This is a genomic window from Aquisalibacillus elongatus (assembly GCF_003843875.1).
In the GTDB taxonomy this organism is placed as follows: Bacteria; Bacillota; Bacilli; order Bacillales; family Alkalibacillaceae; genus Aquisalibacillus; species Aquisalibacillus elongatus.
The window spans coordinates 171,946-285,328 of the sequence record NZ_RKRF01000009.1; the positions used below are offsets into that span (position 1 = coordinate 171,946).

Sequence of the window (113,383 nt, forward strand, 5' to 3'; positions counted from 1 at the left end):
TCGAGGTAAATGGCCCTACCAATCAAAATGGAATTGGGGTGCTGCATCTGGTTTTGTAGATGGCTACCGAATCGGTCTGAACTTTGGCGGACAATGGACGGAAGGCACCGGTCAAACCGAAAATGGCCTCATCATTGATTCCAAGTTAAACAAACTTCATGATGAACTTGATTGGATCTATGATAAGCAAGATTACATGAAACCCTGGGTCATTAACTCACCAAATGATCATCGAGTAAAACTAATGTTCGAGCCACTATTCGAACGCGTATCAAAAACGAACTTGGGATTCATTAAATCAAACGTCCATCAGATGATTGGTTACTATAGTGGAACCATTGAAGCTGATGACGGCCGAATCATTCAAATACAACGTCTGCTAGGGTGGGCTGAGGATCACGAAGCACGATGGTAGTATTACTTCTTTTTAATCTCATAACGAATTTGTAAGAAAGGCATCCCCAAAATCCACATGCGGTGCTCAGCCTGCAGTTCACCCGGTGTAGTTTCCCATACGGTAAATCGTTCGTCTAATGGAAGCTTCATGACATAATCACGAAAAACAAGATAAATGCCCACTTGTTCACTAGATAAAATCAGATGACCTTGATCCTCTTTTAAATTTAAAATACCCGTCATCGTAGAGCCAGGAAGTGGCAAGGCAATATTCATAAACGCTCCCTCCTCGGTTTCGTGTTCAGAGTATAGCGCAATGAACGTTGGTTCTTGTTTGATTTTTCTAAACCAAGCGCGAACACGTTCTCGCGAATCTAGGTTCGGTTTTAATTCGACGATTTCACCAGTCATTTCTACTTTTTGACTAGATAGAGGTAAATTAATCTGCTGAATTTGCCGACTCATCAACTTATATAGCGCAGCTAAAGGCTTAAACCAAGCCGACCAATGAACGTTCGCCCACAGTCGATAATGCGAGGTATTTTCATAAAAATCACGAATGGTAGGTGCTAAATTTAGGTGATAGATACTCATATCATCAACAAGTCCATTAACTCTTGAATCTACCGCTGTTTTATCTGATAGAAAATTCTCTCCAACCCTCAGGCCGCCACGCAATTCACTAATGGGGAATTTAGGCTTTCGATATTGCGTATCAGGGATAAACATTGATGCTAAAACAGTCCCTGCCCCAGCAAAAAGAACCGCATTCGTCACTCCGTGAAACTTAATCATGAAATCGATCGTGATGGTATAGTTCCCGGACCAGTTACCATAAGCGTAGAGTAGTGAAAATAAAATTGAAACACCAAGTGATAAATACACCATTCTGAACATCCATTTTTGAACAGAACTTTGAAAGTTCGTTTTGAAGCTTACCAACAGCAAACCGTAAATCGCAAAAATATAAACTAACACAGATACAAATTCCAGTGTCGTTGAAAACGTAATGCCTAAGGCTACTAAAACAGGAGCTACAATCACAGCAGGTGCCGTCCACATATAGAGTGAGGATTTCCCTAAACGACCTAGGAACCCAGTTAATATAGGCAACAAAAAGCCTGCATAGTGAAAATGAACGGCAGTTAAAAATGTGATGATGGGGCTAAAACCCGTTTGGATGCCCGCTTCATAAGCGAAAAACCACACCCCACCAACTGATAAAAAAATCATTCCCAAATCGATTAGGAATTCTTCCAAATGCGTAAACCCACGATTCAGGAACCGCTTGAATCCAGCTAACGCAATAGCAAGCGTATAAAGTAAATAAATTGCGGCTAATATTCCGTGCCACATCATATCTGGCGTCAAATGAATGAAAACAACTGCTAAATAAGCAGTGAACGCAAACCATATGATTCGTTTCGTTTGGATTATTGAACTCAATACAATCGGTACAAAAATAAGCTGAGCCGCTGCGAGAATCAAGAAATACCATGGATGCGGTGTTAACACCGCTATAATGGCCAGAACAACAACATTTATTAAACCAATATTATGTAAGATCCTCACACGTAAATTCCCCTTCATAATAAAAAAGATTTCCTAACAATGGGTTGTGTACACATACAGATATCTCAAATTTATTTTTCTCATCATTAAAGCTTTCAAATTGGTCTCGTCAAACTAATCTCCCCCTAAAACCTATCCAGCTTGTGAAGCTTGCTTTTCATACTTCCATCTTAAACGTTTATACCTTTTTTCGTTCTCGTATTTCATAGCGAACGCAATCCCAATTGAAAAGATTAAACTGGTAAATAAAAATAATACAAGTCGAGATAAGTCAAATATGCTTTCAAGATAGTCAAGTGGATGCACGCCTTCAAAAATTACTCGTTCCCCGACTAAAAACACTAGGGCCAATGTGGAGAGTAACCCCCACTCTCGAATGATGAGATAGAATACTGATTTCTGTCTTAATATAGACCACTTTTTATAAAAACGTTCATCCAAATAATCCTCATGTAAAACGCGAGTAATCCAGATGATATTATAAATAGCTACAACAATGATATAGACAAAAGGATTTGCTAACTCAACAAACAATGGCACAAATAAAAAACCGAGCCCCAAAACTAGGGCTATTAGTTTTCTCTTCATATCTAACAACCACACTTTCTTTTCATAATTTTAACATAAAAATAACCTTCCACATTGGGAAGGTTATTTGTTCTTAGCTGTCGCTAACTGCCACTCAATACCGAATTTATCTTTGACTTTGCCATAGGCTGGACTAAAAAAAGTCTCATGTAAAGGCATCACTTCTTCACCATCGTTTTCTCTGATTTTCCGATACATATCACTTGTCTGATCGGCATCATCTGTCACGACGGCAACAGAAACATTCGTCCCGACTTCAATAGGGTTTTCCTGATCTGTATCAGAAAGCATAATATCATTTCCGGCAATCGTTAAGTTGGCATGTAAAAGTAATGATTCATCTCCTTCTTTTGCATCTGGTAGCTCAGCATAAGTCTTGAATTCCACCACTTCCGCATCGAACACATCCTTATAAAACTCCACTGCTTCAATTCCATTTCCATTAAACATAAAATATGGATTCATTCCTATAATCATCTAATCACCTCACCCTTTAGTATGACCGTTTGTTTAAATAGTAATATTTCATAAGTTTGAAAACGTATAATATATAAACCTGTCTAAGGGAGATGATGACATCTTGGGCTTTTCACATCATTTAGTCGTATTCTTCGTTATCGCTGTGATTTCAGTTGTGTTGAGATTTGTTCAGATCCGTGCGGCAATTCGTGTTGACCTTTACATATTTGTATTCGGTCCTCTTATAGCATTTGGCTTTTTATTTTTATTGCTTGGATTATTGGACGTAAACCGAGGCTTATTCTTAGACATTGGAAAGTTTATGTTTCTATATGGTGCTGTTGGGGCAGGGTGTGGCTTCGGTGCTACACGTGTCTTAAGTGGAAGGTTCTAAAAAAAGGGCTGAAAACAATACAAACACAAACTTTTCGACAAAATTTATGGTTCATTTATGTAAATAAAGGGGCTAAACGTGTGCAATTTTGGTCTAAAACAAACCCCGAACCACCTAAAAAGATAGTCCAGGGCTTTAAATCATTATACACATTGATATTCATAATAATTTTGTGTTTGAAACGTTTCAAACCCGATTGCTTCATACAGGTGAAGACCACGTTCGTCTTCGGTTCCAACTTCAACAAAAATGACATGCCCGGATTCAGCTTCTTGTTTAACCACTTCAATTAAAGCTGACTTTCCGATTCCCTGACGTCGATACTCAGGAGCAACTGTAAATCCGAATATATATGTCTCAATTCCCTCCGCTTTCAAGCGAATTTTTCCAACCGTCTTACCACTCTTCTCAATCATAAAGGTTCTGTGACCGGCATCTTTAAGCAAAACATTTACAAGCATTTCCGCTTCTTCATGCGTTAAATTAAATCCTTTTTCATCCAACTCGATAATTTTCTCGTAATCATCCTTAGTTGATAAACGCAATTTAATATCCGTTTCTTCCTCAGGAAGCTCTTGTTTTTTCCAACGCATTTGATAATCAGAATATGCGTAAGTTGCGCCTAGTTTTTTAAGTGTCTTTTTCGCATGGTCAGACTCTGGCGGCGCATTTATATATAACTTTTTACTTTGTCGCGTTTTTAATTCATCCAAGATCTCTTGAAAAAGTTTTGTGAAAATACCTTTACGGCGGTGATCAGGGTGTACCATGGCACACATTTCATAAGCTCCACCGACATAATAAAGTGCTGCGTAACCTAGTAATTGGTCACCTTCATAATAGAAGAAATCGTTGTTGTCCGTCATTCGCGAACGGAGGAAATACCAATTCAATTTCAACTCAATTCGATCGGCTTGCTCGACAATCATTTGAAGCCTCTCGATATCTTTTAATTGTCCCTCAGTTAACAAACGCGTCCCCCCTAACTGCAGATATTTTTCTTACCCGTGTAGAATATCGATAACACGTTTTTAAGTCAATACATTTGAATTAAAAATAATGAATTGATATTCAGTGCCTTCTCCATAAAGTAAATTCAAGTACAGACACACACGAGACTAACCAGGCAAATCCCAGTAGATGACCTGCCATAACATCAGTCGCATAATGGACACCTAAGTATATTCTACTAATGCCAATAGCTAATATTAACAAACTAAGTAAAATACCGAACAACCACTTTATTGAATGTCTCGCTCGACTTCGAATAATCAAGTAAATCATAAACCCATAAAACACCATAGGACCTGTTGAATGACCACTTGGAAAACTAAATCCAGTTCCATCATGCTCTTCTAATATATTAGGTCTTCTCCGTTCAAATACCTCTTTTAACAAAGTCGTAAGAATACTGATTCCGATCATCGCAATAGCGAAGTATAGAACCCGCCACTTCCACCTCTCATACAAAAAGTATAACGAAATGGCGAGCATAAATGACCCGATTGTTATAAAAGTGACGGAACCAAGCTCTGTTACCCAAGCAAAGATCTCATCTAACAGCTGCACACCATTTGATTCTAGCCACCCTCTAACATATTGATCTATAAGAAATTTTTCATTTTCTAGTACACCTTCTGCCAGTTCAATAAAAAGCCAGCTGGCACCAATTAGTAGCACAAACATTGAAATTAAACCGACGTAAGTTCGTTTGGGAACTCGTTTAAGTTCATCTACCCAGTCCATACGACTTTTCACCTCTAATCATACGATATCACTTATGATCAGAATGAAAACATAATGAAAACGCTCGACCTCAAGCCGAGCGTTAACGTTTTTCAACAGACCATTTCACCAACTCGTAATAAAGAGCCGTTAACGTTATAACGACTAAAAATACAATAATGGAATTCTCCCAACTATAATTATTCTGATAGTTCGTGACCTTCATATTTGTTGCGATAAACTCCATAATAATACCGACGACCGTCCAACCTGCCAAATAAGGAATAAACCGTTTGCGGTCGATCTTAAACCGTTTATAGAAGTAAACAAAGAAGTAACTGACTTGTGCGAATACAAAGTAAGATAAGAGATCTGTTAACTCATATTGATTAGAGTCATTGACTCGATAATAACTTAACATTCCTCCACCGATTGTAAAGTCGAATAAAGTAGAAATAGCAAAGCCCCAAACTAAAAAGAGAATTGTAATTTCTGTAGAGAGGACTTTTTTGAACGTAAAGAATGCTCCGTATAAGACCACTAGTAAAACGATTGTGTAGATTTCGTTTTGGTCAAAATTTTCCCAAAGAATCATTGTAAATTCACCGCACTCTTCGTAATTTTATGGAACACGTTATATGTCATGATCGTGATGAACGTCAGAGCAAGGAAAAAGAGCATATCATAACCGAAATTCCAATCTAAGTAAGTCGCAGCTTCGAGTTGGACTAATAGGTAACGACAAAACGTTAAAAACAGAATCGCACCAATACCTGTCATGATTTTTGCTAGTACTTTTTCAAACCTTAAAATTAAATCTAAGAAAATAATCATCACAAACGGCGTGATCACACTACGTTTAAATATGTAAGCCATATAAGAATTGGCTTTTTCTTTAATCGAAACGAGTTCCATTTCTTCAACGATGATCCATGAAAAGTTAATCGAGATGACAAGTACAACTAAGTAAATCATCGTACTTTCAATCAACGATAATTTTTTATTCATAACACAATAAGTTGTGACAGCTAACCACGATATAGCGAAGTATATAACAAACGTCATAAGTTCCTCCAACTGTTTTTGTTTTTATTATGCGAGATTTAACCCTATCTCATACAAAAATCCCGACTAAAAAGCCGGGATTAAACTTACAAAATTTTATCGTATAATGTTGTAAGTAAATATGTGAGCCATTCGTAACCTGCAAATGGAAGGCTAATGAATAAAACAGCTAACGACCAGTAAAGACTAAACTCTGAATCTTTTTTCCAATAATTTAACGCAAATGCTGCATAAGCTAAACCAATTAGGAAGAAGATGCCCCAACCTAGTGATTCACCTTTTGGCACAAATATTAAATATACAATCGTAATCATAATGATTATAATAGCGGGCGAATTTTTTAACCAATAACTACTAGGCGCTGATTTTAACGTTTCTATTTTATCCAATGTATAATCTCTCGTCTGTTCGACATATCCTTTCATTTTGACGCTAAAATCACTCATGTTGTAACCTCCTTTAAATAACCTTAAAACGACTTATTCTATTAATACCCTATTTTATGTAAAATTAGCCCCGTCATGATAGATTTGTTAAAATTTTATTAGAATGATAAGGAGGTCTATTCCATGAAAATTGTATCAATCGAACCAACACCGAGCCCTTATTCGATGAAAATTAATTTAGATGAAAATTTACCAGATGGGCAGACTGAGGAGTATAAATTAGATCAAGATTTAAGCGAAGCGCCACAATATGTACGTGACCTTTTTGCCATTGAAGGGGTTAAAGAGTTATATCGTGTGATTGATTTTATAGCGCTCGAAAGACATCCAAAGGTCCCTTGGGAAGATATTTTACCGAAAGTTAAAGATGTATTAGGTTCTGCTGAGGACGAGACAGACGTAGGTGGAGCTGAGGATTCGTCGGAAGAGCAATTTGGCGAAATCAAAGTTTTTATCCAAAAATTCCGTGGCATTCCGATGCAAGTTAAAGTAGAAGAGCAAGATGAAGAAACGCGTTTTGGCTTGAGTAGCCGTTTTATGGATGCGGCGATGGAAGCGTCTAAGGATGCCGATATGCTAGCTGAACGTGAATGGGTTGAACAATACCCGCGGTACGGAGACGCAGACGAAGTCGGACAAGATGTAATTGATGAAGTAGAAGCCACGTATGATCAAGAACGGCTCAATGCATTAATTCAATTGGCTGTATCAGGTGGTTCTGAAGAGCAGGCATTTAAAGAGGAAAAATTAACGTTTGAAAAATTAGAAGCTGACAGCTGGAAGGATCGTTATGCAGCTTTGGACCGAATGCCTGATCCGACGGTCGACGATTTACCCCTATTAGAAAAAGCACTTGAAGATCCGAAAATGTCTGTGCGACGTTTAGCTGCTGCTTATCTTGGTGAAATCGAAGACAAAGCTGTTTTACCTTATATTTATAAAGCTTTAAAAGATAAAACCGTAACAGTCCGTCGTACAGCAGGCGATTGCTTGTCAGACTTAGGGTTTACACAAGCAATTCCTAAGATGATTGAGGCTTTAAAAGATTCTAGTCGTATTGTCAGATGGCGTGCCGCTATGTATTTATACGAATATGGTGATGAAACCGCGCTTCCAGCTTTAGAAGACGCGTTGGAAGACCCTGAGTTTGAAGTTCGGATGCAAGCTAAAATGGCATTATCCCGTATTCAAGAAGGCGAAGAAGCGAAAGGCTCGATTTGGAAGCAAATGACGGAAATGACGAAGCAGAAGAAAGGTTAATACATTATAATTGTATAAACTCCGTACTTTGATTAAGTATTTTGATGCAAAGTACGGAGTTTCTTATACGCTCCGTCAAAATGCTCCGCTTTCCTCGGGCACGGCTTCAACTTCCCAAAACTCACTACCGTTCGTTTTGCGTGATTTTCAGCTCGTGCTGTTCCCGATGGAGTCTTCGCATTTTGACTACGCTAATTATATTTCAATCTAAAGTTCGTCTTTCACTTTCGCTATCCACCTTTTCACTCACTCTCAACTAATTGATCGAGTAATTCCATTGCCTTTTCTGTTGATTGAATTAGTTTTTCATCTTTTTTCCCTTTTCTAATGGCGTGGGCGTTTTCGAAGGCTTCTTTCGCTTCATTGTACATGCCCATTTCCATTAAACATTTACCTTTGTGCTGATAGGCAAAATCTAAATACTGTGGCTCGTATTCAAGTCCTATTAATTCCGCTAATTCAAACTGATCCAGAGCTTTTTGATAATCTTGATGGTACTTATAAGTCTCACCGAGCCGAATTCGCATCACAATCTCCCGTGCAGAATCAGAGGCAGCTATTTTTAACGCTTCTTTTAAGCAATCAATCGATTTTTCTAGATTACCCTGAAGTCGATATAAGTTTCCTAAAGTACCATATAGAAAGCAACGTTCATCCTGAGCTTCAGATACCATCAATTCACGACGCACTTGTGTAATGAGTTCATCTACTAGTTTAGGGTCACCGACTTTTTCTCGCAAAAAGTCGGTCTCATCAAAATAGAGTTGGTCATTTAACTTTTCTAGCTGCTCACGAATGCGCCCCATCGGTATGTCTCCTTTTTATGATTCTAATAAATCTAACGCCTTTTTTAAATCTACATCTCGTTCTAAATGTTCTGGCGTCCAAGGAATATAAATATCAGGTAAAATACCTACGCCAGTCATGCCCTTACCGTCATTAACCCTTCTGAGTTTAGAGGTTGGATACAATAATTCAAATTGATCATCCCATTTCATTCGTGCTAAGTTTGAATAATCATTTACACCCGCTGTTCCACGACCTAAAACCGTCACTTTCTCAGAAAGTTTACATACTTCTACAAACACATCTCCAGCACTACCACAATAAACATCGCTTAAAACAATAACCTTTTTCGGATTTTCCTTACCGTAAATTGGCTCTATTTCAGGGTCTTCTTCTTCAAATGATATAAACCCTTTACCCCGATTCTTTTCCCAATCATCTATAAACGATTGTGCACTTTTCTTAAACTGTGGGTCATCAACCTGTTCTAAATATTCTTGTATAAATTGAATGGTTAGATCTGCATTTCGATTTGTAGTATTAAAGAATTGAACATAATCTTCTACAAACTCTAACTTCGTTTCACCCTTTGGAAATATATAGGGTAATAATTCATTAAAAGCTGAATCCGTCCCGCCTAAATTCTTTCGGACATCTACAATTAAAAAATCAGAGTCATTTAAAGACGTTTCATGTTCTTTAATAAGTTCATTAATAGCATCAGGATCTAAGAAGTCAGTTATCTTTAAATAAGCGGTATCTTCATTTAATTGTTCAAAGGAATACTCTGGTTTATAATCCACTTTTTTATATTGTCGGATGTCCATTTCAACCGTCTCACCGGTTGTTTTTTCAACTGTTGCTATTTGGTGCAAATTAAGTATTGGGCGCCAATTTTCACGCTCTGCTGGCTTTTCATATAAATACTTTTTATGAGATTCGCACAAATCTATTACGCTTTTATTATCTAACGCAATAATTCGATCACCTATTTCTAGTCGGGATTCACCCACAATCTCTGTCACATAAAGCACATCGTTAAATCGTCTTACGCGAAACCCAACATCCTGGTTCTTTTCATCTCCTATTAGTCGAAAAGACATATGCGGATCTTGAAAATCAGCTAAATAATCTTCAACGAGATTCACAAATTCATGGTTTGTCTGTATTTGTTGAATTTTTTGCTTGTATATATCAGGTTCATCCCATCCTTCTTTATCTTCACAACCTGAATAATCGTGGTGAACTATATCGACAATCTCTTCAAAAATTTGTTCGTACATTACTAACCTCCTTTCATTTACACAATATCTTACCTTATTTCATCAATTTCTATCTAAAATTGGTAGAAAATTAGATTTTCGACGGAATTTTTCGTTTTGACAGATTAGTAGAAATTGATTTTAATTTAAAAAAGGAGTCGATTTGATGATTGTAAAAAACACGAAATACCGATCACGTTGTTGAAGCTAGCCAAATTAACGAATCGGTCAGAACCTAATCATCCGATATAACAAACGATTGTGGACGACCTCAACATTTATCAATCCTGCTATCGAGGCGAGTTAGCGTTTGACTATCTAATATCATCTATTTATAAACATCAAGCGCCTTCTTCCTATAATACTCTACCTCTTTACTTTTTACATCTTTTAAAATATTAATCAGCTCTTCAATATACTCAAAATCTACCGCATTGTATCTTACCATAATCTTTAATAGATCAGCACGTTCCTTCTTAGTTGAAGTATATTGTAATAAAACATTACAAATATCTAATATACGATTCTCAATGTCAACGATGATTTGTACAAACCAGTCATCGTATATTAACCGATTGAAATTCTTAGGTAACGAGTTAAACAGTGATAATGCGTTTTTTAACCTTACGCCTATATCGTCGATTTTTTCCAGTTGACGAATTTGATTCATAAGTTCAAATAGGTCTATTTTTGGGTTAACTTTCAACTCTATGACATCACGTTTAATATCTAGGTAATTATCAAATGGTTTATTGGCAGACCTTTCAACCATTCGTTTAATATGATTCAAGGCGACACTCAATTGACTTCGGGCCTTAGTAATATCCTCATCTGGCCAAAACGTTTCGCACAGTTGTTCTCTTGTAACGCTTTTATTAAGTATAATATAAGTCATTAGCTGCATGGACTTACGTTGACTCCATTTGCCTTCAACGACTTTTCCATCAATAACAAGCTTAAAATCATTCATTAATTCCAAATAAAGAATTTCATTTCTCTGACGAATGCCTGCTTCAAACATCTCATCTAATTCTCTATTTAACTGCTCAGTGTAATTATATGTATGACCTGAGTTTACTTCATAAGACTGATCAATAAACAATCGAATATGTTCCGAAAATACCTCTGGTTGGTCGATCATAACCGCATTAGACGCTTGTGGAACGACAAAAATCCGGTTGTTAGGAAAATAATGATGATACACCATCTGCAGTCTTGGTGGATATAATGGGTCGAATTCCCCCGCTAGAAATAACGTCGGTACTCTAAGTTGGTGGAACTCTTCAAAATCATAATCAATTGCCGTATCTGCACACAAATTAAAATAATCGATATAAGTTCTCTGCTCAACTTGGTCATACATACGCTTGATCCGATTAATTTTATCATCATGAGCAGGGTGACAAAGGTTTTGTATTAAATGATAAATATTGTTTCTAAATACTTCTTCTTCAACCCAACTGTTTCGTCTCTTAATTTCTTGAATTGCAATATTCTTCGGAATATAAATGGCAGTCGAAATAAGGACCATAGATTTCAAGTAACTCTTCTGCCTTCTTGCCAATTCAATCGCAAAATTACCACCCATTGAGTAACCTACTAAATGAATGTCTTTAATAGAAAGATAAGATAACAGCTTCTCAAAATCATGAATGAGAATCTCCCAAGTTAATTGTGTAGAATCACTGTCACTTCGCCCTTGATTTCTAAAATCATACCTTAAAATATGATAATCATTTCGCAATAACTGAACGACTTCATCCCATTGAGTTAAGTCAAAACCATTTCCATGAGTTAGCACAAGAGTCGGCGCATCTTCACGGTCACTTCTAATATACTCATAACGAAGAAGAGTATCTTCTAATTCTAACCAATTATACATAAATATAACTCCCCTAATAGGTCTTAAGCCCATTATACTAAAAGTTAGCATCTTTTCGATTATTTACGACAAACTTTTGCAAGATTTTTGTAAGAACGATTCGGTATAATAATGAGAAGTTTACTCACCTATTCTTTGGACACAAACTAGTTATTTTAACCTAATCCTAAATCACTAATTGGAGGTGCAAGTAATGTCCAACAAAAAATATAAGTCTTTACAAGAACAAGCAAACCTCTATTTAACATTATCCATTATATTTTTCATACCAGTAATTATTTACATATTCTATTTTGTTCAATATGGAGGTTTTGAAGGTATATATCATTTACTTCCGGGTATACCTGCTCTAATTAGTAGCTACTTCTGGAGTAGATTTGCCACCTTACGATCCGGAATAAAAGGAGAAAAACATACAAAAAAAGTCCTCAATTCATTATCCGAATATTTCAAGACCTTTAATTCGGTTCAAATATCGATTGAAGAAGGCAGAACTGAAATCGATCAGGTTGTGGTAGGTAAAGATTGTATCTTCATTATTGAAGTTAAAAATCATAAAGGTAGAATCGAAGGGCATGAGGCTGAGCATTCATGGACACAACACAAAATCGGCCGAAAGGGAACGCCATATAAAAGTAAAATGAAAAACCCGCTAAAACAAGTTAAAAGACAAACATTTATTTTAGCTAGATATTTAAAGAAACACAATGTAAACGTATGGGTAGAAGAGATTGTTTACTTTTCCAATCCAAATGCTAAGGTGAATGCACAATCAAGTAAGTATAACGTACTATCGAAAGAAAGTGACTTAACAAATTACTTAATTAATTTTCAACCGAAGAGAAAAGCTTCAAAAGAGGATATTGAAATAGCAACTAAGTTATTAAGTGGACAAAACGAAAAATCTGAAGCCATTTAAGTTTACAAAGGGGAATACAAATAACATGAGTACTCATCATAATATGTCTTTTTTTATAAGATTTATTGGAATTATGATTATTTTAATTGGTGGCATTACTGGATTCATGGCAGCTTCCACACAATACGGTTTTATGTGGGAAGTCGCACTTATGTGGTGGTTCTATCCAGTGTTAGGGGGTATGTTACTGATCGGCATATCGGAAGTCATCGTAGTATTACATAAAACGAAAAATTCCCAAGAGGAGTTTTTGATCGCCATTAACTCAAAGTTAAAAGAAAATGAACAAACAGGTCATCAAGAGTCACATCAAACACCACAATAAATGTTTAAAAGCGCGCGACAAGTGTCGCACGCTTTTTTATTAATAGTTATACTCATAATCTGCTTCAATTATATACTCTGATAAATCTGCATTCGAATTCATCACTTGTTCCGGCATGAAATTTAGTGCCCACACTCGAGATACAGTCGGTTCAAGTGTACCAAATTCATCTTTTGGTAAAATGAATTCTCCATTAGCTAAAATTTCTTCACCGCTTTTATCCTTTACTTTAAGTGTTGCAGTAATATCCCAAATAGGGTGGTGATACCCATTTCTAATAAACGCTTCAACGGTTAATGTACCATCATCTCTGTAAAAAGCATTAAATCCATTAAATTGGATTGTATCTTCCATTGGATCTCCTAGTTCATTCACCTTAAGTTGCATTTCATTCTTTACTTCCTCTGACAATTGTGAACCATCAACATCTGGACCAAAATCAAACAATTGTTTAACAGGAACCGATGCGACACCTTTCCCCTCTTCATCATTGTTCTCTTCGACATCTTCATCATCTTTAGACCCCTGATTTTCATTAGCTGTGTCCTCTTCGTTTGATTCATTTGACTGCTCGTCCTCAGAGTTATTATCTTCCTCATTTGATTTTTCTTGCTCGTCATCTTCAACTAACTCTTGATTAGGGTCACTTTCCGGTTCCTCTTGAGATGACTTGACTTCACCATCAGTATTACAAGCTCCTAAAATAAATAGAAGTGAAAATAACATAATAATTTTTTTCATTTGATTTCCTCCTAGTAGTTAAATTAATTCCAAAGTCGCACTACTACTCTATCAAGTAAGTCTTACACAAAAATTACACTTTTCGACTTTATTCGGTAATGTGTAAGAATGCTGTAAGACTCAAACTATAATATTAATTTAAGATAAACCTATTAGATTTAGGTGTTTTGAACTAATAATTTGTAAGAGGATTGAGAGATAATGAAAATAATGATCAAAATGACCTTTGTATCCTTAGTCATTCTAGTTGCCTTTCTACTGATTAACTCAAATGTTAATAACCAACAAGTCAAAACACAAACAAACTTAAATTCCAAAAATCATTCATTATACTCTTTTAAAATTGAAAACAAAAATCCAGCTATCGTTAACAAATTAATCACTAGCAAAGAGAAAGAATTAGAACAAACAAAAAGAACTCTGAAAATAAAGAAGTAACGAAAAAGAATGAGGAAGAGAAAATTAATAAAGAGGAAACCACTCAGGTAACAGTTAAAGATCAAGAGCAACAAAAGGTACAAAACAAGAAAAAAGATACCGCTTCTCATAGAGTTGCCAAACAAGTAAAGAAGGAGGAAAAAGATCAAAATTTAGTAGTAAAAGAGTCAACTAAGAAAGAAAAAGCCGATTCCTCTACAAATGAAGAAAAGTCTAAAATTAAAAAAACAGATCATGCTACTTCCTCAGGAAAAATTTATTCATTAAAGAGTGAAGAGCAATTTTTCAATCTTATAAACAATAATCAAATCGTAGCGCTGTTTCATAGTGATACTTGTCCGTATTCTCCAGCAGTATTAGCCAAAAAGAATGAACTAGCTAATCATTTCGCACCCTTTGATTTAGTGCTTGTCGATATTGATAATTTTCCTGGAATATCTAAAGTTTACGGAAATATAACTCCTAATTTATTAGGGTTCAATCATGGTAATTATGAATTCTCAGCAAAAGGTGAAGGTATCGCTAATGAAGAGTTTTTAGAGTGGTTTACTCAAAAATTTAAATAATAGTGAGTGCACACTGATAATAAAACCATATTTTAGAGCAAATAAAGAAGCTTTTGCGCTATGCGCAAAAGCCTCCTCTCTATTGTGTACTTTTCACCGTCTCAAACGGTAGTGGTTTGGCTGCGTCCTCTGGGGATTTCGGACAGGTGGAGCAGCACTTACGATCCGAGTTGGCGCCGTAATAGAAGCAGCATGTGCGGCGAATGCGTGTTCCGTCGACTTGAATGCGGCGACCCCAATAGAAATTCGTCAGTTGGTTGCAATCATCGGTGAATGCGTTCGCTGACAGACCTCGGATTAGGTATTCGTAATCTTCTTCTACACGCTTAGCAACATGTGAAAAGCGTTCTTCTTTTAATTTTTTCTCGTATAACCAATAAACATAAATCGCGATGTTCTCCCAAAGGTTCGGTCGAGGCACTCGTGAGACTTTGTTAAAGACGTTGACGAGTTTGTCCAGTTTTTGAAAAATTTCTTCGGTTAACACCTGGCGTTCCGTCTCTCGTCTTTCTTCAGACATCTTTTCAACCGATAGTTGGTCCATATAGAGATTAGGCAACCACTTATCACCGACCGTATTCGAGACAAGGCCTGCACGGTTAAAGGTCATGTCCAACTTCATATCATGTACCGTCATCAGGTAAAGAGCCGGTAATGCGATATTGAAGCCAAGTCGCTTCATAAGCTGGGAGCCTGCGACAAAAATGCTTTCAGTATTGAATTCATGCTTAATGTCTTGCAAATAGTTCCGTAAGTATTCCTCATCCATAAGCTGATCCAATTTAACCGAAACATTTTCGGCATAATCAACCATTCTGAAGTTGTCTTTTAGATAAATTTTTTCTGATTTCAACAGTTGTGTCATGTGAAAACACCCTTTGTTGTTTATTAGTTATTTACGAGTTTTGAATAACAAGTAGATAAAATATGGTGCACCGATAAGTGATGTGAAAACACCTGCTGGCAGATCCTGTGGTGCAAAGGCTGTTCTTGCAATGAGGTCTGCGATGACGACAATAATTGCGCCAATAAGCGCGGATACTGGAATTAACGCGCCAAATACAGAACCGACTAATCGTTTGGCGATATGAGGTGCCATAAGCCCGACGAACCCAATTCCGCCTGCGAATGCGACGGAACCGCCAGCTAGTGCTGTTGCTAAAACGAGTAATATGAGTCGGTCTTTCTGCACGGTTGCACCGGCGTTAGTCGCAAGGTCATCCCCTAGCGACTGCATATTCAATTGCGATATAAAGAAAAACAGCAATATGGTTAAACCTAAAATCCAAGGTGTGACGGTCGCAATCTCGGGCCAGTTCGTGCCATTGACGCTTCCAGTTAACCAAATATTTGCACGGGCGGCAGTATGAATCGGTCCGAACGTCATTAGCATCGTTGTCACAGCCTCAACTGCAGCTGATAAACCGACTCCAATTAATACCAATTTAATGGGCTGTACGCCATTTTTTGTTGTGGCTAAAATATATACGAATATGCCCATCAAAACGGCTCCAACTAACGAAGCAAAAGGAAGCCAGTGAATACTAACAGTCAACGCTTGACTGCGATCACTAAAGGCGACTAAAAAGCCTACTGTCGACAAGGCTGCGCCTGCCGTAATCCCGATAATATCTGGGGATGCTAAAGGGTTTCGGATGATGCCTTGTAAAATCGCACCAGACATAGCTAGCCCTGCACCCGCTAAGATAGAAAGCAGAATTCGTGGCATTCGAAAATCGTTCACCGTTAAATCATGCATATATTCGCCATAGCCAAATAACGCCTTAATCACGTCTTGTGGCCAAATTTTCATCTGGCCCATGCCGAGACTAAGTATCGCTAAGCTAATTAAAACTAAGGTTAGCAACGATATGACTTTCAAATATTTTTTATTAATAACAATCTTATACTTCCATATTTTTATATTAGTGTAATTACTCATTTATGCCCCTCCTCGCAATGTAAATGAAGAAAGGAGCACCTACAAACGCTGTCATAACTCCAATTGGAACTTCTGCTGGCATAATGATATAACGTGCACCAATATCAGCCGAAATCAATAAAATAGCTCCCAGTAACCCGCTATATGGTATTACCCATCGATAATCATAACCTACTAACCAGCGGGCGATATGAGGAATAATTAGGCCGACAAAACCAATAGGTCCTGCAATCGCAACAGCCCCACCTGCAAGTAAAACAATGACCATTGCACCAATGACTTTAACTAGCCACGTCTTTTGCCCGAGGCCAACTGCAACATCCTCCCCCATTGTCAGCACATTCATTTTCTTTCCTATAAGTAAGGAAGTCACCCAGCCAATAACTAAATAAGGTAGGACATCAACTAATAATTCCAAGTCACGTCCCTGCACAGCACCTGCTAGCCAGAACAATACCTGATCTAACGATTGCTCGTTCAAGGTCAACATACCTTGCGTCATAGACGAGAACAATGCTGCAATTGCAGCGCCCGCAAGCGTCAATTTAACAGGGGTCAGGCCATCTGTTCCAACTGATCCTAGGGAATACACTACAACAGCTGCAATCGCGGCACCTAAAAATGCTAGCCACGTAAAGCCTGTAATTGAAGTTATCCCTAGAAAACTTACCCCTAGTACAACAAAAAAACTAGCGCCTGCATTAATACCAAAAATGCTCGGTGATGCTAGAGGGTTTTTCGTTAATCCTTGCATAATCGCACCTGCAATAGCCAAACTAGAACCAACAGCAACGGCAATTAACGCTCGAGGTATTCGAGTTGTTTGTATAATGTAATGCTCATTCGATTGATCAAAATTCGTAAATGAATCAATGACCATTTGGGTGGTGATTTTGGTTAAGCCAAAAATTACACTCGCCCAAATTAATATTAAAACAGCTATAAAGCCAATGATAATCCCCAATATCCGGGTTGATGTTTTCGTCAACATAGGTCAAAATACCTTTCATACCCTTTATCTTGCTGCTTTTAGTCTAATTTAATTGATAATCATTGTCAATGAACTTGAGAATCATTTTCAATTAATTGCATAAAACCTATTGACTTTATAATTGATAACCATTATCATTTGTATTGTGATTGAAAATCATTCTCAATCAACAATAATAAAATATAAAAATTACATACAGGAGGAGAACACATATGTTTAAATCAAACGCTTGGAAGTTAGGATTACTCCTTTTAGCACTTGTGTTTACATTAGCTGCTTGCGGTGGATCTGATGACAATACGGATGAAAACGCAGGCGACCAAAACAATGATCAAGAGCAATCTTCAGATGAAGAAACAGAATCTTATACGGTTGAACACGCAATGGGCGAAGAAACCATTGATGGAGATCCTGAACGTATTGTTGTTCTAACAAACCACGGTACAGAAGCTCTTCTATCTTTAGGAATTGAGCCAGTTGGTGCTGTTCAGTCATGGACTGGAGACCCTTGGTATGACCATATCAGTGATGATATGGAGGGTGTTGAAGTCGTCGGAACCGAAAGTAACATCAACTTAGAGGCGATTGCAGCACTTGAGCCTGACCTTATTTTAGCTAACAAAATGCGTCAGGAAGAACACTACGATAAATTAAGCAAAATTGCTCCAACAGTATTTGAAGAAACTCTACGTGGCGACTGGAAAATCAACTTCGAGCTTATCGCTGAAGCCGTTAATATGGAAGAAGAAGGGCAACAAGTTTTAGATGATTATCAACAACGCGTAGAAGATTTACGTACGAAACTTGAAGAAGAAAATAAATTAGACACAAAAGTTTCAATGGTACGCTTTATGCCATCAGATGTCCGCATTTACCATAAGGATTCTTTCTCAGGCATTATCTTAGATGAAATCGGATTAGCCCGTCCTGAATCACAGGATGTCGATGACTTTGCCGCTAAAGGTGTGACGAAAGAACGCATTGGTGAAATGGATGGCGACGTTATTTTCTACTTCACGTATCAACCAGAAGGTGAAGATGGAAAAGCTGTAGAAAGCGAATGGGTTAACGATCCACTATGGAACAACTTAGAAGCTGTTCAAGCTGGTAACGCTTATGAAGTTAGTGACACCATTTGGAATACAGCAGGCGGCGTCCGCGCAGCTAACTTAATGTTAGACGATTTAGAAGAGAAACTACTTTCTGAATAAACGTCACGGTTTATTACCCCCCCATTATATATAAAAGCTTGGATCAAGCCGATCCAAGCTTTTTTTCATTAATGTTTGAACACATCTTTTACATAAACTATACTAAATACAGAATTTTAAAAGGAGCGTTCACCGTTGATCGAAGTTTATGTGGATGGTGCATCACAAGGCAACCCAGGCCCTAGTGGAGTAGGTATTTATATTAAAGCAAAGGCTAACCAATATGAGTATTCGATTCCATTAGAGACACATTCAAATCATGAAGCTGAGTTTATAGCTGTTATCAAGGCTCTCGATATATGTCTTGATCAATTTCCAAATGACATTTTATCTTTTCGATCAGACTCTCAAATTGTGGTCGATGCCATCGAAGAAGAATACACTAAAAACCATGAGTTTAAACCGTTCTTAGATGAAATAATGGAAAAAGGTTCTCACTTCCCCCTCTATTTCATCAAATGGATTCCTAATAAACAAAATCACCATGCTGATCGATTAGCTAAGCAAGCGATTCATCAACATAACAAAAGCTGACTCGGTCGACCGAGTCAGCTTTTTAAATTTAACCTTCATAATCTTCTGGTTTTACTTCTTCTCCATTTTTACCGTGATAACGTAATCCCCAGCCAGTTAGAGCTGCGATTAACATAACAATCAATAAGCCCCAACCTTGGAAGACAAACGGGAATACTTCTGTAGGATTCACCCCTGGGATACCATACTCATCAATGACGCCATTTACAGTCGTGTATGCGAGTAGCACACCACCACTCCAAGGGAAGATATACCCTAAAGCCGAGCTAACGGTATCTAAGAAATTCGCACGACGATAAGGGTGTAAGTTTGAGTTTTTACCAATTTTACTTACAAATGGTGCCGCTGCAATCTCGGCAGCTGTGTTAATCGTGATAAATGAGTTAAGGAATGCCACAATAGCAAAAATGGATAACTCAGCACGTCTAACAACACCATTAATCATGTTAATAAAGAAGCTCATAATTTTCTCCATAGTACCCGCAATTTCGAGTAAGTAGGAGGCTGATAAAATAAACAAAATCAAGATGGCCATTTCGAAGTATCCACTTAGACCACCCATTAAGGCACCTTCAATAACGGCGCCGTCCTCCCCTTCATAGATATGAATGATTTCTGTAAAGTTAATTCCAACGACGAAGAATAAAACAATTGCCGAAATGATTCCCCACGTTAAGGAAGTTAAAAGATGATGTCCTCCTAGCGCGAGCACCAGAACGAGCACAAACGGTATCAGAAATATTAAACCATTCGCTGATACTTCGTTTTCTAATTGGCTTAAAGCAACATCTCCGCCAGCTGAAGATGAAGCACCACCGAATATTACAAATAATATTAATGCTGGAATTGCCGCAGCAATTGAATATTTAAAACGGGAACGTACAACTCCTGGAACATCTGCTTCCTGAGTCGTAGCTGAAACGATTGTCGTATCTGATACTGGCGCTAAGTTATCTCCAAATACCGCACCAGATAAAATCGCGGCAAGTAGTATCGTTGGATCTGCCCCTAATATAACACCTGCAGGATACATTAAAATACCAAATGCAGAGACTGTACCATAACCTGTACCAACTGCACTTGAGAACATGGATGCTAGGATGAACGTCATTCCAACAAATAGTCCACCTTCAAACCCGGTTAGAAAACCTAACCAAATCAGACCATCAACTAAACCACCCGCTTGTAAAAGGGTTGCAAACATTCCTGCCCAGAACCAAGCGATGATCGCCACAACCCCAATTGGTTGCGCCATACCATCAAATAAAGCTTGTGCATAATCTTTCCACTTCGACTTCGTTAATAATAGACCTAAAACTAGTCCGATTACCATTCCTAAAATCAAAGCAGATTCACTAACTAGCTGATTGACACTTAGGACAACCGCCCAAACTATAAAAAATACTAATGGCACAATCGCCATAACTGGACCACCGCGAAACTCAAGCTTTTCGACTTTTTTCGACGCTGTGGCTTCATCTAGTTCTTCGTTATTATTCCCCATAACATGTCCTCCTCTCGAATTTAATAAATATTATACAAGAAGTTCACAAAATATACAAAATTATTAGATAAAATTATATTTCAACAAAACTTCTTAATAAGCGACATGCTCTGACTTCAATTTATGATCGACAAACAACCAAATTTCAACTAATAAACTGATTAAAACAACATACGCCCAAAATGATAACATCCAATGTTCAAACTGGGTAAGCCAAGTTGGCAAGTTATAATTAGAATTAACAGTGAGAGCTAGCGAGAACGCAAAGAACATGCCAAATGTAAAGTTTCTAGACCATTGAGACGTATGATAAACCCAGATCCCTCTTTTGAATCCATGAGTCTTCACTCGTTTATATGCTCGAAGAACCTCAAGTCCTCCTACAGCCACTAATAACCCCAATACGAAAAACCAAAAATAGTGCATTACATTAGTTGCAAACAAATTAGAGGTTAAGGCTGCTAATCCATTTATAGATAGCGCACCATGAATAATACAGTTCGTATTCTTCCAATCATCAATTAACGTCAACTCTGTTGAAACAAATCGTTTTATTAGTAGATACACACCTAATATATAGAATACTAAGCCTAATATCCCTAATGCTTCAGTTATCTCAATCGGTATAAGACTATATAAATTGTTTAGTAGAATGACAATCGATTGAGTACCTACGGTTGATAATAGTATAATTCAATGAATTTGTTTAGAAGGCCATTTGACTAATTTACTGAAACTCTTAATCATCGTTATGAGAAAAATTCCCCAAAGGATTATATTAATCGTCGACATGACTTGTAAAAAAGGCAGCGTTTCTGGAAAACTTAAGCAAAACATTACAGAGAACTGAATCCCCCGCAATCCAAGTTCCAATGGCAAAAGAATGAATCGGGTCATTCAAAAAAGGTTTCAAAAAATCCTTTTGGAAAAATTGAAATGTTAATCGACTATAAATTAAAATCCATGCTATAAATAATCAAAAGGCCAAGAATTCTCCTAAGTATCTATCAATAAGCGGAAAGGCTTGCACTCCTCCATATAAGAAAATACCAGTTGCCATAATAATAGAAGCAGCAGCTGGATCAATTCTTTTGCTCATCATGATGTTTCACCTCTTCTTCCGCCTATTATTTTAGCAAGTATTTTTTTAGGTTACCAATTCAGAAAAAAACCTGGCATTTACCAGGTCATTGTCCCATCGATTCAACCTCTAATTCAGCCGGGACTTCAATTAGGATATGTTGTTTGTAGATCTCTCTTATTTCATCATCATCAATAACATCAAATAATGATTTATCTTTAATTTGTCTAACAGGGAACTCTTCGGTAGCAGCCCTTAAGGTAATCTCCGTTTGTACATCCTCAACTACGAATTCATTATTAATAATGTTTAGCTTAAACGGTTTAATTTGTTCCTGTATTTGATTATCTACGTTTCTCATGTATTGAGTCACCCGAATATTTTCCAATCCCTCAACCTGATTTACATTAACTTCATACATGAAAGGGTTATAATTAACACTTAACGGGCCGCTTGGTTTATTCATTTCCCACTCTTTAACAATATGAATTGATTCATCCTCTAAGTTTTGACCCTGTTTGGCTTCTTGGAAATGTTCATTCAACTCTCTATATTCACTTGATTCAGCATTAATCAAAGGAGTTTGTTGATTGACAATTACGAAATATAATACCGACATAACGGTCAAGGCACCCACATAGACAAAGAGAATCTGATTACGACGAGATATAAAGAAGCTCCCTTTAGAACTTGATCCTTTTATTGGCTTCGTCTTTTTTGAAGATAATTTTACAAAAAGCAATATAGTAAAAACAGCTAAAATCAAAACTATAAATTGTGATAAAATATCGCCAATCATGACCTCACCTCCGATTGACGTGCAATGGCGTAAGCTAATCCAAATGCTAAAAAGCTAGAAACTAATACTTTACCAATGAACCAGACGATGCTAGATTCAGACCCATAAAATGAGATAATTTGACCTACACGCTCGTCACCTAAGAAAACCAATGCTACACCTGTTGTAATCACAACAACCTTTACAACTTTGGATAGTCTGACGATACTGCCAATGGCATACCCTATTGAACTGAGCAACGTTAAATATAGAAAAACCATGCCTAAGACTAAAAGTAATTCACTTGTAGAATAACTACTTAATAATAAAAATTGATCCGGTCCTTTATACCAAAAGATAATTAGTTTTATAGCAAAACCTGCCATCACTAGAGTAACCATTCCTACTAGATTAATCAGGATTAAAAACACAATATTAGCCAAATGCCTCGACACCTGGTTCGTTACAAATATCTGATCAGCTAAGCGATTCTCTTTTCGATCAATTGATAGTCCAGTAAAGAAAGCCCATATAAAGGTGAAGAATAGGATGACATCACCTGTTGAATATGTGATGTGAAGTTGTAAAAGTCCAAAACTAGACGTACCACTCGCAGCTCCTAGCAATGTAAAGAGAATAGAGATAATCTGCACAACAATCAACGACTGAAAAGCACTTTTATAACTCATCCATTTATATTTAGACTGTTTAATCACAGTCGATTTTAAGCTAGGACTGTTTAAAGACATCATCTATGCCTCCCTTTGTTTCATTCGTTAAATACATCGACAGCTCTGCTGGTTCGACTGATGTTTGGGTTACACCCAATTGTTTAAGACAATCCTGTTCAGAACCTGATAATTCCTTCACAACAACGTAAGCGTGATTGGAGCTAATGAAACGACGGTGAATGATACGACTTTCGTTAACAACCTTCTCAATCTTTTCATAATCTCCTGATAGAGCTATTGCGTAAGTTTTAAAATCTTCCATAGGTTCGTGAACGATACAAGTTCCATCTTTAATGATCATGATGTCTTCTAGAATACTTTCAAGTTCGTTTAGTAGATGACTAGATATAATAATTGTACGGGGATGATTCATGTAATCTTTTAATAACGCCCGGTAAAAATCTTGTCGCACAGAATAATCCATGCCCGTTGTTGGTTCATCGAAAATAGTCAAAGGTGTACGTGCCGCTAACCCTAAAATGGCATTAAATGTACTTGCTTTCCCTTTTGATAAATTGTCGTGAAACACACCGGTTTGAAACCCAAAATATCGTATTAAGCGATTGGCAAACTCTGAATCCCAATTGTCATAAAACATTTCAGCAGAAGATAAAATTTCATACAATTTCATTTCAGGTGAGAATACTAAATCATCATCCACAAAAATCGTATTCGCAGAAACCTTTAAATTATCGATTGGATTCTCTTCAAACACTCGAATATTACCGCTAGTTGGCGCCAACATTCCAGCTAGCATTTGAAGGAGTGTCGTCTTCCCAGCACCATTTCGGCCGATTAAACCTGTAATTGAATTTTCTTGAATGGTGACGTTTAAATCTTTCAACACGCTGTTGCTACCAAACTGTTTAGAAACATTCTGACACGTTACAACACTCATGATTGCCCCCGCCTTTCTTGTCTTATTTGCTTAAGCATTTCCATAAGCTCTTCATCTTCTACACTTAAGTAATCTGCTTCTTGAACTAATTCACGGACCATTTGTTTAAGGTTTTCATTTTTGCGTCTTATTAATATGTTTTCTTTCGCTTCGTCTTTGACAAACATACCTAGACCTCGTTTTTTGTATAAAACATCATAATCAACAAGTATATTAAGCCCTTTCGCAGCAGTCGCCGGGTTTATATTAAACATATCGGCTAACTGGTATTGCGAATACATTTTCTCCCCAGTTGATATATGATCGTTTAAAATCTCTGTCTCTAGCCACTCTGCTATTTGTACATAGATTGGCTTGATACTGTCGTGGTTTAAAACCAAATAATCCCCACCTTTGTATGTGGATTAGTGCATTAGTGATGTAATGTACTAATTTAATTATATGTCTTTCTTTTTAAAAGTCAACGCCTTCACACAATTTGTTCAAATATTTTTCAGAAGGCATTCACATTTTGGTACAGGATTTATAAAAATGTGTGTTAAGGTGAAAAATGTAGAAAACTTATTAGGAGATAAGAAGATGAAAAAAGTATTTTTTCTTTTAGTTTTAGGTTTAGGTATAATTCTTACGGCATGTAACGATGATGGCCAATCGCATGAAGATAATAGTGATGATGAACAGGCTGATTCGTTAATACCTGTAGAAGTAAACGTATTAGTTGAGGACGAGGTTCCGTTAGGTGAAGTAACATTAAAAGCTGAAGTTACGCATGACGGAGAACCCGTTACTGATGCAGAAGAAGTGTCAATTGAAGTCTGGGAAAAGGGTCATGAAGGTGAAAGTGAAAAAATTGATGCCACTCATGTAGAGGACGGCATTTATGAAATCTCTTATCAATTTGATCAACCAGGCACTTATGAAATGTACGCTCATGTAACAGCGAAGTCACAACATGTTATGCCTAAACATGAGTTTCAAATCATTGAAGAATAATAACTGAAATATAGAATTTTGAATTACCTCCCCCTTAAAAAGTAGAAAGGCTATCCCGCAATCGGGATAGCCTTTTATGCTTCAACAGCTTCTTTTACTTGTTCAAGTTGCTCGACGTTTAATACTTTTTGCAAGTTAACCAAAATTAACAACCGATCTTGTTGTTTTGAAACACCTTGTATGTATTCCTCTTTTACGCCACCAACCATTTGAGGTGGTTGTTCAATTGTCTCTTCATCAAGGTCCACCACTTCTTTTGCTTCATCAACCATTAACCCGATTCTTAAACCTTCTACGTGGACAATTAAAATACGCGCTTCAGACTCTGTATCTGTTTGTCCAATATTAAGTAACGAACGCAAATCAATAACAGTTGTGACCTCGCCTCTTAGTTCCGTAATACCTTTTACGTATTCAGGCGCCTGAGGTACCTTCGTAAAATCAGTCACCTTTTCAATTGCTTGTACTTGATGAATCGGTACACCGAAATACTCATCTCTCATTCGAAATACAACGTATTTTTCCATAGCAGCACCGCCTTTTGTATAGTTCAAAAGATTTATTTCCACTTGTCTTATTAAAAATCGTACCTTAACGTATGGGGCACGTCAATACACGTTAGACATGCTACAATAAAGTTAACTAAATTTTGGAGGGTCAATCTTGAAGATATACGTTGACGCAGATGCGTGTCCAGTCAAGGACATTATTATAGAAGAATCCGAAAAAAGAGGCCTACCAGTTGTTCTGATAAAAAGTTATGCTCATTTTTCCAATCAACCAGAACCAAGCCATGTTGAAACAATCTATGTTGATTCTGAAAATGAAGCAGCAGACTATAAAATGATGCAACTCGTTCAATCCAACGATGTTGTCATAACCCAAGATTACGGCCTAGCTTCTTTACTTCTCGCTAAACAATGCACCATTTTACACCATAAAGGATTTCGTTATACACCTCAAAAAATGGACACACTGCTACACACCCGCTATGCTAGTGCCATGGAACGAAAAAGTGGAAAGCGCACAAAAGGACCGAAGGCTTTAACAGATCACGACCGAGAAAAATTCAGGAAACAGTTTTTAAAAACGATTGCTAATAAAGACTAATAGCCGTATAAATATACCATGTAAACAAACCTAATATGACTATACTCGTTAAGGCCGTGTACATCCGGGTTTGAAAGTTTTTAATATACTTATGTCCAAACTGCCAAGCAATTAAATAAATTGGTACAGTAATCAAAATCGCTAATAGCGTGAGTCCAACTCCTAAGATTGTAACTTGAAACCAACCATCGATATTGTGTCCACTACGATTCACAAACCCTACGACTGCAATCGATATGTATATGGGGTACAAGTTAACCAACGTTACAACAAGAAAATATAAGAGCGTACTAATTCTATTTTTCATTCTTTATCCCCACCTCACCCACATTTTTTTCAACAAAAGCGTTTCCATACTACCACTTTAGTGCAATAAAATACAATTAATTCCAAACCAACAAAACTAATGACATAGATGTTTTGTATGATGCCACTCAAAAATAACATTCCCTTATAACTATCTTACTATTTACTTCCAATTTTGAAAAATGTTAATATTTCAAACAATTCACAAAAAAGCACCTATTGATTATTAACCTCAAGACCTACCAATAAAACCTAGTTTAGTAAGTAGCGCTACTTTACTATATAAAAAATTAATTGGAGGCTAAATATGAAAAAAATTCTACTAGCATTAACCGTATTATTTCTACTATTAATTCCAATGAATCCAAGTTTTGCTGATCAAACCGAAGCACAAGAAAAAGATGAGTATTTAGTTCAATTTGATGGACCTGCAGAAAAAGGTCTTTTAAAAGCCTTTGGTGTTGAAGAACAAGATGTCGTTCATGAATTTAATTCCTTACCAGTTGTTACACTAGAATTGACGAAAAAGCAGGCTAAAGGGTTACAAAATCACCCTCAAATTAAATACGTAGAAGAAAACGCTGAAGCTCAGGCCTTCTCTCAAGACACACCGTGGGGTATCCCTCACGTGCAAGGAACTGAAGCACAAGATAATGGACATACAGGTGAAGGTGTTAAAGTAGCCGTTTTAGACTCAGGTATTGATGCCTCACATGAAGATTTAAACGTCGCAGATGGCTATTCTTCTGTGGATGACTCTCCTTTTACAGATGAAAACGGTCATGGAACTCACGTAGCTGGCACTGTTGCAGCACAAGACAATGACGTTGGTGTTGTTGGCGTAGCTCCAGATGCTTCATTATATGCAGTCAAAGTATTAGACGAAGATGGTAGCGGCTCTTACTCAGGCATTGCTGAAGGCATTGAATGGGCAGTTGAAAACGATGCGGATGTTATTAACATGAGTCTAGGTGGCTCTACAGATTCATCCGTGTTAGAAGAATTTGTTGATCTTGCTTATGAAGAAGGCGTATTAGTGGTAGCTGCTGCGGGTAATGATGGTAATCGTGGAGGTAATAATGATACTGTAGGTTACCCAGCTAAATATGACTCCGCAGTTGCAGTTGCTGCAGTTGACCAAAATAATAACCGCGCCACCTTCTCTAGCACAGGATCTGCAGTTGAATTATCTGCTCCTGGCGTCAGTGTATTAAGCACGGTTCCTGGAAATGATTATGACTCATATGATGGTACATCCATGGCATCACCACATGTTGCGGGTGTTGCAGCACAAGTGTGGGCAGAAAAACCAGATTTATCGAACGTCGAATTGCGTAACCTTCTACAAGATACAGCACAGAATCTTGGAGATGCTAATAAGTATGGCCACGGTTTAGTGCAATCTTATGAAGCTATCAATCAATAAAACATAAATTAAGCTGTCCTCTGTCTAAAGGGCAGCTTTTTTTGTTTTTAGACTAGTACTCAAAAGTAAAAAGACTGAACTCTATCAACTTGAGTTCAGTCTTTTTTATTTATGACATATTTTGCGGTCCCTGATTTTGTTGTTGCTGCTGTTGAGCTTGTTGTTGTCCCATTTGCGCCTGCTGTGCCTGATTTTGTTGCATCGTCTGTTGTTGACCTGCTTGCTGGCCTTGTTGTTGAGCTTGTTGGTTATGGGCTGGGAATGATATGTTTGATAAGGCTTGACCCGCTTCGTTTTGGAATATGTTTTGGGTGGCTAGATCACCTAATGATAGCATGCCCGCTAATTGGCCATTTTCAGTAACTGGCAGGCGACGGATTTGTTTTTCAGCCATTAATTGAGCAGCTTGATGAACATCCATACTCGCATCAGCTGTCGTCAACTCACCGCTCATACATTCACCAACAGTGCAATTTCCGTCTTTACCCATTGCTGTTGCACGAGTGGTGATGTCACGGTCTGTTATGATACCTCGAATTTGACCATTTTCTACGACTGGAACTGCTCCAATATCATTTTGGACCATCATCTCAGCAGCTTCCTTTAATGATTGTTGCGGGTTTACCGAGACAACATTTGTACTCATTAAGTTTTTAATTGCATTTTCCATGAAAAACATCTCTCCTTTTACGATTTAGATTTTGGCAAAAGGAGTGATTTTATACATACTCAATTTAAAGTATAATGAACATCAACAGGAGTTGATCAAGAATGACTATTAAAGGGAAAATCATAGATGAAGAAACGAGATGCGAGCATTACCATAGTGCTCAAGATGTGATCGCCATTAAATTTAGATGCTGTGGTGAATATTATCCTTGCTATCAATGTCATCAAGAAACAGCCGATCACACAGCAGAAACTTGGCAACCTGAATTATTTCATGAAAAAGCTATACTATGCGGTGTTTGTAAACATGAGTTAACCATTCATGAATACTTAAACTCATCAAACGAGTGCCCTGTATGCCAAGCATCATTTAATCCAGGTTGCAAGTTACATCACCATTTATACTTTAGCGTTTAACCTTTTATATCCCTTCTTCGGTAAAAAACTAAACCTATCATCATAAGAACTACCGCAATAATTGTTAGTGAAAATAAAATCCAAAACTGAAAATCATCAACCGGAATAGCAGGAATATGTTCAAATGGTGATAAATTTTTTACAGTATCAGAAAATTGTAAAACACCACCAAAATAAATCACGACAAACACAAAACCTAAATAGGCGTACGTCACGCCATTCAGACGCCCGAGTCCAATAAATACAGCCGCAACCCCTACCATTAACCAAACAGCAGGTAAGTAAACCATAACCGCATTCATTAATTCCATAAAGCTAGCTGTCTCTTCATCCATTGTCTGAGCCCCAGCTAAAGCCAATCCAACCGCACTTGACCCTAACATAATTAAACTAACTAATAGGGACGTAATCAAATAACTACCTAAAAACTTAATGCGTGACATAGCAGTTGCTAGGACTTGCTCTGTCCGATTCCGCTTTTCTTCTTTTTTCAATTTATTGAGTGACATAATGACCGGAATTGTACTTAAAACAGCCATAATCGAGCTCACCATCGTCACGAATTGAAGTGACATTGGAATCCCATCTTGAATAGCCATGACTTCTTTCATCATTTCAATTTCAGCAAAATACGTATCAGTATCACCTAGCACTGAACCGTAAGTTGCTCCAAAAACAAACAGTACGACTGCCCATGAGATAATAGATGTTTTCTGCAAACGGATCGTCAAGCCTAGTTGATTTTTCGTAAAAGCTGATGCATGTCGCTTCCCGCCTCTAGTCGGTAAAAAACCAGCTCCTAGATCACGAATGGAATTTAAATAAAACGCGAAAAACAAAATGACAAGGGACACTACAAGCGTTAACCCAATCGTCCACCAATAGTTGTTAACGTAAACTTCGCTCGCCAATACCCATCCAAAAGGGGATAACCAAGATAAGGTCTCATTTGATACATCCCCAACGGCTCGAATTAAGTATGATACGCCAACGATTAAAAAGGAAAGCCCAATCGCTCCCCGCGATGTCTCGGACAGTTGAGCACAGAGAGCAGTTGTTGCAGCGAAAAATATTCCTGTAACTCCCATCGCAATGCCATAAAGCAATGAACCATTTAAATCCATGCTATCGATACCTAATGCAAATAACGAAAAACCAATCAAGATGGCTAATACAAAATAAGTGATAACCATGACGACTATCGTTGCTGCAAGATTGGCTAAACGCCCTGTCGGTAAGGCACGTATTAACTCAACACGTCCTTCCTCCTCTTCACTCCTTGTGTGACGGATAACTAACAGAACACTCATGACTGCGACAAATAACAAAGTAAAAGCCAGCATTTGATGCGCCATCATAGCACCTTCAGTATAATTGTCTAATCCATAGCCCTTTCCAATCAACGCTGTAATAGCAGGATTTTCCATAGTTACAGCAATTTCTTGCCGATCACTATCAGTTGGATATAGGTCCTCAAATGCAACAGCAGTTAATATTGTAACGACCCAAAAACCTAACACCCAGAGGGAAATTCTTAGTCGATCGCGGCGCAAAATCAGTTTTAGGATACTCCCGACTTGATTAAATTGGCCTTTCACGATTGGACACCCCCGACTTCACCCTCATAGTGACGCATAAACAAATCTTCTAATGTTGGTGGGGCACTTTCAATTTTTATTACACCAGATTGACTAATGTGCTTCATCACATCATCTAATCTTTCCGTATCAACCTGAAACTCGTAAGATAACCCGTTAACAACAGCATTATGAATACCTTCCAAATCATCTAAAGCTATCTTCTGCTTTGTCTCAACGTATAGAATAGTACGTGTTAAGTGACGTAACTCTTTTAACGAACCAGACTCGATCATTTCTCCATCTCGAATAATGCCAACTGTGTCACATAATTTCTCTACCTCAGATAAAATATGACTCGAAAGTAAAACACTCTTTCCCTCTTCTTTTAATTCTGTAATCGTCTCCTGGAAAATTCGCTCCATTAATGGATCTAAGCCTGATGTTGGTTCATCTAAAATATATAAGTCTGCATCAGCTGCAAATGCTGACACTAACGCTACCTTCTGCCGGTTACCTTTTGAATAGGTACCGCATTTTTTAGTAGGATCTAACTGGAACCGTTCAATCAGTGCTTCTTTTCGTTTAAGGTCAACCTCAGCTCCGCGCATTTTCGTAAAATAATCGATGATTTCTCCGCCCGTTAAATTCGACCACAAATTCACATCTCCGGGTACGTAAGCAATACGCTTATGAATATCGACCGCATCTTCCCAAACATCTTTTCCGAATATTTGCGCCTCACCTGATGTTGCTTTCAAAATACCTAATAAAATTCTAATTGTCGTTGATTTACCAGCACCATTCGGTCCAATAAATCCATAAACTTCACCTTCGTTAACCTCAAGATCAACACCATTTAATGCCTTCACTTTACCAAAATGCTTCGTTAGCCCTCTCGCCTTTAACACACTCATCACAACATCCCCCTTTAATGATAAAAACTAGTTTTTAAAACATTTAAATACTCCATAAATTCCTTTTGATAAACTTCAAACTCAAAATTCGAAAAATCAGTGCCTTTTAAACGCTCAATTAACTGCTGCTGATAACCATCCAAAGCCCACTGAATGAGTTGCAAAGCTTTTTCAACATCTATATCATCTCTAAACTTTGTGAGATCAATATTTTTATATAAACTCCCAAATCCTTCTGTCTTTAGCTGTTCAATACTATCTGATAGATCGTTGGGCAAATGATCATTTTCCATAACAAATACATAACTCATAAAATTAAAAAAATCTGCGTTCTCCATATAAACCTTCATTTCTATATCCACTGTTTGACGGTAACGTTCAAAAAAGTCTGTCTCGTCTAAGTTAATTTGCTTATTAACATGCTCCTCTATTACACCTAAACTTTGTGTAATTAAATACACATACAACTCATACTTATTTTTAAAGTAATAATAAAGCATACCTTTTCCAACACCAGCACGTTTCACAATGCTATTCGTCGATGCTCGATTATATCCGTTTTCAGCAAACTCTCTAAGTGCTGCTGTAACAATTTTTTGCTTGGATTCTTCTTTTATATTTTCGAAGATCATTTAAGATCACCTTTCTTGACTAGTTCGGTCAACTTTATTTTATACTCATTGACTGAAATGGTCAATAACTTTTTTCAAAAATTTTCTATATATCTATCAAAAGGTGTGCTATCATATATGTGAATAATAAAAGGGGGAGTAGGAGTTTTATGTTTAAAAAAGTCATCTTAAGCGTATTATTACTCGGGTCATTGTTTTTAGTAGCGTGTTCTGAATCTAAAAGTGATAAGGAAGTCACGGTTGATACTTTTAATTCAATGATGGAAGCATCCAGCTATGATGCTACGACAACAATTGATTTCAATTTTGATTTTGAAACTCAGGATCCAATGGAAGAGCAAGTGTTACAAGCAATTAATGACGCAGAATTAAGCGTAGATCAACGTGTTGATCAAGAACAGCAAAAACAAGAAATGGTGATCAATGTCAAAGCAGCTTTTAGCCCATTTACATTTGATCTACAAATTCCAGTGTTACAAGATATGAAAAATTATAAAATGTATCTAGAAACTAATAGTCTAGCAGAAAATTTAGGCATGTTCCTAAACATCCCAGAAGAATACAAAGACAATGTAGTTGAGATTGACCTTTCTGAAGATATGGCTGAACTTGAAGCTAACGAACTAGACTATGAGGCTATTCAAGAAGAAGCTATGACAATATTTAAAGATCATCTAGATGAAAAAAGTGAAGAAGATTTTAGTAGTGATGAAAATCAATACACGGTTACCTTCACCAGTGAAGAGTTTTCTGAGTTAACAGCTGACTTAGTATCAAGTTTAGATGAAACAATGAGTGATGAAGAAATTGACCAAGGTATTGAAGAAATTAATACAGGACTCGAAGAAATTAACTTAGAAACATTTGACGTTAATTTCACAGTTGAAGATGATCAGATTCAATCTATGAGCTTCTCAACTGATATCGAGGTAGAAGAAGCAGGTCAAACATTCAAGATGTCATTCAGTGCAGAGACAGTCTATAACAGCATCAACGAAGGGGTTGAATTCACGATTGACCCTGAAAACAGTGAATCTATTACCATCGAAGAATTAGAAGAAATCATGTTAATGCAAGGTTACTAAGGCTTATTAAGATCCCTATCAAAATGATGGGGGTCTTTTTTTTGGATCAAATATTGAAAAGCAAATCTAGTTCGATTATAATCTAATTAGATTATTATCTAATAAGGGGTTGGACATTATGCAATTAGATCGTTTAGTCAATTTTCATAAAACAGTAGGAGACAAAACACGTCTTCGAATTATTGGTTTACTTAAGGAAGGACCGTTACACGGGCAAGCGATTGCGGGCAAATTAGGACTAACACCCCCGACCATTTCACATCACATTACGAAGCTTAAAGAAATTGATGTGATCGTTCAGCGCCGTGATAAAAATACGATTTACTATCATTTAAATGAACGTAAATTATCACTATTGGCATCCGCCATCACAAAATTAGGAGATGAAGAGATGAACACCGAATTCCAAGTTTCAGACGAAGAAAAACTTAAAGTATTATCGAATTTCTTTGATGACAATGGTCAGTTAAAATCGATCCCTGCCCAACTTAAGAAAAGACTCATTGTATTAGAACATATTATAAAAGGGCTTGAGCCAGGTAAATCATACCCAGAGCCCAAAATTAATGAACATATTAAAAAGTATCACGAAGACTTTGCAACAATTCGTAGGGAATTTATCATGCATCACTTTATGACACGAGATAAAGGCTATTACGAACTGAACCCGCGAGAATTATGGCTGATTTAATCAGCTGTTTTTTTTACAAATCTAATTAGACAATCATCTAATTAATCTTTAGGGAGCATGTTATGAATATTGAATTAACTAAATTTAAAGTAAAGCAAGGGAAATCTGAGCTTGTAGATGAGTGGTTAAATTTTTTGAACAATTATATGGATGAGGTTTTACTAACGCTTGAAGATGAAAAAATGTATGTCGAAAACATTTTTCGAGAATTTGAACACGGACATGAATATTTGTATTGGTACTCCATCCAGGGAGAAGATGGCCAACCAGTTGAAGAATCAGATCACTGGATAGACCACAAACACTTGGAGTACTGGCAGAAGTGTATTGACACTAATTATAGTCCTGTCGATTTGAAATTGGAAGTTACGATGATTCCTGACCGAATCAAAACCCATATGAACGATTAAGGTTTGGAAGTCCCCTTGAAGAACTCAAGGGGACTTTTAAAAGGGTTTAACTTTCCTGTGGATTCACTTTCATTCATTAATTATTCTCTACCTTACAAATAATCCTTGTCCAACATATAGTGTATTTAAATTTTCATCTTGCGGGTTCAGCTCTCGTAATTCCCATAATTTCATACCATGTTTACGAGCAATTCCCCAAGCTGAATCACCTGGTTTAACTTCATATTGATTTCCGCTAACTCTAATTTGTTGACCAACTTTTAACTGTCCTAAGTCTTGAATCTTAGGGTTCAAGATTTTGAGCTGTCTAAGGCTAACCCAGTTATTAATTGCAATCTCCCAAGCCGTATCACCCTTTTTAACCGTATAATACTGCCACGAAGGTCGTTTCGGACTTGGGTCATAACTGTCCTCTTTAGGTGCTGGTTGTGCTTCATCTGTTTGCAATTTACTCGTTGAATAAACAAACATTTGCACCCAGTAACCTTGATAATAACCAACACCAATTCGGTTAAAATCCGGACTCAGAATGTTTCGCCTATGCCCTGAACTGTTCATCCAGTCCTGCACAACTGCGGAGGCTGATGGTTGACCCTTTGCAATGTTTTCTCCAGCAGTACGGTAACTAATTCCGAACTGTTTCATCATATCAAAGGGGGATCCATAAGTAGGTGATGTGTGGGAAAAATAATTATTGTTGTACATGTCTTTTGCCTTTGCTTCTGCAACTTTAGATAATTCTGCACTGTAAGTTAAAGGCTTTCTCCCACGCTCTTGCCTTTCAGCATTTGTTAACTCAGCGACCTTTTGCTCAGGAGATTGTGCCGAAACTTCTGATTGAAAAAACATTGGCACAACTAAAACTAAAATCATCAAACTAGATAATAAACGCATACCTTTCTCTCCTTTCTTTTTTATTGTTAATCAAGTTTTAAAACATAAGCTAGTAATTATAGGAAAAAAATTAATTATTAGGTACAATGTAAATATCTATAATGTTATTGAGCGTTAAAAGAATAAAAAATAGGAGGAGATTCATTATGATGATTTTGACTACAGAACAAGCACCAGGTTATGAGGTTGAGGAGCTTTATGGGTACGTGAAAGGAAGTACCATACAAGCTAAACATGTCGGCCGTGATTTTACTGCTGCTTTTAAGGGATTAGTCGGCGGAGAAATTGGTAGCTATGCGGAAATGATGAATGAAGCAAGAGATTTAGCGATTAACCGCATGGTCCAAGATGCTGAAGCAAAAGGTGCAAACGCTATTACTACCATGCGTTTACACACATCCAGTGTCATGGGTGGAGCAGCAGAAGTTGTAGCCTACGGAACAGCAGTTAAACTAAAGCAGATAAATTCGAATTAAGTTGAAATGGCACATTGGATTTTTGCCCAATGTGCCATTAAATTATTGCATAGAACTTCTAATTTCTTTCATTTTTTGTACCACTAATGGATAAAATTGATTTTTTGCGTTAGAAGTTGAGTTGCCGCCAAAAAACCCTGTCCCAGGACAAGTTTTAATGGCATGCCCTTTACTTTGATCTAACACCTTCTCCCCTGTATTCACATCCCACCAGTGATGATAAGTAATACTATCAATCGAAGGTACTAAACCAAACCTCAACATTAATAATGCCGTTACTGTAATAATCGTCTCCCTTTGCTCAGGCGTCATTTGATTATTTCCCTTATCAAAGTTTCCCACATTCTCAATAGCTAATGCATTTGCTTCGATTTGATGCATGACTGATTCGTTTTGCAAACCAAATGAACCTTCAGGAGGCGTATTAAATGGTCTACCAACAGCTACTGTACCGTCAGGAAAAGTCGTCAATTGTTGACTAATATTGCTCCACCCCATTTCATTGACGTGATAATCTTCCATCCCCCGTAAAAGCGCAAAATGATTCGATCCATTAAATTGTCTGTAAGAGGGTTGGTATGTGTGATGCTGTTGTATAGTTTTAATTTCTCTAGTGAATTTGTGGTTAAACAGCCAATCCCTAAATTCGTCTCTAGACATTAACACATACTGTCCATTCATAGTTAATTTTTGAGGTGGAATTCTGATTTTTTGTCCGACATAAATGGTATTTGAAGTAAGATCATTTACTGATTTTATTGATTGAACGGTTGAATTAAAAGACTGTGAAAGCTCCCACAAGGTATCACCCTTAACCACTTCATACATGATGGGCACTCTTAATTTCTGACCGACTAATAATAAATTAGACTGTAAACCGTTAATTCGTTTAAGGTTTTGGACGGTCGTTTGATAGGTATTTGAAACTTCCCATAGGCTATCACCTGATTTTACTTCATATATATTTCTCGGATTATTTATAGCCTGAGCAGGAGCAATGTTTACAAAAAGAAACAATATCAAGCTAAATATAATGACAGATTGTTTTTTCATTATTAAAGTCCTTTCTTCTTTTTTAAAAAGGTTTCTTTTATGATTAGAAAACAGTTTAGACTTTATTCAAATTAGTTATTAATAGAGCTATGAATAATTCATAATATTAACGATGACAATACTTCTAAATAATAAAAAGCAATAGGAGTTAACATAATGAACCTAAAACCTATGTTTCTAATGCTTCTTAGTTTAATTGTAATGATTAGTTGGACGACTTACGCATATACGATTCAAGCAAGTGTACAAACAAGGGATTTGCATTTGCCGTTATCTTCAGATTACTCAAAAGAACGAAAAGACCAAGCCACTCATGCTATGATTCATTTTATTTCAAATGCAGGCAATAACCCTCAAGACCCATACAATATAAACTCTATTTATAACATTTTCCTTGATTACGGTTTTTCCACTCATTACATGATCGGAAGAAGTGGCGAAGTATATCAATTAGTCGACGAAGACCGAGTTGCTTTTCATGCAGGTGAAGGGGAACTATCAAGGTTTTCGGGGTACAAAAACAACTTGAATGAACACTCTATCGGAATCGAATTACTCGCCATTGGAACTGAAAACGAAATGCAGTCGATGTTATCCAATCAAGCATACAATTTGATTACTCCATCTAATATTGGATTTACAGATGCTCAATATCGTTCTCTTAACAGCCTTCTAGACGTTGTTTTAAATCGGCACCCAGCCATTAAGAGAAATAGAAATCACATTATAGGACATGAAGAATATGCGCCACGTAGAAAAACTGATCCCGGTAAATTATTTTCTTGGGCAAGAGTTGATTTCACTCAAAAACATAATGCCAGAAGAGGAGAATCGCTATGGGCAATCGCCCAGAAGTATGGGGTATCTGTTAATAGCCTTGTGACATTAAATCATATCGATCCAAATAAATACCTACAAATTGGGCAAAAGCTAACGATCCCTGCTATGTATCAAGTACTTCCAGGTGATTCACTGTGGAGAATTGCAAGCAAATATGGCGTAAGCCTTAAAACTCTAATTAACTTAAACAACCTAAATCCAAACGCTTATCTTCAGGTTGGTCAGAATTTAATAATACCTTCCACAACAATATCTTATAATGTAAAGTCTGGAGATACACTATGGGAAATTTCTCAAAAGTACCAAGTCAGTATTGATACAATCATTAAAGTGAACAACTTGGATTCGAGTGCTTATCTTCAAATTGGTCAAAAGCTTTTTATTCCTCATTAAGATATAAGGTTATTCATTTTATATCTCTTGACTAATTAAGGGAGCTTTGAGAGAGCTCCCTTTCGTTTTTAATCAGGCTACTCTCTTTCACCATTTAATCTAAATTTTCTTTCAATACATAATCTAATTATCCACTGAGAAACTATGCAAATAGAGGTTCATTGTGAAGGAAGTGGGTATTGTGGGAAAAGAAGGCACTCAGATTCCAATCAGTAAACATTTTAGTAAAAACATTGAATACTTACAAAAAGAACTTCGGATTGAGCAAAACTTTGATCTCATTCATCATAAAATTGAGCATGGCAAGCTAAAAATCGGCATGTTTTTCGTAGATGGATTCGCCGGTGGCTTGGCGATGATTGAAACATTAAAACGACTTAGTGAAGTTGATGAGCTAAGCTTTAAAAAAAATCCTGTGACAGTCTTAACTCAGTCGATTATCCCCCATCAAGAAGTAGATACGACTAAAGATTTAGAAGAAGTCATCGTTCAAGTGCTGTCTGGACAAGCTGCTTTTATAATTGAAGGATGTCAAGAGGCTGTCTTAGTCGATACCAGAGAATATCCAGTCCGTTCTCCAAAAGAACCTGACCTTGAACGAGTAGTTCGCGGACCACGAGATGGTTTTGTAGAAACCATTGTTTTCAATACGGCTTTAATCAGGCGACACGTTCGAGATCGTTCACTCATCTTTGAATACTTACAAGTTGGACAACGATCCAAAACGGACGTTTGTTTATCCTACATTGATAGTGTTGTAGACCCAAGATTAGTTAAACGTTTAAAAGATAAAATTGAAGAAATCAACATTGATGACTTATCCATGGGTGAGAAAACGTTAGAAGAGTTTATTTTCGGTAAAACCATGAACCCTTACCCACAAGTACGTTATACGGAGCGAGGCGATACAGCAAGCGTTCATTTAATGGAAGGGCACATCCTCATTCTCGTAGATGGGTCCCCAAGCGTGATGGTCTGCCCTGCGACATTTTGGCACCATTTACAACATGCAGAGGAATATAGACAAAAACCTGTTGTCGGAGCATTTTTACGATGGGTTCGTTTTGTTGCTTTATTTGCAGGGTTATTTTTACTTCCATTATGGTATTTGTTTGCAACGCATCCGGAATTGCTTCCAAAGGACTTTAGTTTTATTGGGGTTAACGAGGAAGGCGAAATCCCGCTATTTTTACAGTTTCTAATAGCGGAGATTGGCGTGGAAATCTTGAGAATGGCAGCAATCCACACCCCTAGTGCTTTGGCAACGGCTTTAGGTTTAATCGCGGCTTTAATGATTGGTGAAATTGCTATAGAAGTAGGGTTGTTTACATCCGAGGTTATACTTTACTTAGCTATTGCCGTTTTAGGCAACTATGCTATGCCTAGCTATGAAATTTCACTATCTAATCGTATTACTCGACTAGTTTTTCTAGCAGCAACCGCCGCTTTTGGAGTTATAGGTTTTGTAGTATCTATTTTCTTATGGTTATTATTACTCATCTCAACCAAAGTGTTAAACGCGCCTTATATGTGGCCCTTCATTCCGTTTAACGCAAAAGCTTTATACGTTACCTTATTCCGCTCGCCGATGCCACTTAATAAAAGTCGTCCGAGTGTTTTAAATACGCAAGATAGCTCTAGACAAACAGGAGAATCCTAGGCTGACTTAGGATTCTCCTTTGGCTTCTAATCGATCAATTAATTGATACTGCGGACGCGACTGGTACACTTGATACGGAACTGTATGATCATCCATCGCATCTAACGTCCGTTGTCGCAATTGTTCAGATGTAATAAGCTCGTCCAACTTTTGAGGATCAAGTTTTTTAAAATACACTTCCTTCGTTTCACCTTGAGCTACTCTAAGGTCACCTGACACATACTTACCTTTAAACGTCACACTCACATTACCACTACTTAAGTTTTGATTAACGGTGACGACACCTGTAATATCAACGTTTGCCCCTGTTTCTTCTAGTACTTCCCTTTTTACAGCTTCTATTAATGTTTCATTTTCTTCCATAACACCACCTGGAATCTCTGCCGTATAAGGCCTATGTTCATTACGAACGAGTAAAACTTCTCCTTCGTCATTTGTAATATAACCAGCTACCGACACAATGTGTTTTGCGATATGGTACTCACCAGTCGAGTACATAAAATCTTCTTGGCTTTCATATGTAAAACCTTTTCGTTTCTCTTGTGCCATTTGGTGTAATTCAGTTTGTTTAATTTTTTGTTCAATCTTTTCATAATGCTCTTTGCTTTCATACTCCCACATTGCCATAATCTCACTTTTCTCTTCATTCACCCAACGGCCAACTAATTTCGCACCGTGAGCGAGTTGATTGGGTAAGAGATAATGGTGAAAAAAGTTATTAAATGTCTCAATTTGATCTGAGGAAATTTGATACGTTTTTCTTCTAAAAAACATAAGAACTCTCCCGTCTATACTTTTAGCTCATTATGGCACATTTTCAGAAAACTAGCTATCTTTCACGAAAAAAGTCTGATGGCTCTCCATCAGACTTCTTCTACTTCCCACTTTTCATTTACATATAAACCAATAATGTCTAACTCAAATCCCCATGTTTTAGCTTTTTGAATGGATTGTTTAATTTGAGCTACTTTTTCCTCTTTATCAATCGGGTTCCCAGCACAATCATGGTGACCAACGATTGCTAACACTTTCGACCCATGCTTGCTGTAAGAAATATCTACTTTTGTTTTTAATGATTCCACTTGATCCTCTGACCCATCAAGTAGATACTTATTTGGGCCCGCTTCAGTAATCATATCAACGTAATCAACTTGATACTTAGATTTCATCCACTGAATGACCGGCTCTTGAACACGACCATCCATGCAATTAATTGCTGTTACAAATGTACCCTCTGCCATTATCTTTACTCCCTTCTTTATTCCTCAACTTAATATTAACATAATTTATTTCTTCTCTTGAACAGAGTCGTTTGGTAATTTTTTTGGGTTCATTGTTATATAAATTCCCTGAATAATATCATCAATAATAAAGAAGCTAACAACACTGTGCAATCGTTGATCCATATAGCTTATAATCCCGGGTTGGCCATTCACACTTTTAATTTCGTAATAAAAGTCATCAGTAGCATTTTTCAAAATTCCTTTCAAAAAGGCAGCAACATTCTGATTAAATATTATCGGACGTAAAGCTGCACGTACCTCACCTCCACCATCAGAATACAGGGTAACATCTTCTGATAATAAATGAAGCAATTGGTTGATATTTTGATGTTGTATAGCTCCAATAAACTGATCCACAATCTGTTGATTCTGTCTGTAATCTAGACTTTCATTCTCAACTTCTTTTATTTTGTACTTAGCACGACTATAAATTTTTCGACAGTTGTTCTCTTTCAGATCAACTATATCGGCAATTTCAGAATAAGAAAATCCTACCACATCTCTTAATACCAAAACCACTCTTTCATTTGGTGTTAGATTTTCCATCATTCGTAGATAAGCAATAGATAAGCCCTCTTTTTCCAATACGATATCTGCTGGTAACTTTTCTATCAGAATCGGTTCGGGGTTCCAAGGCCCCATGTATTGTTCTTTCGTATGTTGTGCCGATTTTAAATAATCTAAACAACGATTCGTCATCATCTTACAGAGATACGCTTTTTTATTATGAACCAGTTGATCCTCTACATCATACATCTTTAAAAAAGTCTCATGCACAAAATCCTCTATATAAGTAACAGAACCGAGGATTCGATAACCAATGGAAAATAAAAGTGGTCTCCACTCTATAAACTCATCTTGACTGATGTTCATAAACTCACCTGCCATTTATTCATCATTGCTTGAGCGGCATTCTTTCCAGTACTAATCGATGCTTCGGATAATATACTTTCATTCGATGCCCAATCACCCGCTATAAATAAATTTGGAACTGTTGTCTCTGGATCGTTAATGGATTGATTCTGACAAACTTCTGGTAACCTCTGATTAACGGTTAAGTTTGGAAAGAATCGACTCGTTTCTAAAAATTGACGCCACCCTGGTTGAACAATGTCTAAAAACGATTCCAATTCTACTTTTAATTGTTTGGTTGTATTATTTTCCTCAGGATGGAGATACTTCATAACATGTAAAACATAACCCTTCGATTGTTCAGACAGCTGTGCATATTTCGAGTGTAAAGCGTAATAATAACTTTCCTCAAGACTCATAGCAAAGGTTAATTTGGGTTTAGGAAGGTGATTTAACGCTACGTCCAATACTGCAGCTTTTACAGGTGTTATATCATCGTTAATACAATCTATTAAATTGTTTAATTTGCTAGGCTCACCTGTATATAAGACTTGTTCTGCGAATATCTGCTGATTTCCTACTTCCAATAAAAATTCATGGTCATCTTTAGGTATGATTTGTTTAACAAAGGAACCCTTTTGTATGACAACACCCTTCGATTTAGCTTTTTCATACAATTGATCAACCATTTTCTGCCATCCACTGTCTAAATATGTGACACCTTTAAATGCAGATTGCAATTGATTAACGATTACCCGTGCATCCGTTAGTTCTGGAGCATTACAGTAAGTCGACAACCTTCCAATCGTATATAATATAGATTGTATTTTAGGGTTGTCAGTCGTATTCCTAACCCAGTCTTGATAAGTGACAGGCCCTATATCTGATATTTTTTGTTTCCCTAATTGCAAGATGACTTTAAGCCATTCCATTCGTTCCCTCCAGTTTAATAGTTTCGTAGTTAAAATACCTTTTGGAGAAAATGGAGCTTGAAGACGCCTTCTGCCATCGTATAATATTCCCCCAGTATCAGGTGATTGGCCCTCAATCCTTACCCCAAGTTCATCTAATATCTGTTTAGCCTTACCTTTTTTATATAATGCATGAGGACCTAAATTAAAATAGTACTGATCTACTTTGTCTGTTTTGGCACGCCCACCTAGACGTTTTTCTCTTTCCAATAATAAAATTCGACGATGACAACCCCCTAAAAAATTTGCAGCAACTAATCCTGCCAGACCACCGCCAATAATGACTACATCATATCTCATAAAAAAGCCTCCTAATCGAATGTTATAAACATGACGATTAAGAGGTGGAATGTGTGACATTATTTGATAAAACAAAATTTTATAAAGCCCATTCCATACGGCTATTCAATATATTGCGCGTCAGTTCACCAGTTAAATTAAAAACTTGTAAATTAAACTTTGGATTCTTATTATTTGAATAACTCTTCCAATTTTCAGCTACATACTTTAGGTCTGTAGCCTTAATTATTGCCACATCACTATCTTCTTCGGAGAATGCTTTTAATTTCTGGGCTTGAGAAATTGCATCTCTGGTATATTCTGAAACTATTATAAGAAACAATGTCACCCTAGACTTTTCTGTTCTGATATAGCCTAGGAATTGATCAAAATGCTCTGAAGGAAATTCATATGGTTTTTCAGTACTCTTATTATCCCAAAGAACTACTTCTTTAGGGTTGTATTTTATTTTCCCGTCTGCATGTTTGGATCCTTTCATATCAATTGGCTCTATGCCAAGCTTCTTTTGAATTAAATAATGAGTTGCTTCTTCAAAATACCTCTCTACGTTTATATCTTTTTCAATCACCTTATTAACCCTCAATGATTTATAGTCCCTTGATGCCAATTGTTCATAAAAATCGTACATTCTCGATCTCTCGTCAGTTGGGTCAGAAAATTCAGGTGTTGAAAGGTTCTCATAATAATCAATAATATTCTGGACCTTATCTTCTTTTGTCCCACTTATTTTTGCTCCATCTAAATTTTTAAGAATTTGTGTCAGTTCCTTAGTGTTAAACGTTTTCAATGCTGTAGAAGGAAGAATGTTATGTTTAAGAATTCTTTGAATTAAATCTTTTTTATTCCCTCCGACATTTATTGATAGGAAATTTAGAATGACTTTAAGTTGAGTTACATTCAAGTCGTTTAGTAACGTTTCGTATACTTCATTTCTCAATTCTCCTCCCATTTCGTATCTAACTGTTCTAGCTATTTCATTCGGTATAATATAGTACGATTTCCCATCTCTATATCTAAGAATAATACCTCTCGATTGTAAATCTCTTAAAGTTCTTTCTATTTGTTTATGAGTATGTAACTTGTTATTCTTCTGAGGAAACCTTCCAATTATGCTTTCAATTAAATAATGATCTCTTTTAGAAAGTTCAAGTTCCTTTCGTAAAACATTTAAGATATTAATCTCATGTTCATTTAATGAATCGTCTTTCTTCCACGATTCAATTAATACAGCTTTATATATTCTCATTCTTTCCTCTGGTATAGCAGTTTTAATATATTCTTCATCTTTACTTTGTTCAACAATTTCTTTTTCTAAATTCTCTACTGTTGAAAAAACTTCACTTTCAGAAAGTATATAACCTTGCTGATCCATTAGTGACATGAGAACCATTTCATTTAACAAGGCAATGTCTCTTTCAGAGGAGTTAAAGTTTAAATTCCTTTTCACTCTTTCCTTATTTTGAAATTCATCAACATTCTTAATAATGACTTCTCTCATTTCTTCCTCTGTGTCCATTCTTACATCTTTTAAGAAGCTATCTACTGTTCTGTTTAAGTATAACTTAGACATCTTTGGCAAAATATCTTGCAAATACATATTTATCCCCCATTAAAAGTAGTATTATCACTATATTACCATAAAATTCTAAATATTTTGAGTTTTGGGATGTTCAGCTTTTGGTAAATTACTATACTTGTTTGAAAGATTACTTATACTCACTCTTTAAGGCTCACGCCTATTTTGTGTTCAAAAAGGGGCGTTTGACTAATTGTTCGCATATTGTATATGCAGACACCCAATTACTTAAGGAGTGAAAATATGTTTTATCATGTCAAGAGATTGCAGTATGAAGCTAAACCTGACCGACCAGATCCGTTATTCGCTAAGCAGCTACAAGAAATTTTAGGTGGGCAATATGGCGAGATTTCTGTTGCGATGCAGTATTTATTTCAAGGTTTCAACTTACGAATGGAAGGAAAATATAAGGATTTATTGGCGGATGTTGGAACTGAAGAGTTAGCTCACGTGGAAATGTTGGCAACCATGATTGCGCGACTGTTAGATGATGCACCGGTTGGTGATTTAGAAGAAGCCATGGATGACCCTGTGTTAGGTGCAGTTATTGGTGGTATGAATCCACAACACGCAATTGTTTCAGGTTTTGGTGCGATGCCTGTAGATAGTGTAGGAAACCGTTGGACGGCTGAATATATTGGAGCGAGCGGAAATCTTTTAGCTGATTTTCGTGCAAATGTGATGGCAGAATCGCAAGGCCGTTTACAAGCTAGTCGATTATATGCAGCGACGTCAGACCGAGGCGTTCGGGATATGTTGGCCTTTTTAATTGCTCGTGACAGGTACCATCAGAATATGTGGCTAGCAACGATTCAAGAACTTGAAGAAAAAGAAGGCGTCATTGTCCCATCTACCTTCCCTCCAGAACTTGAAAACCAAGATGTGGCCTATGAATTTTATAATTTATCTGAAGGAGATGCGAGCAGTAAAGGTCGTTGGGCAAGTGGACCAAGTATTGATGGATGCAGTACCTTTAAATACGTTGCCAACCCTAAACCTATGGGTGGTGTACCAAAACTTGAACCAGCTCCAGCCTACTCATTCAATACAAATTTCAATATACCACCACAATTATGCTAAGTTACAAGCTACTCCACAAAGGGGTAGCTTTTTATATGCACAACTTTTGCGACATAATTTCTACAGATGTTATAAATAATATTACAGAAGGAGGTATACATCATGAGTAAAAAAGTACTAATGGTTGTTACGAACCATACAGAAATTACAGATGACCATAAGACAGGCTTATGGCTTGAAGAATTTGCTGTTCCTTATAATGTATTTAAGGAAAAAGGTTATGATTTAAAAATAACGAGCATTGAGGGTGGCGAGGTTGCTTTAGACCCTAATAGTATTGAAGACCGCCCTGAGTGGAAAGAAGCAGAAGAGAAATTGAAAGATACACAAAAATTAACGAAAGAAGATACTGAAGGGTTCGACGCCATCTTCTTACCTGGCGGACACGGCACGATGTTCGACTTTCCAGAGAGCGAAACACTCCAATATGTCCTTCAGCAGTTTGCAGAGGCTGACAAAGTGATCGGATCCGTATGCCACGGACCATCAGGCTTGGTTAATGTGACGTATAATGATGGAACGCCTTTAGTAAAAGGCAAGGAAGTATCTGCATTCACGGATTCCGAAGAAAAAGAAATGCAACTGGATACGCACATGCCATTCATGTTAGAAACCAAGCTCCGTGAAAAAGGCGCTAACTTTAAGCACGGCGAAAACTGGGAAGACTACGCAGTTCGTGATGGGAAGCTAGTAACTGGGCAAAACCCACAATCCAGCCGATCATCCGCTGAAAAAGTCGTAGAAGCATTAGAAAACTAAAATATAAGGAGCTTGCTGACGGCAAGCTCCTCTTTTTTCTAGTATTGATGAAAATTTCCTAGTAATATATAAATTTTTCTAATAAAAAATCTGCTCCAATCACATTGGAGCAGATTTTAACTAGTTTATTCTAAAATGGTTACATCAACTGTTTTGATGCCCCACTGTCTAGCTTCGGATTTTGTTGGTAAGTGGACATCGATGCGGTTACCTTGAATTGCTCCGCCAGTATCGCCAGCGATTGCTTCGCCATAGCCTTCAACATGTACTTTTGTACCTAACGGAATGACATCTGGGTCAACCGCTACGACTTTTTTGTCGCGGTCTTGGTTTAAGTTAATGCCTGTTGCTGTAATACCGGAACAACCCGCGCATTCAGCTGTGTAAGCAGTTGATTCCATAGTTAGAGTTTCTTTAGCTTCTTCTTCGTTGTTAGACTCACTTGTTTCTTTTGGTTCAGGTGAAGTCGTCGTCTGACTTCCATCTCGGTTAACCATAAACTCATCAAACTGCTTCAACGCGTTTAATGAAAGATTTAATTCTAGTTCTTGTCCAATTAAAATTAAATCTGAATCAAGGCTGTTCCATTCTTTAAGATCTTTCATCTCAACGTTTAAGTCCCGAGCGAGCTCACTTAACGTATCACCTTGTTGAACTTCGATTGTTTTTTGATTATCTATTTCTAATGTATCGCCTGCATAAATTAAACTAGATGATAGATTGTTAAGCTTCATCACTTCATCTGTCGTCGAACTGTACTCTTCAGCAATTTCGCTGACCGTATCACCCGGTTGAATTTCGTATTCTGCCTCAGCTGATGCAGAAGTAAATCCGAAACCAGTTAATATAATTCCTCCTACTAACGAAAGAATTGTCTTCTTCATTGCTTGTCCCTCCTTAGATGACTTGCACGTGCATCATAACATGCTCGAACTGGACTTGTGGTTACACCCCTTTTAAGAGTCTTTTACAGATATGACAGCTCACCTATTTCCGTGTAATATAGAGAAAAGGAGTGTCACAAATGAATGTTAGAGAAGCCGTTTTATCAGATGCTAAAGGTATTGCAAAAGTCCATATCGATAGTTGGAGAACGACTTATAAAGGACTAGTACCAGATCAATTTTTAGATTCACTAGACTATGATGCCCGAGAGGAACGTTGGCAAAACATTATTCCTAATGGTAAAGTATGGGTAGCAGAAAACAACCAAGGTGAAGTCGTTGGTTTTGCGAGTGGTGGGCCAGAGCGTTCAGGGGATTACCCTTCCTATGAAGGTGAAATCTATGCCATTTATATTCTAAAAGACTATCAAGGCCAAGGTTTGGGCAAAATGCTAGTAAAACCGATTGTTGAACACTTAAAACAACAAGGCATAGGGACAATGCTTGTGCTAGTATTGGAAGGAAACCCTGCGACCCACTTTTATGAAAGTGTCGGTGGTAAGGCAATCGGCACGGAAAATTTAACGATTGCAGGAAAATCTTTAAATGAGATTGTCTACGCGTGGGATCAATTACCGGAACTATAGCTCGAAGGAGTAAGAAATATGCCGTTTACATTTAATTGGAGATTATGGGAGTACATAAGCACAGAAGATTGGATTCTAATTGGCTATTCCCTTGCCATTTTATTAGGATTCCATTTATTAAGGAAAATCTTTACTAAATACATTTTTTACTTCTTATTAAAGTTAGTTAATAATAAGAAAACTGACGTGTTGAAACAAATTCTAGAGGCTTATGAAAAACCTCTCAGATGGTTATTCGTCATCATCGGCTTGTATTTTGCTGTCAAAGTCTTCCCGTTTTTGAAGGCGGAAGATATTGATTTTATATACAAGCCAGGCTTAATCATCCTAATTTCTTGGGGGCTTTATAATTTGTCCTCCACTTCATCACTATTTTTCATGAAACTCAATGATGGTGTAGGTTTTGAAGTCGATCAAATTTTGATTCCATTCTTATCAAAAGCGTTAAGAGTCGTTATCATCGCTATTACAATTAGTATTATTTTTGAATCATTGGGCTATAACGTAGCCGGATTTGTAGCCGGACTTGGGTTAGGTGGTCTTGCCTTTGCACTGGCGGCTCAAGAAGTAATTAAGAATTTATTTGGTGGCGTTGTGATCGTCACGGAAAAACCATTTACCTTAGGGGATTGGATCGCCACTGGTAGTGTGGAAGGTGTTGTAGAAGACATATCTTTCCGTAGCACCGTTGTTCGGACGTTTGCTCAAGCTTTGGTGACCGTTCCAAACGCGACCCTATCCAACGAAGCCATTACTAACTGGAGTAAAATGGGCAAACGTCAAATTACCTTTAATTTAGGTGTTGAGTATAGCACACCGAAAGAAAAACTCGAGACAGTTGTAGAACGCATTCGCGGATTATTACAAAACCATGATGAGATCCATCAGGAAACGATTTTTGTCACATTCGATCAGTACAATGATAGCAGCTTAAATATTTTCTTATACTTCTTTACGAAAACGACTGACTGGGGCGAATATTTAAAAGCTAAACAAGATATTAATTTTAAGATTATGGATATTTTAGAAGAGGAAGGCGTATCTGTCGCATTTCCATCGCGTACCGTTTATATGGATAATGGAAACGCGACCATTACCAATAAAGAAGAAGATTAAGAGCACTTCAGCTAACGAAGTGCTCTTTTTTTACACGTCATGCTGATAGTCTTTTATGGTTACTTTGCCGTTACGGACATCTACTTTAATCTGATCCATTACAAATGGTGGTTCTTGACTCGGAATTTTAGTTTTTACTTGAATGACTGCCTCAAAGCACCCTTCACAATCTTCTACAGGATTCAGTTGAATCACCTGCTCCTCATCAATTTTCAGGTTTCGTCCGTAATACTCACCCACCGCTTCGTCAAGATAAGGGTTTAAAAGCTCTATAATTAGTTCCTCTTCTAAGTTCGTTTCAGCCAAAATCATACTTGCTGGAACTAACCAAATTACAAACATCAATGCAATCAAAATTTTCTTCAACACGATCACCTCTTATCCACTATTATGAGAAGGTTTGGGATGAATTATGTTAATTCCGTGATGTATGTTTTTATTTTCCATCGGTAACAATAACCATTGAATATTGAAAGGAGGAAGCGACTTTGAGAGAACATCCAAAAGATAAAGAACCTAGACAAGAAATGACCAACCAGCAAGGGCATCCTGTCACGGATAATCAGAATACAAGATCGGTCGGAAATCGAGGGCCTTTAGTATTTGAGAATTACGATTTTCTTGAGAAAATCAGTCACTTTGATCGTGAGAAAATTCCTGAGCGAATCGTACACGCACGTGGCGCTGGTGCTCATGGTTATTTTGAATCGTACGGTGAGGCGAATGGTGAGCCAATTTCAAAATATACACGTGCAAAAGTATTTGAAAAAGGTAAGAAAACGCCTGTATTTGTGCGTTTTTCAACAGTTAACCATGGGAAACACTCACCCGAGACATTACGCGACCCGCGTGGTTTTGCGGTGAAGTTTTACACAGAAGATGGCAACTGGGATTTAGTCGGGAATAACTTAAAGATTTTCTTCATTCGTGATCCGTTGAAATTCCCAGACTTTGTCCATTCGTTTTTCCCTGATCCAGTGACGAACATACAAGACCCTGAGCGGCAACTTGACTTCATAAGTGCTTCACCCGAAGCCACACATATGATTACATTCTTATTTTCACCGTGGGGAATTCCAGCTAATTACCGTCAGATGCAAGGTTCTGGGGTTCATGCTTACCGTTGGGTGAATAAAGAAGGCAAAACGGTATTGGTGAAATATCACTGGGAGCCTGTACAAGGTATCAAAAACTTAACACAGGATGAAGCAGATAAAATCCAGGGCATGAATTTTAACCATGCAACGCAAGATTTATACGATGCGATCGAAGACGGTAACTACCCTGAATGGGAGTTATACGTTCAAATCATGGAGGATCACGAGCATCCGGAACTTGATTTTGATCCGCTTGATCCGACGAAGCTTTGGTATAAAGATCAATTTCCATGGTATAAAGTTGGTAAGATGACGTTAAACAAAAATCCAGATAACTACCAATCTGAAGTAGAACAAGTTGCCTTTGGAACAGGGGTATTAGTAGATGGTTTAGACTTCTCAGACGATAAACTATTACAAGGTCGAACCTATTCATACTCGGACACTCAACGTTACCGTGTCGGTCCAAACTACTTACAACTACCGATCAACAGTCCAATAAAACGAGTGGTGACGAATCAAAACGGTGGGCAAATGGATTATCGGATGGATTATGCTGAGGAAAAAAATCCGCATATTAACTATGAACCATCTACTTTAAATGGCTTAAAAGAAGCCCAAAACCCTGGCGTTGAGAACACGCCTCATGTCGAAGGTAATATCGTTCGCGAACCCATTGAACGGCAAAATAACTTCGCCCAAGCCGGCGAAACTTACCGCCGCTTTAGTGATTGGGAACGCGACGATTTAATTACCAACTTATCGGGCGCCTTATCGAAGTGCCGAAAACCTATTCAAGATAAAATGATTGAACACTGCACAAAGGCTGACGAAGAATACGGACGTCGTTTAAAAGAAGCTCTTGAAAAAATGAAAACCGAAGACAAAATGGATGAAGCAGTCCATGATGCTGAAGAATTAGGGCATCCTTCAGATCCATACTAAAAATCAAACGCCAACTGGTTGTTCCCAGCTGGCGTTTTCCTTCTTTAAAAAAATCTTTTAATATCCTCTAAATCCTGAAGCACCTTCTCCACATCCTCTTCATTTAACTTCACTAAAATCTGATCATTCAACGTTAAGACTTGTCCCCCATCACCTGTATGAGCTAACAAGTAATCATGCAACAAACCAAGCTCATCTTCCGTAATGGTCGACTCAGTTGTTAGGTGCTTCACGCTCGTAATCGAGAACTCATGATTTTGCTGATCATAATCACCCGAAATAATTTGCCCGTCGATATGCATATCCCTCACCTCTAAGGGATAGTTTGCACAAAACATGTTGATAAAATGAGAAAACATGCGGGTAAATCTTTAAAACCTGCAGGTATTTTTAAAAAACCTGCTGATAAAATAAATGCACACCCCGTTTTCAACAGGGTGTGCATCATTTTTATCTAAAGAATGGAACCTCTTTAACACCAATCATTCGGGCATAGACGAACAGTTGTCCTTTATGATGGATTTCGTGTTCAAACATACCTTGTAAATAGGTGAACTTAGTCCCTTTCATTTGAGGAAGTTCCGCTTCGTTTTGCTTATCTAATTCTTCATCCGTCATATTTTCAATTTTCTTTTTCGTACTTTCGGTAAATTCTTTTACCTTCTGCCTAACTTCTTCCATAGAATCAAACTTCGGCATATCAGGTGCTTCCATTTTTTCTGTTTTGACCATAGCTGCAAACATGTCGCCAGCTGTCGCAACATGAAGTGCCATCGCTCCAAGCGACATCGCACCGTCCCACGGTTTATAATGCACATGTTCATCATCAATTTGTTCTAATAATTGTTCTAACTTCTCACGGTGATTTAACCAGTCATTTAAAAATTGCTGTACTTTAGACATGAGATGACCTCCTATAACGTCTTCAGTGCTTCTTCAATAGATTGTTCCCCGGATACTAAATCAAATCCGCGGTTGAATGCTTTTTCCTGATTTAGTGATGCCACGAGGACTCGTGCAACATCCTCTCTTGGAATAGTTGCGCGTTCTGGTAGGTCCGTTGCCACACGAACCTGTCCTGTGCCTGCTTCATTCAACAAGCCGCCTGGACGAACAATCGTGTGGTTAAGTGAACTTTCTTCTAAAGCTTTATCAGCATAGTGTTTCGCAACATAATAGTGACGAATTTTTTCATTCCAATTGTCACGATTGTGCGCTTGAAGCGCGCTCACCATTAAGAAACGCTCGACACCGGCTTTTTCTGCCGCTTCAACCATCTTAATCGCGCCATCTAAATCAATTAGTAATGTTTTATCTGCACCTGTTTGACCACCTGACCCAGCAGCAAAGATTACAGCGTCGCACCCCTCTGCTGCCTGTGCCAACTGTTCAACAGGCCCCTCTAAGTCTGCCAAAACAGCTTCGATGCCTTTTTCTTTAAATTCATTAAGCTGATCTTCCTTGCGTACCATCGCTCGAACATGATGGTCGTTTTGTTCTTGCAACATCTCAGTTGTTTGTTTACCAATCTGTCCATTTGCTCCGACAACTAACACTTTCATTTAATCAGCTCCTTTTTAGAATAGAACCTACTTAAAAGTATTTCATAAAAGCATTTTCTTATCAAAAGAGATGATTATGAGTTAATTAAATGACATATCTTCATATGAACTTTACAATATTAATGTACATAAAAAAGGAGTTACATTATGAGTCAGACACAGATCGGAATTAAACAAAACATTTTACAATTTACATTACTTGTCTTTATTAATTTATTCGTTGGTTTTATGGTCGGACTTGAGCGGACGGTTCTTCCGATTGTTGGTGAAGAGCATTTCGGATTAGCTTCAGCGAGTGCGACTTTATCATTTATTGTTAGCTTTGGTTTTTCAAAAGCAGCAATGAACTTTTTTGCTGGTGGTCTTGCGGATCGTTTTGGACGTCGTGAAGTACTGTTAGTTGGTTGGGCGATCGGTTTACTCGTTCCAATCCTCGTCATCTTCGCTCACGCTTGGTGGGTGATCGTGTTTGCGAATATTTTATTAGGGATTAACCAAGGTCTTACGTGGTCAATGACGTTGAATATGAAAATTGACTTAGCCAAAAGCAACCAGCGTGGTGTCGCGGTTGGATTCAATGAATTCGCAGGCTATATCGGCGTTGGGCTAATGGCGTCAATTTCTGGATTTGTAGCGTCACAGACCTCAATTCGACCGGAGCCGTTTTTATTAGGAATTGGGATTGTCGTTATCGGTTTTATTTTATCTTTATTTGCTAAAGACACCGAAAAACATGTTCAATCACAGTCCGAACAGCATAATGGTGAAGAAAATGAAAAGATCGATGCGAAAGAAGTGTTTAAGAAAACGACTTGGAAAGATTTTAACTTATCTACACTTACATTCGCTGGCTTGAGTACTAATTTAAAAGACGGTATGGCCTGGGGGTTATTCCCTGTCTTTCTAGCAGCCGGCGGGTTGTCAGTTGGCCAAATCGGAATTGTTGTTGCAGCCTATCCACTTGCTTGGGGTTTCTTTCAGTTGTTCACCGGTATCTATAGTGATCGGATTGGACGTAAAGGCTTAATCGTTAGCGGGATGATTGTGCAAGCCCTAGCATTATGGATGTTTCTGTTGGTGGATACGTATGCATTATGGCTCGCAGCGGCTATCATTCTTGGTATTGGAACCGCAATGGTTTACCCAACCATTATTGCAGGGGTCGGCGATGCCTCACACCCTAAGTGGCGTGCGACTTCACTTGGCTACTACCGCTTCTGGCGTGATAGTGGTTATGCCTTCGGTGCTCTTTTTGCCGGACTTTTCACCGATCTTCTGAATGTTGATTGGGCGATTGGTCTAGTCGCGATCTTACCGCTATTAGCAGGTTTAAGAGCGATTCGAATGAAAGAGACGATGAAATAATATTTAAAGCTCATGTATAGAATTATGTCTACATGAGCTTTTTCTATGCCAATTTTTGTTATAATAGATTTAACATTCTAGAAAAAAGGAAGATTTATAGTGAGACAACCACCAAAGCAACGAATTGCAGAAGACGCAATCAAAGCTTGGCGTCTTTCGGCTTTATTGTATCTATTAATTCCAGTTGCCCTAACCATCGGGGCTTTTATCTTAACCTATGTCATTGAATTTTTGCCGCCATGGGTCTGGATTTTATTACTTGCGCTTACGATTATTGATTTAGTCGTTTCACCTTTCATTTTGCCAAAATTGCGTTGGCGCAGGTGGCGTTATGAAGTTTTGGATGATGAAATCTACATCCAGCATGGTATTCTGATTGTCACTCAAACGCTGATTCCGATGATTAGAGTCCAACATGTCGATACGAAGCAAGGGCCAATATTGGCGAACTATAAATTAGCAACTCTAACGATTTCGACGGCAGCAACTATTCATGAGATTCCGGCTCTAACTGAACAAGAAGCCTCTAATATGCGAGACTTAATTTCTGAATTGGCAAGGGTGGAACAAGAAGATGTCTAAACTACACCCGTTAGCCATTTTGTTTAATATTTTTAAATCAGTCCGAAGTATTATGTACGGCTTGCTGCCTATTATTGTCTTGGCCATTGGTGACGGCTTTTTTAAGTACTTATTTCTCGCGATCGGAGCGATATTAGTCATCACGATTGTTATTGGCGTTCTAACTTGGCTGCGGTTTACTTATGAAGTGACGGATGATGAGTTACATATTAAGCAAGGAATTTTAGTTAGAAAGGACCGGTACATCTCCAAAAACCGCATTCAATCGATTGATTTAACACAAGGAATCTTTCACCGTCCTTTTGGCCTGACTCGCGTGGATATAGAAACCGCTGGCAGTGATAAAGATGTAGATGCGAGTCTAAGTGCGGTACATTTGTCGGAAGGCCGGCGAGTTAAAAACGAACTAAAAGGTCTTGTTGAAACTGGAGAAACGAAGACCGAAGCTGAGAAACAGTACCCAAAGAGAACGATCACAAATCGCAGCCTATTTATTGCCGGTGCGACATCAGGAAGTATTGGGATTATTATCGGTCTATTTGGTTTATTGTTTTCTCAACTTGAAAATATGATCCCAGATTACGTTTACGAAGTTGGGGCTGAATGGCTTTTAGCTCAGGCCATTATAACCTTGGTCGTTTTGGCCATATTCATTGTCGTCTTCCTTTGGTTACTAGGCATTTTAGGAACGTTTATCAAATATGGCAGTTTCCAAATCACAAGGTTTGATGATGAACTATTAATTACTCGAGGGTTACTTGAGAAAAAGCAGATGACGATTCCGCTTAAGCGAATTCAAGCTGTAGGAATCGAAGAAGGGTTAACAAGGCAACCATTTGGTCTAGCCACTGTTTACGTCGTCATAGCTGGTGGCGAAATTGGTAAAACAGCCGACCAACACACGTTGCTTTTTCCTATTCTGAAAAAACGTGACATTTCGGCTTTTTTAGGTGAAATATTACCAGAATATAATCACATCCCGGATGAGTTTCATCGCCCACCGAAACGAGCCATTCCTTATTATATTGTAAGGTCCATTACATTGCCCGTATTGGCAGTGATCGGCTCTTACCTGTTCATCCCTTTACTTTGGGTGTACATTGCAATTTTCGCAGGTGCGATGTTCATCTTAGGGTATTTCTGTTACCGAGATGCAGGCTATACGATTAAAGGTCGTCAGCTTATGGTTCAAATGAGACGTTTTTCAAAGGAAACCTTAATTATACCGCACAATCGAGTTCAGAGCGTTGATTTTAAGAAACACTTCTTACATCGTAAACAAGGGTTGGCCCAGGCAAAAGTCTCGATCCTAAGTAAACTCGCCGGGCGACACCTTTGGGTAAAAGAGCTCGAACAACATCATGTAAAACGTATATCCGATTGGATATAACAAAATCCACATGCTTCGTCGCATGTGGATTTTTTATATTTAAGCACCTTGAGTTTGTGCTTCGTATTCTTCAATTTTACGCAAACGCTCTTGGATTTCTTCTTCAGAAAGTTCGTATTCTTCGATATATAGGTTGCGATCGGTCGTACGACATTCATGCGTGCACCCGCGCATATAGAAATGTTCGTTCTCTTCTGAGCAAAGGATTTGCTTATTACAATCAGGGTTAGCACAGTTTACATAACGCTCACAAGGTTCGCCAGTGAAGTAATCACGGCCAACGACTACGTGTTCTTTTTGGTTAACAGGTACGCTGATGCGCTCATCAAACACGTACATTTGACCGTCCCAAAGCTCACCTTGAACTTCTGGATCTTTACCGTAAGTCGCAATACCGCCGTGAAGTTGGTTTACATCTTCAAATCCTTGCTTTTTCAACCAACCTGAAAACTTCTCACAACGAATACCGCCTGTGCAATAAGTTAAAATGCGTTTACCTTCAAGCATGTCTTTATTTTCTTCAACCCAATCCGGTAGTTCACGGAATGTCTTAATATCCGGGCGAATCGCACCACGGAAATGACCAAGATCATACTCATAATCATTACGAGCATCTAACACGATCGTGTTTTCATCTTGTAATAATTTTTTGAATTCCTTAGGCTCTAAATAGTTTCCCGTCAATTCATTCGGATCAATGTCATCTTCTAAACTAAGGCTTACAATCTCCGGACGATGGCGCACGTGCATTTTCTTAAACGCATGCCCACCTGCTTCATCAATTTTGAACTCCATATCCGCAAAACGAGGATCATGACGAAGCTCTTCCATATATTTGTCTGTTTGCTCGATTGTACCAGACACCGTACCATTAATACCTTCTTCCGCGATTAAAATACGTCCTTTAAGACCTAAATCCTTACAGAATTTCAGATGATCTTTCGTCAATTCTTCCGGATTGTCGATATGAACGTACTTATAATACAGCAATACGCGATAAGTTTTATCTCCCATAAATAAAACCACCTCATAATTGAATTTTCTTACGTATAAGTACGTAGAATGATTTTTTCCAAGCATTAATTTTACAATATTATGAGGCGGTTTTCAATAAAAGTTTAACGTAGATTGAGGGTATGCTCGCCTGTATCCATTAAATCTCGATCATGCGTGACTAAAATGACACTAGTCCCGTCGGCCTTAAGCTCTTTTAGAATATCCATAATTTGGTCCCGATTGGACTGATCTAAGTTCCCGGTCGGCTCATCACAAATCAACAAACTTGGTTCGTTGATTAACGCTCTTGCAATAGCCAATCGTTGCTTCTCACCACCCGAGAGTTGAGCTGGATAGTGGTGACGCCGATCTCCTAAATGAACTTTTTCCAATAATTCTTGTGCTCTTGACTTCAAGGCGTCTTGATTTTGATATGGGACTAACGGAAGCATAACATTCAGTTCCGCATGAAATTGGTCAAACAGTTTGTAGTCCTGATATATAAACCCTAATTGATGACGTCTAAACGCCTGCAATTCTTGGTCTTTGGCATCACTGATCTGAAACTCGTCATACTGAATGACACTGCCTTCATCCGCTGGCAGCAACCCAGCGATACATTGAAGCAACGTCGTTTTCCCAGAACCAGAAGGACCCAGAATCGTTAACCATTCGCCCTCGTTTAACGTAAAATTGATGTTCTTTAAAATTTGTAAATCGTCGGTAGCCGTTTGATACGTTTTATTTAAGTTCGATACGTTTAACTTCATTATGCCACCTTCTTCTTATACCAATATTTTGTAAACCGTCGTAGAATAGACGTTAAGACTACGGAAGACACGACCATAATGCCTAAGAATAGGAACAAGCTTATAAGCACCACCGGCCATAGTTGGTCACCTACTTGACCAATCAATTGCTGATAAGCAATGACACTAATCATAACGCCGATCAAAATGGAAAACCCATTCCAAAGCGCCACTTCTCGTAAATAGAACGTATATAACTGTTTTTGATTCCAGCCTATGTGGTGAAATAACGTCATCTCATGTGAGCGCTGTCGCCACAATGTGACTAAGGTTTCAACTAACGTAAACACCGTTAAGGTATAGAGAATCACCAACAGAACGACATAAAACCATTCCATTTCGCCATGGACATAAACGCCTAAAGTGGTTTCCGTTGTACGACTGTGCTCTTGTTCAAGCATCAACGTGAGGAACAGTGAGACGACCGTCATAATCCACACCTGCAGCATTGAAAAGATAACCATTCGGCGGTAATACCAGGCATTTTGCCACGTGATGCCACCTTTTCTGACCCCTTGGCGTTGTGGCTTGTCTTGACTCTTGGTTACGAAAACGGTCACAATGGCCATTAAGACTATGATTGTAAGGCATAGGATACCTAAACTGATCACGAGACTTGGCACCTCTAAAACGATACTCATCGTAACAAGTACAAGGAACGCTACGACGAACGGAAGGCCAACCATCTCTGACCATTCTTTTAGGCGAAGTTTGCGAATATCTTGTTTTAACCATCCGAAGCTTTGAAGTAGCGCTTCTTCTGATTGTCTCGATTTAATCAAATGTGCAAAGCTAAAAATTAGGTAAATCATACTGACAAGCGTAAACAGCAACGTCAGGGTAAGACTGACGACATCCCAGCTTTGTAAAATCGTATCAGCGGCCCCTAATGTGGTCCAAGGTTGTACCACGTCTCCTATGCCTTCTACATCGATCGTTAGCCATTGGTGGGAAGCCCCTGCAACGATATCAACCGTAAAGCCTTGTTCCTCAAATTCTTGTGCCATATCTTTAATTTTGTCAGCAGCCGCTTGATCATAACCATCAATCCCCGCCACACGAACTCGAATAGCATCAATTGGCTCTTCACCTTTTAGTTGTTCGACCCATTCCATTGACACTAACCCTCTTGCGGGTGTTGTAATAAAACTCCCTGGCACCGCTGTGGGTTGAATTTGTGTGTCTCGCTCGTCAGCTAAATACGTTTCGTGAATACCATAAATACCTAATGGTGACGCAGCCAGGGCTTCATTATTGGTGTCTACATCAAAGTTACCAGCATGATAAAACTGAATGCCTTCTCCTTCGACTATTTCCCAATCTTCCCTAACATAATTTGATTTTTCTTCAATATTTCTATAGATAGGAATTCCAGACGACTCATCGACGCCTTGTTGGTCGATGGCCAAGCCTTCGTCTGTTATTTGGTAGTCCACAGGGTGAACATCGTAAAAGGTTTCCTGACTATAATGGCTGATTGCCATAAATCTACCATTCCCACTCCCTATTTCATCTAGCTTAAATTGATAATTTTCATCTGCATACAGTAAATTAGCATAAAATGGCGAAACAATTTCTGAGAAATCTAACTCGTATTCATTAGACGTTAGGGATTCTTTGTCACGCATGTCTTGCATCAATTGCTGGTATAGCTGTTCATCATTATACATGACCGAAATAAAATTCCCGCCATATTCTTCTTTCATCGCCTGTAGTTCAGATTGGGTAATCTCAAGGGTGTCTAGTTGAATATGCGCTTTAAGAGGAAGTTTGGCATCTTCCAGGCTTAATATTGACACCTCTTGAAACCCTTCTGCCGTAATCCCTGATCCCCCAGAATTTAACAGGGCAAAATCTTCTCCGGTTAGTTTCTCTTCCTCATCAACGTCAATTGCAACCACTTGATGATAGGTCGGAGGGAAGTCAAACGATGGGTAACTGCCATTAAAAAAACCTGCAAGCGACCGTTCCACGATTTCGGTGTAGCCATGCGACTCTTCCTCATCTGGTATTGTGTAAGCTGTTAGAGTGTCGCCGATCTCATAAGTATGTAAGCCATCCGTGGTCGTGTACTCAACTTGGTATCGAATAGTGGCGTCTTCTCTTTCGGGTAGAGAGTAAGTAATACCATTGGCTGTATACAACCCTAAGGCCGCCACAGGCGCAGCGACTTCAACGTCGTCACGCTCAAGGACGTTTTGCCACTCTTCAACTGTAATACCACCGTCTCCAATCCCTAAGTAATTCTCCTCAACCAGGCCTAAGTCTTCTTCAACATCTGTTCGACTATCAGGAGGTCGCAGTAATAGATCATAACTCCCCCGAGCGAAATCATAAATCTCCTGTTCAACCGTTTTGGATGCATCACTTAATGAATGAATGGAAAAAGGAATAAGTAAAAAAATGATCAATAAAACGAGCATCATCTGAATCCTTTTTCCTTTTTGAGTTAAACGAATTCTCACCAGATCACCCGCCAGTAAAATAGATAAATTTTCCAACCATTCTTAGGTAAATGATACATTTTTTTAAAAATTTTGTCAATTCAAAAAATAACTTGCTAATTTATCGGCAGGTTTTTGTGATTTACCTGCAGGTCTATGAACTTTACCCGCAAGTTTTTTCGATTTACTCGCATGTTTTCAAAAAATATCCGCATGTTTTATAAATTTACGCGCAGGTTGAACAATTAAATCATGATAGTCATCTTCGAAATTGAACTCTAGCTTATATGAGGTTTTTTTGTAATTGCCTATTTTCGGTAAGTTAGCTCTTTTCAACATTTCATACGCAGTTCTTTCTGAGCTTACCCTGGTAAACCACCTAAACTGCCTGTTCGTAATATGATCTTCATAAAGTAAATAGAATTCTTTGAGCGCACCCATAAATGCATCGGAGGAACGTAATCCGCAATAAGGGCACTCGAAACGGAGACGCTTCCAAACCATTGGTAGTCTTCTACATGATGGGCAACGAACTCCGCGCTTAATCTCGTTCGGATTTAGACCTAGTCTCTTAAAAACATCTGGCTTCCAGGGTGTGTGCCTACTAGCAACAAATTTCGCTAGATTACGAGTTTGGCTTAATGAAAGGTACTCTTTTTTGTAATGCTGATCGATTTCTCTAAGTTTAGATGAGAGTTTACTGAGCGGGATGACTTTTTGTTGGTAAATGGAGTTTTCCGGAGCTTCTTAGTAGGCTCGGGGATTGGTCATCACAACGAGGGTCTCAATCGGGGGAAAGAATTGTCCCTCGGCTTCTAACCATAATTCTAGTTGTAATTTTTGTTCCTCGACTTGCAAGACGGGGTCGTCATACACATTGATCTCTTCCTTACCAGCGACGAGTTTTCGTTGGATAATTTGATTGAATCCTTCATTGAAAGTTAAGTGGCCGGTATAGTCTTTGGCTTCGATGATGAGGTCGTACCTTGGCGTCCACAAGACTGAATCCATTTGAAAACCTATTTGATCGTTTTCAAGCCTGACATGGTGGGTCGTGAAATGAGGGAATTGTACTTTCTTTAGAGGATAATCGAGGGCGCGTTCCCCAAAGTAGCCGGACCTTTCTTGATAGAGAGGTTTCTCAATTTTCTGTTGCGAGGCTCTCCCTACAAGAGATTCGAGCTGTAAGTGATATGGAGAATGTGAATGATTTTTTATAATCAAAAGCATCAGTCCTTTCTAATCTTATATTTTATGAATTTTTTCAAAAAAATCAAGTTGAAAAAAAGGCGTCCGCGGACGCCTTTTCTGCAGTTTTTTGTAATTTATAAGCAGGTTTTTGAATTTTATCTGCATGTTTTTTAAATTTATCCGCAGGTTTTTCCGAAATACACGCAGGTTTTTAAAAAATATCAACAGGTTTTCGAGCTGATTTAAATAAATCCACAAAATCCTCAACCATAACACTCGCTGTTGGAAGCTTACCTGCACCGGGACCTTGAAAGACGAGCTCACCGACTAAGTCGCCAGTCACGACAATGGCATTATCGACGCCCTCGATTGGATAAAGCTTATGGCTTTCAGTTAACGATATCGGACGGACGTCGGCGTGAATACCGTCGCCGTCAATAACTAACCTTCCGATATGCTTGATACGTCCATTTGCCTGGGCCAAATCGTAAGCCGTAATATGGCTTATGCCTTTTCGGTACACTTCATCCCAATCAACTTTTTGCCCAGACAATAGTTCAGCTAAAATAACCACTTTAAAAAGGGCATCGAAGCCTTCGATGTCATTCGTGGGATCTGCTTCAGCGTATCCGAGTCGCTGAGCTTCAGACAGAGCCTGGTCAAACGAAACTTGTTCCTCTCTCATTTTCGTCAAAATATAATTCGACGTTCCGTTCAAAATGGCCTCGATTTTCACAATTTGATTCATTCGAAGCAAGTTGCAGAGAGCACCGATAATCGGGACACCTCCTGCGACGGTTGCTTCAAAACGTACATTAACACCGCGTTCTTCGGCTCGCTGTTTAAGCTCCAAGCCTCTGTATGCGAACAATTCTTTATTAGCCGTCACTACATGTAAACCAGCATCAATAGCTTTCGATAAATAAGTATAACCTGGCTCCACACCAACAATGGCCTCAAACACCGCATCTAAATCTGACAGCCTTAAAATATCATCAAAGTCATCTGTCACCAGTACGTCGCTCGGAATGGTGCGCTCCTTGCTGCAGTCTTTCACTAAAACAGCTGCAACTTCAACAGGGCGACCCAGTACCTTTTCTAACCGTTCCTGTTGCTCGGAAATGATCTCATATATGCCACTTCCGACGGTTCCAAAACCTAAGATAGCGACCTTAACAGAATCCATTAGGCCTTCACGTATTCCTGCTTCGAAGTTTCGCCTGTTGCGGTCTCGATAGCTTGCTCTAAGTCTTCTAGTAAATCGTCAATATGCTCAATTCCAACCGATAAGCGGATTAAGTCTTCGGTTACGCCTGTCGTTTTAATTTCCTCTTCACTCAACTGCTGATGCGTCGTGCTTGCCGGGTGAATAATTAAGCTTTTCGCATCGCCGACGTTGGCTAGGTGTGACCATAATTCAACGTTGTTTATGACATCAGAACCTGCTTCTCGCCCGCCTTTGATTCCAAAAACGACGACGGACCCTGCTCCTTTTGGTAAATATTTTCCAATTAAACCCTTCGATTCGTGCTCTTCTTGCTCGGGATAAAGCACCCATTCTACGCCCGGATGTGACTCTAAATACTCTACGACTTGCCTGGCGTTTGCCACATGTTCTTTCATTCGAACGTGCAATGTTTCGATTCCTAAGGCAATTTGGAAGGCATTGTAAGGACTTAGTGCCGCGCCAGTATCACGCAACAGCTGTACACGAGCTTTCGTAATAAAAGCCGCTTCTGGTAAAGCTTCCGCATACACGATGCCATGGTAGCTTGGGTCAGGTTGTGTGAATCCAGGGAATTTTTCAGAGTTCCAGTCAAAATGGCCACCGTCTACAATGATGCCGCCGAGCGTCGTTCCATTACCGCCTAGCCATTTCGTTGCGGAATGTACAACGATATCTGCGCCAAAGTCGATAGGTCTGCATAAGTAAGGAGTCGCAAAAGTATTATCGACAATTAGCGGTACCCCTGCATCATGCGCAATGTCCGCGACTTTTTCAATATCTAACACCGTTAACCCGGGGTTACCAATCGTTTCAGCAAAAATGGCCTTCGTCTTCGATGTGATCGCCTTGCGGAAATTTTCAGGGTCCTTAGGGTCAACAAAATGTGTTTGGATTCCATGCTTCGGAAGGGTTGTTGAAAATAAGTTGTAAGTGCCGCCGTAAAGAGATGAAGCTGACACAATCTCATCTCCAGCTTCAGCTACATTAAAGATCGCTGTCGAAATGGCCGCCATTCCACTTGCCAGTGCTAACGCTCCTACTCCACCTTCAAGCTGAGCTACGCGCTCTTCTAACGCACCTACTGTCGGATTTCCGATTCGAGTATAGATAAATCCTTGCTCTTTTAGCGCGAACAAATCAGCCGCATGATCAGTATTGTTGAACTTATAGGAGTTTGTTTGATAAATCGGCAATGCACGCGCGCCCGTTGCCGGATCTGCCTCCAAACCACCATGAATGCCTACTGTCTCTAATCGATAATTTTTCTCTGTCATTAAAAATCGCTCCCTTTTTGTTTATTTAAACGGCTTTTGCCGTCAATGATGATAATTTGTCTTGAATAAACGGCCCCCATTTTTCGAATTCAACTAAAAACCCGTCGTGGCCAAAAATGGTCTCAACCTCTAAAAACTCGGCGTAACCACCCGTTTCCTGAACGTCAATCACAAATCGTTTCATTTCACTAGACGGATAAAGCAAATCTTTTTTAAATCCTAAAGCAAAAATCGGCACCTTATATTGTTGAATCGCTTGTTGATAGCCGCCTCTGCCTCTACCGATGTCGTGACCATTCATCACATCTAACAACGTGGTATAACTATATGGATTAAAGCGTTTGGCGAGTTTTTCCCCTTGGTGATCCAAGTAGGACGCCACATCATACTCACCATCCACTTCACCGCGCGCAAATCGTTTACTAAATAAATCATCTGACCGATACGTAATCATGCCGATCATCCTTGCGAGACTAAGACCTTGTGTTGCTTCACCACTTTGCTTTAAATCCTGCTCTATTGCCTGTTTGGCGATATGGTTAAACGCAATTGCGTAATCGCTAAACTGAGGCGTTACCGCTATTGGAAAAATGGCGTCCATAAAGTCGGGATAGATCAAGCCCCACTCTAGAACTTGCATGCCTCCAAGCGATCCACCGATTACTGCTTTCACATGATGGATTCCTAAAATGTTTAAAGCGACAAATTGAACTTCGACCAAATCACGGACGGTTAACTTCTCAAAATTTAATGATTCAGGCTCCGATGATCCATCACAGCCTCCTAACACATTAAACGTCAACACCTGATAATACCGAGTATCAATGTATTTTCCCTCACCGATTAACCCATGCCACCAGCCAGGCTCATCATCTTGCCCAACCGTATATTGATTACCTGTTAACGCATGGCAAACCAAGATGACAGGTGCCGTTTTCGGGCCAACTCTTTCATATGCTAATTGAATTTCATCAACCGATTCACCGGTTTCTAGATTAAAATTGGGAATCGTAACGCTTTTCGTTTCGTACGAGATGGTCCCCATAGCCATCCCTCCTTTCAACCTTTGTTGAACATAAAAAATGCCCCTCTGCTTTGAGCAGAGAGGCATTTATACTTATATTATCGTAATATCCTCTCTCATCTCTCAAAGCAATCTTTTGCTTTGCAGGAATTAGCACCTTTCAAACCGATGTTTGAAGGTTGCCGGGCGTCAACGGGCCAGTCCCTCAGCCACTCTAGATAAGAGTTTTAAATGCTATTAAATTTTAGATTAATTGATATACTAGCACGGTCTAATGAACGTGTCAACTAAGTATATAATATAAATTTTATGATGAGCGATGGAGAATATGCATTAAATATATCTTCCGTAATCCGGTTTGGCTAACTCATCGAAGTTTTGTGCCAGCCTTCTTAAATGGTTGGTCAGCTCATCACCATGCATCGGGAGCCCATGCCCAGTTATGGCCACGGAAGGCTCTAGTGAAGCCAACTTTTGAACCGACTGTTTTGCCGCTTCCCAATCCGTCGTTAAGTAACGTGGTGGGCCGCTGATCTCTTGGTTTTGGTTCATCACATCCCACAAATTTTCCTGTTTAACGGTGACAAACGCATCTCCAACAATCAAAGCCCCATCTTCGTCTCTAAAAAATGACACGTGTCCTGGCGTATGACCTGGGGTGTGAACCCAGTGAAAACCATCCATATAAGGCACTTTTCCGTTAGAAGGTAACGCCTCCACGTGGTCGCCTAAATCAACTGGTTCATTGGGGAAAAATGGTGACATTTTGGCCACTAAACCACCCTCAACAGATGCATCAGGCTTGGGGTACTGTGCCTTCCCTGTCAGATAAGGTAACTCTAAAGAATGTGCATAAACCGGAATGTTCCAATGTTCAACGAGTTCAATAATCGCTCCAACGTGATCGAAATGCCCATGAGTTAAAACAATCGCTTTCGGTCTGCTTCCCTCACCGAACCGCTCCTCGATGAGTTTTATAATATCATCTGACGAATTCGGCATCCCCGCATCTACTAACACAAAGTCACCTGTATCCTGATTTCCGACTAATAGAATATTGACGATTTGAATCGTATGACAATACACATCAGGCAAAACTTCAAACCCTACTCCACTATTGACGGATGTGGCAGGAATAAATTTATAATCCTCGCCATAATTCATCTCTTGATCCATACGCGCACCTCCTTTTTCCCCTAGTATGACAAAAAAAGCTGCCACCATACATGGTGAACAGCTAATTCCAAAACTGAAAAAGGAGCCTGGTAATTTTTCTAATACCTAACAGAATGACATCAATAAACGAAAAGATAACGTCTACAATCCAGTAATCACGCGCTTCTTTCCGTTCTTTTTTCTTACGCTTTTTCAATTTCTACACCCCAACGTCTTTTCTTATTTCCATTTTACACCAAGGGGCGTTTTAGTCAATTGTATGTAAACAGGGTGCTGGAGGCTAACACCCTGCCCACAGTTATACTAGCCGTAGGTTTGAAAGAATCGTTCCATAGCTTCCAACATTCTGCAAACGAAAAGAGAGAGATTGGTCACCTATACACCTAACTACAGGTAATATATAACTGCTTGTTTTATTATATTTAATTTAACAGAGTCAAACCGTGTCACTGTCTCTTGATTAATAAAATTGTACGAATTACCATGAGCCAATCCATTGACGGAATAACTCTATAATCATTATTGTTATATATAGAAGTTATAAAAGGAGGATATGAAATGGCTTTCGTCATAACTAGCCCTTGCGAAACAGAAAAAGCAGGTGAATGCGTTGAAGTTTGTCCAGTTGACTGTATTGAAGAAGGCGAAAATAAATTCCACATAGATCCAGATATATGTATTAATTGCGGTGCATGTGTATCCGTTTGCCCGGTTGCGGCCATCGTGGAAGATTTTGAACTCATGCCAGAAGAAGAAAAATACTTAAAACAAGCAGAAGAATTTTTCGGAAATAAGTAAAGAGGAACGGCACAGGTTAGACCTGTGCCGTTTTTTGTCATTGAGGTTTACTCTCGATTATAGTCATTTTACTCTCAATTTCATACCTTTTATTCTCGAACTCATGCTCTTTACTCTCGATTACAACCACGTTACTCTCGAACAAAAGCCCTTTACTCTCGATTGCAACCACGTTACTCTCGAACCCCTACTAAAATATCCAAATCCACCGTAATCTCATTCAGTTCTACATCTAGATCCTCTTCCACATTCCAAGTTAGAGGTGTCATTTTGACTAGTGATGTGACTAAGTCTTGATTTAAAGGCATTTGGTATGTCACACGCTTCCGGTCAACTAACTTCATATTTGATTCAAACAACTCAACTGTATCCTGATTATCATAAGGCTCATCGCCATAAACAGCTTCCCTCAATTCCTTCAAATAACCCGAATTTGGAATCACCTTAATTAAACGACCTTCAGGTGATAAAATCCGTTTGAACTCATCATATCTTGCTGGAGATAGAAAGTTCAGCGCCGTATCGAACGCAGAACCTTTAAATGGTGTCTGCGCTAAATCCCCAACACACCAAACCGTATCTAAATGGTTCTTAGCCGCTGTCATGACACCCTCTTTCGAAATATCTAACCCAACCCCTGTTAATGGATTCGGTACACGCTGTCTGATATGAGCAAGGTGTGACCCTTCCCCACAACCAAGGTCCACTAAGTGATGAGACCCCTCAACTAATTCAGCTATTTCTTTATGTACGGGTGAATACATTCCACTTTCAATAATGTGATGACGAGCTTCAAATAGCGTTTTATCATACTTCGTTTTGACAGGTTGCATCATAAAATTAACGTAACCTTTTTTAGCGATATCAAATGAATGGTTGTTTCCACACACATATCGGTTCTCCTCAACGCTCATGGCTTCCTGACAGATCGGACACTGAAATAACCATTCATGTTTTTTCATATATGCTTTGAATTGATCAATCTTCTTCATTTAACTTCAACCTTTCAAAAAGTCCACATAAAAAGGGTAAAAATACCACATAAAAAACCAAAACTGTAACGTTCGACATTATTCGATACACATAAACTTCAAAAAAGCTCACAAATTCTAAAAAAGCTTCAACGTTATGATAGCAAAAATTTTTCAATTTCAATACTCATAGGTTGTTTTATTAATTTTGCCAACCCTTTACCATTCGCCTTTTCCAATAAATAGATTTTGAATAGTTTATAAGTACCATTGAACGAATAGGAGGTCATTTATGAGTAAAGATTGGAAAGACCTTTTTAATAAAGCTATACGACTACACGATCAAGCGATTGAAGGAGATGATCAGTCAGTTACGAAAGCCCATCAATTATTAAAAGACATTCGCGTTCAACAGCCCAACAACTCACTAATCGAAGCCTATTATGGCAGTACTATTGCTCTACTAGGACGTAATGAAGATCTCGATCCTATTCAACGAATTGAATACGCAGAAGAAGGTTTAGATATTTTAGATAAGATCGTAGCCCAAAGTCCTGACAATGAAGATATTCGCACCATTAGGGGCTATGTCTGCTTTAAGATCCCTGAAGATATTTTTGGTCGTACCGAAACGGCCATAAACGATTTTCAATATCTTATTAACGAATATGAAAAAAATAACATCCAACTGAAAAGAGGATTTTATGAAAAATTATTGCTAGACCTAGGATTTGCTTATCAAAACATTGGTAAAAACAAAAAAGCCTTGAAATCTTGGAAAAAGCTATTAGAAAGCTCTATTGAATCTGAGAAATACCAACAACTACTTCAGGATGAGGGAGTTGATTTGAGTCAATTATAAAGGAGGTCAAACGTATGGGACAAAACTATCAAGATATCTGGAAACAATACGTTCCAAGTGAAGTCAATGAATCTATTCAGAAGAACTCTGAAATGTGGAAACAAGAAGGCGACACTTGGGAAGCCACGTTTGATGAAGCCAAAAAGCTACATGAAAAAGCAGTTGCTGGTGATGAAAAAGCTGTAAAAGAAGTTTTTAAACTTCTAAAAGACATCAAACAAAAAGCACCTTCAGACCACTTAATTGAAGCTTATTATGGCAGTGTCGTCGCGCTACTCGGGCGTGACGCAGCTGATACAAAGGATCGTTTTCGACTAGTTAGAAAAGGAATGAAAATCCTCGATGATGTTGTCAAAAAGGAACCTGAGCACTCTGAAATTAGAATGCTAAGAGGTTATGTAAGCTACAACATTCCTGAAATGTACTTTCAACGAACATCAACAGCCGTGGAAGACTTCGAGTATTTAATTAATCAATACGAATCCAACCCTGAGGTATTCTCTCAGGATATGTATTGGCAACTACTCTATGATCTCGGAATAGCGTACAAACGAACTGAGAAACAAGATCAGGCACAACAAGTCTTTACAAAACTAAGCAATCTTAACCCAAATGAGGAGATTCGTACGTTGTTGAGTCACGAAGGAATAGACGATTCCCCAGCCAAAGAAGTGGACTCCACACCAACCTTTGAGAGCAATGAAGAACCAGAAGAACTAATAGAATTCCCTCAAACAAAACGGGAAAAAAGCAGAAGACGGTCGAGGCGTTCACGATGACGTATACCTTGAATGAACATGAGTTAGATCTATATTTGCAAGCATTATCCGGTGATCAGCAGGTAGCTAACCAAGCATACGAATACTTTCAAAAAGCTTACTCAGAAAATCCGGCTAATTTGGATTACAAAATTCATTACGCTGATTGTCTCTCTTTACAATCTAAATTCTCTGATGACGCTTCAGATATGATTGGAAAAGCGATCGAAGCAATGAAATTATTCGATAGTGTTGTGAATTCTAAGCCTTATCATATTAAATATCGATACTTGAGAGGTTACCACGCACTTCGCTTACCAGAGCATTTTTTCCACCGAACAACGACGGCTATTGTTGATCTTGAATATTTAATTGAACGTTACGAACAAGATTCTAGTATTTTTTCAAATGAAATCTATTATCAGCTTTTATACGACTTAGGGTTGGCTAATTTAGTTATGGAAGATTCAGAAGAAGCTCAAGAAGTATGGGATAAGCTAATCACTTTAGACCCGCCACAACGATTTATAACATTAATGGAAAGCCACGAACCGAAACAGACTTACAATTATCAACTGATGGATTACACAGCTCCAATGAAAGATGAAGCTAAACGGTTGCACTACCTTGGAGCTAAAGGAAATGCACAAGCCGTCCAGTTAGCCTATGACTTATGGAAGCGTGAGTTTCAAAGCAACCCTAATGACCCGGTAACTCAAGCATATTTCGGAAGCTGCAAAGCCTTATTAGCCAGAGATAAAAGCAAGCCGAAAGAGCAATTTGGTGAAGCCATGGAAGGATACATGGAAATTAAAAAAGCTCTAGAAAAGGACCCTAACAATGTTGAAGCTCTCATGTTAAGGGCTTTTCTAATTAATGGTTTCCCAAAAGCCTTTTTAGACTTTAAAGATCAGGCCATTCAGGATTTTGAAAAAGTTAAGTCAGCCTACCAAAAAGATTCTTCTATTTTTTCAAAAGAAACTTACCACGAGATTTTATACCAATTGGGCTTAGCTTATGAAAAACATGAGAAAGGCTGGATGGCTAAATTGATTTGGGGAGACCTGTTAAGAGATAACCCTGATTTAGATTACGAGATTTTATTACTAGAGAGGGTGTATTAATTGAATTCACTATTTGAAAAACGACTTAAGCGGATCTCTAAACCAGAACCGCTTATTAAATACTTTTCAAGTGATACTGAATTCCCTGATGGAATGCCACTTGAGAAGCTCGAGGCTTTTCAAGAAGAGTCTCTAATAGAAATCACAAAACGCGCCTATGACCATTGTGAATTTTATCGAAACAAAATGGATCAGCTTCAAGTTAGCCCTGAAGATATTCAGGAGCTTAAAGATCTGAACAAGCTGCCATTAATGACGAAAGACGAACTAAGAGGCAACCCTTGGGCGCTATTAGCTTGTGACAAAGCAGATATCTCGCTCGTTCAAGTATCAACCGGAACGACCGGCGGCGAAGAGATTTATATGATGTATACCTGGGAGGATTACTATTTGCATGAATTGTCTCCAGGGTATCCAAAGCTCTTCCCAATTAAAAAAGGAGATATTTGTATTAATTCGTTACCTTATGAAATGAGTTCAGCTGGCCTCGCCTTTCACAAAACATTTTTAGAAGGCTGTGAAGCGACGGTTGTCCCAACTGGAAAAGGGGGCGCATACTCGACATCAGATAAAACCGTGAGAATGATTAGAGACTTACAACCAACCATCGTCATCACAACGCCATCTTGGGCCATTCAGTTGGCAGAGTCAGCTGATCAAATGCAGTTTGACCTTAAGTCATTACCGCTTAAAGCTGTATGGCTAACTGGAGAAGGTTGTTCACCAGCCTTTCGAGAACGCATTGAAGAACTTTGGGGAACACAAGCCCATTTCTACTATGGTTCACTAGAGTGTGGCGGATTAGGTGTTGAATGCGAAGAGCATAATGGCTACCACCTTCCAATGGGCCATGCCATTATTGAAATTGTTGAACCGGATACAGGTGACGTATTGGAGCCCGGTGAGGTCGGCGAAATCGTCGTAACATCTACGGTTCGTTATGACTCACCTATGATTCGATACCGCACAAAGGACTTAGGCTATATTGACCCCGATGTATGTGATTGTGGATGCGAGCTTCCAAGATTACATCTTCGAGGCCGCCTAGTGGATCAAATCGACTTTCAAGGCGAATCGTACTCCCCTATTTATTTAGAAGAAATGCTGATGCGTTTACCTGAAGTTGGGAATTGGTTTGAATTTGTCGTTCGACCTCAGGCTGATGTCATTAAGATCCGCTGTGAGCTAAACGATGGCGTTGAAGCGTCTGAGTCACTAAAAGAAGCTTTGGCTTCAAAGTTGGAATTCGACTTAGGAATTCCTTTTCAATTTGAATTTGTCGATCAAATGCCGAGGTCAACTGGAAAAACCGTACGCGTCGTACACGAGGAGGATTAACATGATCATTGATGCACATGCCCATTTATCGCCGACTGACTACGGAAGTATTGATTTATACGTTAAGCACTTAGAAGTTGCCGGGATTGGCCATGGTGTCGTTGTACCAGGGGGTATGCTAGATGTCCGAAAACTGACCGATTATATTATCGGAAAAGAAAAACCATCTAAAGAACCGCCTAACAATCAATATTTAAAAGAAGCCATCACTCAGCACCCAGATAAGTTAACGCCTTTTTATTGTGTCAATCCGCGCGAAGCTCAGTCAGTTGAAGAATTTGAAAAAGCCATAAATGACGGGTTTAAAGGCTTAAAACTCTCACCAATGTCGCACCAGTTCTCATTTGCCAGCCAAACAGTTAAAGAACTTGCAGAATTATGCGGGCAGTACAATGTGCCACTTTATACACACACTGTCTTCAACCCAGGCGCTTCAACGAAACGCTTAATCTCACTGGCTGAAGAATTTAAAAACACGAATTTTATTTTAGGGCACATGGGATTTGGTCCTGCTGATACTGAAGGTGTCGAAGCAGCTTTAAAAATGGATCACTTCTTCTTAGAAACTTCACAAGGAAGCCACTTACACATTCAAGAAACACTTAAAAAAATCGGCGCAAGCAAGATCATTTTCGGTTCAGAATTCCCACTGTCTCATCCAAAGCTCGAGTTACAAAATATATTATTGCTCGACGCCACTGATGACGAACTTGATCTGATGTTGGGCCAAAACATCCAAAACCTTTTAGGCCTCCAATTTTAGTAGGTGATGGCATATGAATTCTTCTAACCTAAAAAAATTAAATTGTGTAATCCAGCATGCCAGAAAGTCGCCTTTTTATAAACAGCGGCTTCCTACTCAACCATTAACGACGATTCAAGAACTAAAAGACATACCCTTAACAACGAAAGAAGACTTAAGGCAACATTCGCCTAATGGTTTGCGTTGCGTCCCAAACGAGGACCTTTACCAATATCACGAGTCATCAGGTACAACAGGTAACCCTGTATCGTCCTGGTTTACAAAAGAGGACGTCTACCATAACGCCAAACAAATCGCTTCATGCGGTATTCAGTTTCATGATAAAGATATCGTACTCATCCGCTTCCCCTACGCCCTATCCGCCGCAGCTCATATGATTCATGAAGCCGTTCAATTAAAAGGGGCTTGCGTCATTCCCGCAAGTGGCAGAACAACATCAACACCATTTACTAAAATTGTAGATTTAATGAAAAAGCTCGATGTGACCGTGCTATCTTGTTTATCTTTACAAACCATCATGATTGCTGAAACGGCCGAAATTCTTGGCCTTAATCCTAAAGATGACTTTCCCCATCTACGAGCAATTTGTACAGCAGGTGAGACACTCTCTCCTGCTAGAAGGCAACTCATTCAAGAGATTTGGGGCATTCCTGTCTATGAATTTTACGGGATGACGGAGATCGGAACATCGATGATTGATTGTAAATACCAAAACGCCCATGTGCTCGACGATGATTTCATAGTGGAAATTTTAGATGATTCGCTTACCGAAGACGTACAGCCAAACGAATTTGGTCACCTCGTCATTACGACGCTGAAAAAAGATGCAACACCTATGATCCGTTATCATACAGGCGATCGGGCCAGGTTACGGGATGACACCTGTCTTTGCGGCAGAAAACAAATGATTGAAATTAGAGGAAGAAGTGACGATACGCTACTCATCGATCATAAAAAAATAGACATCTGGGACATCGAAGAAATCATATCCTACCTCCCATGCAGACGTTTTTGGCGTGCTGGAGTTGACCAACAAAAATTGAAGATCATTATCGAAAAAGAACAAGAAACAGACCATGTATCCCCCACATTCCAGTGTCTACTCGAGGCTAAGTTCGACATCCCAATGCAGATCGAACTCGTTCCTACTGGCACCATCTATAACCGAGAAAAATTAATTTCGAATGGACTCAATACCAAACCGAAGTACTTTTACTCGGGTGATGAGTTGAATGTTAGATAGTATTGGCCTGTTTATAATATGGTCATGAAGAACGGTACAGACAAGTAAACGGGCCATCTTAATTGACCATAAACTATTAAATAGAAGTTTTACTGAAAGGAGTGTTTTCAGTGTCAGAATTACAGCGAGAAGTGTTCTTCGACGGAAGAGTTGTTCCTGCTTCTAGACAAGACATTTGGGGGTTAGTTCACAACTCCAAAATCACAAAAATTATTGTTAGCCCTGAACAGCGACAAGAAGATCACTTCCCTCAAAAGACTGAATTGGTAACTGAAGTTAAACACAAAGATGATTTAAACCAAGTTCCTTCTGGTGAGTACGTATTTTCATCAGATCAATCCTTGCTGGAAGAAGCTAAAGAACAAGGGTATCAAACATGCGTTTACATGGAAGTGAACGATAAGGAAGCCCTCGAACAATCTTGGAAAGATGCGATTAAATTTGATTATGCTGCTGTTGACTTTGATCTTCCAACCAATATTCCATTAGAACTAATTATCGCTAAACTTCAAGAACGAAACACCGTTTTATTAAGAAAATCATTATCATTTAACGATGTTGAGCTTGCGCTAGGTTGCTTAGAAACAGGTAGTGATGGGGTCATGTTTTCATCCGATAACTTACAAGAGGTCATGAAGCTTGTCGACTTTTTGTCGCAAGAGATGGTGGATCAACTTGAGCTTCATCCACTCAAAGTGACTGAAGTTACACACGTTGGCATGGGTGTTCGAGGCTGTATTGATACGACTGACATTATGACCCAAGATGAAGGAATGCTTGTGGGATCAACTTCAAGTGGTGGCATATTTGTTTGCTCAGAAACTCATTACTTGCCATATATGAATTTAAGACCATTTCGCGTAAACGCCGGCGCCATCCATTCCTACGTCTGGATGCCTAATGATACGTCCGAATATATTTCAGACTTAGCCGTGGGAAGTAAAGTCCTATGCGTCAACACGAAAGGCGAAACGCGAGAACTGACAGTTGGTCGAATCAAAAAAGAAGTGCGCCCACTCCTGCTAATTAAAGGTGAAGTAGAAGGAACAGAATTAAATGTGATTGTTCAAGATGATTGGCACATCCGGGTGATGGGCGCAGATGGCAAACCGCGAAACGCCAATAAAGTTAAACCCGGTGATGAGTTACTTGCATATGTATGCGAACCAGGCCGACATGTTGGAATTAAAGTCAATGAAACCATTACCGAAGTTTAAAAATGATTGGAGGGTTAATCATTGAAAGGAAAAGATATACGACTTAATCGCTTGTATAAACATTCGGATAAATTACTGATCGTCGCTATGGACCATGGGATTACAATGGGACCTATTGAAGGCATCGTCGATGTAAAACAGGCCGCGAGCCATGTGTTTGACGGCTACGCAGATGCAGTAGTTGTTCACAAAGGATTAGTAAGGAACATTACTGAGTTGAATTCCAAAACCCCTGGTGAATTGATCGTTCACCTGTCTGCATCGACAAACTTAAATCAACAATCAAATCGCAAAGAATTAGTATCATCAGTTGAACACGCTATTAAATTAGGTTCTTCTGCTATCTCCGTGCACGTCAATTTAGGAAATGAGCATGAAGGTCATATGCTTCAGCACTTAGGATTAGTCGCTGAGCAGTGTGAACAATGGGGAATGCCTCTGATGGCTATGATGTACGTTAGAGATGGCGATCCAAATCATGAATTTGATTCAGAAAAAGTGAAACACGCCGCACGCATTGCTGAGGAGCTAGGAGCTGACATTGTAAAAGTTAACTATACTGGAGACTTAGAAAGTTTCAAAGACGTAACAAACGCTGTTCAAATCCCTGTTGTCATCGCAGGAGGTGAGAAAGTTGATTCAGTGAAGGAACTCCTCACCATGGTCGCAGATGCCATGCAAGCAGGTGCAGGCGGCGTGTCCATCGGCCGTAACATTTACCAAGATAAAAACCCTACGTTAATCGCTAAACAAATCCGCTACGTCATGGACCACAACTTAACAAGCGATGAAATTCAAAGCTTTTTAGACAAAGGGAACTTAGCCCTTTAAAGCATACGAAAGTTGGTGATGATGGTTGTCCGTTTTGCAATCAGACTTTATTCAAGCTAAACGATTGCACGATCAAGGGGTAGACGGTAACAAACAAGCAGTTGAAGATGCCTACCAAATGTTAAAGAGACTACAACAATCTAACCCTCACGATCCACTCATCAAAGCTTATTATGGAAGTATTATAACGCTAGTTGGCAGAGACGCCAGTAACAACAAAGAACGAATCCGAGTAGCCAACGAAGGCTTAAAAGTATTAGACCAAGTTGTCCAACAATATCCTAACCATACTGACGTAAGGTTCTTAAGTGCTTACGTCAACAGTCGTATACCTGAAAAATATTTTAAACGTACTGAAAAAGCAATCGAAGACCTTGAACATTTATTGCACCTTTACGAAAAGGATCGCAGTATCTTTTCAGAAGATCAATATGAAGACATTTTATACGAATTAAGTTCCGCTTATAAACGGAACAAACAATCCAAACAGGCCAAATCGATAAAAGAACAGCTGTTAAACCGAAACCCTGATTACGAGAAGCTTAGAAAAAAACGAAAAAAGGAGGGATAACATGTATCATCAATACTCCGGACATGGACAGTCGAGTGGCGCTAATTCTTATATGAATTATATCCCACCTCAATATGCCCAATATATGAATGGTCACGCTAGTCCAAGTTACAATAATACCAACGCATATACGAATTATAACCCTTATTTATATATGCAACCAACTGCAGGTTACAACCCGTATATGCACATGGACCCTACGTTAATGAATACCAATAAGAAGAATAAAAGCAAAACGAAACAGGAAAAAGAAATTGTAGAAGAAATTTTATCCACTGATCATGATTCACAACCCTAAGAACCAGAATCCACAACCTTCAAACCGATAAAACAACTTGGCTAATATAATATATTAGACTGTTTAACAACATGTGACGCTACCGAACAGAATTCGGTAGCGTCTTTTTTCTTAAATCATTTGATTCATGTAAGTTCTTGAGATTACCCTATAGATGAGGTGATATCCATGCTAAAGAAATTAAGTTTACGTACAACGTCCCATGACGACATGATCGACCTTACACATGAGGTTCAACAATTTATCCAAGAGCAAAAAGTTCAAAGCGGCATTGCACTCGTCTACAGCCCACATACGACCGCAGGCATCACCATTAACGAAAATGCAGACCCTGATGTCAAAACTGATATGATCAGACGTTTTGATGAGGTTTATCCTTGGGACCATCAGCTCGACCGACATATGGAAGGCAATACAGCCGCTCACTTAAAAACGAGCACGGTTAACCCGTCCCAACAAATCATCATCGATCAAGGCAAACTCGTCCTCGGCACATGGCAAGGCATTTACTTTTGCGAGTTTGACGGACCTCGGAATCGCAATTATTACATTAAACTGATGGAAGGTTAAGAAAAGCTGCCCAGATAACACACTGGGCAGCTTTATTATTCTAATTCTGAAATTTTCTCTAATGCTTCTCCTTCTCCATCAGCAGGTGCGACAATTATCCCGCCTTGCTCTAAATAAAGGACAAATTCTTGGAAATTATTTTCTAAATGAATGTAGCCCGGCATTGTAGAATCACCTATGGAGCCATCTTCAGAATAACGAAGAATTCCACCATTACTAGACCCGCGATAGTCTACCCAAGCATCGAGTTCTGCCTCGGGTATATCAATACTTTCACCTTGTACTTGGAAAGTACCAACATAACTGCCGCCACCAGCTAGGCTACGATCCAATTCGCCATTGATTTCAACTGTTACCGTTTCTTGCGCCTCTGACTCTTCTATAAGCAAACCTTCATACGTATAATTAATACTTTTCGGTGTTGAATACCAAATTGTAAAAGCAAAAAAGCCTAACAAGAGCAATGCACCAGTAATAGAGACAATTTTTATGAATAACCGATCTTCGCGCCAATTAACCGCAACATTTTTCTCTTTCATTCGCCCTTCTATAGCTTTATTTAGTAAATAATTAAGGACAACTGCAGTTAGTGTTAAAACCAAGAACTTTTTCGATAATAAATCAAATGTCAAAGGATCAAAATAGCTCAAAATTAAAAACACAACATTCGTTGCTACAAGAAAGACCAACACTAATAAGTCAAAGTCTTGCATTCGGCCTTTATATTTTATTAAATTAGATAACCCAATAACTGCCACAGCTATTAAAAACCAAGCAGAAATCTCTGAAATCGTTAAATCCAATGTATCACCACTTCACTATATAATCTCACTATATTTTAGCATGATATACTGTATTTACAAAAAGGAGGCTTCATATGTATTTAAAACTTGACCCCGAGCAAAAGAAAATAGTGTTAGATCGTATTAAAAGCCACTTTGAAATGGAACGTGGTGAGGAAATCGGTGAGATAGCTGCGGAGAACTTTTTTGAGTTTATAAAAGAAGACATTGGCTCTCTCTTTTATAATGAAGGATTAAAAGCTGCTCGAGAAGTCGTTGATGAAAGAGTGATGAACTTGGACGAAGACATTAGATCCTTAGAACGCCCGATTAAATAACGAAAAGCCAACGTTGTTGTTGGCTTTTTTCGTTAGTCATTAATATTATCGTCATCGTCTTTGTCGTCGCTGTCATCATGTTTATCGCCGTCATTATCGTCACCCCAAGTGTTTTTGTGATGCTTCTTATCCCACTTAGGAACGAAACCATTTTCCTCAAGCTTAGCATAACGCTCTTCTAGGTGGTTCTTGATTTTTTCAGCTTTTTCTTGTGAGAACACTCCGTACTCCACATACTTATCAATGATACTTTTCTCATACTCAAGCGATTCTTGTTGAAGCTGTTGCATTTCTTGCTTTTGTTCATCCGTCAACTCAACATCTTTGTTCATCGATTCAGCCGAAATACCATTCATACCTACGAACATCAACATTGTCAACATTAAACCAATAACCCATTTTTTCATATGCTATCCCTCCTCCTATGACAAGTTTCCCCATTTAAAGTGTTCAGTTTTTACTTTTTTATCCATAAAAAAACAGAAGCAGGTTTCCCCGCTTCTGTTAGTTATTAATGAACACTTGGTCGTTGTTGCTGTTGTTGATTTTGCTGTGCTTGTTGAGCAATCGGCCCCATTGGGTTAGGTTGGTTTTGCTGTTGATTAGTTTGAGTAGCTTGATTAGTCGTTTGTGATTTATTTTGCTGTTGATTCATCATATTCGTAATCATGGGTAAAAAACTTTGAAGCTGACCACCACGACCTGTCATCATGCTGTAAGCCGCAGCACCAATCCCTATTGAGGCAATCATCGGTAACCACTGAATATTTCTCATATTCATTCGCATCACTACACCCCATTTCTTCATGATGATCTCTATTAGTTTGGATTGGGGTGAGATTGATTATGTCTTACAAATTATAACAACTCTTTTAAGTTATGATAAAACTTTTCCAATTCAGGTAAATATGTATGATCTATATCACCGACAAGCTCATTGGCCAGCTCATCATTATGAATATAAAACGCAAGGTTTTTACGATTTTGGGCCTTAAACCAAATGCGTTCATCATGAATGATATCCAGTTGTGCCATCTCTTTAATAGTCTGCCGTGGCGTCTCGGCTGCAATCTCCTTCGCTTCTAAATAAGCATAATTCACTTTACCCGCATGCTCTAAGGCCATTTCAAAATAATGAATGTACCCTGCTATCTCAAGCTCATTTTCCAACAGATCATCACTGTATTCCTCTAATAATAAATAAATTTTCTCAAAGTTTTCAAAGAACTGTCTCCAACGAATCTCCTGACTGTTATCCATTAAAAAAACTCCTTTAATTTTTGCGTTTATGCGCTATGTTTTGTCTTTTATGCGCTGGTTTTTCCAATTTATGCGCTTCGAATTTTGTCGAACGTAACAAAATCCAAAATTTATGCGACCTTTTTAAGTGGTTTATGCGGCCTTTTTGCCCAAAAGATAATCTCTACTGTACGATCATTTATAAAATTACAGAATCATCAATTTATGCGCCGCATTTCACGGTTTATGCGCTACTTTTTCGAATTTATGCGCTTCGAATCTTGTCGAATGTAACAAAATCCAAAATTTATGCGACCTTTTCAGGCTGTTTATGCGGTGTTTATACATAAAAATAACATAGATTGACGTTCTATGTGAAAAAATGTTGCGTGTTCCAGATTCAAATTAATAAAAGGATTTGTCATATTTTAGTGGAATTATAATAGTAAGAGGTGAAAAAGATGAAAAAACGACATGAAATATTATTTAATCAACTTAATACATACCGTGAGGAACTTTTACTTAGTGTTAGTGATGTGACTGAGGAAGAAGCTGATATCATTCCTAAGCAGTTCAACAACAACATTCGCTGGAATTTGGGACACGTTTACATGGATCAATATATGTGGATTAAAGTTTTGACAAAAGATGAACTTTACCCCGAAGAGTTCAACCAATGGTTTGGTTTTGGGACAAGCGCTTCAAATTTTGATGAGCAGACACCGTCTTTTGAAGAGTTAAAGCAACTTCTAAACGGACAAATTCAGAAAATCAAGGATTTGTATGGAAATCGATTGGAAGAAGAATTCCCTCCAACTGAAATGGGGATGTTCACGATTGAACAAGTACTCATCAGAACGATCTTTCACGAAGGTATGCATACCCAAGCGATAAATGATTTAAAAAAGTGTATTCGTAAATAAATAGGGTGTGCAAAAAATGGCCTCATTATTAAAAAATCGTTCCTTTACCTCTGTTTGGATGGGGAGCGGTGTCTCGGAACTGGGTGGACAGTTCGGAACGTTTTGTATGTCAATATTAGTATACCAGCTTACAGGATCCACATTAGCTTTAGGGAGCATGTGGATTTTATATTATTTAACATCATTAATTCTTCAGCTCATCATTGGACCATTTATTGATCGGTGGAGTAGAAAATGGGTGATGGTATTAACTCAGTGGTCAAGAGGGCTTATTTTCATCTTGCCGGCATTGGCTTTAGCCATGGGCCAACTTGAAGTTTGGCATTTGTAAGTTGTTCAGTTTTTTATCGGCATTATCACCCCTCTTTATGTACCAGCAAACCAGGCAATTACACCAACCATTGTTCCAAAAGAACAATTACAAACTGCTAACGGTTATTTAGAGAGTACGATAAGAGTTATGACAGTAGTCGCGCCCATTGCAGCTGGGATCGTTGTCCAATATCTAAGTACAGAAATAACGTTAGCCTTAGTTAGTATTCTGCTTATTTTAAGTGGGTTACTTATTTTACGGGTTGAAGAAAATCGGGGACCTAGAGACATTCGCAAACCTTGGATTCAGGAGTTTATAGAAGGTACTTCATACTTCTTCGGACAAAAAATCATATTATGGTTAAGCATTTTTATAGCCTTTGTACAATTTGGAGTAGGAGTCACAATTGTCATCACGATTCCTTATATTACAGAAGTCCTTTCAGGTAGTGAACTTCACTACGGGCTATTTTTAGCAGGTTTTCCATTAGGTTATGTAATCGGATCGGTTTTAATAAATTATATAAAATTAAATAGTCGACGACTGATGATGCTAGGGGCGCTTTTTATCGGGGGATTAACCTTCATTGCTCTAGGCTTTAACCAAAATGTTTGGTTTGCCATCTTTACTGAAAGCATAGGTGGTGTCATGATTGCGATTTTCAGCATCCATAACATAACACTCATACAGCAGGTCGTTCCGAATCAACTAATGGGTAAAATAACCTCGGTAAGAATGTTAATCGTTCGAACAGCCGTCTTAGTCGGACTTTTATTAGGTGGGTTATTAAGCGAATTGTACGGCATTCGCCCGATGTACTTCATGATTGGAACGATTATATGTTTAACTTCATTCATTGGTATATTATTGCCCTATTTTAGCTTTATTGATGAAGAAATTGACGGTGAGCGGCTGGCATCTTAATATTAATACCCACCGAAAAAGTTCGATGGGTATTTTTTAGCACTAAAATAGGGCATTGCCTACTAGTCTTCCTTCCCCTCTTTCCGATCAATCGTACCTTCATGATAACCGTCTGAGACCTGTTCATGCGTTTCCGCAAGACCTTGTTCGATTTGCGAATTCCCTTCATAATCTGAAGGCTCATAATTTTTCTCAGCAACCTTATTTTCTTCTTGCTTCTTTTTCTTCATACTTAACCTCCATTCATACTTTTCCCTTAGTATGAACAGAAATTAAAGGCCTACACTTATGCTTTTTGATCGTCATTCTCCCAATAATAAATTTGAGGCAATCTATAATAAATCCAATATTCCTTTAACATTGAACCACCAACGAATGAGACCATCTGCCAGTCGATTTCCCTAAGCATAGCCATCCTCTCCTTTATAAAAATTTATGTAGGAGGGAGTTTGTACTATTCTTGTTGTGAAATCAACCTATTCGGTAAATTGGTGAACGCATGGCAAAGACCAGAATCATAACATAAATGATGGCTGATGCTAAAAAGATATAATGCACTTCTATGAATTCTCCAAAAACACCAGCAATTAAAAAACCTAGTGGAGCAGCAGATTTCATAATCATTGAAGACGTTCCTGCCACTCTACCCAATAGATGGTTTGGCGTAGATTCTTGTCTAAACGTCAAATAATGAATATTAAAAAATGTCGTTTGAAATCCCAACAAAAACATGCCAAAAGCTAACCAATACCAATTCATTGATAAAAACATAATCAATTGTCCGAAAAAGGCAAAATAAAAAGTCCAAACAAACAACTTACCTCTCGGTGCCCAATCTCGACTTTTTTTCGCAATAAAAGAAGCTATAATGCCTCCAACTGCACTAGCTGAAAAAATAAAACCAAGCTCACCTGAATTAATTTTAAATGAATCTAAAGCGTAAAAGATCAACACAGCTCCGGCAAGTGAGGAGGCGAAGTTCGAAACTAATACCATCAAAGTTGCAATCCACAACTCAGCGGTTCCAACCAATTGATACCAGCCCTCCTTAATATCTAACCAGATGCCTTCTTTATTAAAATGACGTGTTTCCCGTTCTTCATGAGGAATTTTCACTAAACTTGTTAATAATAAAAGCACTAACATTCCTGCCAAAGTAATGTTTAAACCAAATGAATGGTTCATATAAAGAAGAATAAATCCTGCAAAAGCTGGCCCTATAATACTTATAAACGTACTCATAAACGTTAAGGCCGAATTTGCTGTTGTCAGCTGACCTTTAGGCATGATCAAAGGCAAAATAGTATGGTATGCGTTACCAAACGCGTAACTACTTGAATAAAGTACAAACCCTAACATATACAAATGCCAAACCACTAGTTGATCACTCATTAGTAAAACCACTATAGAAGCAATCATCAAAATTTGAACAGATAATGCTCCCATCATTAGTCGCTTTCGGTTCAGTCGATCCACAATTACTCCAATGATAATACCAAGCAGTATATTCGGAATAAACTGAATAGCTCGCATAGCGCTCATAGCAAAAGTCGACTGTGTGAGTTCATATATAATAATCGGAATGGCCAACACAAACACTTGGAAGGTTAAGTTATTAATCGAACTGCCAGTCCATAAAAACAAAAAGCTTTTGTTTTTCCATATTGATGGTTGGGGTTCTGCTTCTGTGCTCACTTTAACTACTTCGCTCATCGTATCTCCCTCTTCTCTTTTCCAAAAAATTGTAGAATTTTTCTAAATTCTATGGTACAAAGAAAAAACAGGAATAAAAAGAACGTATTACCGAAAATTTTCACTTCACCTTTTTACTTATGGGGGAATAAAAGATGATGAAATTAAAACAACATTACTTCACCTTTTTTCAAAATTACGGAGCTGAACCAACGGAAGTTTACTTAGACCAATTAGCTAAGGCTCTTCAGTGTTCAACTCGACATACTAAATCAATTATTAAGCAGATGCAGGCGGAAAACTGGATTCAATGGGATCCCAACCCTGGCCGAGGTAACGCATCAACTTTGACACTTTTAAAAAAGCCCACAGAAATTGAAGAGCAACAAGTTCAAGAGTGGATTAAGCATGGCCAAATATCTAAAGCTCTTAAGTGGATGGAAAAACAAGAGACGTTAGAAGAATCATTCGTTAATTGGTTGGAGAATCACTTTCAATGGACACCATCTACGAAACATAACGAAGGGTTGGACGTATTAAGCTACCCTTACTACTATCCACTTCATTCTCTCGTACCTTGGGAAAGCACAACACGTCACGAAGGTCATATTATTGAGCATATATTTAATTGTTTAGTCAAGTTTGATCAAGAAACACAGACACTTGCTCCAGAATTGGCTCACCACTGGGAGTCTAAAGACAATAGCCGCGTTTGGAGAATTTATTTACGAAAAAGGCTCTTTTTTCATAACGGAAAAGCCATTACATCATCTGAGATTCGTGATAATGTGCGAATTTGGAAAGAAAAACAACTAGCTGCTTGGAAACGCCAGATGATCGAACAAATTCAAGAGATCAATACGCCAACTTCAACATTAATTGAATTTAAACTAGAACAACCCAATCCATTATTTATGCAGTTGTTTACCGGACACAAAGCCAGTATTATTCCTGTTTCGGACTACTTAGAAGAACCAAATAAATTTCGCTATCATCCAATCGGAAGTGGTCCATATTTGATTAAAAGTCACAACCAAGGCCACTTAATCTTAGAAGCCTTTCAAAACTACTTTGGTTATAGACCGCTTTTAGATAAAGTTGAATTGTACAGCATTCCGAAAAAACCAATCTCACCTCAACGTCAAATTCATTATCGAATTGTGAATGAAGATACGTTAAATGTTAATAAGAAGGATTGGTTTCGACCACAACTTGGTGGAACCTTCATAGCTGTTAATCACCAAAAATCAGGGATTCACCAACACCCTGAGTTCAGAAAACATCTATCATATTTATTGGATCGACCAAAACTCTTCAAACATCATCCACACCATGATGTTTGGTTTCCTGATAGTATGTTTGACCCACAAGCTAGGCCCTTAAGACAGCATTCAAACTACGAAGCTGCCAAGAAGTGGTTTAAAGATCAAGGTTTTATAGGTAAAACTCTGACTTTAACATCGACTTGTCTTAAGCATGATGCATATTTTAAGTACGAACTCGAAGTTTTAAAAGAAGTTTTTGAAGAGGTTGGCATTAACCTTGAAACTAGAGTCGTCGATATTTTTGAACTTTCGAAAGAAGAAAATCTGAATCAAACGGACTTAGTCATAGCAGGATTCAGTTTAGGTGATAACCCATTAGTATCATTAATGAATGCATACACTTCTAACACCAGCTTCATTTGTAATACGATCCCTGATGAAGCAAGAACACATCTTAATTCATTATTGGATACTGTATGGAAAAGTTCAGATACTCAATCTGCTTACCAAAACTTAAGAGAGATAGAGGAATTTTTACTTGATGAATACTTCACCATTTTCCTTTATCAAAGGAAAATTCATATTAGTGTAGAAGCAGATGAACGATTACAAGGCATAGAAATTAACTTAAACAACAGATTGAGTTATCATAAGTTATGGTACAAATTTTAAATTAGAGAATAAATGCACTGAAATAGATAATAAAAGTCGGTAATTAGATAATAAAATCTAAATATGGATAATATATCGACAAAATAGATAATAAATCGTTAGGAAGGGATATTACATATGGAACAACACCGCATTGACCCTAATAATGGTCTTGAATTTGGACTATACACGCTAGGCGATCACTTGCCTGAACCGCACACGGGAGAGCGAATTTCTGCTGAACAGCGGATTCATGAAATCATCGAGCTCGCTCAGCTTGCTGAGCAGGCTGGGATTGACTTTTTTAGCGTCGGGGAAAGTCATCAGGATTTTTTCACGACGCAAGCTCACTCAGTGGTGTTGGCAGCGATTGCTCAAGCAACAGAGAAAATTAAAATTTCAAGCTCGTCTACCATCATCAGCACCCTGGATCCTGTGCGTGCATACGAAGATTTTGCAACGCTTGACCTGATTTCCAAAGGCCGTGCTGAGATGGTAGCAGGACGTGCATCGCGTATCGGTAATTTTGAATTGCTTGGCTATAGCCTTAGGGATTACGAGGAATTATTTGAGGAAAAATTTGATCTGTTACTTCAAATCAATGAGAATGAAGTCGTTAATTGGGAAGGGCAATTCCGTGCTCCTCTTCGTAATGCGAGGGTGCTTCCAAGGCCTAAAAACGGATCGATCCCGATCTGGCGGGCGGTAGGTGGAAATCCATCTAGTGCCCGAAAAGCGGGTGCTGCTGGCGTGCCGATGTATTTAGCACACTTAGGAGGCCCAGCCACGGTCTTTAAACGCTCGATTGATACCTATCGTGATGCGCTTGAAAAAAGCGGCTACGATCCTAATGAATTCCCAGTATCAACTGCTGGATTTTTCTATACAGCTGAAACGACACAACAGGCGCAGCGCGAGATTTATCCTCACGTCAATGAGGGAATGAAACGCACGAACGGACAAGGGTTCCCGAAACAACACTTCGCACAGGGCGCTGACCCGCGTGATGTGATGAATATCGGAAGCCCGCAAGAAGTCATTGAAAAAATACTGTATCAGCACGAATTGTTCGGTCACCAACGTTACATTGCGCAAATGGATTTTGGTGGCGTGACGTTTGATAAACTAAAACGCAATATCGAGACGATTGCTACGGAAGTTTTACCAGCCATCCGTAAGTACACGAAGAAAAATTAGGAGGTTAACTGATGAAGATTGTTGCGATCTCCGGCTCTATCGTTGGCTCGAAAACACGAACAGCGATGGATTATACCGTCCAATCTATAACTAAACAATACCCTGATCATGAAGTTACATTAATTGATTTAGCCGATTACGACCTTCAATTCAGTGACGGCCGTAACTACCTCGAATACGAAGGTGATACAGGCTATGTTACCAAAACGATAATGGAAGCTGATGCAATCCTCATTGGAACGCCAATCTTTCAAGCATCGATTCCTGCAACGTTGAAAAATATTTTTGACCTCCTGCCTGTGAATGCTCTCCGCGACAAAGTCGTAGGAATGCTCGCAACAGCAGGGTCACCAAAGCACTTTTTAATCTTAGAAAATCAACTTAAGCCTATTTTAGGATATATGAAAGCTCAAATTGTACAATCCTATGTATTTATTGAGGAAGAAGATTTCGAGCGAAAAGAAATTATTAACCATGATGTGCTATTCCGCATTGATCGGTTAGTGCAAGATACCGTCGTCTTAACCGAGACATATCAACGAATGCGTGAAGAAGAAGCGAAATATGATTTTTAACAGAACAGGTCAGGCTCTCTCATCGTTGCCTGGCCTGTTCTATTCTGCCCCTCTTTTAAAAATTAGCGACGATTATACTATCAAATAATATTTTTAATAGAAATCTTACAATCGTCCACCGTAAATCTCAAAAATTTCATATAATAGAATGTAAGATTTCTCTAAGGAGGGATTTAATGAAACTATATTTAGACCCCGGTCACGGCGGAAGAGACCCTGGCGCAAGTGGTAGTGGTTTAGTAGAGAAGAGTGTTAATTTAGACATTGCCCTTCGAATACGCTCACTGTTAAATCAAACTTATGATAATGTAGAAGTCAAAATGAGCCGTACCAGTGATCAGTATAAAAGTTTAACCCAAAGAACGAATGAAGCTAATTCTTGGGAAGCGGACTTTTATTTATCCATTCACTGTAATGCGTTCAACGGCAGTACCAGGGGTTATGAAGACTATATTCATAGTAGTCTGTCAAACTCTTCACAGACTGCGCAATACCGTGATGTTATTCATGAAGAGATCACCGATGCGATTTCTTTAAGAAATAGAGGAAAGAAAAAAGCTAACTTCCATGTCTTAAGAGAAACAAACATGTCTGCTATGTTAACTGAAAATGGTTTTATTGATAACACTCAGGATGCTAAATTGCTAGAGGATCCTGGATTCCGTCAAAAAGTCGCACAAGGCCACGTCAATGGTTTGGCTAAAGCCTTTGACCTTAAGCCTAAAGAAACCGATGATACTGGTGGTTTGTACAAAATTATTGCTGGTTCCTTCCAAGCTAAAGAAAACGCTGAACGCCGTGTTCAGTTTTTAGAAGACCGAGGCATTGAAGCATTCCCGATGGCTGTTACGATATCAGGTAAGACTTGGTATCGTGTTCAAGCCGGTGCCTTTCAGAGTAGGGAAAATGCTGAAAATCATCTCAATCGTGTCAAATCTGCTGGAATTAAAGATGCCTATATTAAAAACGAACCTAATGAAACCTCTTCACCAGCCCCAAAAGAACCCGACCAACCAGAAGAACCTGATGATACAAATGGATACGCGATTCAGGGCGACACGATGTTGTCACCTGAACTTATGAATCGTTTTGTAAAAGTGTTCAATTCTGATGCCATCGAGATTGCCGAATATTACCTACATTTTGGCGAAAGATACGGCATTCGAGGAGACATCGCTTTTGCCCAAGCCCTTCATGAGACAAATTACTTTAAATTCACTGGAGTTGTGCAACCAGATCAAAACAACTACGCCGGGATTGGTGCTACGAGTGACGAAAACCCAGGTGCGAGCTTTGAATCACCAGAAGAGGGTGTGTTAGCGCACATCCAACACCTTTATGCTTATGCAACTTCACAAGCATTACCGGATGATGCGCCCTTAGTCGACCCGCGCTTTGACTTAGTCACCCGAGGCAGTGCTCCGAGCTGGACTGATTTGAACGGAAAATGGGCTGTGCCAGGTGACAACTATGGTCAATCCATTTTAGATATTTACACACGTATGGTTGATTTTGCGATAGAGACATTAGAGAACACAAAAGATCAAATTACGTAAAAAGAACTGAGAGCTCATCTCAGTTCTTTAACTATTTATTCTGGAATGTATGGTAAATCCCCATCCTCCGGGATATTAATGACGTGCGTATTCGTATATGCTAAAAGGCCTTGCTCCCCGTATTCACGTCCAATGCCTGACTGTTTAACTCCACCAAATGGAAAACGCACATCCAAGCCTTGAACGGCTGCTGTATTAATCATCGTTGTACCAGCTTCAATATATTTGGCTACTTCAATGGCGTGCCTTCTATTTAACATTAAGGTACTTTCTATTGTTGTTTGGAGCTCCCTTATTTACGTTTAGGCACTTTCTATTTACATTTAAACGCTTTTTATTAACGTTTGTGTCCTCCCAATTGAAATTAAAAATGGACTTTAATCAAATAAACGGACTCATTTAAATGTTCCAAAGTTGGCGTATAGCCTTGTTCTTCCAAGAATCTCTTCATATCATCGGATGCAATTCGCTCATGAAGCGGTGGACCTGATTCTGATTCAACCGCTTCCCAGTCGATGATTAACAAGCTTCCGCCACTTTTGATAATTCGTTTAAATTCATTAAGCGCGACTTCCATCTTCGGAATTTCATGCATGACAAACGCAATGATGCCTTTATCCGCTACATCATCACTCAGATTAATGTCTTGTAAATCACTTTCGACATATTCAATATTTGTTTGATTTTTGGATTCAGCATGTTCCTTCAGTAAATCTAACATCTTGGGCTCAATATCAACTGCTAATACTTGATTAACTTGCTCTGAAAAAGGCACTGTAAAGAACCCGTTCCCAGCTCCAAAATCCGCTACAACATCTTCGGAATGAAGATCCATCAATTCCATGACCCGTTTCAAATTCAAACTTTCTTGTCGCTCTTCGCTTAACAGCTTGTCCGCTTTTTTCGGATCAAAACGATGACCGTGTCCATGCATCCTATCAACTCCTTAATTTATTTCACTTATAGTATTCCCAACTATCGTCATAACAACAAGAGGATGACAAATCTCATCCTCTTGTTATACCCGTAGCGCTCCCCGTCGAAACGCCTCCAAATGATTAAGCGACGCATCTCGTAATTGCGTGAACACAAATCTAACATCATTCGGTATATCTAAATTTAGAAAACGATTATACATTGAGATATTATCAATTTCTCCCTCAACACCCTCATCAAAAGCCTGCTTCAATGTTATTGGTGTCATCACGTATTGTCTTGAATCATCTTCTGGAATCGGTATTTGGTATTGATTAAATAGCGGAATTAAAGCATTAATATGCCGAACTTCCGCCTGTTGTATTTGTGTAAAAGGTCTGACAGCTCCAAACTCATTAATAACAACTTGATACCTTGATTGTGCTAAGTACTCATCTTGAATGGCATACGTTAACATTTGACTTAAATCAAGCGCAGAAGCACTAAGCGCTCCTTTTGCACCGTAACTTTCAACACCTTGGCGTAAGTACATCGATCTCTCTCCTAGTTAATAATCTTTCTCTAATTTATGTATTAACTTGGGATTATGTTATACCATTTCAGAAGTATATGGAAAAAATAGCAAGTGATCTCACTTCTGAAATCACCTGCTATTTGACTTACTATCCATTTTTATATGATTTATTTTGATAAATGGAATCCTTTTGTTTTCGATCTTCAATCCATTGTTGTAAGCGTGTTGTTTTCCATTCAACCAAAGGCTGAGTAACAGTCATTACCCAATTTGATGTTAGTAACCATACAATTGCACCTGCTACACAGGCTAGTGCTATAATATCTAGGCTTTCATTTAATTGGAACAGCTCAGCCTGTCGTGTAGCTTGAATGATGATGCCATGCAACAGATAAACGTATAACGTATACTGACCTAAATGGGTAAAAGTAAACCTTCTTTGAGGGACTAAGGCCAATACCGAAAATACCATTAATAGCGCTAAGGCATATAATCCAAAACGACTTAAAATACCAATTGACTGAAGTTCAATCGCTTGATATGAATAAGAGCCAAACAATAACTCAGATGGAATCATTGGGTAAAAATAACTGATCACAAACGATGTCACTAGGATACTCACAGCCATGATTTTATATTTTGCATATTGTAACTGGAATAATTGCCCTTTACTTAGCCAATACCCCATTAAGAAAAACGGGAAGAATACAAAGGTTCTAGATAAACTTAAACCATGCCCAATAAAAGGTATGACTCCAATTAACAGTCCAACACAAAAGGCGATAGCAATCCCCGCTAATGGTGGTAATTTTTTAAACCAAATTAATAGAATGTGCCAGCTAAATAAACTAACTAAAAACCACAAACTCCATTGAGGCTCATAAAACCCTATATACCAATCACCATTTCCAGCTAGAGTATAGCTTATGGTATAAAACACTTGGAAAATAACAAACGGTATGAGCAAACGTTTTAATAGTTTAGATAAATGAGAATGATCTCGAGCCCCACTTGCAAAAAAACCACTAATTAGAACAAACCCCGGGATATGAAATATATAAATCCATTGATATAGAACATCTGCACTGACTAAGTTCCCTTTCAGAGGTTGAATCAAGTGGCCAAAAACAACCAAGAAAATGAAAAGGAGTTTGGCATTATCAAAATAAGCTTCTCGTTGCATACAGTATCTCCCTTTTCATACACTTTTACCTTCACTATACCCCACTTATTTTCACAACCAAACGACTTTTAATAGATTGTAAATGGATTGTTATACGATTGAAAAAACCGAGAACCTTTTAAGGGGTACCTCGGTTTCAATATTTTACAGGATTACATAAAAAACTGATTGAGTTTGTGGTAAAGTTAGATTATTCAAATTAATTTAAAGTAGGTGAGCCATATGGAATCTAAACTAATCATCCTACGCGGAAATTCTGGAAGCGGAAAAACGACTATTGCTAAAAGCCTTCAAGAACACTTTGGTAGAGGCACACTGGTAGTCTCTCAAGATACCGTTCGTAGAGACATGTTAAAAGTTCAAGACCGAGAGGGAAACCTTTCCATTGATTTGATCCGTCAAATCGCTGAATACGGAAAGGGAAATTGTGAGTTTGTCATTGTAGAAGGAATTTTATATAGCAAGCGATACGGTGATATGCTGAAAGATTTAATTCAATTTTACAATCAAAAAGCCTGTACATACTACTTTGATCTACCTTTTGAAGAAACCGTTAAACGCCACAACTCACGCGAAAAGGTAAATGAATTCGGTGAAGATTCCTTACGCAGGTGGTGGAATCTTCAGGACTACCTTGAGGTAGAGGGTGAAACGTTAATAACTAAAGATATGTCACATAATGATATTTTAAATTTAATTCTTGGCCAATGTTAGAGTTGCTCGTCCTCCGCATAGAACTTCTTATACTTTGGTTGAAACACTAAATAAACATAAAACAATGCACTGATTAACATCAATGAAGATAATCCTATGATGGTAACCCTTAATGATATTAAATCACCCAGTAAACCTACCAACAGGATAAGTATTACTTGTAAGGCACTTTGGATCAACTGGATTATACTCGTCACTCGCCCCATTAAGTCAGTTTGTACATTGTTTTGATAGAATGTTGAAATCCCTGCATTTAAAAATACTAAAAAGAAGCCCAGTAACATGAAACCAATGGTTATAGATGCGAAAGACCAAGAAAAAGCGTAAATCACATAACCCACCGATGCCATAACAATTCCAATACTAATCATAAAACGAATTGAGAAATGCTTGGAGAAAATAGATAGAATCAATCCTCCAACAACAGAACCAATTCCGGTTATACTAACCAACCAACTATACTCCACTTCTGATAATCCAATCACTTGTTGAGCAAATACGACCTCTTGTGCATCCATCGCAAAAGTCGCTACCATAACAAAGACAAACCCTAAATAGACGATTGCAATATATTTATGGACTGCCATAAATTGTTTTACCACAACAAAATCCTGTTTAACCTGGCTCAAGGTCAATTTAGGAATCGTACTCTTATCAATATTTTCATTGTTAGGAATTAATAAAAGCAATAAAGCTGCAATTATGAAGAATAACCCATTAATCCAAAGTGTTGATTGGATGCTCGTTAATAAAATGAGCCCACCACCAATGGAGGGACCAATAATAAAAGCAGACGATGACGTAAAGCTTCGAATCGAATTAAATTGCTTCCTCATACTTTTTGAAATCGTTAAAGTGATGTAAGTCGTTGATGAAGGACCAAAGAAGGCATTCGCCATATTAAGGATGACCAATATGACATAAATCAAGGCGACATGAGACACAAACGGTAACATCATAATGAACAGTCCACGAACGATATATGTTTGAATCATAATATGACGTTTACTACGAAAATCTATGTAACTACCTGTCCAAAGTTTCATCACGATGTTGGTTAATGGTCCAATTAACCAAAGTGTTGCAACTGCCGTAGCAGAACCTGTCATATCAAATACAAGTATATTAATCGTCACTAGGTATATAAAATTTCCGATATTCCCAAGCCCTAAGGAAGCCAAGAGAATAGCGGGATTTCTCCACTCATTCTTCATAATTGATCTTCTCCTCTTGGCCTCAAGGGTAACATATTAATTATTTTAAATATGAAGAAAATATGAAAATTTTCTGAATATAAGTTCGAAAATTGTTACTTTATGCAACACTTTTTCTACTTTATGAGCTACTTTGTCACGTTTATACGCCCCTTTTTGAGTTTACGAGTTACTTTTTCTATTTTATGAGCCCTTTTAAAACCGTTTATGCGCTATTTTTGAATTTAAAAAAGACTAATTCTCTTCATCATCTTCCACATACTCAATAATATCCCCTGGCTGACAGTCCAATGCCTTACAAATGCCTTCTAATGTTGAGAATCTGATGGCCTTCGCTTTACCATTTTTCAAAATAGAGAGGTTAGCCATGGTAATTCCAACTCTTTCAGAAAGTTCTGTGACACTCATCTTCCGTTTTGCTAACATGACATCTATGTTAATAACAATTCCCATGATCTCACCTCACACTGTTAAGTCATTTTCTGTTTTAATTTCAAGCGCACTTTTCATAACCTTCTGTAACACAGAAGCAAAGACTGCAATGACGAATGATGCAAAAATAATCACTAACCCCATTAGAATCACGCCGGGAGCATCATCCTTCTCACCAAAAATATAAATAAGCGGCATCATTAAGACATAAACCCCACTGATTGTTAGTGCACATTGTTTAATAATTTTTAAGGCATGAACTGACAAATCTGAGAACGCTTCATTGTGGTCAATGTAAGTTAGTAATCGCCAAGCTTGATATAGTGCATAGAAAAATGGAATAGCGGAAACATACATTCCGATTATAATTGGATACATGACCCATTTCACGAACGTTGGATTATCTGCCAAGTTAATCGCAACCATTGGTAAAACAGTGACGCATACGGTTAATACAGCTAATCCAATTAAAATAATAACCAACTTAAGGAAAGTTGTAGAGCTTTTCTTCAAAACGTTCACCTCATTTTTTAGTCTTACTTTTGATTATAGATAAAAATTTATTGATTATCAATAAATTTTTAAGAAAATAACACTTATCATCTTCAACACTTATCCCTGTGTTCTCAAGTTCCTTTTTTTATTAATATCAAAATAATAATCAAAAAAATTTGATTTATTAGTTGTATATCAAATTTTTTTGATATACAATTAAAAATACATCAAAATATCTTGATATATAATAGAAAGGTCGATGATGAATGTCTCCTATTACTGAAGATTTACAAAGTACTTTTCAATATTACGAAAAAACCTTTAAAGCCTTAGCCGATCAAAAAAGATTGCACTTACTTAACTTATTAGCTGCATCAAACAATGATTCAATCTGTGTATGCGACTTAGCTGAAGATATGGGGATGGCACAATCCAAGCTTTCTTATCACCTAAAAATTTTATTACAAGCAAATTTAATTATTCAGGAGAAAAAAGGAACTTGGAGTTATTATTCTTTAAATCATGATGAAATAAATAATGTGCTTTCCGAAGAGCTTTGTTGTTTATTTCGCAAATCAAACGATGAAAAAACAATTAACAGTTGTTCTTGTGACAACTAGTAAAGGAGCGGTTATATGATAAAAACATTACCTACTATAATCATTGGAGCTGGACCAGTCGGGCTTGCTGCCGCAGCACATTTATACGAATATGATGAGTCATTCCTAATCCTTGAAAAAGGAGATCAACCTGGCAGCCACATCCTTGAATGGGGTCATGTTCAGTTGTTTTCACCTTGGGAGTTTAATATTGATCAGGCAGCTAAAAAACTGTTAAAACAAACAAACTGGATTGAACCAGATCCTAGTCACTTACCTAGTGGTTATGAATTAGTGAATCAATATTTAAAACCATTGTCAGAAACTAAAGAGTTAAACCAACAGATTCTTTTGAATGCTGAAGTTGTAAATATTACGAGAAAAAATATCGATAGGATGAAATCTAACGATAGAGAAAATCAACCGTTTATCATTTACACCAAGCTCGAAGGGGCAATCAAGAAATTTGAAGCTAAAGCGGTCATTGACGCAACAGGAACATGGAATCATCCGAATCCACCATTTGCAGATGGCGTTTGGAGAAACGAATCATTAACAGAAAGCATTCATACCCACATCCCTAACGTCTTTGAAGAAAAAGAAACATATCAAAATAAACATATTGCTGTCATTGGCAGTGGACATTCAGCACAAAACTCATTAAACGATCTTATCGAACTCAAAACTCAATATCCGAAGACTAAAATTTCATGGATTGTTCGAAAGCAAAATATTCAAGATACTTTTGGCGGTGAAGATCATGATGAGCTTGAAGCTAGAGGTAAATTAGGTTCAAAAACCCATCAATTGGTTGACCAAGGCCTAATTAATGTGTATTCCAATTTTTATGTTGATGACATCATTGAACAAAATGGCTCCTTTTCCATTCAAAGTAGTCACGATATCATCATCAACGATGTAGATGAAATTATTGTTAACACAGGAGCAAGACCGGATTTTTCGTTTTTATCTGAGATCAGACTTGAAATAGATCCTGCAGTACAAAGCACCCCACAACTAGCTCCTTTAATTGATCCAAACCTTCATAGTTGCGGGACAGTACGACCACATGGCGAAAAAGAATTAAAACAACCTGAGAAAGGCTTTTATATTGTAGGTGTTAAAAGTTACGGTAGAGCTCCAACTTTCCTAATGACAACAGGTTACGAGCAAGTTCGTTCCATAGCTGCATATATAGCTGGGGACCTGGAAGAGGCCACTAAAGTTAAATTAAAACTCCCTGAAACTGGGGTATGTCAGGTTAACTCTACACAACATCAACTAATAGAATCCAATAACTCATGTGGATGTTCTTAAAGTTTTAAAAGATGACAATAGAATCTAGGAGTGATTATGATGGTGATTAATCAATCGGGGAATTTAAGAAAAGACTATTTTGTTTCTTATATGAAATTACTCATGAATACTATGAATTGCACTGTTGACGAAGCCAAGGCAATCACTTTTCTTCGAATTTTCGATAATAATAAGCACCATTTAGGTGATTTTAGTTATCAGGAGTTTAGTAAAGCATACGAAGAACTAAAAGACTGAAGAAAATATTCTATACATCGTCAAATACCTTAACTGCTTTTGATTACAATAGATGATATAATTTAAATCGATTCAAACAAAGGAGTGACCCCATAGATGAAATTAAAATTAGTTCTAGCCATATTATCAATCTCGGTGATCTTGGCTGGCTGCGGACAAGACGCATCTTCAAATGAAAATGATGTTGATATTAAGCAGTTAGTGAAAGATTATAGTACTGACGAAATAACAGAAGGTTCTGCTTCCATCACTTCTGAGCAACTGATTACTCAAGACCCAGATGGAAATGAACAGGTTTATGATTTACCAGAAGATGAGTTTTTTGTCTCGATTGCACCGTACGTGAATCAAACACATCCTTGTGCCAACCATAGCTTAACGGGGTGCCAGGGTGAAATGGCAGAAGAAACTTTTGATGTCTATATTGAGGACCAAGATGGTAATGTCATGGTAGATGAGGAAGTTGAAGCGTTTAAGAACGGCTTCTTTGATTTATGGCTTCCTCGTGATCGAACATATAACGTTACAATAAAACATGGTAATAAAGTTGTTGAACAAGAGGTATCAACTTTTGAATCGGACGGGACTTGTATTACAACGATGCAATTGTCTTAAAACTAGTTATATAAAAACCACAAAACAAATTATTTAAACCACCTTCATCGTTTCTGCGATTTGAAGGTGGTTTTTTGTCTTCATAAGCCCCATATTCTTATCTATTGTTTAAAATCTATAAAAGTATCACTGACCTTCACTGAGCTTCACTGACTGATCTAAATGGCTCTCATCCTCTCTCAGTAAGTTTTGAAAATTCTATATACACTGCTACAATGCATTTTAATAAAACACGACTTAGGGAGGAATGTATTTTGTCTAAAGATCAAATCAGATTAGTAGATACTGATATTCACGAACGCGTTCAATATGAAGATATTCTAGAATATCTTGATGAACCTTTTAAGCATTACATTAAAAATTGTCATTGGGTTCAAGAAAAACATATGCCATACACACAACCATCTGTAGCTGGGGTGGATCGTGCAGATACCGTTGTTCCTGACGGGCGTCTACCAGGTACGGATCTAGCGTTTATGCAAGAGCAACTATTAGATGATTTAGATCACGAGTATGGCGTTTTAACGAGTGCACTTGATCCATCTCCATCTTCTATGCACGGTTGGTATGAGATGGCGACCGCTTTAGCGTCTGCCTATAATGATTGGCAAATTAACAATTGGTTAGAGAAAGATGACCGATTATATGGATCAGTTCATATTAATGCACATGATCGTGACGGTGCCATTAAAGAGATTGAAAGAGTTGGTTCACACCCGAAAATGGTTCAAGTTTTACTACCAATTGACGACATTATGTGGGGTGACCCGTTCTACCATCCAATCTTTGAAGCTTGTGAAAAGCACAATTTAATGATTGGTATGCACCATAATGAACCACCTGTATATTACGGGAAATGGCCGAGATATTTCATTGAATGGCATACGCTAATCTCAACCGCTCATATGAAAATTGTTACCAACATGATTTTTAACGGGGTTTTCGATAAATTTCCAAACCTAGGACTAATGATGATTGAAGGTGGTTACACTTGGATTCCACATTTAATGTGGAAGATGGACCAACAATATCGAGACCTCCGTCATGAAGTACCTTGGTTAAAGAGAAAACCAAGTCAAATCTTTAAAGATCAAATCCGGGTCACAACACAGCCCGCAGAAGAACTGACGAAACATGAATTTGAATCACTTGTTGAGCAAATGGGTAGTGATGAAATATTATGCTTCTCGACGGACTATCCACACTGGGACTATGATTCTCCAACGCGTGCATTGCCGAATATGGACCCAGACCTTAAAAGGAAAATATTTGCCGATAACGCAAAGGCATTTTATCCAAAACTGCCCTAATTTGAAGGAGGATGAATCATGAAAGAACAAGTCGTATGTAAAACTACTGATATTGAACCTGGTGAGATGATGAAATCTGATTTCGGTAAACAAAATGTCTTGGTTTGTCGGACATTAGATGGTGAATTTTATGCATTCAGAAACGAATGTACACACCAAGGTGCCCCTTTGGATAAAGGGATGATTTGTGGTGCCACAACGGAAGAGAGTAAGCCCGGTGACTACCACTACTGCAGAAAAGGAGAAATTATTCGTTGTCCTTGGCATGGAAGAGAATTTGATATTAAAAATGAAGGTAGAATGCTAGCCAACCCTAATAAAAAATTACCAGGTTTTAAATTAAGAATAGAAGACGATGATGTCATCGTTTACAAATAAACATTAGAAGGTGATGATCTATGGAAGATTCTGAGCAAGTCACTGACACAATCATAATTGGAGCAGGGCCTGCCGGATTATTTGCTGCCTTTTACGGTGGAATGCGTGAAATGTCCGTTAAAGTCGTTGACAGTTTACCTCAGATAGGTGGCCAGTTGATGGCTCTGTATCCTGAAAAATATATTTATGATGTTGCTGGATTCCCTAAAGTTTTAGCAAAAGATTTAGTTCAACAACTAGAAGAACAAGCAAAACAATTTGATCCTGCCATTTGTTTAGAAGAAGATGTTCAAGATGTACAAAAGCTTGATGAGCAATTATTTAAAGTCATAACGACTAAAACAGTCCATTATGCGAAAACGATCATTATTACAAGTGGCGCCGGGGCCTTTCAGCCTCGACGTTTGAAACTTGAGGAAGCAGAAAAATTTGAGGGGAAAAACCTGCACTATTCGATTTCTGATCTTCAAGCCTACAAAGATCAAAAAGTCTGCATAACAGGTGGCGGTGATTCGGCTGTTGATTGGGCGCTTATGTTAGAAGGGATTGCCGAAGAAGTGACACTAGTTCATCGGAGGGATCAATTTAGAGCTCACGAACACAGTGTCAATCAATTATTAGAATCAACGGTTCAAGTTAAAACACCCATGGTCATCGATCAACTAATCGGTGATTATAAGATTGAAAGTCTAGCCTTAAAGAAAAGCAAAGGTGATCGTAAGGAAAATCTAGATATTGACACCTTAATCGTTAATTATGGATTCGTTTCAAGTTTAGGCGCCATTAAAGAATGGGGCTTAACATTAGAGAAAAATTCTATTGTCGTCAATGAAAAAATGGAAACGAATATTGCTGGAATTTATGCCGCTGGTGATATTACGACTCACGCTGGAAAAGTGAAACTCATCGCATCTGGTTTTGGTGAGGCTCCAACTGCCATCAGTCAGGCTAAACATTATATTGACCCAAATGTAAAAGTGCAGCCACCACATAGTACAAGAGTTTTAAGTGGAGTCTAATCAGGTAATTTACAGTTTAGAACAGAAGGAGAATTAAGAGATGACGTTAGATAAAATGTTCATTAATGGAAAGTGGATTGAAGCCAACAGTTGTCAAACGCGCGAAATTATTAATCCATTTAACCAAGAAGTTATTGCAACCGTCCCAGAAGGTGATGAATCTGATGCTAAAGAGGCTATTGATGCAGCCAAAAAAGCATTTGATGAAGGTGACTGGAGCTCAACACCTGCTATAGAGCGCGGGCAAATTGTCCGTAAAATTGCAGAATTGATAGAACATGATAAAGAAGAATTAGCAACCTTGGAATCATTAGATACCGGAAAGACAGTTGAGGAAAGTCGTGGAGATATGGATGACATTGCTGGAGTCTTTCGTTATTATGCGGAGATTGCGGATCAAAATGGTGGCGAATTAATCGAATCACCTATTCCAAATTCTGAAAGCCTTGTCGTTCATGAACCGGTAGGAGTATGCGGACAAATTACGCCTTGGAACTACCCGTTACTTCAAGCTTCATGGAAACTAGCACCTGCATTAGTCACTGGCAATACGCTAATCATGAAACCAAGTGAAATCACACCATTAACGACCATAAAAATATTTGAATTAATCGAAAAAGCCGGAGTGCCAAAAGGAGTTGCTAACCTCGTACTTGGAGCAGGTCACACAGTCGGTGCTGAACTTTCGAGAAATTACGATGTTGACTTAATTTCGTTCACAGGTGGAATTGAAACTGGGAAAAAAATAATGCAAGCAGCAAGTGATAATGTGAAAAAGCTAGCACTTGAACTCGGCGGAAAAAATCCAAATGTCATATTTGCTGATGCAGATTTTGATACAGCCGTTGACCAAGCTATGAATGCTGTCTTTTTCCACGCAGGTCAAATTTGTTCAGCTGGAACAAGAATCATAATAGAAGAAAGAATTCACGACCAATTTATTGAAGCATTAGTAGAACGCGTGAAAAAAATTAAGATCGGTAATGGTTTTAATGAAGAGACTCAAATGGGGCCACTTATTTCTGCAGAACATCTTGAGAAAGTCGAAAAGTATGTAGAAAAAGGTAAATCTGAAGGAGCAACTGTAGTCGTAGGAGGTAAACGCCCTGAAGATTCATCGCTCCAAGACGGCTTTTTCTATTTACCTACCATTTTCACGAACTGCACGACTGACATGAGCATCGTACAGGATGAAGCATTCGGTCCAATTATAACGGTTGAGACGTTCAGTACGGAAAATGAAGCCATGAAACTAGCAAATGACTCGATTTACGGATTAGCTGGCGGTGTCTGGACAAATGATATTGTAAAAGCCAAACGCTGTGCCGCAAAAATGCGAATGGGAACCGTATGGATCAATGAATTCAACTTATACTTCCCTCATGCACCATGGGGCGGTTTCAAACAATCAGGCATTGGCCGCGAACTAGGCACACTTGGACTAGAAGAATATACAGAAACGAAGCATGTTTTCCACAACTTAGAACCCGAACCTCTTAACTGGTTTGGGAACTAAAACACATTAATATATCTAGGTCCGATTCGACACACATTACTTCGATATAGTTATCTTAGATGCAATAACCCCCTTCAAAATTCAGAAGGGGGTTATTATTAATTTTGGTCAAAATCATCTGGATTTAATTCATCTGTTATATCTTCTTGTAGACTCTCACTTTTTTGATTATTACTCTCAAAATCATCCGGGTTTAATTCCTCGGCTTCTTTAGTTTTCTTGTAGCGATCCTGGCTGTTATTTTGAATTCGTTGATCTTTTCGATTCAAGGCGTTCCCTCCTCTAACTGTATGCACTGACTATAATTAGTTTGGTTAGAAGAAAGGACTATATGCATTATTAAGCTATAACCCTTAAAACACTTCATAAATTTGTCTTCAACGCGGCCACCTCAAATCACTCCTTTTATCAGCATAGCTGCCAACATTGAAGGTGTAATCTAGGTGCCGAGATTGTCGGAGCGGCCTTCTGCCAGGCGGGACCACTGGGCGGTCGGACGGCCGTTCAGCTGAAACTGACCACCTTTAGAGCCCCAATGCTGTGGCCAGCCCTCTGGCGAATCCTCCCAGAACTCCTGCCGACCGTAAACAGTCAAGTCAAGCAATCCGTACGACGGCGACATTAGTTCGTTGCCTCGGCCCGTGGTCCAGTAGGTCTCGTAAACCTTGTCTCCATCCCTAAGATAACTGACTAGAATGCCAAAGTGCCTGTCTACGATCAATCGATCCACCGCTTCTTCCGGCACCGAGTACCAAGGCATCGTCCAGCCCATGAAGTCACGATACCGGGAGTTCTCTTCATAAGGCCCCTCACAGAAAGTTGCGTAGCTTACGTCCCGTGAGTGCAGATAGGACAACTCGTTGATGTGTGTCGTAGAAAAAGTGCAGCCCTCGCACTGCTCAGAAGCAGGCCTACCGGTGTGCCACATGTGAAAGTAAACGATCAGCTGGCTGCGGCCCTCGAACGTATCCAGCAATGTGACCGGTCCATCTGGGCCAATCAACGGCGTGGTAGGGTCCACCTCGACCATTGGTAGACGCCGACGGGCTGCCGCAATTGCATCACCTTCACGAGTATGTTCCTTTTCTCGGATTCGCAACTCGTTCAATTGGGCTTGCCACGTTGTCCGGTCAACCACTTCAGGCTGTGCAGAAATGTAGTGATTTTGATTCATGTAATTACCTCCTTTCTCTTGTTACTTATACACCCATAGTTTTCACATCTGAAGTAAATATACCTTAAACTGAATATTCTTGTAAAGGAATATTGAGAAAATAATAATAAATAAGCTTAAGAAATCACATCAGATTTTAAATATAAACCTAATCCTGCCCCAATGACACCCCATACAACAATACTAACCACATGCCAAAAGACCACAGTTCTTTTGCTTGCACCCGCTGCTAATGAGGCAAAGGCTGCAATATGACCAGAAGCGACTAGTGGGGCAAGAAGCGCTACACCTGGAACACCATACTTTTCGTATCTTTCTCTCGCCTTACTAGCCCTTTTATGAATAAAGCCCTTTTGTTTCGCATTACGAAATTTAACAAGCCAAGCATTAAATGGCAAGATTATGGCCATTAAAGACAGCCAGTTACCAATTATACTTATTGCTAAAGCAAATATAATTGGAAGGCCGATTAGAGCACCGATTGCTGTACCACCTGGTGATTCAACAAAAGGAATTAAAGACAATAGGAAAATCCCAATTGACTGAATGAATTCATTAACTTCACTTAAATAACTAAAAACATCTTGAACTGTTTCTCTGAACAAAGCTATTCAACCCCTTCATCATAATGCTTTCCGTTGGTAAATGATTGTTGAAGCTAGCCAGGAGGCCATATAGAATGACATAACAGTCAATGACCCTACTAAATACTGCTCTAGAGTTGAAAGGTCCATGACATATTCAGCTAATGCAGTGTAGTTCTCTAATATATAAGGAATTGCATTTTCCATTATAAATAGAAAGGTAAAAAAACTAATAAACACAACAACCATAAGGTATCCAGGTTTAAATATATAAAAGATAGGAAAGGTTAATGCAGCAAAAAATAAAAACATACCGCTTCCAATCGCAATCTCATCTAATGAAAAAGATTGATTAAATACAAAAAGCAATAAACTAGTAAAGCCAACTGCTAATACCATATAGACAACGGCACCAAGGTATCGTGATGCGACAATTTCTTTACGTGTATATGGTAAAGAATTTAATAAAATATTAGTCTCTGCTTTTTCATCATAATAAAACGCATTAAAAGGTATAAAAAGGCTGGCTACTAAGACGGTTAAAGTCGTAGTTGTATCCATGATAATGAAAAATAAGATAAACGGAATAAAGATTAACATCATCTTCTTTTGTAAAATGATATCTCGCCGAATTAGGTTAAACATGGTGTACACCACCCTTTCGAAGGTAATACATTATATCTTCAAGAGTTGCGTTTTCGATCACAACAGAATCTCCAAAAATATCATTCACTTCTTTTAAGTTATTTGTTAGTGCCTCAAAACCCGTTGAAGCACGGCGCACTTCAACAAAAGCTTTCTCTGTATCTTGATCTAAAAGCTCCAGTTCCCCTTTTACTATCGCGTAATTTTCAGCAACTTCTTCAATCGATTGATTAACCACCAATTCACCATCTTGGATAAAGGCAATATAATCAGCAATACGGTCCAAGTCCGTCGTAATGTGTGATGAAAAGAAAATAGTACGATTACTATCAATCATTAACTCTTGTAATAAATCCAGAAACTCGCGTCTAAAGATAGGATCTAGTCCTGCCGTTGGTTCATCCATGATAATAAGTTCAGCATGATGTGATAGTGCAATCGCTAATGAAGCCTTCATTTGCATCCCTTTTGAAAGTTTCTTCATAGCTTTATTAAGAGGCAAATCAAACCGATCAATATAATAATTAAACAACTCATCATCCCATTGCTTATAAGCTGGAGCAACAATTTGCTTAATATCTTTTAGATTTAATCCTTCATAAAAGACATTACCATCATAGACAAAACCGATACGTTCTTTGATTTCCTTTTCATTTGTTTTATAATCTAACCCGAAAACTTTAACTTCCCCATGATCTGGCTTTAATAGATTCATCATCATTTTAATTGTCGTCGACTTACCCGCACCGTTTGCTCCTACGAATCCCGTGATGAAACCTCTTTTCACTTCCAAGTTGATATCATCTACAGAAAAACCTTTAAATGCCTTCGTAACACCTTTTAGTTCAACTACATTTTCCATAACCCTCACTCCTCATACAAAAGCTCTAACAATTCTTGTAATTCATCAAATGATAAACCAATCTCTTTGCTGTTTTCGATGACTGCACTTAACTGTTCTTCAATGACTTTTAATTTTTTCTCGCGTATAACTTCTAGGTTTTGCTCCGCCACGAAAGAACCTTTACCTACAATAGAGTAGATAAACCCCGACTTTTCCAGTTCTTCATATGCCCGCTTTGTGGTGATAACACTAATTTGTAAATCCTTGGCCAATTGACGTATTGACGGAAGGGCTGTCCCCTCCTTTAAATCACCAGACAATATGGAGGACTTAATTTGGTTTATAATCTGTTCATAAATTGGTTCTTTGGAGCTGTTTGAAATAATAATTTGCATATTTGATCCCTCTTTACTGATCAGTGTCCTTGCATAATGTATATATACTATATATACATTATATACACACTAACTATTTAGTGCAACTACTTTATTAAAAAGGATCTGTTAAAGTTCATTGTTGATATTTGATTGGATATCCTAAACAGCTACCTTACTTGGTTTCGGGTTTCAAAGAGCATCCACCATCAAAGAAACGAAGTGAACAGTAATAATTTGATGATTAATGGAAATATAATTCCAAATATTGAAACTTATGATATACTAATATTGTCAAAGTTTTCTAATAATTTTTAGTTGTTGACTATATTATTGGGGGAGTAATATGAAGAGGACGATTTTTGTTTTAGTTCTTTTGTTGCTTTATGTATTTCTAGGTGCCTGTGGAACAACAGAGACGCGGAGTTCCGAAGGAGAGGATATCATTTCTGAAGATAAGGCAATATCAAATGCCATAGAAGTCATTACTGAAGACTTTCAGGAAGATAAAGAGAATATAGAAATAAAGTCTGTAAAGCTCGATTCTGGATACTACGTTGTTGAATGGGTAATAGACGAAGACTGTGAGTTTGGGTCAATCACAATTGACGCTAACAGCGGTGACCTTCACGAATTTACTGTAACAGAGTGTTAGAATGTAAATAAAGACTAAAAAAAGAACTGAGATCGAATAAAAACGATCTCAGCCCAAAATTATGATGTCCTCAATATCTTCTCCATTGTCTTAGCTTTTGCAAGCTCATCAATCAGTTTATCTAAGTAGCGAATTTCCTGCATCATCGGTTCTTCGATGTCCTCAACTCGCACACCACAGATTACACCTTTAATCATTCTTCGTGAAGGGTTTAATTGTGGAGCTTCTTCAAAAAAAGTCTCAAAATCGATATTGTATTCCAGTATTGCTTCTAAATCCTCCTGGCTATACCCAGTCAACCAACGAATAATTTCATCCACTTCTTCTTTCGTGCGTCCCTTCCTCTCAGCCTTCTTAACATAATTAGGGTAAACACTCGCGAAACTCATGGTATAGATTTTGTGTTTTGCCATAAACAACCTTCCTTTCTTTTTATAAATCAATCGTCTTTACTAGCGATTGCGTGGCGTGACAGACCATACTTTTCCAACCGTTTTGTCATCATACTTTATTATTAACGTGATTTATTCTTTTGGCATAGCAAAAGTGACTGAATGTCCTTGGTTTTCTTCAATTTTATTAAACACTTCACTTACTACCTCTAATGCTCGCTCATTGGATTGATATTTGCCTATACTTTTACTCCATTCATCTAATGTTGCACTTCCAATTATGCCCTTTATTTTCTTCCCATTAACCGTAAGTTCTTTGACATTGATCAAGCTATCCTTATCTTGCGTCAAAATCCATAACATAGGTTGTCATTCCTTTCTAATATTTCACTTATTTATTAGTTTTTAAATTAACGAATCTGTTAATAAAATTATGGCTTAATATAAAGGTTGTTGTTTATCGGTAAACTCCACTTGATAGAGCATAAAATAATAACAAATAAGAAAAAGAGATATAGTTAAATATAAATTTATGAAAGTACAAAGCCACGCTGGTAAAAATACCATTCCCATTTTCCATTTAGAATGTGTAGTAGTATATTGCTTTTCCTCACATTTTGGGCACTTTTTTCGTCCCTCTATAAAAAATATAAGTTCTTTCCATTTGAATTTATAATCACAAGACCAACAAGTAGGTAATTTCATAATAATCTACCCTCTATATTAACTAGTAATTGACTCATCGAAAATTATCAACAACTAAATTTAACAGACCTAACAAAAAACTTTGAAATTATTACAATTTAAACACTATTGTTTCTTCCCATAGATACGATTTGTTTTTAATAAAAGTTTCATAACTATAGTAAATTAAAGGCTTTAATTTAAAAACATGTAATTTATGAACCTGACGAAAATCCATAACTACGTCAGGTTCTTTCAGTATTCTGACTCTTATAATATATAAATAAATCAACCTAAAATAAAAGTATTTTATTATTTTGTATAAGTTTACTTTACTTTTGTAAAAAAATAGTTTACCATCTTTACAAGAGGTGATGGTAATGAAAAAGAAGCCTGGTGATTCGATATCCAATAAGGTTTACGAATATCGAGTACTTGCCAGAATGTCTCAGAAAGAGTTAGCAGAAAAAGTCGGGGTTTCTAAACAAACCATTTTCGTCATGGAAAAAGGTAATTATGTTCCGACTCTACTATTAGCCTACAGAATTGCCGATTTTTTTAATGTTGATGTTAACGATATTTTTACTTATGAGAAAGGAAATGATTCAAATGAATAATGATCAAATGTTAAATTCAATTTTTCACCCTTTAAAAACCTGGGCAGATGCAGAGCCGGGTAATTGGAATATGCTGATTGGTATTGGTTTTGTATTGCTTTTAGTTGGATTGATTTTAACTTTTTCATTTTACAAAAAAATAGGCAAACCTGACGAAAGAGTAAGTCAAATACATTTAAGAAGTGCTTCTATTATTTTATTTGTAGTAATTATGTCCGACATAATTTTTCCAAAAGAATATATGTGGCAAATTTTCTTCCTATTTAAGTATTCTCTTGCATTCATCGTTTCAGGAATCTATCTTGCTGTTCGATATAAAATGGACTTTTCTAACTAAAGTATTAAACTAATAATCGTATTATAAAGAAAAATAACTAAGACACAATATTAAGTATTTACAATTAGTTATTTAGGAAATATATAAAGTATATTCATCTAAGGAGTTTACATCATGCAAAATACTTTAACAACTCGAGGCTTAGCTAATCTAGAAAATGATTCATATATTGAGATTGTATATGTCAAAGATAGTTCAAAAGTAAAAACCGAGACCTTACACAATTGGAATAAGATCGGTGTTACAAACATTCAAAAGGATAAATTAAACGGAATTGAAAGGAAATTCATTGAAGCAGGAGTCAATTATCAAGTTAACATTTTAAATGGTGAACCTGGTCCAACCATTGTTGAGCATGCCAATGATCATAACTTTGATGTCGTCATCATCGGTAGTCGAGGTTTAAACGCTTTTCAGGAAATGGTCTTAGGTAGTGTCAGTCATAAGGTGGCAAAACGAGCAAACTGTCCGGTATTAATTATTAAATAAATCATCAAATTTTAATTGTGTGAAATGCTGGAGGAGAATCAATTATGGCCAAAAGAGTACGGGTTTAAGGGGACAGCCCTAAAACATCTTGAGGAGGAATGATGTTGGCAACGTTGGTAATTATTGCACATCCATCAATGGAAGAGTCTGTGATAAATAAACATTTGAAGCAAACGATTATGAATGAAACCGATATTACTGTTCATGACTTATATGAAAAATATCCAGATGAACAAATTGATATTAAACGTGAACAGCATTTATTAGAAGAACACAATCGGGTTATTTTCCAGTTTCCAAATTACTGGTATAGTTACCCACCATTGCTAAAAAAATGGTTTGATCTTGTTTTAGAACGTGGTTGGGCGTTTAGAGGTCAGCATGCGCTCAAAGGAAAAGAGTTTGGTATTGCTGTTAGCTCTGGATTTACTGCGGAAGACTACAGGTTTGACGGATTACACCGCCATACGATTGATCAAGTGATGGCACCATTTACCGCTACGTGTAATTTTATACGGACAAAATCACTGCCATTGTTTGCAACATTCGAACAAGAACTTGAGACGTCAGAGGATTACAAGCAAATTGCTGAGGCATATATTGCTTATTTATCAAAATCGTTTAAATTCCATCGAAAATCGTAAGCGTATGTAGGATCAGACCCCTATTTTACAGGTAAGTGACTTATATAAAGAATATCGTCAAGAAATGCGTCTCATTCAAATCAATATCGGTAGCAATTTTATTGGTAAACTCTCTAGATACAAAACCAATACTTCTCTCTTTAAATTTAATTAATATAGCGTATGGATCATACTGGTTTTTAAAGTCTCTTTCATATTCTAAAAAACTACATTCATTTATTAGCAAGGAAGTTTGCTAAAATTCTTTATATAAAAATCATAAGTTTCATCATCAATATTATATCCAATGTTAATCTTTAAGCGTGTATTAATAATATTTTCAATGTCATATTGTTCAATCTGCTCTTTAGCACAAGAAGCGACTGCTCTTATTGAACACTCGCTCCCGTTAACAGAGTAATTTAATCTGCTTGCCTTCTAATGCCATTCCCTTTGTGCTCTTTACGATAATTTACGCACCGCTTTCCTTATGCGATGTTCTGTTATCTTCCAATGTGATGTATTCCATACAATTTGTTGTTTATCTATAAGGAGAATCTGGGGTGATTTATGTGCAAGGCCTGTACTCCTTACAATTTCATTGGATATTCTTCTGCTTTCAATAACTTTTACCATATAGCAATCTAATTTATCTTCCCCAACCTTTCGCCAGCCTTCCACATCTGCAGCTGCATTATTAATGCCAGAAAGTGCTTTAAAGAATGAAGTTTTAAAGGTAGGCATTGATTTAGATGACGACAATAGTATACAAGGGTTAGCAAAAAAGTTTAATGTAAGCCAGCAAGCACTTTTAATTAGATTAGGAAAATTGGGACTATATTAGATTAAATAGGTTGTTCTTTAATTAAAAGAGCAACCTATTTTTATTAACAGACTATAATTAAACTTAATTAATGTATTAACTTTGACTTAGTTTCAAAAACCATCTTTCCCCTAAGTAAGTAAGGACCATTATAATAATTGAAATGATCACGATAAGTATATCTGTTTTTATTTTCACCCAGAGGAATGCTAATAAAATTAGACCGTCTAAAATTAATGCACCTATAACAATAAATCGATTAAAATCAACCTTTTGTTTCAGCTTTGTTAGTAGACCCCAATGAATAATCATATCCATGACCAAGTATAAGATGGCCCCCATAGAAGCAATCCGGCTTAAGTCAAAAAGTACAGTTAAAATCATAGCAATCACAATCGTGTAAACTAATGTATGCCTTTGAATTTTACCAGGCATTCCGAAGTGGCTATGAGGGATTAAATCCATTTTAGTCAGCATAGCTAACATTCTTGATACGGCAAACACACTAGCAATAATGCCTGAGATTGTAGCAATGATAGCAATAATGACTGTAAACCAAACACCTAGATTGCCTAAAGCTGGTTCTGAAGCAGCAGCAAGCGCGTAATCCTTTTTCTGAATAATTTCATTCAACGGTAAATTACTGGACACTGCCCATGCTAATAATATATAAACGATTAAACTAATTAAAATAGAAAACGTAATCGCTCGTCCTACATTTTTCTTTGGTTTTACAATTTCTTCACCTTGATTGGTGATGGTTGTGAACCCTTTAAAAGATAAGACGGTTAATGCAATCGCAGCAATAAAGCTTGCAATACTCGTTTCAGGTGATTGCCCTGTACTTTCGGCTGGACTCAAAGCAAAGTTTGTCACCAAGAGTCCTGCCCCTGCAAAAATTAGCAGACCAATAATTTTAAGCAACGAAACGAAAGATGTAAATGACTGTATAAACTTATTACCTGAAATATTAACTATGAAAGCAAAAATTAATAGAATCACGCCTAATACAGGAACCCAAAGACTACTCTCATCCATATCAAACAATTGCAATGAATACGTCCCAAAGGTTCTTGCCACAAGACTTTGATTGATTACCATTGAAAAAGCCATTAGTAGTGCTGCAAATGCTGTGAGAGTCCCTTTACCATATTCTTTAACTAAGTACATCCCAATACCGCCTGCTGATGGATATGAGTTACTAAGTTTTATATAAGAATAAGAACTAAATGCCGTGACAATACCTCCTAAAATAAATATAAACGGAAACCACTTGCCACCTAGTTCAGCTACTTGACCTAATAGAGCAAAAATTCCAGCACTAATCATGACTCCTGTACCTAAGCCAATGGCTCCAATCAGTGTAATACTATTCTTTTTATACTGAGACATAATATCACCTCTTTTTTAATACCCTATCTTTTAAATGGTTCCCTATAAATGTGCAAAAAATGTGAAGTTAGTATTGAAATAACTGATGTTGCCTTTCACTGAATAAACCAATTTTCTGCATAGAAACTTGATAATTAAGTGATATAATTCAAATGATAAATACAGTGTGGAGGTAGTCGCAAAATGAAATCAAAAGTATTTATAATCATTGGGATAATTAGTTTATTAGTTTTAATTGGTTGTTCAGCTGATGAATCATCATTTGAACAAAAAATGCAAGGTGACCAATTAACCCATGTCCACGGTTTGGGGTACACCGAAGAAGGACGTTTATTGTTTGGTACCCATGCTGGACTGAAGTATTATGATAATGAGCAATGGTATGAGACAAATAAAAACATAAATGATTATATGGGGTTTAACGTTGTTGATCGTGGCTTTTATACTTCCGGACACCCAAGTGCTCAATCCGATCTACCGAATCCAATTGGATTACAAAGAAGTTTAGATGGCGGCAAAACATTAGAAAGTTTAGGGTTCGTTGGTGAAACGGACTTTCACTTGTTAGCTGTTGGTTATAGCAGTCACGATATCTTTTTATATAATCCTAAACCAAATTCTGAATTAAAATCAGGGTTTTATATAAGCAAAGATGAAGGTGACACTTGGAAAAATATATCAGTAGTAGGTGTAAAAGGGGAATATGTAGATTTGGCTATTCATCCGACAAATTCTAATCTATTAGCCATAGCAACTACAGCTGGGGTTTACTTTTCTGAAGATGGTGGCGTTAATTTCAATTTATTGACTAACCAAGAACAAGGCACCGGATTATTTTTTAATGAACAGACACTAATTTACGCTTCATTTAACGGAGAAGCATCCTTAACAACTTATAAACTTGAAACGAAAGAGAAAACGGTGAAGAATTTACCGGACATAGGTGAGGACGCCCCTAAGTACATTGCACAAAATCCAAATAATGAAGATGAATATGTTATTTATACTTATTCAGATGATATTTTTATTAGTAAGGATCATATGGAGTCATGGGATTTAATATCTAGAAGTGGTAGTGTTCAGTAAATGATGAATAAACTCTCTATTAAGGTTGGACTATTATTTTTTATATTTATAGTTCTTGTTGAACTGTTGCTATTTTTCATTCTTTATACAAATTTGGCTAATAATCAAGTAGATGAAGTCATGGATAATTTACTGGCAAGGGGTAATACACATCGAGATGTTTTAGAAGATCATTATAATAAATCTACTATGGAGCATGTTGGAATCATGGAGTCTGCATCAGATTTTGTCGTCGTAATAACAGACACAAATGGCAATGTCATCGTAAATTCTAATCCCGTAGAACCTGAAATTAAACAAGTCATTCAAAGTGCAGTTCAACAACCTATTTCTTCTGATGGAGAAATTATTGAAGAAAAATGGAAAACCAAAAAATATATAGCATCTGATAGTCTGATTAAAGTTGATGGAGAAATCAAAGGGCATGTACTAATGTTTGCGGAAACCAATAAAGTAAAAAATATGCTCTTGCAGTTAGGAAATCAATTTAAAATTATTGGTATACTCACCATTATACTAACAATTATAACTATATTGATATTATCTAAATTTATTACGTCACCACTCATTAAAATCAAAGAAGCGACCGAGCAAATCTACAAGGGAAATAAACAGATTAAATTAAACTTAAAGAGAAATGATGAATTAGGTAGCTTAGCAAAAACCATCACAAGAATATCTCATGATTTAGATCAACTAAAGACTGAGCGCAGTGAGTTTTTAACCAATATTTCACACGAACTAAGAACACCTTTAACCTATATTAAAGGTTATGCAGATATTATCAATCGT

The 113,383-nt window shown here is 37.9% G+C and carries 133 protein-coding genes, 7 pseudogenes and 1 riboswitch (2 of these 141 running past the window's edge); of the genes and pseudogenes, 63 read left to right on the forward strand and 77 right to left on the reverse strand.

Features of this window, described 5'->3' with window-relative positions; translation table 11 throughout:
* Positions 1-415, forward strand: a pseudogene (locus tag EDC24_RS15540) (DUF2804 domain-containing protein) (it extends 601 nt beyond the left edge of the window).
* Between the two features lie 2 nt (positions 416-417).
* On the opposite strand, the gene EDC24_RS09060 reads toward EDC24_RS15540, so the two are convergent.
* From EDC24_RS09060 to EDC24_RS09075, 4 genes and pseudogenes are all read right to left on the reverse strand, one after another.
* On the reverse strand, positions 418-1,968 hold the full coding sequence (locus EDC24_RS09060; protein WP_170158528.1) for a YndJ family protein: 1,551 nt from the start codon (positions 1,966-1,968) through the stop codon (positions 418-420).
* Positions 1,952-2,041 (reverse strand): annotated as a pseudogene (locus tag EDC24_RS15505) (hypothetical protein); the annotation flags it as partial. The pseudogene EDC24_RS15505 and the gene EDC24_RS09060, both read right to left, overlap by 17 nt.
* A gap of 59 nt (positions 2,042-2,100) precedes the next feature.
* On the reverse strand, positions 2,101-2,556 hold the full coding sequence (locus tag EDC24_RS09070) for a hypothetical protein (RefSeq protein WP_124221835.1): 456 nt from the start codon (positions 2,554-2,556) through the stop codon (positions 2,101-2,103).
* Positions 2,557-2,619: 63 nt separating this feature from the next.
* Positions 2,620-3,021 (reverse strand): VOC family protein, encoded by a 402-nt coding sequence (locus EDC24_RS09075; protein ID WP_211342361.1) that lies wholly within the window; start codon positions 3,019-3,021, stop codon positions 2,620-2,622.
* 115 nt (positions 3,022-3,136) lie between these two features.
* Here EDC24_RS09075 and EDC24_RS09080 point away from each other — a divergent pair, with 115 nt between their 5' ends.
* The gene (locus tag EDC24_RS09080; protein WP_124221838.1) at positions 3,137-3,409 is read left to right on the forward strand and encodes a hypothetical protein; all 273 of its coding nucleotides are present in this window, start codon (positions 3,137-3,139) and stop codon (positions 3,407-3,409) included.
* Positions 3,410-3,552: 143 nt separating this feature from the next.
* Here the strand turns inward: EDC24_RS09080 and EDC24_RS09085 are convergent, their stop codons facing one another.
* From EDC24_RS09085 to EDC24_RS09105, 5 genes are all read right to left on the reverse strand, one after another.
* Positions 3,553-4,380 (reverse strand): GNAT family N-acetyltransferase, encoded by an 828-nt coding sequence (locus EDC24_RS09085; protein ID WP_124221839.1) that lies wholly within the window; start codon positions 4,378-4,380, stop codon positions 3,553-3,555.
* A 100-nt stretch (positions 4,381-4,480) separates the two neighbouring features.
* Positions 4,481-5,155: a phosphatase PAP2 family protein gene (locus tag EDC24_RS09090; RefSeq protein ID WP_124221841.1), complete on the reverse strand. Its 675-nt coding sequence runs from the start codon at positions 5,153-5,155 to the stop codon at positions 4,481-4,483.
* An 82-nt stretch (positions 5,156-5,237) separates the two neighbouring features.
* Positions 5,238-5,729 carry a hypothetical protein gene (locus EDC24_RS09095; RefSeq protein WP_124221842.1) on the reverse strand — a complete coding sequence of 164 codons (492 nt, stop codon included), beginning with the start codon at positions 5,727-5,729 and terminating at the stop codon, positions 5,238-5,240.
* Complete coding sequence (locus EDC24_RS09100) at positions 5,726-6,199, reverse strand: hypothetical protein (protein ID WP_124221844.1); 474 nt, start codon at positions 6,197-6,199, stop codon at positions 5,726-5,728. Before EDC24_RS09100 ends, EDC24_RS09095 begins: the two co-directional genes overlap by 4 nt.
* Before the next feature lie 86 nt (positions 6,200-6,285).
* Entirely contained in the window at positions 6,286-6,645 is a 360-nt protein-coding gene (locus tag EDC24_RS09105; protein ID WP_124221846.1) for a hypothetical protein, read from the reverse strand.
* Between the two features lie 123 nt (positions 6,646-6,768).
* On the opposite strand from EDC24_RS09105, the gene EDC24_RS09110 reads away from it, so the two are divergent.
* Positions 6,769-7,905: a conserved virulence factor C family protein gene (locus EDC24_RS09110; protein ID WP_124221848.1), complete on the forward strand. Its 1,137-nt coding sequence runs from the start codon at positions 6,769-6,771 to the stop codon at positions 7,903-7,905.
* Positions 7,906-8,147: 242 nt separating this feature from the next.
* On the opposite strand, the gene EDC24_RS09115 is transcribed toward EDC24_RS09110, so the two are convergent.
* The 3 genes from EDC24_RS09115 to EDC24_RS09125 form a co-directional block, all read right to left on the reverse strand.
* Positions 8,148-8,711 carry a tetratricopeptide repeat protein gene (locus tag EDC24_RS09115; protein WP_124221850.1) on the reverse strand — a complete coding sequence of 188 codons (564 nt, stop codon included), beginning with the start codon at positions 8,709-8,711 and terminating at the stop codon, positions 8,148-8,150.
* Positions 8,712-8,726: 15 nt separating this feature from the next.
* Positions 8,727-9,974 carry a S41 family peptidase gene (locus EDC24_RS09120; protein WP_124221851.1) on the reverse strand — a complete coding sequence of 416 codons (1,248 nt, stop codon included), beginning with the start codon at positions 9,972-9,974 and terminating at the stop codon, positions 8,727-8,729.
* A 307-nt stretch (positions 9,975-10,281) separates the two neighbouring features.
* Positions 10,282-11,835: an alpha/beta hydrolase gene (locus tag EDC24_RS09125; protein WP_170158529.1), complete on the reverse strand. Its 1,554-nt coding sequence runs from the start codon at positions 11,833-11,835 to the stop codon at positions 10,282-10,284.
* A 193-nt stretch (positions 11,836-12,028) separates the two neighbouring features.
* Here EDC24_RS09125 and EDC24_RS09130 point away from each other — a divergent pair, with 193 nt between their 5' ends.
* On the forward strand, positions 12,029-12,754 hold the full coding sequence (locus tag EDC24_RS09130; RefSeq protein ID WP_124221854.1) for a nuclease-related domain-containing protein: 726 nt from the start codon (positions 12,029-12,031) through the stop codon (positions 12,752-12,754).
* A gap of 25 nt (positions 12,755-12,779) precedes the next feature.
* Positions 12,780-13,079, forward strand: a complete 300-nt coding sequence (locus EDC24_RS09135) for a hypothetical protein (protein WP_124221856.1) — start codon at positions 12,780-12,782, stop codon at positions 13,077-13,079.
* A gap of 39 nt (positions 13,080-13,118) precedes the next feature.
* Here the strand turns inward: EDC24_RS09135 and EDC24_RS09140 are convergent, their stop codons facing one another.
* Entirely contained in the window at positions 13,119-13,820 is a 702-nt protein-coding gene (locus tag EDC24_RS09140) for an SLAP domain-containing protein (RefSeq protein WP_124221858.1), read from the reverse strand.
* 842 nt (positions 13,821-14,662) lie between these two features.
* Here EDC24_RS09140 and EDC24_RS15175 point away from each other — a divergent pair.
* Positions 14,663-14,824, forward strand: a complete 162-nt coding sequence (locus tag EDC24_RS15175) for a hypothetical protein (protein WP_170158530.1) — start codon at positions 14,663-14,665, stop codon at positions 14,822-14,824.
* Between the two features lie 79 nt (positions 14,825-14,903).
* Here the strand turns inward: EDC24_RS15175 and EDC24_RS09145 are convergent, their stop codons facing one another.
* From EDC24_RS09145 to EDC24_RS09155, 3 genes are read right to left on the reverse strand one after another with little or no spacing between them, the layout of a single operon-like run.
* The gene (locus EDC24_RS09145) at positions 14,904-15,689 is read right to left on the reverse strand and encodes an IucA/IucC family C-terminal-domain containing protein (RefSeq protein ID WP_124221859.1); all 786 of its coding nucleotides are present in this window, start codon (positions 15,687-15,689) and stop codon (positions 14,904-14,906) included.
* Between the two features lie 27 nt (positions 15,690-15,716).
* Positions 15,717-16,766, reverse strand: a complete 1,050-nt coding sequence (locus EDC24_RS09150) for a FecCD family ABC transporter permease (RefSeq protein ID WP_124221861.1) — start codon at positions 16,764-16,766, stop codon at positions 15,717-15,719.
* Complete coding sequence (locus EDC24_RS09155; RefSeq protein ID WP_124221863.1) at positions 16,759-17,757, reverse strand: FecCD family ABC transporter permease; 999 nt, start codon at positions 17,755-17,757, stop codon at positions 16,759-16,761. The genes EDC24_RS09150 and EDC24_RS09155 overlap by 8 nt, the downstream gene beginning before the upstream one ends.
* A 212-nt stretch (positions 17,758-17,969) precedes the next feature.
* On the opposite strand from EDC24_RS09155, the gene EDC24_RS09160 reads away from it, so the two are divergent.
* Together EDC24_RS09160 and EDC24_RS09165 are read left to right on the forward strand one after the other, a co-directional pair.
* Positions 17,970-18,968, forward strand: a complete 999-nt coding sequence (locus tag EDC24_RS09160) for an ABC transporter substrate-binding protein (protein WP_124221865.1) — start codon at positions 17,970-17,972, stop codon at positions 18,966-18,968.
* 135 nt (positions 18,969-19,103) lie between these two features.
* Complete coding sequence (locus EDC24_RS09165) at positions 19,104-19,502, forward strand: RNase H family protein (protein ID WP_124221867.1); 399 nt, start codon at positions 19,104-19,106, stop codon at positions 19,500-19,502.
* Between the two features lie 28 nt (positions 19,503-19,530).
* Here EDC24_RS09165 and EDC24_RS09170 read toward each other — a convergent pair whose 3' ends face one another.
* From EDC24_RS09170 to EDC24_RS09195, 7 genes are all read right to left on the reverse strand, one after another.
* Entirely contained in the window at positions 19,531-21,006 is a 1,476-nt protein-coding gene (locus EDC24_RS09170) for a Na+/H+ antiporter NhaC family protein (protein WP_124221868.1), read from the reverse strand.
* 93 nt (positions 21,007-21,099) lie between these two features.
* Complete coding sequence (locus EDC24_RS09175; protein ID WP_124221870.1) at positions 21,100-21,573, reverse strand: hypothetical protein; 474 nt, start codon at positions 21,571-21,573, stop codon at positions 21,100-21,102.
* A gap of 409 nt (positions 21,574-21,982) precedes the next feature.
* Positions 21,983-22,108, reverse strand: coding sequence for a hypothetical protein (locus EDC24_RS15410; protein ID WP_281274515.1), 126 nt, complete (start codon positions 22,106-22,108; stop codon positions 21,983-21,985).
* 85 nt (positions 22,109-22,193) lie between these two features.
* Entirely contained in the window at positions 22,194-22,886 is a 693-nt protein-coding gene (locus tag EDC24_RS09180; RefSeq protein WP_124221872.1) for a hypothetical protein, read from the reverse strand.
* Positions 22,883-23,614, reverse strand: a complete 732-nt coding sequence (locus tag EDC24_RS09185) for a hypothetical protein (RefSeq protein WP_124221874.1) — start codon at positions 23,612-23,614, stop codon at positions 22,883-22,885. The genes EDC24_RS09180 and EDC24_RS09185 overlap by 4 nt, the downstream gene beginning before the upstream one ends.
* Positions 23,595-24,494 (reverse strand): ATP-binding cassette domain-containing protein, encoded by a 900-nt coding sequence (locus EDC24_RS09190; protein ID WP_124221876.1) that lies wholly within the window; start codon positions 24,492-24,494, stop codon positions 23,595-23,597. Before EDC24_RS09190 ends, EDC24_RS09185 begins: the two co-directional genes overlap by 20 nt.
* Complete coding sequence (locus tag EDC24_RS09195; protein WP_124221878.1) at positions 24,491-24,874, reverse strand: GntR family transcriptional regulator; 384 nt, start codon at positions 24,872-24,874, stop codon at positions 24,491-24,493. The genes EDC24_RS09190 and EDC24_RS09195 overlap by 4 nt, the downstream gene beginning before the upstream one ends.
* 199 nt (positions 24,875-25,073) lie before the next feature.
* On the opposite strand from EDC24_RS09195, the gene EDC24_RS09200 reads away from it, so the two are divergent.
* Positions 25,074-25,487, forward strand: coding sequence for a FixH family protein (locus EDC24_RS09200; protein ID WP_170158531.1), 414 nt, complete (start codon positions 25,074-25,076; stop codon positions 25,485-25,487).
* A 74-nt stretch (positions 25,488-25,561) separates the two neighbouring features.
* On the opposite strand, the gene EDC24_RS09205 is transcribed toward EDC24_RS09200, so the two are convergent.
* Positions 25,562-26,041 carry a chemotaxis protein CheW gene (locus EDC24_RS09205; RefSeq protein WP_245998083.1) on the reverse strand — a complete coding sequence of 160 codons (480 nt, stop codon included), beginning with the start codon at positions 26,039-26,041 and terminating at the stop codon, positions 25,562-25,564.
* A 109-nt stretch (positions 26,042-26,150) separates the two neighbouring features.
* Here EDC24_RS09205 and EDC24_RS09210 point away from each other — a divergent pair, with 109 nt between their 5' ends.
* Positions 26,151-26,597 (forward strand): YaiI/YqxD family protein, encoded by a 447-nt coding sequence (locus EDC24_RS09210; RefSeq protein ID WP_124221883.1) that lies wholly within the window; start codon positions 26,151-26,153, stop codon positions 26,595-26,597.
* On the opposite strand, the gene EDC24_RS09215 is transcribed toward EDC24_RS09210, so the two are convergent.
* Positions 26,584-26,904, reverse strand: a complete 321-nt coding sequence (locus tag EDC24_RS09215) for a hypothetical protein (protein ID WP_124221885.1) — start codon at positions 26,902-26,904, stop codon at positions 26,584-26,586. The genes EDC24_RS09210 and EDC24_RS09215 overlap by 14 nt on opposite strands.
* 306 nt (positions 26,905-27,210) lie before the next feature.
* Here EDC24_RS09215 and EDC24_RS09220 point away from each other — a divergent pair, with 306 nt between their 5' ends.
* Positions 27,211-28,329, forward strand: coding sequence for a S8 family peptidase (locus tag EDC24_RS09220; protein ID WP_124221886.1), 1,119 nt, complete (start codon positions 27,211-27,213; stop codon positions 28,327-28,329).
* A gap of 109 nt (positions 28,330-28,438) precedes the next feature.
* Here the strand turns inward: EDC24_RS09220 and EDC24_RS09225 are convergent, their stop codons facing one another.
* Positions 28,439-28,999, reverse strand: coding sequence for a CBS domain-containing protein (locus tag EDC24_RS09225; RefSeq protein ID WP_124221888.1), 561 nt, complete (start codon positions 28,997-28,999; stop codon positions 28,439-28,441).
* A 101-nt stretch (positions 29,000-29,100) separates the two neighbouring features.
* Between EDC24_RS09225 and EDC24_RS09230 the strand changes: the two genes are divergently transcribed.
* On the forward strand, positions 29,101-29,415 hold the full coding sequence (locus tag EDC24_RS09230; protein WP_124221889.1) for a CHY zinc finger protein: 315 nt from the start codon (positions 29,101-29,103) through the stop codon (positions 29,413-29,415).
* On the opposite strand, the gene EDC24_RS09235 is transcribed toward EDC24_RS09230, so the two are convergent.
* Genes EDC24_RS09235 through EDC24_RS09245 form a run of 3 tightly spaced genes read right to left on the reverse strand, consistent with a single transcriptional unit; the run spans position 29,412 to position 32,541 of the window.
* Positions 29,412-31,013 (reverse strand): ABC transporter permease, encoded by a 1,602-nt coding sequence (locus EDC24_RS09235; RefSeq protein ID WP_245998085.1) that lies wholly within the window; start codon positions 31,011-31,013, stop codon positions 29,412-29,414. The two genes, EDC24_RS09230 and EDC24_RS09235, sit on opposite strands and share 4 nt — an antisense overlap.
* Positions 31,010-31,909, reverse strand: coding sequence for an ABC transporter ATP-binding protein (locus tag EDC24_RS09240; RefSeq protein WP_124221892.1), 900 nt, complete (start codon positions 31,907-31,909; stop codon positions 31,010-31,012). The genes EDC24_RS09235 and EDC24_RS09240 overlap by 4 nt, the downstream gene beginning before the upstream one ends.
* Positions 31,910-31,923: 14 nt before the next feature.
* The gene (locus EDC24_RS09245) at positions 31,924-32,541 is read right to left on the reverse strand and encodes a TetR/AcrR family transcriptional regulator (RefSeq protein WP_124221894.1); all 618 of its coding nucleotides are present in this window, start codon (positions 32,539-32,541) and stop codon (positions 31,924-31,926) included.
* A 149-nt stretch (positions 32,542-32,690) separates the two neighbouring features.
* Between EDC24_RS09245 and EDC24_RS09250 the strand changes: the two genes are divergently transcribed.
* The 3 genes from EDC24_RS09250 (at position 32,691) to EDC24_RS09260 (ending at position 34,727) form a co-directional block, all read left to right on the forward strand.
* The gene (locus tag EDC24_RS09250; protein ID WP_124221896.1) at positions 32,691-33,626 is read left to right on the forward strand and encodes a hypothetical protein; all 936 of its coding nucleotides are present in this window, start codon (positions 32,691-32,693) and stop codon (positions 33,624-33,626) included.
* 118 nt (positions 33,627-33,744) lie between these two features.
* Positions 33,745-34,317, forward strand: coding sequence for a DUF2087 domain-containing protein (locus EDC24_RS09255; RefSeq protein WP_124221898.1), 573 nt, complete (start codon positions 33,745-33,747; stop codon positions 34,315-34,317).
* A 62-nt stretch (positions 34,318-34,379) separates the two neighbouring features.
* The gene (locus EDC24_RS09260; protein ID WP_124221899.1) at positions 34,380-34,727 is read left to right on the forward strand and encodes a DUF6176 family protein; all 348 of its coding nucleotides are present in this window, start codon (positions 34,380-34,382) and stop codon (positions 34,725-34,727) included.
* Positions 34,728-35,189: 462 nt separating this feature from the next.
* Here the strand turns inward: EDC24_RS09260 and EDC24_RS15310 are convergent.
* Positions 35,190-35,555: pseudogene (locus EDC24_RS15310) on the reverse strand (CAP domain-containing protein); the annotation flags it as partial.
* 212 nt (positions 35,556-35,767) lie between these two features.
* On the opposite strand from EDC24_RS15310, the gene EDC24_RS09270 reads away from it, so the two are divergent.
* On the forward strand, positions 35,768-36,097 hold the full coding sequence (locus EDC24_RS09270) for a heavy metal-binding domain-containing protein (protein WP_124221903.1): 330 nt from the start codon (positions 35,768-35,770) through the stop codon (positions 36,095-36,097).
* Between the two features lie 42 nt (positions 36,098-36,139).
* Here the strand turns inward: EDC24_RS09270 and EDC24_RS09275 are convergent, their stop codons facing one another.
* Positions 36,140-37,150, reverse strand: coding sequence for a LysM peptidoglycan-binding domain-containing protein (locus tag EDC24_RS09275; protein ID WP_124221904.1), 1,011 nt, complete (start codon positions 37,148-37,150; stop codon positions 36,140-36,142).
* Between the two features lie 156 nt (positions 37,151-37,306).
* Here EDC24_RS09275 and EDC24_RS09280 point away from each other — a divergent pair, with 156 nt between their 5' ends.
* Together EDC24_RS09280 and EDC24_RS09285 are read left to right on the forward strand one after the other, a co-directional pair.
* Entirely contained in the window at positions 37,307-38,383 is a 1,077-nt protein-coding gene (locus EDC24_RS09280; protein WP_124221906.1) for a LysM peptidoglycan-binding domain-containing protein, read from the forward strand.
* A gap of 163 nt (positions 38,384-38,546) precedes the next feature.
* Complete coding sequence (locus tag EDC24_RS09285; RefSeq protein WP_342769357.1) at positions 38,547-40,043, forward strand: spore germination protein; 1,497 nt, start codon at positions 38,547-38,549, stop codon at positions 40,041-40,043.
* A 6-nt stretch (positions 40,044-40,049) separates the two neighbouring features.
* Here EDC24_RS09285 and EDC24_RS09290 read toward each other — a convergent pair whose 3' ends face one another.
* The 5 genes from EDC24_RS09290 to EDC24_RS09310 form a co-directional block, all read right to left on the reverse strand.
* Complete coding sequence (locus tag EDC24_RS09290; RefSeq protein WP_124221907.1) at positions 40,050-40,817, reverse strand: NUDIX hydrolase; 768 nt, start codon at positions 40,815-40,817, stop codon at positions 40,050-40,052.
* An 89-nt stretch (positions 40,818-40,906) separates the two neighbouring features.
* Positions 40,907-41,284, reverse strand: a complete 378-nt coding sequence (locus tag EDC24_RS09295) for a carbonic anhydrase (RefSeq protein WP_124221909.1) — start codon at positions 41,282-41,284, stop codon at positions 40,907-40,909.
* A 45-nt stretch (positions 41,285-41,329) separates the two neighbouring features.
* The gene (gene sigJ / locus EDC24_RS09300) at positions 41,330-42,214 is read right to left on the reverse strand and encodes an RNA polymerase sigma factor SigJ (RefSeq protein WP_245998089.1); all 885 of its coding nucleotides are present in this window, start codon (positions 42,212-42,214) and stop codon (positions 41,330-41,332) included.
* The gene (locus tag EDC24_RS09305) at positions 42,196-43,449 is read right to left on the reverse strand and encodes a phytoene desaturase family protein (protein WP_170158532.1); all 1,254 of its coding nucleotides are present in this window, start codon (positions 43,447-43,449) and stop codon (positions 42,196-42,198) included. The genes sigJ and EDC24_RS09305 overlap by 19 nt, the downstream gene beginning before the upstream one ends.
* A 79-nt stretch (positions 43,450-43,528) precedes the next feature.
* Positions 43,529-45,046 (reverse strand): SAP domain-containing protein, encoded by a 1,518-nt coding sequence (locus tag EDC24_RS09310; RefSeq protein WP_124221913.1) that lies wholly within the window; start codon positions 45,044-45,046, stop codon positions 43,529-43,531.
* A gap of 222 nt (positions 45,047-45,268) precedes the next feature.
* On the opposite strand from EDC24_RS09310, the gene EDC24_RS09315 reads away from it, so the two are divergent.
* On the forward strand, positions 45,269-46,105 hold the full coding sequence (locus EDC24_RS09315) for a manganese catalase (RefSeq protein ID WP_124221915.1): 837 nt from the start codon (positions 45,269-45,271) through the stop codon (positions 46,103-46,105).
* Between the two features lie 102 nt (positions 46,106-46,207).
* Positions 46,208-46,864 carry a type 1 glutamine amidotransferase domain-containing protein gene (locus EDC24_RS09320; RefSeq protein ID WP_124221917.1) on the forward strand — a complete coding sequence of 219 codons (657 nt, stop codon included), beginning with the start codon at positions 46,208-46,210 and terminating at the stop codon, positions 46,862-46,864.
* A 125-nt stretch (positions 46,865-46,989) separates the two neighbouring features.
* Here EDC24_RS09320 and EDC24_RS09325 read toward each other — a convergent pair whose 3' ends face one another.
* Entirely contained in the window at positions 46,990-47,748 is a 759-nt protein-coding gene (locus EDC24_RS09325; protein WP_124221918.1) for a LysM peptidoglycan-binding domain-containing protein, read from the reverse strand.
* A gap of 140 nt (positions 47,749-47,888) precedes the next feature.
* On the opposite strand from EDC24_RS09325, the gene EDC24_RS09330 reads away from it, so the two are divergent.
* The gene (locus EDC24_RS09330) at positions 47,889-48,395 is read left to right on the forward strand and encodes a GNAT family N-acetyltransferase (RefSeq protein ID WP_124221920.1); all 507 of its coding nucleotides are present in this window, start codon (positions 47,889-47,891) and stop codon (positions 48,393-48,395) included.
* 18 nt (positions 48,396-48,413) lie between these two features.
* Positions 48,414-49,511 carry a mechanosensitive ion channel family protein gene (locus EDC24_RS09335; RefSeq protein WP_124221921.1) on the forward strand — a complete coding sequence of 366 codons (1,098 nt, stop codon included), beginning with the start codon at positions 48,414-48,416 and terminating at the stop codon, positions 49,509-49,511.
* A gap of 30 nt (positions 49,512-49,541) precedes the next feature.
* Here EDC24_RS09335 and EDC24_RS09340 read toward each other — a convergent pair whose 3' ends face one another.
* Positions 49,542-49,877 carry a DUF3888 domain-containing protein gene (locus EDC24_RS09340; RefSeq protein WP_124221923.1) on the reverse strand — a complete coding sequence of 112 codons (336 nt, stop codon included), beginning with the start codon at positions 49,875-49,877 and terminating at the stop codon, positions 49,542-49,544.
* Positions 49,878-50,038: 161 nt separating this feature from the next.
* Between EDC24_RS09340 and EDC24_RS09345 the strand changes: the two genes are divergently transcribed.
* Positions 50,039-51,553: a catalase gene (locus EDC24_RS09345; RefSeq protein ID WP_124222094.1), complete on the forward strand. Its 1,515-nt coding sequence runs from the start codon at positions 50,039-50,041 to the stop codon at positions 51,551-51,553.
* Positions 51,554-51,597: 44 nt separating this feature from the next.
* On the opposite strand, the gene EDC24_RS09350 is transcribed toward EDC24_RS09345, so the two are convergent.
* The 3 genes from EDC24_RS09350 to EDC24_RS09360 form a co-directional block, all read right to left on the reverse strand.
* Positions 51,598-51,855, reverse strand: a complete 258-nt coding sequence (locus EDC24_RS09350) for a hypothetical protein (protein ID WP_124221924.1) — start codon at positions 51,853-51,855, stop codon at positions 51,598-51,600.
* Between the two features lie 148 nt (positions 51,856-52,003).
* On the reverse strand, positions 52,004-52,456 hold the full coding sequence (locus EDC24_RS09355) for a DinB family protein (RefSeq protein WP_124221926.1): 453 nt from the start codon (positions 52,454-52,456) through the stop codon (positions 52,004-52,006).
* Between the two features lie 11 nt (positions 52,457-52,467).
* On the reverse strand, positions 52,468-53,115 hold the full coding sequence (locus EDC24_RS09360; protein WP_124221928.1) for an SDR family oxidoreductase: 648 nt from the start codon (positions 53,113-53,115) through the stop codon (positions 52,468-52,470).
* Positions 53,116-53,262: 147 nt separating this feature from the next.
* Here EDC24_RS09360 and EDC24_RS09365 point away from each other — a divergent pair, with 147 nt between their 5' ends.
* The 3 genes from EDC24_RS09365 (at position 53,263) to EDC24_RS09375 (ending at position 56,452) form a co-directional block, all read left to right on the forward strand.
* Positions 53,263-54,480 (forward strand): MFS transporter, encoded by a 1,218-nt coding sequence (locus EDC24_RS09365; protein WP_124221929.1) that lies wholly within the window; start codon positions 53,263-53,265, stop codon positions 54,478-54,480.
* A gap of 99 nt (positions 54,481-54,579) precedes the next feature.
* Positions 54,580-55,062, forward strand: coding sequence for a PH domain-containing protein (locus EDC24_RS09370; protein ID WP_124221931.1), 483 nt, complete (start codon positions 54,580-54,582; stop codon positions 55,060-55,062).
* Positions 55,055-56,452 carry a PH domain-containing protein gene (locus tag EDC24_RS09375; RefSeq protein ID WP_124221932.1) on the forward strand — a complete coding sequence of 466 codons (1,398 nt, stop codon included), beginning with the start codon at positions 55,055-55,057 and terminating at the stop codon, positions 56,450-56,452. The genes EDC24_RS09370 and EDC24_RS09375 overlap by 8 nt, the downstream gene beginning before the upstream one ends.
* Before the next feature lie 39 nt (positions 56,453-56,491).
* Here EDC24_RS09375 and trhO read toward each other — a convergent pair whose 3' ends face one another.
* The 9 genes from trhO to EDC24_RS15415 all read right to left on the reverse strand — a co-directional run bounded on the left by trhO (position 56,492) and on the right by EDC24_RS15415 (position 66,790).
* A complete protein-coding gene (gene trhO, locus EDC24_RS09380) occupies positions 56,492-57,466 on the reverse strand; it encodes an oxygen-dependent tRNA uridine(34) hydroxylase TrhO (protein ID WP_124221934.1) in 975 nt (324 codons plus the stop codon).
* A 104-nt stretch (positions 57,467-57,570) separates the two neighbouring features.
* Positions 57,571-58,218, reverse strand: a complete 648-nt coding sequence (locus tag EDC24_RS09385; RefSeq protein ID WP_124221935.1) for an ABC transporter ATP-binding protein — start codon at positions 58,216-58,218, stop codon at positions 57,571-57,573.
* Complete coding sequence (locus tag EDC24_RS09390; RefSeq protein WP_170158533.1) at positions 58,218-60,758, reverse strand: ABC transporter permease family protein; 2,541 nt, start codon at positions 60,756-60,758, stop codon at positions 58,218-58,220. The genes EDC24_RS09385 and EDC24_RS09390 overlap by 1 nt, the downstream gene beginning before the upstream one ends.
* 690 nt (positions 60,759-61,448) lie before the next feature.
* Complete coding sequence (locus EDC24_RS09395) at positions 61,449-61,925, reverse strand: nuclease-related domain-containing protein (protein ID WP_170158534.1); 477 nt, start codon at positions 61,923-61,925, stop codon at positions 61,449-61,451.
* Positions 61,926-62,103: 178 nt separating this feature from the next.
* Positions 62,104-63,078, reverse strand: coding sequence for a homoserine dehydrogenase (locus tag EDC24_RS09400; protein WP_124221941.1), 975 nt, complete (start codon positions 63,076-63,078; stop codon positions 62,104-62,106).
* A complete protein-coding gene (locus EDC24_RS09405; RefSeq protein WP_124221942.1) occupies positions 63,078-64,394 on the reverse strand; it encodes an O-acetylhomoserine aminocarboxypropyltransferase/cysteine synthase family protein in 1,317 nt (438 codons plus the stop codon). The genes EDC24_RS09400 and EDC24_RS09405 overlap by 1 nt, the downstream gene beginning before the upstream one ends.
* 25 nt (positions 64,395-64,419) lie before the next feature.
* Entirely contained in the window at positions 64,420-65,439 is a 1,020-nt protein-coding gene (locus EDC24_RS09410; protein ID WP_342769358.1) for a homoserine O-acetyltransferase family protein, read from the reverse strand.
* Between the two features lie 92 nt (positions 65,440-65,531).
* Positions 65,532-65,643: riboswitch (SAM riboswitch) on the reverse strand.
* 108 nt (positions 65,644-65,751) lie between these two features.
* Positions 65,752-66,594 (reverse strand): MBL fold metallo-hydrolase, encoded by an 843-nt coding sequence (locus EDC24_RS09415; RefSeq protein ID WP_124221946.1) that lies wholly within the window; start codon positions 66,592-66,594, stop codon positions 65,752-65,754.
* A 61-nt stretch (positions 66,595-66,655) separates the two neighbouring features.
* Entirely contained in the window at positions 66,656-66,790 is a 135-nt protein-coding gene (locus tag EDC24_RS15415) for a hypothetical protein (protein WP_281274516.1), read from the reverse strand.
* Between the two features lie 362 nt (positions 66,791-67,152).
* Between EDC24_RS15415 and EDC24_RS09420 the strand changes: the two genes are divergently transcribed.
* Positions 67,153-67,392, forward strand: coding sequence for a DUF362 domain-containing protein (locus EDC24_RS09420; RefSeq protein ID WP_124221948.1), 240 nt, complete (start codon positions 67,153-67,155; stop codon positions 67,390-67,392).
* Between the two features lie 173 nt (positions 67,393-67,565).
* On the opposite strand, the gene EDC24_RS09425 is transcribed toward EDC24_RS09420, so the two are convergent.
* Positions 67,566-68,384 carry a putative RNA methyltransferase gene (locus EDC24_RS09425; protein WP_124221949.1) on the reverse strand — a complete coding sequence of 273 codons (819 nt, stop codon included), beginning with the start codon at positions 68,382-68,384 and terminating at the stop codon, positions 67,566-67,568.
* Between the two features lie 271 nt (positions 68,385-68,655).
* On the opposite strand from EDC24_RS09425, the gene EDC24_RS09430 reads away from it, so the two are divergent.
* From EDC24_RS09430 to EDC24_RS09480, 11 genes are all read left to right on the forward strand, one after another.
* Positions 68,656-69,225: a tetratricopeptide repeat protein gene (locus EDC24_RS09430; protein WP_124221951.1), complete on the forward strand. Its 570-nt coding sequence runs from the start codon at positions 68,656-68,658 to the stop codon at positions 69,223-69,225.
* A 14-nt stretch (positions 69,226-69,239) separates the two neighbouring features.
* Positions 69,240-70,004: a tetratricopeptide repeat protein gene (locus EDC24_RS09435; RefSeq protein WP_124221953.1), complete on the forward strand. Its 765-nt coding sequence runs from the start codon at positions 69,240-69,242 to the stop codon at positions 70,002-70,004.
* Entirely contained in the window at positions 70,001-71,107 is a 1,107-nt protein-coding gene (locus EDC24_RS09440) for a tetratricopeptide repeat protein (protein WP_124221955.1), read from the forward strand. The genes EDC24_RS09435 and EDC24_RS09440 overlap by 4 nt, the downstream gene beginning before the upstream one ends.
* Positions 71,108-72,445, forward strand: a complete 1,338-nt coding sequence (locus EDC24_RS09445; RefSeq protein ID WP_211342362.1) for a phenylacetate--CoA ligase family protein — start codon at positions 71,108-71,110, stop codon at positions 72,443-72,445.
* Between the two features lies 1 nt (position 72,446).
* Positions 72,447-73,208, forward strand: a complete 762-nt coding sequence (locus EDC24_RS09450; RefSeq protein WP_124221957.1) for an amidohydrolase family protein — start codon at positions 72,447-72,449, stop codon at positions 73,206-73,208.
* 13 nt (positions 73,209-73,221) lie between these two features.
* On the forward strand, positions 73,222-74,451 hold the full coding sequence (locus EDC24_RS09455; RefSeq protein ID WP_124221959.1) for a phenylacetate--CoA ligase family protein: 1,230 nt from the start codon (positions 73,222-73,224) through the stop codon (positions 74,449-74,451).
* Positions 74,452-74,561: 110 nt separating this feature from the next.
* Complete coding sequence (locus tag EDC24_RS09460) at positions 74,562-75,668, forward strand: 3-dehydroquinate synthase II domain-containing protein (protein ID WP_124221961.1); 1,107 nt, start codon at positions 74,562-74,564, stop codon at positions 75,666-75,668.
* Positions 75,669-75,689: 21 nt separating this feature from the next.
* Complete coding sequence (locus EDC24_RS09465) at positions 75,690-76,499, forward strand: 2-amino-3,7-dideoxy-D-threo-hept-6-ulosonate synthase (protein WP_124221962.1); 810 nt, start codon at positions 75,690-75,692, stop codon at positions 76,497-76,499.
* A 25-nt stretch (positions 76,500-76,524) separates the two neighbouring features.
* Complete coding sequence (locus tag EDC24_RS09470) at positions 76,525-77,070, forward strand: tetratricopeptide repeat protein (protein WP_124221964.1); 546 nt, start codon at positions 76,525-76,527, stop codon at positions 77,068-77,070.
* Between the two features lies 1 nt (position 77,071).
* The gene (locus tag EDC24_RS09475) at positions 77,072-77,368 is read left to right on the forward strand and encodes a hypothetical protein (protein ID WP_124221966.1); all 297 of its coding nucleotides are present in this window, start codon (positions 77,072-77,074) and stop codon (positions 77,366-77,368) included.
* Between the two features lie 168 nt (positions 77,369-77,536).
* Positions 77,537-77,938: a secondary thiamine-phosphate synthase enzyme YjbQ gene (locus EDC24_RS09480; RefSeq protein ID WP_124221967.1), complete on the forward strand. Its 402-nt coding sequence runs from the start codon at positions 77,537-77,539 to the stop codon at positions 77,936-77,938.
* A gap of 35 nt (positions 77,939-77,973) precedes the next feature.
* Here the strand turns inward: EDC24_RS09480 and EDC24_RS09485 are convergent, their stop codons facing one another.
* Positions 77,974-78,741, reverse strand: coding sequence for a hypothetical protein (locus EDC24_RS09485; RefSeq protein WP_124221969.1), 768 nt, complete (start codon positions 78,739-78,741; stop codon positions 77,974-77,976).
* Positions 78,742-78,815: 74 nt separating this feature from the next.
* Between EDC24_RS09485 and EDC24_RS09490 the strand changes: the two genes are divergently transcribed.
* Positions 78,816-79,058, forward strand: coding sequence for a DUF2164 domain-containing protein (locus EDC24_RS09490; RefSeq protein WP_124221970.1), 243 nt, complete (start codon positions 78,816-78,818; stop codon positions 79,056-79,058).
* A 32-nt stretch (positions 79,059-79,090) separates the two neighbouring features.
* Here EDC24_RS09490 and EDC24_RS09495 read toward each other — a convergent pair whose 3' ends face one another.
* The 3 genes from EDC24_RS09495 to EDC24_RS09505 form a co-directional block, all read right to left on the reverse strand.
* A complete protein-coding gene (locus tag EDC24_RS09495) occupies positions 79,091-79,465 on the reverse strand; it encodes a DUF2680 domain-containing protein (protein ID WP_124221972.1) in 375 nt (124 codons plus the stop codon).
* 104 nt (positions 79,466-79,569) lie between these two features.
* A complete protein-coding gene (locus EDC24_RS09500) occupies positions 79,570-79,866 on the reverse strand; it encodes a hypothetical protein (RefSeq protein ID WP_124221973.1) in 297 nt (98 codons plus the stop codon).
* A gap of 50 nt (positions 79,867-79,916) precedes the next feature.
* Complete coding sequence (locus tag EDC24_RS09505; protein ID WP_124221975.1) at positions 79,917-80,318, reverse strand: HI0074 family nucleotidyltransferase substrate-binding subunit; 402 nt, start codon at positions 80,316-80,318, stop codon at positions 79,917-79,919.
* 440 nt (positions 80,319-80,758) lie between these two features.
* Between EDC24_RS09505 and EDC24_RS09510 the strand changes: the two genes are divergently transcribed.
* A complete protein-coding gene (locus EDC24_RS09510) occupies positions 80,759-81,220 on the forward strand; it encodes a DinB family protein (RefSeq protein WP_124221976.1) in 462 nt (153 codons plus the stop codon).
* A 16-nt stretch (positions 81,221-81,236) separates the two neighbouring features.
* A pseudogene (locus EDC24_RS09515) lies at positions 81,237-82,457 on the forward strand (MFS transporter).
* A 62-nt stretch (positions 82,458-82,519) separates the two neighbouring features.
* On the opposite strand, the gene EDC24_RS09520 reads toward EDC24_RS09515, so the two are convergent.
* From EDC24_RS09520 to EDC24_RS09525, 3 genes are all read right to left on the reverse strand, one after another.
* On the reverse strand, positions 82,520-82,687 hold the full coding sequence (locus EDC24_RS09520) for a YozQ family protein (protein WP_124221978.1): 168 nt from the start codon (positions 82,685-82,687) through the stop codon (positions 82,520-82,522).
* A 56-nt stretch (positions 82,688-82,743) separates the two neighbouring features.
* Entirely contained in the window at positions 82,744-82,866 is a 123-nt protein-coding gene (locus tag EDC24_RS15420; RefSeq protein WP_281274517.1) for a hypothetical protein, read from the reverse strand.
* Positions 82,867-82,928: 62 nt separating this feature from the next.
* Positions 82,929-84,170 (reverse strand): MFS transporter, encoded by a 1,242-nt coding sequence (locus tag EDC24_RS09525; protein ID WP_124221979.1) that lies wholly within the window; start codon positions 84,168-84,170, stop codon positions 82,929-82,931.
* A gap of 134 nt (positions 84,171-84,304) precedes the next feature.
* Between EDC24_RS09525 and EDC24_RS09530 the strand changes: the two genes are divergently transcribed.
* The 4 genes from EDC24_RS09530 (at position 84,305) to EDC24_RS09545 (ending at position 89,393) form a co-directional block, all read left to right on the forward strand.
* Positions 84,305-86,086, forward strand: a complete 1,782-nt coding sequence (locus tag EDC24_RS09530) for an ABC transporter substrate-binding protein (RefSeq protein WP_124221981.1) — start codon at positions 84,305-84,307, stop codon at positions 86,084-86,086.
* Positions 86,087-86,203: 117 nt separating this feature from the next.
* Positions 86,204-87,262, forward strand: coding sequence for an LLM class flavin-dependent oxidoreductase (locus EDC24_RS09535; RefSeq protein WP_124221983.1), 1,059 nt, complete (start codon positions 86,204-86,206; stop codon positions 87,260-87,262).
* Between the two features lie 11 nt (positions 87,263-87,273).
* Positions 87,274-87,837 carry an NADPH-dependent FMN reductase gene (locus tag EDC24_RS09540; protein ID WP_124221985.1) on the forward strand — a complete coding sequence of 188 codons (564 nt, stop codon included), beginning with the start codon at positions 87,274-87,276 and terminating at the stop codon, positions 87,835-87,837.
* A 176-nt stretch (positions 87,838-88,013) separates the two neighbouring features.
* Positions 88,014-89,393 (forward strand): N-acetylmuramoyl-L-alanine amidase, encoded by a 1,380-nt coding sequence (locus EDC24_RS09545; protein ID WP_124221986.1) that lies wholly within the window; start codon positions 88,014-88,016, stop codon positions 89,391-89,393.
* 35 nt (positions 89,394-89,428) lie between these two features.
* Here EDC24_RS09545 and EDC24_RS09550 read toward each other — a convergent pair.
* The 4 genes and pseudogenes from EDC24_RS09550 to EDC24_RS09565 form a co-directional block, all read right to left on the reverse strand.
* Positions 89,429-89,638, reverse strand: a pseudogene (locus tag EDC24_RS09550) (aldehyde dehydrogenase family protein); the annotation flags it as partial.
* 119 nt (positions 89,639-89,757) lie between these two features.
* Positions 89,758-90,327 (reverse strand): class I SAM-dependent methyltransferase, encoded by a 570-nt coding sequence (locus EDC24_RS09555; RefSeq protein WP_124221988.1) that lies wholly within the window; start codon positions 90,325-90,327, stop codon positions 89,758-89,760.
* 84 nt (positions 90,328-90,411) lie between these two features.
* Complete coding sequence (locus EDC24_RS09560; RefSeq protein ID WP_124221990.1) at positions 90,412-90,861, reverse strand: ferritin-like domain-containing protein; 450 nt, start codon at positions 90,859-90,861, stop codon at positions 90,412-90,414.
* A 130-nt stretch (positions 90,862-90,991) separates the two neighbouring features.
* Positions 90,992-92,026: an acyltransferase family protein gene (locus tag EDC24_RS09565; protein ID WP_124221991.1), complete on the reverse strand. Its 1,035-nt coding sequence runs from the start codon at positions 92,024-92,026 to the stop codon at positions 90,992-90,994.
* Positions 92,027-92,248: 222 nt separating this feature from the next.
* Between EDC24_RS09565 and EDC24_RS09570 the strand changes: the two genes are divergently transcribed.
* Positions 92,249-92,740 (forward strand): kinase, encoded by a 492-nt coding sequence (locus EDC24_RS09570; protein WP_124221993.1) that lies wholly within the window; start codon positions 92,249-92,251, stop codon positions 92,738-92,740.
* Here the strand turns inward: EDC24_RS09570 and EDC24_RS09575 are convergent.
* The 3 genes from EDC24_RS09575 to EDC24_RS09585 all read right to left on the reverse strand — a co-directional run bounded on the left by EDC24_RS09575 (position 92,737) and on the right by EDC24_RS09585 (position 94,899).
* On the reverse strand, positions 92,737-93,954 hold the full coding sequence (locus EDC24_RS09575; protein WP_124221995.1) for an MFS transporter: 1,218 nt from the start codon (positions 93,952-93,954) through the stop codon (positions 92,737-92,739). The two genes, EDC24_RS09570 and EDC24_RS09575, sit on opposite strands and share 4 nt — an antisense overlap.
* 234 nt (positions 93,955-94,188) lie before the next feature.
* Entirely contained in the window at positions 94,189-94,407 is a 219-nt protein-coding gene (locus tag EDC24_RS09580; RefSeq protein ID WP_124221997.1) for a helix-turn-helix domain-containing protein, read from the reverse strand.
* A 9-nt stretch (positions 94,408-94,416) separates the two neighbouring features.
* The gene (locus EDC24_RS09585; RefSeq protein ID WP_211342363.1) at positions 94,417-94,899 is read right to left on the reverse strand and encodes a DUF2975 domain-containing protein; all 483 of its coding nucleotides are present in this window, start codon (positions 94,897-94,899) and stop codon (positions 94,417-94,419) included.
* 248 nt (positions 94,900-95,147) lie between these two features.
* On the opposite strand from EDC24_RS09585, the gene EDC24_RS09590 reads away from it, so the two are divergent.
* From EDC24_RS09590 to betB, 8 genes are all read left to right on the forward strand, one after another.
* The gene (locus EDC24_RS09590) at positions 95,148-95,501 is read left to right on the forward strand and encodes an ArsR/SmtB family transcription factor (protein WP_124221999.1); all 354 of its coding nucleotides are present in this window, start codon (positions 95,148-95,150) and stop codon (positions 95,499-95,501) included.
* Positions 95,502-95,516: 15 nt separating this feature from the next.
* Positions 95,517-96,797 carry an NAD(P)-binding domain-containing protein gene (locus EDC24_RS09595; protein ID WP_124222001.1) on the forward strand — a complete coding sequence of 427 codons (1,281 nt, stop codon included), beginning with the start codon at positions 95,517-95,519 and terminating at the stop codon, positions 96,795-96,797.
* Positions 96,798-96,836: 39 nt separating this feature from the next.
* Complete coding sequence (locus tag EDC24_RS09600) at positions 96,837-97,034, forward strand: hypothetical protein (protein WP_124222100.1); 198 nt, start codon at positions 96,837-96,839, stop codon at positions 97,032-97,034.
* Between the two features lie 96 nt (positions 97,035-97,130).
* Positions 97,131-97,649, forward strand: coding sequence for a CueP family metal-binding protein (locus tag EDC24_RS09605; protein WP_124222003.1), 519 nt, complete (start codon positions 97,131-97,133; stop codon positions 97,647-97,649).
* 254 nt (positions 97,650-97,903) lie between these two features.
* Entirely contained in the window at positions 97,904-98,959 is a 1,056-nt protein-coding gene (locus tag EDC24_RS09610; RefSeq protein WP_124222005.1) for an amidohydrolase family protein, read from the forward strand.
* Positions 98,960-98,977: 18 nt separating this feature from the next.
* Positions 98,978-99,337: a Rieske (2Fe-2S) protein gene (locus EDC24_RS09615; RefSeq protein WP_124222006.1), complete on the forward strand. Its 360-nt coding sequence runs from the start codon at positions 98,978-98,980 to the stop codon at positions 99,335-99,337.
* Positions 99,338-99,357: 20 nt separating this feature from the next.
* Positions 99,358-100,356, forward strand: coding sequence for an NAD(P)/FAD-dependent oxidoreductase (locus tag EDC24_RS09620; protein WP_124222008.1), 999 nt, complete (start codon positions 99,358-99,360; stop codon positions 100,354-100,356).
* 40 nt (positions 100,357-100,396) lie between these two features.
* Positions 100,397-101,872: a betaine-aldehyde dehydrogenase gene (betB, locus tag EDC24_RS09625; RefSeq protein ID WP_124222009.1), complete on the forward strand. Its 1,476-nt coding sequence runs from the start codon at positions 100,397-100,399 to the stop codon at positions 101,870-101,872.
* Positions 101,873-101,970: 98 nt separating this feature from the next.
* Here the strand turns inward: betB and EDC24_RS15180 are convergent, their stop codons facing one another.
* From EDC24_RS15180 to EDC24_RS09650, 6 genes are all read right to left on the reverse strand, one after another.
* Positions 101,971-102,141 carry a hypothetical protein gene (locus EDC24_RS15180; RefSeq protein WP_170158535.1) on the reverse strand — a complete coding sequence of 57 codons (171 nt, stop codon included), beginning with the start codon at positions 102,139-102,141 and terminating at the stop codon, positions 101,971-101,973.
* Between the two features lie 170 nt (positions 102,142-102,311).
* Complete coding sequence (locus tag EDC24_RS09630; protein WP_124222011.1) at positions 102,312-103,046, reverse strand: DUF899 domain-containing protein; 735 nt, start codon at positions 103,044-103,046, stop codon at positions 102,312-102,314.
* A 116-nt stretch (positions 103,047-103,162) separates the two neighbouring features.
* Positions 103,163-103,651 carry a small multi-drug export protein gene (locus tag EDC24_RS09635; protein WP_170158536.1) on the reverse strand — a complete coding sequence of 163 codons (489 nt, stop codon included), beginning with the start codon at positions 103,649-103,651 and terminating at the stop codon, positions 103,163-103,165.
* A gap of 18 nt (positions 103,652-103,669) precedes the next feature.
* On the reverse strand, positions 103,670-104,275 hold the full coding sequence (locus EDC24_RS09640; protein ID WP_124222014.1) for an ABC-2 transporter permease: 606 nt from the start codon (positions 104,273-104,275) through the stop codon (positions 103,670-103,672).
* Positions 104,268-105,137: an ABC transporter ATP-binding protein gene (locus EDC24_RS09645; RefSeq protein ID WP_124222016.1), complete on the reverse strand. Its 870-nt coding sequence runs from the start codon at positions 105,135-105,137 to the stop codon at positions 104,268-104,270. Before EDC24_RS09645 ends, EDC24_RS09640 begins: the two co-directional genes overlap by 8 nt.
* A gap of 5 nt (positions 105,138-105,142) precedes the next feature.
* Positions 105,143-105,514, reverse strand: a complete 372-nt coding sequence (locus EDC24_RS09650) for a GntR family transcriptional regulator (protein ID WP_124222017.1) — start codon at positions 105,512-105,514, stop codon at positions 105,143-105,145.
* 141 nt (positions 105,515-105,655) lie between these two features.
* On the opposite strand from EDC24_RS09650, the pseudogene EDC24_RS15315 reads away from it, so the two are divergent.
* Positions 105,656-105,811 (forward strand): annotated as a pseudogene (locus tag EDC24_RS15315) (IS1595 family transposase); the annotation flags it as partial.
* A gap of 28 nt (positions 105,812-105,839) precedes the next feature.
* Positions 105,840-106,148: a hypothetical protein gene (locus EDC24_RS09655; protein ID WP_124222019.1), complete on the forward strand. Its 309-nt coding sequence runs from the start codon at positions 105,840-105,842 to the stop codon at positions 106,146-106,148.
* A gap of 59 nt (positions 106,149-106,207) precedes the next feature.
* On the opposite strand, the gene EDC24_RS09660 is transcribed toward EDC24_RS09655, so the two are convergent.
* The 3 genes from EDC24_RS09660 to EDC24_RS15510 all read right to left on the reverse strand — a co-directional run bounded on the left by EDC24_RS09660 (position 106,208) and on the right by EDC24_RS15510 (position 107,245).
* Positions 106,208-106,561 (reverse strand): DUF2200 domain-containing protein, encoded by a 354-nt coding sequence (locus EDC24_RS09660; protein WP_124222020.1) that lies wholly within the window; start codon positions 106,559-106,561, stop codon positions 106,208-106,210.
* A gap of 111 nt (positions 106,562-106,672) precedes the next feature.
* Complete coding sequence (locus tag EDC24_RS09665; protein ID WP_124222022.1) at positions 106,673-106,903, reverse strand: hypothetical protein; 231 nt, start codon at positions 106,901-106,903, stop codon at positions 106,673-106,675.
* A gap of 75 nt (positions 106,904-106,978) precedes the next feature.
* Positions 106,979-107,245, reverse strand: a complete 267-nt coding sequence (locus EDC24_RS15510) for a TIGR04104 family putative zinc finger protein (RefSeq protein ID WP_124222024.1) — start codon at positions 107,243-107,245, stop codon at positions 106,979-106,981.
* A gap of 359 nt (positions 107,246-107,604) precedes the next feature.
* Between EDC24_RS15510 and EDC24_RS09675 the strand changes: the two genes are divergently transcribed.
* The 4 genes from EDC24_RS09675 to EDC24_RS09690 all read left to right on the forward strand — a co-directional run bounded on the left by EDC24_RS09675 (position 107,605) and on the right by EDC24_RS09690 (position 109,311).
* Positions 107,605-107,841 (forward strand): helix-turn-helix transcriptional regulator, encoded by a 237-nt coding sequence (locus EDC24_RS09675; protein ID WP_124222025.1) that lies wholly within the window; start codon positions 107,605-107,607, stop codon positions 107,839-107,841.
* Positions 107,834-108,178: a DUF2178 domain-containing protein gene (locus EDC24_RS09680; RefSeq protein WP_211342364.1), complete on the forward strand. Its 345-nt coding sequence runs from the start codon at positions 107,834-107,836 to the stop codon at positions 108,176-108,178. Before EDC24_RS09675 ends, EDC24_RS09680 begins: the two co-directional genes overlap by 8 nt.
* 114 nt (positions 108,179-108,292) lie before the next feature.
* A complete protein-coding gene (locus tag EDC24_RS09685) occupies positions 108,293-108,667 on the forward strand; it encodes a universal stress protein (RefSeq protein WP_124222028.1) in 375 nt (124 codons plus the stop codon).
* Between the two features lie 104 nt (positions 108,668-108,771).
* Entirely contained in the window at positions 108,772-109,311 is a 540-nt protein-coding gene (locus EDC24_RS09690) for an NAD(P)H-dependent oxidoreductase (RefSeq protein ID WP_170158537.1), read from the forward strand.
* Between the two features lie 40 nt (positions 109,312-109,351).
* Here the strand turns inward: EDC24_RS09690 and EDC24_RS15515 are convergent, their stop codons facing one another.
* A complete protein-coding gene (locus tag EDC24_RS15515; RefSeq protein WP_425455182.1) occupies positions 109,352-109,537 on the reverse strand; it encodes an HIRAN domain-containing protein in 186 nt (61 codons plus the stop codon).
* A 215-nt stretch (positions 109,538-109,752) separates the two neighbouring features.
* The gene (locus tag EDC24_RS09695; protein WP_124222032.1) at positions 109,753-110,034 is read right to left on the reverse strand and encodes a monothiol bacilliredoxin BrxC family protein; all 282 of its coding nucleotides are present in this window, start codon (positions 110,032-110,034) and stop codon (positions 109,753-109,755) included.
* Here EDC24_RS09695 and EDC24_RS09700 point away from each other — a divergent pair.
* Positions 109,988-110,134 (forward strand): annotated as a pseudogene (locus EDC24_RS09700) (ImmA/IrrE family metallo-endopeptidase); the annotation flags it as partial. The gene EDC24_RS09695 and the pseudogene EDC24_RS09700 sit on opposite strands and share 47 nt — an antisense overlap.
* A 75-nt stretch (positions 110,135-110,209) precedes the next feature.
* Here EDC24_RS09700 and EDC24_RS09705 read toward each other — a convergent pair.
* Positions 110,210-111,505 carry an APC family permease gene (locus tag EDC24_RS09705; protein ID WP_124222035.1) on the reverse strand — a complete coding sequence of 432 codons (1,296 nt, stop codon included), beginning with the start codon at positions 111,503-111,505 and terminating at the stop codon, positions 110,210-110,212.
* A 183-nt stretch (positions 111,506-111,688) separates the two neighbouring features.
* On the opposite strand from EDC24_RS09705, the gene EDC24_RS09710 reads away from it, so the two are divergent.
* Together EDC24_RS09710 and EDC24_RS09715 are read left to right on the forward strand one after the other, a co-directional pair.
* On the forward strand, positions 111,689-112,591 hold the full coding sequence (locus EDC24_RS09710) for a F510_1955 family glycosylhydrolase (RefSeq protein ID WP_124222036.1): 903 nt from the start codon (positions 111,689-111,691) through the stop codon (positions 112,589-112,591).
* Positions 112,592-112,684: 93 nt separating this feature from the next.
* Positions 112,685-113,383: the 5' portion of a sensor histidine kinase gene (locus EDC24_RS09715; protein WP_245998090.1), read on the forward strand. The gene runs 597 nt beyond the window's last position; the window shows 699 of its 1,296 coding nt (coding positions 1-699); it begins with the start codon at positions 112,685-112,687; its stop codon lies beyond the right edge, outside the window.

Bases quoted from the DNA above. Each gene is read 5' to 3' on its own strand.
- EDC24_RS09290 (WP_124221907.1), bottom strand. From the start codon at position 40,817: ATGTTTTTTAGAAGAAAAACGTATCAAATTTCCTCAGATCAAATTGAG.
- EDC24_RS09655 (WP_124222019.1), top strand. From the start codon at position 105,840: ATGAAGAGGACGATTTTTGTTTTAGTTCTTTTGTTGCTTTATGTATTT.
- EDC24_RS09245 (WP_124221894.1), bottom strand. From the start codon at position 32,541: ATGATCTTCGAAAATATAAAAGAAGAATCCAAGCAAAAAATTGTTACA.
- EDC24_RS09190 (WP_124221876.1), bottom strand. From the start codon at position 24,494: ATGAGTGTTGTAACGTGTCAGAATGTTTCTAAACAGTTTGGTAGCAAC.
- EDC24_RS09685 (WP_124222028.1), top strand. From the start codon at position 108,293: ATGCAAAATACTTTAACAACTCGAGGCTTAGCTAATCTAGAAAATGAT.
- EDC24_RS09535 (WP_124221983.1), top strand. From the start codon at position 86,204: ATGGAACAACACCGCATTGACCCTAATAATGGTCTTGAATTTGGACTA.
- EDC24_RS09630 (WP_124222011.1), bottom strand. From the start codon at position 103,046: ATGAATCAAAATCACTACATTTCTGCACAGCCTGAAGTGGTTGACCGG.
- EDC24_RS09200 (WP_170158531.1), top strand. From the start codon at position 25,074: ATGAAAAAAGTATTTTTTCTTTTAGTTTTAGGTTTAGGTATAATTCTT.
- EDC24_RS09645 (WP_124222016.1), bottom strand. From the start codon at position 105,137: ATGGAAAATGTAGTTGAACTAAAAGGTGTTACGAAGGCATTTAAAGGT.
- EDC24_RS09305 (WP_170158532.1), bottom strand. From the start codon at position 43,449: ATGAGATATGATGTAGTCATTATTGGCGGTGGTCTGGCAGGATTAGTT.
- EDC24_RS09480 (WP_124221967.1), top strand. From the start codon at position 77,537: ATGCTAAAGAAATTAAGTTTACGTACAACGTCCCATGACGACATGATC.
- EDC24_RS09490 (WP_124221970.1), top strand. From the start codon at position 78,816: ATGTATTTAAAACTTGACCCCGAGCAAAAGAAAATAGTGTTAGATCGT.
- EDC24_RS09375 (WP_124221932.1), top strand. From the start codon at position 55,055: ATGTCTAAACTACACCCGTTAGCCATTTTGTTTAATATTTTTAAATCA.
- EDC24_RS09280 (WP_124221906.1), top strand. From the start codon at position 37,307: ATGAACCTAAAACCTATGTTTCTAATGCTTCTTAGTTTAATTGTAATG.
- EDC24_RS09680 (WP_211342364.1), top strand. From the start codon at position 107,834: ATGAATAATGATCAAATGTTAAATTCAATTTTTCACCCTTTAAAAACC.
- EDC24_RS09275 (WP_124221904.1), bottom strand. From the start codon at position 37,150: ATGAAAAAACAATCTGTCATTATATTTAGCTTGATATTGTTTCTTTTT.
- EDC24_RS09400 (WP_124221941.1), bottom strand. From the start codon at position 63,078: ATGGATTCTGTTAAGGTCGCTATCTTAGGTTTTGGAACCGTCGGAAGT.
- EDC24_RS09215 (WP_124221885.1), bottom strand. From the start codon at position 26,904: ATGAAAAATAGAATTAGTACGCTCTTATATTTTCTTGTTGTAACGTTG.
- EDC24_RS15510 (WP_124222024.1), bottom strand. From the start codon at position 107,245: ATGAAATTACCTACTTGTTGGTCTTGTGATTATAAATTCAAATGGAAA.
- EDC24_RS09075 (WP_211342361.1), bottom strand. From the start codon at position 3,021: ATGAATCCATATTTTATGTTTAATGGAAATGGAATTGAAGCAGTGGAG.
- EDC24_RS09410 (WP_342769358.1), bottom strand. From the start codon at position 65,439: ATGGGGACCATCTCGTACGAAACGAAAAGCGTTACGATTCCCAATTTT.
- EDC24_RS09385 (WP_124221935.1), bottom strand. From the start codon at position 58,218: ATGAAGTTAAACGTATCGAACTTAAATAAAACGTATCAAACGGCTACC.
- EDC24_RS09510 (WP_124221976.1), top strand. From the start codon at position 80,759: ATGAAAAAACGACATGAAATATTATTTAATCAACTTAATACATACCGT.
- EDC24_RS09145 (WP_124221859.1), bottom strand. From the start codon at position 15,689: ATGACACAACTGTTGAAATCAGAAAAAATTTATCTAAAAGACAACTTC.
- EDC24_RS09640 (WP_124222014.1), bottom strand. From the start codon at position 104,275: ATGTTTAACCTAATTCGGCGAGATATCATTTTACAAAAGAAGATGATG.
- EDC24_RS09650 (WP_124222017.1), bottom strand. From the start codon at position 105,514: ATGCAAATTATTATTTCAAACAGCTCCAAAGAACCAATTTATGAACAG.
- EDC24_RS09125 (WP_170158529.1), bottom strand. From the start codon at position 11,835: ATGTATAATTGGTTAGAATTAGAAGATACTCTTCTTCGTTATGAGTAT.
- EDC24_RS15410 (WP_281274515.1), bottom strand. From the start codon at position 22,108: ATGATGAGCAAAAGAATTGATCCAGCTGCTGCTTCTATTATTATGGCA.
- EDC24_RS09130 (WP_124221854.1), top strand. From the start codon at position 12,029: ATGTCCAACAAAAAATATAAGTCTTTACAAGAACAAGCAAACCTCTAT.
- EDC24_RS09665 (WP_124222022.1), bottom strand. From the start codon at position 106,903: ATGTTATGGATTTTGACGCAAGATAAGGATAGCTTGATCAATGTCAAA.
- EDC24_RS09185 (WP_124221874.1), bottom strand. From the start codon at position 23,614: ATGTCTTTAAACAGTCCTAGCTTAAAATCGACTGTGATTAAACAGTCT.
- EDC24_RS09440 (WP_124221955.1), top strand. From the start codon at position 70,001: ATGACGTATACCTTGAATGAACATGAGTTAGATCTATATTTGCAAGCA.
- EDC24_RS09525 (WP_124221979.1), bottom strand. From the start codon at position 84,170: ATGAGCGAAGTAGTTAAAGTGAGCACAGAAGCAGAACCCCAACCATCA.
- EDC24_RS09330 (WP_124221920.1), top strand. From the start codon at position 47,889: ATGAATGTTAGAGAAGCCGTTTTATCAGATGCTAAAGGTATTGCAAAA.
- EDC24_RS09540 (WP_124221985.1), top strand. From the start codon at position 87,274: ATGAAGATTGTTGCGATCTCCGGCTCTATCGTTGGCTCGAAAACACGA.
- EDC24_RS09590 (WP_124221999.1), top strand. From the start codon at position 95,148: ATGTCTCCTATTACTGAAGATTTACAAAGTACTTTTCAATATTACGAA.
- EDC24_RS09675 (WP_124222025.1), top strand. From the start codon at position 107,605: ATGAAAAAGAAGCCTGGTGATTCGATATCCAATAAGGTTTACGAATAT.
- EDC24_RS09425 (WP_124221949.1), bottom strand. From the start codon at position 68,384: ATGAAGAAGATTGATCAATTCAAAGCATATATGAAAAAACATGAATGG.
- EDC24_RS09150 (WP_124221861.1), bottom strand. From the start codon at position 16,766: ATGAGTAATTACACTAATATAAAAATATGGAAGTATAAGATTGTTATT.
- EDC24_RS09695 (WP_124222032.1), bottom strand. From the start codon at position 110,034: ATGCCTACCTTTAAAACTTCATTCTTTAAAGCACTTTCTGGCATTAAT.
- EDC24_RS09120 (WP_124221851.1), bottom strand. From the start codon at position 9,974: ATGTACGAACAAATTTTTGAAGAGATTGTCGATATAGTTCACCACGAT.
- EDC24_RS09110 (WP_124221848.1), top strand. From the start codon at position 6,769: ATGAAAATTGTATCAATCGAACCAACACCGAGCCCTTATTCGATGAAA.
- EDC24_RS09450 (WP_124221957.1), top strand. From the start codon at position 72,447: ATGATCATTGATGCACATGCCCATTTATCGCCGACTGACTACGGAAGT.
- betB (WP_124222009.1), top strand. From the start codon at position 100,397: ATGACGTTAGATAAAATGTTCATTAATGGAAAGTGGATTGAAGCCAAC.
- EDC24_RS09545 (WP_124221986.1), top strand. From the start codon at position 88,014: ATGAAACTATATTTAGACCCCGGTCACGGCGGAAGAGACCCTGGCGCA.
- EDC24_RS09405 (WP_124221942.1), bottom strand. From the start codon at position 64,394: ATGACAGAGAAAAATTATCGATTAGAGACAGTAGGCATTCATGGTGGT.
- EDC24_RS09420 (WP_124221948.1), top strand. From the start codon at position 67,153: ATGGCTTTCGTCATAACTAGCCCTTGCGAAACAGAAAAAGCAGGTGAA.
- EDC24_RS09160 (WP_124221865.1), top strand. From the start codon at position 17,970: ATGTTTAAATCAAACGCTTGGAAGTTAGGATTACTCCTTTTAGCACTT.
- trhO (WP_124221934.1), bottom strand. From the start codon at position 57,466: ATGGGAGATAAAACTTATCGCGTATTGCTGTATTATAAGTACGTTCAT.
- EDC24_RS09415 (WP_124221946.1), bottom strand. From the start codon at position 66,594: ATGGATCAAGAGATGAATTATGGCGAGGATTATAAATTTATTCCTGCC.
- EDC24_RS09270 (WP_124221903.1), top strand. From the start codon at position 35,768: ATGATGATTTTGACTACAGAACAAGCACCAGGTTATGAGGTTGAGGAG.
- EDC24_RS09600 (WP_124222100.1), top strand. From the start codon at position 96,837: ATGGTGATTAATCAATCGGGGAATTTAAGAAAAGACTATTTTGTTTCT.
- EDC24_RS09605 (WP_124222003.1), top strand. From the start codon at position 97,131: ATGAAATTAAAATTAGTTCTAGCCATATTATCAATCTCGGTGATCTTG.
- EDC24_RS09105 (WP_124221846.1), bottom strand. From the start codon at position 6,645: ATGAGTGATTTTAGCGTCAAAATGAAAGGATATGTCGAACAGACGAGA.
- EDC24_RS09260 (WP_124221899.1), top strand. From the start codon at position 34,380: ATGAATATTGAATTAACTAAATTTAAAGTAAAGCAAGGGAAATCTGAG.
- EDC24_RS09500 (WP_124221973.1), bottom strand. From the start codon at position 79,866: ATGAAGAAATGGGGTGTAGTGATGCGAATGAATATGAGAAATATTCAG.
- EDC24_RS09155 (WP_124221863.1), bottom strand. From the start codon at position 17,757: ATGTTGACGAAAACATCAACCCGGATATTGGGGATTATCATTGGCTTT.
- EDC24_RS09560 (WP_124221990.1), bottom strand. From the start codon at position 90,861: ATGTACTTACGCCAAGGTGTTGAAAGTTACGGTGCAAAAGGAGCGCTT.
- EDC24_RS09070 (WP_124221835.1), bottom strand. From the start codon at position 2,556: ATGAAGAGAAAACTAATAGCCCTAGTTTTGGGGCTCGGTTTTTTATTT.
- EDC24_RS09295 (WP_124221909.1), bottom strand. From the start codon at position 41,284: ATGGCAGAGGGTACATTTGTAACAGCAATTAATTGCATGGATGGTCGT.
- EDC24_RS09170 (WP_124221868.1), bottom strand. From the start codon at position 21,006: ATGGGGAATAATAACGAAGAACTAGATGAAGCCACAGCGTCGAAAAAA.
- EDC24_RS09325 (WP_124221918.1), bottom strand. From the start codon at position 47,748: ATGAAGAAGACAATTCTTTCGTTAGTAGGAGGAATTATATTAACTGGT.
- EDC24_RS09580 (WP_124221997.1), bottom strand. From the start codon at position 94,407: ATGGGAATTGTTATTAACATAGATGTCATGTTAGCAAAACGGAAGATG.
- EDC24_RS09115 (WP_124221850.1), bottom strand. From the start codon at position 8,711: ATGGGGCGCATTCGTGAGCAGCTAGAAAAGTTAAATGACCAACTCTAT.
- EDC24_RS09090 (WP_124221841.1), bottom strand. From the start codon at position 5,155: ATGGACTGGGTAGATGAACTTAAACGAGTTCCCAAACGAACTTACGTC.
- EDC24_RS09530 (WP_124221981.1), top strand. From the start codon at position 84,305: ATGATGAAATTAAAACAACATTACTTCACCTTTTTTCAAAATTACGGA.
- EDC24_RS09180 (WP_124221872.1), bottom strand. From the start codon at position 22,886: ATGATTGGCGATATTTTATCACAATTTATAGTTTTGATTTTAGCTGTT.
- EDC24_RS09320 (WP_124221917.1), top strand. From the start codon at position 46,208: ATGAGTAAAAAAGTACTAATGGTTGTTACGAACCATACAGAAATTACA.
- EDC24_RS09095 (WP_124221842.1), bottom strand. From the start codon at position 5,729: ATGATTCTTTGGGAAAATTTTGACCAAAACGAAATCTACACAATCGTT.
- EDC24_RS09350 (WP_124221924.1), bottom strand. From the start codon at position 51,855: ATGCATATCGACGGGCAAATTATTTCGGGTGATTATGATCAGCAAAAT.
- EDC24_RS09335 (WP_124221921.1), top strand. From the start codon at position 48,414: ATGCCGTTTACATTTAATTGGAGATTATGGGAGTACATAAGCACAGAA.
- EDC24_RS09430 (WP_124221951.1), top strand. From the start codon at position 68,656: ATGAGTAAAGATTGGAAAGACCTTTTTAATAAAGCTATACGACTACAC.
- EDC24_RS09505 (WP_124221975.1), bottom strand. From the start codon at position 80,318: ATGGATAACAGTCAGGAGATTCGTTGGAGACAGTTCTTTGAAAACTTT.
- EDC24_RS09595 (WP_124222001.1), top strand. From the start codon at position 95,517: ATGATAAAAACATTACCTACTATAATCATTGGAGCTGGACCAGTCGGG.
- EDC24_RS09225 (WP_124221888.1), bottom strand. From the start codon at position 28,999: ATGGAAAATGCAATTAAAAACTTAATGAGTACAAATGTTGTCTCGGTA.
- EDC24_RS09100 (WP_124221844.1), bottom strand. From the start codon at position 6,199: ATGACGTTTGTTATATACTTCGCTATATCGTGGTTAGCTGTCACAACT.
- EDC24_RS09555 (WP_124221988.1), bottom strand. From the start codon at position 90,327: ATGCATGGACACGGTCATCGTTTTGATCCGAAAAAAGCGGACAAGCTG.
- EDC24_RS09250 (WP_124221896.1), top strand. From the start codon at position 32,691: ATGTTTAAAAAAGTCATCTTAAGCGTATTATTACTCGGGTCATTGTTT.
- EDC24_RS09660 (WP_124222020.1), bottom strand. From the start codon at position 106,561: ATGGCAAAACACAAAATCTATACCATGAGTTTCGCGAGTGTTTACCCT.
- EDC24_RS09240 (WP_124221892.1), bottom strand. From the start codon at position 31,909: ATGAGTGTGTTAAAGGCGAGAGGGCTAACGAAGCATTTTGGTAAAGTG.
- EDC24_RS09570 (WP_124221993.1), top strand. From the start codon at position 92,249: ATGGAATCTAAACTAATCATCCTACGCGGAAATTCTGGAAGCGGAAAA.
- EDC24_RS09360 (WP_124221928.1), bottom strand. From the start codon at position 53,115: ATGAAAGTGTTAGTTGTCGGAGCAAATGGACAGATTGGTAAACAAACA.
- EDC24_RS09220 (WP_124221886.1), top strand. From the start codon at position 27,211: ATGAAAAAAATTCTACTAGCATTAACCGTATTATTTCTACTATTAATT.
- EDC24_RS09365 (WP_124221929.1), top strand. From the start codon at position 53,263: ATGAGTCAGACACAGATCGGAATTAAACAAAACATTTTACAATTTACA.
- EDC24_RS09565 (WP_124221991.1), bottom strand. From the start codon at position 92,026: ATGCAACGAGAAGCTTATTTTGATAATGCCAAACTCCTTTTCATTTTC.
- EDC24_RS09705 (WP_124222035.1), bottom strand. From the start codon at position 111,505: ATGTCTCAGTATAAAAAGAATAGTATTACACTGATTGGAGCCATTGGC.
- EDC24_RS09255 (WP_124221898.1), top strand. From the start codon at position 33,745: ATGCAATTAGATCGTTTAGTCAATTTTCATAAAACAGTAGGAGACAAA.
- EDC24_RS09345 (WP_124222094.1), top strand. From the start codon at position 50,039: ATGACCAACCAGCAAGGGCATCCTGTCACGGATAATCAGAATACAAGA.
- EDC24_RS09520 (WP_124221978.1), bottom strand. From the start codon at position 82,687: ATGAAGAAAAAGAAGCAAGAAGAAAATAAGGTTGCTGAGAAAAATTAT.
- EDC24_RS09135 (WP_124221856.1), top strand. From the start codon at position 12,780: ATGAGTACTCATCATAATATGTCTTTTTTTATAAGATTTATTGGAATT.
- EDC24_RS09495 (WP_124221972.1), bottom strand. From the start codon at position 79,465: ATGAAAAAATGGGTTATTGGTTTAATGTTGACAATGTTGATGTTCGTA.
- EDC24_RS09230 (WP_124221889.1), top strand. From the start codon at position 29,101: ATGACTATTAAAGGGAAAATCATAGATGAAGAAACGAGATGCGAGCAT.
- EDC24_RS09615 (WP_124222006.1), top strand. From the start codon at position 98,978: ATGAAAGAACAAGTCGTATGTAAAACTACTGATATTGAACCTGGTGAG.
- EDC24_RS09575 (WP_124221995.1), bottom strand. From the start codon at position 93,954: ATGAAGAATGAGTGGAGAAATCCCGCTATTCTCTTGGCTTCCTTAGGG.
- EDC24_RS15420 (WP_281274517.1), bottom strand. From the start codon at position 82,866: ATGCTTAGGGAAATCGACTGGCAGATGGTCTCATTCGTTGGTGGTTCA.
- EDC24_RS09710 (WP_124222036.1), top strand. From the start codon at position 111,689: ATGAAATCAAAAGTATTTATAATCATTGGGATAATTAGTTTATTAGTT.
- EDC24_RS09475 (WP_124221966.1), top strand. From the start codon at position 77,072: ATGTATCATCAATACTCCGGACATGGACAGTCGAGTGGCGCTAATTCT.
- EDC24_RS09455 (WP_124221959.1), top strand. From the start codon at position 73,222: ATGAATTCTTCTAACCTAAAAAAATTAAATTGTGTAATCCAGCATGCC.
- EDC24_RS09435 (WP_124221953.1), top strand. From the start codon at position 69,240: ATGGGACAAAACTATCAAGATATCTGGAAACAATACGTTCCAAGTGAA.
- EDC24_RS09355 (WP_124221926.1), bottom strand. From the start codon at position 52,456: ATGTCTAAAGTACAGCAATTTTTAAATGACTGGTTAAATCACCGTGAG.
- EDC24_RS09620 (WP_124222008.1), top strand. From the start codon at position 99,358: ATGGAAGATTCTGAGCAAGTCACTGACACAATCATAATTGGAGCAGGG.
- EDC24_RS09140 (WP_124221858.1), bottom strand. From the start codon at position 13,820: ATGAAAAAAATTATTATGTTATTTTCACTTCTATTTATTTTAGGAGCT.
- EDC24_RS09310 (WP_124221913.1), bottom strand. From the start codon at position 45,046: ATGTATTTGCAAGATATTTTGCCAAAGATGTCTAAGTTATACTTAAAC.
- EDC24_RS09315 (WP_124221915.1), top strand. From the start codon at position 45,269: ATGTTTTATCATGTCAAGAGATTGCAGTATGAAGCTAAACCTGACCGA.
- sigJ (WP_245998089.1), bottom strand. From the start codon at position 42,214: ATGGCAGGTGAGTTTATGAACATCAGTCAAGATGAGTTTATAGAGTGG.